The 92,820-nt window shown below is 72.2% G+C and carries 91 protein-coding genes and 3 pseudogenes; 42 read left to right on the top strand and 52 right to left on the bottom strand.

Going from position 1 to position 92,820, the window contains the following annotated elements; genetic code table 11:
- Window positions 1-164 precede the first annotated feature (164 nt).
- On the bottom strand, window positions 165-521 hold the full coding sequence (locus ACZ6QQ_RS28815; RefSeq protein ID WP_465880523.1) for a hypothetical protein: 357 nt from the start codon (window positions 519-521) through the stop codon (window positions 165-167).
- Between the two features lie 73 nt (window positions 522-594).
- On the opposite strand from ACZ6QQ_RS28815, the gene ACZ6QQ_RS28820 reads away from it, so the two are divergent.
- Complete coding sequence (locus ACZ6QQ_RS28820; protein ID WP_465880524.1) at window positions 595-1,827, top strand: cysteine desulfurase-like protein; 1,233 nt, start codon at window positions 595-597, stop codon at window positions 1,825-1,827.
- 51 nt (window positions 1,828-1,878) lie between these two features.
- Here the strand turns inward: ACZ6QQ_RS28820 and ACZ6QQ_RS28825 are convergent, their stop codons facing one another.
- Window positions 1,879-2,658 carry a hypothetical protein gene (locus ACZ6QQ_RS28825; protein ID WP_465880525.1) on the bottom strand — a complete coding sequence of 260 codons (780 nt, stop codon included), beginning with the start codon at window positions 2,656-2,658 and terminating at the stop codon, window positions 1,879-1,881.
- A 152-nt stretch (window positions 2,659-2,810) separates the two neighbouring features.
- Window positions 2,811-4,325 carry a glycoside hydrolase family 3 protein gene (locus tag ACZ6QQ_RS28830; protein ID WP_465880526.1) on the bottom strand — a complete coding sequence of 505 codons (1,515 nt, stop codon included), beginning with the start codon at window positions 4,323-4,325 and terminating at the stop codon, window positions 2,811-2,813.
- A 148-nt stretch (window positions 4,326-4,473) separates the two neighbouring features.
- Here ACZ6QQ_RS28830 and ACZ6QQ_RS28835 point away from each other — a divergent pair, with 148 nt between their 5' ends.
- The 3 genes from ACZ6QQ_RS28835 to ACZ6QQ_RS28845 all read left to right on the top strand — a co-directional run bounded on the left by ACZ6QQ_RS28835 (window position 4,474) and on the right by ACZ6QQ_RS28845 (window position 5,736).
- Window positions 4,474-4,608, top strand: a complete 135-nt coding sequence (locus ACZ6QQ_RS28835) for a hypothetical protein (RefSeq protein ID WP_465880527.1) — start codon at window positions 4,474-4,476, stop codon at window positions 4,606-4,608.
- Window positions 4,609-4,742: 134 nt separating this feature from the next.
- On the top strand, window positions 4,743-5,267 hold the full coding sequence (locus ACZ6QQ_RS28840; RefSeq protein ID WP_465880528.1) for a hypothetical protein: 525 nt from the start codon (window positions 4,743-4,745) through the stop codon (window positions 5,265-5,267).
- A 25-nt stretch (window positions 5,268-5,292) separates the two neighbouring features.
- Window positions 5,293-5,736, top strand: a complete 444-nt coding sequence (locus ACZ6QQ_RS28845; protein ID WP_465880529.1) for a nitroreductase family deazaflavin-dependent oxidoreductase — start codon at window positions 5,293-5,295, stop codon at window positions 5,734-5,736.
- A gap of 72 nt (window positions 5,737-5,808) precedes the next feature.
- Here the strand turns inward: ACZ6QQ_RS28845 and ACZ6QQ_RS28850 are convergent, their stop codons facing one another.
- On the bottom strand, window positions 5,809-6,828 hold the full coding sequence (locus tag ACZ6QQ_RS28850; RefSeq protein ID WP_465880530.1) for a hypothetical protein: 1,020 nt from the start codon (window positions 6,826-6,828) through the stop codon (window positions 5,809-5,811).
- A 61-nt stretch (window positions 6,829-6,889) separates the two neighbouring features.
- Here ACZ6QQ_RS28850 and ACZ6QQ_RS28855 point away from each other — a divergent pair, with 61 nt between their 5' ends.
- Window positions 6,890-7,783: an alpha/beta fold hydrolase gene (locus tag ACZ6QQ_RS28855; protein ID WP_465880531.1), complete on the top strand. Its 894-nt coding sequence runs from the start codon at window positions 6,890-6,892 to the stop codon at window positions 7,781-7,783.
- On the opposite strand, the gene ACZ6QQ_RS28860 is transcribed toward ACZ6QQ_RS28855, so the two are convergent.
- Window positions 7,780-8,745: a helix-turn-helix transcriptional regulator gene (locus ACZ6QQ_RS28860; RefSeq protein WP_465880532.1), complete on the bottom strand. Its 966-nt coding sequence runs from the start codon at window positions 8,743-8,745 to the stop codon at window positions 7,780-7,782. The two genes, ACZ6QQ_RS28855 and ACZ6QQ_RS28860, sit on opposite strands and share 4 nt — an antisense overlap.
- 119 nt (window positions 8,746-8,864) lie before the next feature.
- Between ACZ6QQ_RS28860 and ACZ6QQ_RS28865 the strand changes: the two genes are divergently transcribed.
- The 3 genes from ACZ6QQ_RS28865 to ACZ6QQ_RS28875 are packed head-to-tail and all read left to right on the top strand — an operon-like array spanning window position 8,865 to window position 13,029.
- Entirely contained in the window at window positions 8,865-9,560 is a 696-nt protein-coding gene (locus ACZ6QQ_RS28865; RefSeq protein ID WP_465880533.1) for an alpha/beta fold hydrolase, read from the top strand.
- Between the two features lie 9 nt (window positions 9,561-9,569).
- Entirely contained in the window at window positions 9,570-12,008 is a 2,439-nt protein-coding gene (pepN, locus tag ACZ6QQ_RS28870) for an aminopeptidase N (protein ID WP_465880534.1), read from the top strand.
- The gene (locus tag ACZ6QQ_RS28875) at window positions 11,989-13,029 is read left to right on the top strand and encodes a phosphotransferase (RefSeq protein ID WP_465880535.1); all 1,041 of its coding nucleotides are present in this window, start codon (window positions 11,989-11,991) and stop codon (window positions 13,027-13,029) included. The genes pepN and ACZ6QQ_RS28875 overlap by 20 nt, the downstream gene beginning before the upstream one ends.
- Before the next feature lie 9 nt (window positions 13,030-13,038).
- Here the strand turns inward: ACZ6QQ_RS28875 and ACZ6QQ_RS28880 are convergent, their stop codons facing one another.
- A complete protein-coding gene (locus ACZ6QQ_RS28880; protein ID WP_465880536.1) occupies window positions 13,039-14,061 on the bottom strand; it encodes a hypothetical protein in 1,023 nt (340 codons plus the stop codon).
- Between the two features lie 61 nt (window positions 14,062-14,122).
- The gene (locus tag ACZ6QQ_RS28885; protein WP_465880537.1) at window positions 14,123-14,893 is read right to left on the bottom strand and encodes a TetR/AcrR family transcriptional regulator; all 771 of its coding nucleotides are present in this window, start codon (window positions 14,891-14,893) and stop codon (window positions 14,123-14,125) included.
- Window positions 14,894-14,977: 84 nt separating this feature from the next.
- On the opposite strand from ACZ6QQ_RS28885, the gene ACZ6QQ_RS28890 reads away from it, so the two are divergent.
- The 3 genes from ACZ6QQ_RS28890 to ACZ6QQ_RS28900 all read left to right on the top strand — a co-directional run bounded on the left by ACZ6QQ_RS28890 (window position 14,978) and on the right by ACZ6QQ_RS28900 (window position 17,279).
- A complete protein-coding gene (locus tag ACZ6QQ_RS28890) occupies window positions 14,978-15,889 on the top strand; it encodes an NmrA family NAD(P)-binding protein (protein ID WP_465880538.1) in 912 nt (303 codons plus the stop codon).
- Between the two features lie 48 nt (window positions 15,890-15,937).
- Window positions 15,938-16,159, top strand: coding sequence for a hypothetical protein (locus tag ACZ6QQ_RS28895; protein ID WP_465880539.1), 222 nt, complete (start codon window positions 15,938-15,940; stop codon window positions 16,157-16,159).
- A gap of 196 nt (window positions 16,160-16,355) precedes the next feature.
- Complete coding sequence (locus ACZ6QQ_RS28900) at window positions 16,356-17,279, top strand: NADPH:quinone oxidoreductase family protein (protein WP_465880540.1); 924 nt, start codon at window positions 16,356-16,358, stop codon at window positions 17,277-17,279.
- Window positions 17,280-17,346: 67 nt separating this feature from the next.
- Here ACZ6QQ_RS28900 and ACZ6QQ_RS28905 read toward each other — a convergent pair whose 3' ends face one another.
- Complete coding sequence (locus ACZ6QQ_RS28905) at window positions 17,347-18,270, bottom strand: NmrA/HSCARG family protein (protein WP_465880542.1); 924 nt, start codon at window positions 18,268-18,270, stop codon at window positions 17,347-17,349.
- Window positions 18,271-18,375: 105 nt separating this feature from the next.
- On the opposite strand from ACZ6QQ_RS28905, the gene ACZ6QQ_RS28910 reads away from it, so the two are divergent.
- Window positions 18,376-18,945, top strand: coding sequence for a TetR/AcrR family transcriptional regulator (locus ACZ6QQ_RS28910; RefSeq protein WP_465880544.1), 570 nt, complete (start codon window positions 18,376-18,378; stop codon window positions 18,943-18,945).
- Between the two features lie 19 nt (window positions 18,946-18,964).
- Here the strand turns inward: ACZ6QQ_RS28910 and ACZ6QQ_RS28915 are convergent, their stop codons facing one another.
- The 8 genes and pseudogenes from ACZ6QQ_RS28915 to ACZ6QQ_RS28950 form a co-directional block, all read right to left on the bottom strand.
- On the bottom strand, window positions 18,965-19,945 hold the full coding sequence (locus ACZ6QQ_RS28915) for a DNA topoisomerase IB (RefSeq protein ID WP_465880545.1): 981 nt from the start codon (window positions 19,943-19,945) through the stop codon (window positions 18,965-18,967).
- Window positions 19,929-20,972, bottom strand: a complete 1,044-nt coding sequence (locus ACZ6QQ_RS28920; protein WP_465880546.1) for a glycosyltransferase family 9 protein — start codon at window positions 20,970-20,972, stop codon at window positions 19,929-19,931. Before ACZ6QQ_RS28920 ends, ACZ6QQ_RS28915 begins: the two co-directional genes overlap by 17 nt.
- On the bottom strand, window positions 20,969-21,670 hold the full coding sequence (locus tag ACZ6QQ_RS28925) for an SDR family oxidoreductase (protein WP_465880547.1): 702 nt from the start codon (window positions 21,668-21,670) through the stop codon (window positions 20,969-20,971). The genes ACZ6QQ_RS28920 and ACZ6QQ_RS28925 overlap by 4 nt, the downstream gene beginning before the upstream one ends.
- Window positions 21,671-21,722: 52 nt before the next feature.
- Complete coding sequence (locus tag ACZ6QQ_RS28930; protein ID WP_465880638.1) at window positions 21,723-23,147, bottom strand: PfkB family carbohydrate kinase; 1,425 nt, start codon at window positions 23,145-23,147, stop codon at window positions 21,723-21,725.
- Between the two features lie 11 nt (window positions 23,148-23,158).
- A complete protein-coding gene (locus ACZ6QQ_RS28935; protein WP_465880548.1) occupies window positions 23,159-23,974 on the bottom strand; it encodes a D-sedoheptulose-7-phosphate isomerase in 816 nt (271 codons plus the stop codon).
- On the bottom strand, window positions 23,974-25,191 hold the full coding sequence (locus tag ACZ6QQ_RS28940) for a glycosyltransferase (RefSeq protein WP_465880549.1): 1,218 nt from the start codon (window positions 25,189-25,191) through the stop codon (window positions 23,974-23,976). The genes ACZ6QQ_RS28935 and ACZ6QQ_RS28940 overlap by 1 nt, the downstream gene beginning before the upstream one ends.
- Window positions 25,176-26,153 carry a glycosyltransferase gene (locus ACZ6QQ_RS28945; protein ID WP_465880550.1) on the bottom strand — a complete coding sequence of 326 codons (978 nt, stop codon included), beginning with the start codon at window positions 26,151-26,153 and terminating at the stop codon, window positions 25,176-25,178. Before ACZ6QQ_RS28945 ends, ACZ6QQ_RS28940 begins: the two co-directional genes overlap by 16 nt.
- Window positions 26,154-26,275: 122 nt before the next feature.
- Window positions 26,276-27,964, bottom strand: a pseudogene (locus tag ACZ6QQ_RS28950) (HAD-IIIA family hydrolase); the annotation flags it as partial.
- A 542-nt stretch (window positions 27,965-28,506) separates the two neighbouring features.
- Between ACZ6QQ_RS28950 and ACZ6QQ_RS28955 the strand changes: the two are divergent.
- Both ACZ6QQ_RS28955 and ACZ6QQ_RS28960 read left to right on the top strand, forming a co-directional pair.
- Entirely contained in the window at window positions 28,507-29,274 is a 768-nt protein-coding gene (locus tag ACZ6QQ_RS28955; RefSeq protein ID WP_465880551.1) for a polyprenol monophosphomannose synthase, read from the top strand.
- A gap of 137 nt (window positions 29,275-29,411) precedes the next feature.
- Window positions 29,412-30,851, top strand: coding sequence for an aldehyde dehydrogenase family protein (locus tag ACZ6QQ_RS28960; RefSeq protein WP_465880552.1), 1,440 nt, complete (start codon window positions 29,412-29,414; stop codon window positions 30,849-30,851).
- A 31-nt stretch (window positions 30,852-30,882) separates the two neighbouring features.
- Here the strand turns inward: ACZ6QQ_RS28960 and ACZ6QQ_RS28965 are convergent, their stop codons facing one another.
- Window positions 30,883-31,284: a ChaB family protein gene (locus tag ACZ6QQ_RS28965; RefSeq protein WP_465880554.1), complete on the bottom strand. Its 402-nt coding sequence runs from the start codon at window positions 31,282-31,284 to the stop codon at window positions 30,883-30,885.
- A 164-nt stretch (window positions 31,285-31,448) separates the two neighbouring features.
- On the opposite strand from ACZ6QQ_RS28965, the gene ACZ6QQ_RS28970 reads away from it, so the two are divergent.
- The 3 genes from ACZ6QQ_RS28970 to ACZ6QQ_RS28980 all read left to right on the top strand — a co-directional run bounded on the left by ACZ6QQ_RS28970 (window position 31,449) and on the right by ACZ6QQ_RS28980 (window position 32,742).
- Window positions 31,449-31,859, top strand: coding sequence for a DUF2795 domain-containing protein (locus ACZ6QQ_RS28970; RefSeq protein ID WP_465880555.1), 411 nt, complete (start codon window positions 31,449-31,451; stop codon window positions 31,857-31,859).
- 61 nt (window positions 31,860-31,920) lie between these two features.
- The gene (locus tag ACZ6QQ_RS28975; RefSeq protein WP_465880557.1) at window positions 31,921-32,385 is read left to right on the top strand and encodes an SRPBCC family protein; all 465 of its coding nucleotides are present in this window, start codon (window positions 31,921-31,923) and stop codon (window positions 32,383-32,385) included.
- A gap of 99 nt (window positions 32,386-32,484) precedes the next feature.
- A complete protein-coding gene (locus ACZ6QQ_RS28980) occupies window positions 32,485-32,742 on the top strand; it encodes a hypothetical protein (protein ID WP_465880559.1) in 258 nt (85 codons plus the stop codon).
- A 54-nt stretch (window positions 32,743-32,796) separates the two neighbouring features.
- On the opposite strand, the gene ACZ6QQ_RS28985 is transcribed toward ACZ6QQ_RS28980, so the two are convergent.
- Complete coding sequence (locus tag ACZ6QQ_RS28985; protein ID WP_465880561.1) at window positions 32,797-33,996, bottom strand: MFS transporter; 1,200 nt, start codon at window positions 33,994-33,996, stop codon at window positions 32,797-32,799.
- 172 nt (window positions 33,997-34,168) lie between these two features.
- Here ACZ6QQ_RS28985 and ACZ6QQ_RS28990 point away from each other — a divergent pair, with 172 nt between their 5' ends.
- A complete protein-coding gene (locus tag ACZ6QQ_RS28990) occupies window positions 34,169-34,381 on the top strand; it encodes a hypothetical protein (RefSeq protein ID WP_465880562.1) in 213 nt (70 codons plus the stop codon).
- 17 nt (window positions 34,382-34,398) lie between these two features.
- On the opposite strand, the gene ACZ6QQ_RS28995 is transcribed toward ACZ6QQ_RS28990, so the two are convergent.
- Window positions 34,399-35,568, bottom strand: a complete 1,170-nt coding sequence (locus ACZ6QQ_RS28995; protein ID WP_465880563.1) for a membrane protein — start codon at window positions 35,566-35,568, stop codon at window positions 34,399-34,401.
- A gap of 186 nt (window positions 35,569-35,754) precedes the next feature.
- Here ACZ6QQ_RS28995 and ACZ6QQ_RS29000 point away from each other — a divergent pair, with 186 nt between their 5' ends.
- Both ACZ6QQ_RS29000 and ACZ6QQ_RS29005 read left to right on the top strand, forming a co-directional pair.
- Window positions 35,755-37,899, top strand: coding sequence for a SpoIIE family protein phosphatase (locus ACZ6QQ_RS29000; RefSeq protein WP_465880564.1), 2,145 nt, complete (start codon window positions 35,755-35,757; stop codon window positions 37,897-37,899).
- 5 nt (window positions 37,900-37,904) lie between these two features.
- Window positions 37,905-38,582 carry an HAD family hydrolase gene (locus ACZ6QQ_RS29005; protein WP_465880565.1) on the top strand — a complete coding sequence of 226 codons (678 nt, stop codon included), beginning with the start codon at window positions 37,905-37,907 and terminating at the stop codon, window positions 38,580-38,582.
- Window positions 38,583-38,601: 19 nt separating this feature from the next.
- Here the strand turns inward: ACZ6QQ_RS29005 and ACZ6QQ_RS29010 are convergent, their stop codons facing one another.
- Window positions 38,602-39,549, bottom strand: a complete 948-nt coding sequence (locus tag ACZ6QQ_RS29010) for an anti-sigma factor RsbA family regulatory protein (protein WP_465880566.1) — start codon at window positions 39,547-39,549, stop codon at window positions 38,602-38,604.
- Window positions 39,550-39,673: 124 nt separating this feature from the next.
- On the opposite strand from ACZ6QQ_RS29010, the gene ACZ6QQ_RS29015 reads away from it, so the two are divergent.
- Entirely contained in the window at window positions 39,674-40,165 is a 492-nt protein-coding gene (locus tag ACZ6QQ_RS29015) for an OsmC family protein (RefSeq protein ID WP_465880567.1), read from the top strand.
- Between the two features lie 95 nt (window positions 40,166-40,260).
- Here the strand turns inward: ACZ6QQ_RS29015 and ACZ6QQ_RS29020 are convergent, their stop codons facing one another.
- Entirely contained in the window at window positions 40,261-43,206 is a 2,946-nt protein-coding gene (locus ACZ6QQ_RS29020; RefSeq protein WP_465880568.1) for a ricin-type beta-trefoil lectin domain protein, read from the bottom strand.
- 325 nt (window positions 43,207-43,531) lie between these two features.
- Here ACZ6QQ_RS29020 and ACZ6QQ_RS29025 point away from each other — a divergent pair, with 325 nt between their 5' ends.
- Together ACZ6QQ_RS29025 and ACZ6QQ_RS29030 are read left to right on the top strand one after the other, a co-directional pair.
- Window positions 43,532-44,947, top strand: coding sequence for a glycoside hydrolase family 6 protein (locus ACZ6QQ_RS29025; protein ID WP_465880570.1), 1,416 nt, complete (start codon window positions 43,532-43,534; stop codon window positions 44,945-44,947).
- A 195-nt stretch (window positions 44,948-45,142) separates the two neighbouring features.
- A complete protein-coding gene (locus ACZ6QQ_RS29030; RefSeq protein ID WP_465880571.1) occupies window positions 45,143-45,715 on the top strand; it encodes a YflT domain-containing protein in 573 nt (190 codons plus the stop codon).
- Between the two features lie 52 nt (window positions 45,716-45,767).
- Here ACZ6QQ_RS29030 and ACZ6QQ_RS29035 read toward each other — a convergent pair whose 3' ends face one another.
- Together ACZ6QQ_RS29035 and ACZ6QQ_RS29040 are read right to left on the bottom strand one after the other, a co-directional pair.
- The gene (locus ACZ6QQ_RS29035; protein WP_465880572.1) at window positions 45,768-46,352 is read right to left on the bottom strand and encodes a DUF1684 domain-containing protein; all 585 of its coding nucleotides are present in this window, start codon (window positions 46,350-46,352) and stop codon (window positions 45,768-45,770) included.
- A 33-nt stretch (window positions 46,353-46,385) separates the two neighbouring features.
- Window positions 46,386-46,910, bottom strand: a complete 525-nt coding sequence (locus ACZ6QQ_RS29040; RefSeq protein ID WP_465880573.1) for a GNAT family N-acetyltransferase — start codon at window positions 46,908-46,910, stop codon at window positions 46,386-46,388.
- A 203-nt stretch (window positions 46,911-47,113) separates the two neighbouring features.
- Between ACZ6QQ_RS29040 and ACZ6QQ_RS29045 the strand changes: the two genes are divergently transcribed.
- Window positions 47,114-47,602 carry a MarR family winged helix-turn-helix transcriptional regulator gene (locus ACZ6QQ_RS29045; RefSeq protein ID WP_465880575.1) on the top strand — a complete coding sequence of 163 codons (489 nt, stop codon included), beginning with the start codon at window positions 47,114-47,116 and terminating at the stop codon, window positions 47,600-47,602.
- Window positions 47,603-47,614: 12 nt separating this feature from the next.
- Window positions 47,615-48,604 carry a pirin family protein gene (locus ACZ6QQ_RS29050; RefSeq protein ID WP_465880576.1) on the top strand — a complete coding sequence of 330 codons (990 nt, stop codon included), beginning with the start codon at window positions 47,615-47,617 and terminating at the stop codon, window positions 48,602-48,604.
- Between the two features lie 66 nt (window positions 48,605-48,670).
- Here the strand turns inward: ACZ6QQ_RS29050 and ACZ6QQ_RS29055 are convergent, their stop codons facing one another.
- The gene (locus tag ACZ6QQ_RS29055) at window positions 48,671-49,414 is read right to left on the bottom strand and encodes an SDR family NAD(P)-dependent oxidoreductase (protein ID WP_465880577.1); all 744 of its coding nucleotides are present in this window, start codon (window positions 49,412-49,414) and stop codon (window positions 48,671-48,673) included.
- 360 nt (window positions 49,415-49,774) lie between these two features.
- Here ACZ6QQ_RS29055 and ACZ6QQ_RS29060 point away from each other — a divergent pair, with 360 nt between their 5' ends.
- Window positions 49,775-49,963, top strand: coding sequence for a hypothetical protein (locus ACZ6QQ_RS29060; RefSeq protein WP_465880579.1), 189 nt, complete (start codon window positions 49,775-49,777; stop codon window positions 49,961-49,963).
- Between the two features lie 134 nt (window positions 49,964-50,097).
- On the opposite strand, the gene ACZ6QQ_RS29065 is transcribed toward ACZ6QQ_RS29060, so the two are convergent.
- Entirely contained in the window at window positions 50,098-50,229 is a 132-nt protein-coding gene (locus ACZ6QQ_RS29065) for a hypothetical protein (protein ID WP_329109144.1), read from the bottom strand.
- Window positions 50,230-50,673: 444 nt separating this feature from the next.
- On the opposite strand from ACZ6QQ_RS29065, the gene ACZ6QQ_RS29070 reads away from it, so the two are divergent.
- The gene (locus ACZ6QQ_RS29070; protein ID WP_465880580.1) at window positions 50,674-50,796 is read left to right on the top strand and encodes a hypothetical protein; all 123 of its coding nucleotides are present in this window, start codon (window positions 50,674-50,676) and stop codon (window positions 50,794-50,796) included.
- Between the two features lie 157 nt (window positions 50,797-50,953).
- Complete coding sequence (locus ACZ6QQ_RS29075; protein WP_465880582.1) at window positions 50,954-51,655, top strand: hypothetical protein; 702 nt, start codon at window positions 50,954-50,956, stop codon at window positions 51,653-51,655.
- Window positions 51,656-51,719: 64 nt separating this feature from the next.
- Here the strand turns inward: ACZ6QQ_RS29075 and alc are convergent, their stop codons facing one another.
- From alc to ACZ6QQ_RS29090, 3 genes are read right to left on the bottom strand one after another with little or no spacing between them, the layout of a single operon-like run.
- Entirely contained in the window at window positions 51,720-52,826 is a 1,107-nt protein-coding gene (alc, locus tag ACZ6QQ_RS29080) for an allantoicase (RefSeq protein WP_465880583.1), read from the bottom strand.
- Window positions 52,826-54,151 (bottom strand): allantoinase AllB, encoded by a 1,326-nt coding sequence (allB, locus tag ACZ6QQ_RS29085; RefSeq protein WP_465880584.1) that lies wholly within the window; start codon window positions 54,149-54,151, stop codon window positions 52,826-52,828. Before allB ends, alc begins: the two co-directional genes overlap by 1 nt.
- Before the next feature lie 46 nt (window positions 54,152-54,197).
- The gene (locus ACZ6QQ_RS29090) at window positions 54,198-55,391 is read right to left on the bottom strand and encodes a DUF6986 family protein (protein ID WP_465880585.1); all 1,194 of its coding nucleotides are present in this window, start codon (window positions 55,389-55,391) and stop codon (window positions 54,198-54,200) included.
- 269 nt (window positions 55,392-55,660) lie between these two features.
- Between ACZ6QQ_RS29090 and ACZ6QQ_RS29095 the strand changes: the two genes are divergently transcribed.
- From ACZ6QQ_RS29095 to ACZ6QQ_RS29105, 3 genes are all read left to right on the top strand, one after another.
- Window positions 55,661-58,528: a helix-turn-helix transcriptional regulator gene (locus ACZ6QQ_RS29095; protein WP_465880640.1), complete on the top strand. Its 2,868-nt coding sequence runs from the start codon at window positions 55,661-55,663 to the stop codon at window positions 58,526-58,528.
- Between the two features lie 186 nt (window positions 58,529-58,714).
- Window positions 58,715-60,940 (top strand): M4 family metallopeptidase, encoded by a 2,226-nt coding sequence (locus tag ACZ6QQ_RS29100; RefSeq protein WP_465880586.1) that lies wholly within the window; start codon window positions 58,715-58,717, stop codon window positions 60,938-60,940.
- Between the two features lie 114 nt (window positions 60,941-61,054).
- Window positions 61,055-62,092: a glutathione S-transferase family protein gene (locus tag ACZ6QQ_RS29105; RefSeq protein ID WP_465880587.1), complete on the top strand. Its 1,038-nt coding sequence runs from the start codon at window positions 61,055-61,057 to the stop codon at window positions 62,090-62,092.
- Between the two features lie 3 nt (window positions 62,093-62,095).
- Here the strand turns inward: ACZ6QQ_RS29105 and pyrE are convergent, their stop codons facing one another.
- Window positions 62,096-62,626 carry an orotate phosphoribosyltransferase gene (gene pyrE / locus ACZ6QQ_RS29110; RefSeq protein ID WP_465880589.1) on the bottom strand — a complete coding sequence of 177 codons (531 nt, stop codon included), beginning with the start codon at window positions 62,624-62,626 and terminating at the stop codon, window positions 62,096-62,098.
- A 160-nt stretch (window positions 62,627-62,786) separates the two neighbouring features.
- On the opposite strand from pyrE, the gene ACZ6QQ_RS29115 reads away from it, so the two are divergent.
- Together ACZ6QQ_RS29115 and ACZ6QQ_RS29120 are read left to right on the top strand one after the other, a co-directional pair.
- Window positions 62,787-63,290, top strand: coding sequence for a GyrI-like domain-containing protein (locus ACZ6QQ_RS29115; RefSeq protein WP_465880590.1), 504 nt, complete (start codon window positions 62,787-62,789; stop codon window positions 63,288-63,290).
- Window positions 63,291-63,301: 11 nt separating this feature from the next.
- Window positions 63,302-64,219 carry a MerR family transcriptional regulator gene (locus ACZ6QQ_RS29120; protein WP_465880591.1) on the top strand — a complete coding sequence of 306 codons (918 nt, stop codon included), beginning with the start codon at window positions 63,302-63,304 and terminating at the stop codon, window positions 64,217-64,219.
- On the opposite strand, the gene ACZ6QQ_RS29125 is transcribed toward ACZ6QQ_RS29120, so the two are convergent.
- The 4 genes from ACZ6QQ_RS29125 to ACZ6QQ_RS29140 are packed head-to-tail and all read right to left on the bottom strand — an operon-like array spanning window position 64,185 to window position 67,796.
- The gene (locus ACZ6QQ_RS29125) at window positions 64,185-64,691 is read right to left on the bottom strand and encodes a metallophosphoesterase family protein (RefSeq protein WP_465880593.1); all 507 of its coding nucleotides are present in this window, start codon (window positions 64,689-64,691) and stop codon (window positions 64,185-64,187) included. The two genes, ACZ6QQ_RS29120 and ACZ6QQ_RS29125, sit on opposite strands and share 35 nt — an antisense overlap.
- A 48-nt stretch (window positions 64,692-64,739) precedes the next feature.
- Entirely contained in the window at window positions 64,740-66,518 is a 1,779-nt protein-coding gene (locus tag ACZ6QQ_RS29130; protein ID WP_465880594.1) for an FtsX-like permease family protein, read from the bottom strand.
- A 1-nt stretch (window position 66,519) separates the two neighbouring features.
- Window positions 66,520-67,260, bottom strand: a complete 741-nt coding sequence (locus ACZ6QQ_RS29135; RefSeq protein ID WP_465880596.1) for an ABC transporter ATP-binding protein — start codon at window positions 67,258-67,260, stop codon at window positions 66,520-66,522.
- Window positions 67,257-67,796 carry a PadR family transcriptional regulator gene (locus ACZ6QQ_RS29140; protein WP_465880598.1) on the bottom strand — a complete coding sequence of 180 codons (540 nt, stop codon included), beginning with the start codon at window positions 67,794-67,796 and terminating at the stop codon, window positions 67,257-67,259. Before ACZ6QQ_RS29140 ends, ACZ6QQ_RS29135 begins: the two co-directional genes overlap by 4 nt.
- A 286-nt stretch (window positions 67,797-68,082) precedes the next feature.
- Here ACZ6QQ_RS29140 and ACZ6QQ_RS29145 point away from each other — a divergent pair, with 286 nt between their 5' ends.
- Together ACZ6QQ_RS29145 and ACZ6QQ_RS29150 are read left to right on the top strand one after the other, a co-directional pair.
- A complete protein-coding gene (locus tag ACZ6QQ_RS29145; protein WP_465880600.1) occupies window positions 68,083-68,652 on the top strand; it encodes a TetR/AcrR family transcriptional regulator in 570 nt (189 codons plus the stop codon).
- A complete protein-coding gene (locus ACZ6QQ_RS29150) occupies window positions 68,649-69,479 on the top strand; it encodes an alpha/beta fold hydrolase (RefSeq protein ID WP_465880601.1) in 831 nt (276 codons plus the stop codon). The genes ACZ6QQ_RS29145 and ACZ6QQ_RS29150 overlap by 4 nt, the downstream gene beginning before the upstream one ends.
- A gap of 9 nt (window positions 69,480-69,488) precedes the next feature.
- On the opposite strand, the gene ACZ6QQ_RS29155 is transcribed toward ACZ6QQ_RS29150, so the two are convergent.
- Complete coding sequence (locus tag ACZ6QQ_RS29155; RefSeq protein ID WP_465880603.1) at window positions 69,489-69,638, bottom strand: hypothetical protein; 150 nt, start codon at window positions 69,636-69,638, stop codon at window positions 69,489-69,491.
- An 81-nt stretch (window positions 69,639-69,719) separates the two neighbouring features.
- Here ACZ6QQ_RS29155 and ACZ6QQ_RS29160 point away from each other — a divergent pair, with 81 nt between their 5' ends.
- Window positions 69,720-71,408, top strand: coding sequence for an outer membrane protein assembly factor BamB family protein (locus tag ACZ6QQ_RS29160; protein ID WP_465880604.1), 1,689 nt, complete (start codon window positions 69,720-69,722; stop codon window positions 71,406-71,408).
- 33 nt (window positions 71,409-71,441) lie between these two features.
- The gene (locus ACZ6QQ_RS29165) at window positions 71,442-72,323 is read left to right on the top strand and encodes a hypothetical protein (protein ID WP_465880606.1); all 882 of its coding nucleotides are present in this window, start codon (window positions 71,442-71,444) and stop codon (window positions 72,321-72,323) included.
- Between the two features lie 87 nt (window positions 72,324-72,410).
- Here the strand turns inward: ACZ6QQ_RS29165 and ACZ6QQ_RS29170 are convergent, their stop codons facing one another.
- The gene (locus tag ACZ6QQ_RS29170; protein ID WP_465880608.1) at window positions 72,411-73,232 is read right to left on the bottom strand and encodes an alpha/beta fold hydrolase; all 822 of its coding nucleotides are present in this window, start codon (window positions 73,230-73,232) and stop codon (window positions 72,411-72,413) included.
- Window positions 73,233-73,973: 741 nt separating this feature from the next.
- Between ACZ6QQ_RS29170 and ACZ6QQ_RS29175 the strand changes: the two genes are divergently transcribed.
- Window positions 73,974-74,879, top strand: coding sequence for a hypothetical protein (locus ACZ6QQ_RS29175; protein WP_465880609.1), 906 nt, complete (start codon window positions 73,974-73,976; stop codon window positions 74,877-74,879).
- Window positions 74,880-74,983: 104 nt separating this feature from the next.
- Here the strand turns inward: ACZ6QQ_RS29175 and ACZ6QQ_RS29180 are convergent, their stop codons facing one another.
- From ACZ6QQ_RS29180 to ACZ6QQ_RS29190, 3 genes are all read right to left on the bottom strand, one after another.
- Window positions 74,984-76,195: an RNA polymerase sigma factor gene (locus ACZ6QQ_RS29180; protein WP_465880610.1), complete on the bottom strand. Its 1,212-nt coding sequence runs from the start codon at window positions 76,193-76,195 to the stop codon at window positions 74,984-74,986.
- A gap of 42 nt (window positions 76,196-76,237) precedes the next feature.
- Entirely contained in the window at window positions 76,238-76,639 is a 402-nt protein-coding gene (locus ACZ6QQ_RS29185; RefSeq protein ID WP_465880611.1) for a YciI family protein, read from the bottom strand.
- 202 nt (window positions 76,640-76,841) lie between these two features.
- Window positions 76,842-77,561, bottom strand: coding sequence for a VOC family protein (locus tag ACZ6QQ_RS29190; RefSeq protein ID WP_465880612.1), 720 nt, complete (start codon window positions 77,559-77,561; stop codon window positions 76,842-76,844).
- Between the two features lie 188 nt (window positions 77,562-77,749).
- Between ACZ6QQ_RS29190 and ACZ6QQ_RS29195 the strand changes: the two genes are divergently transcribed.
- Both ACZ6QQ_RS29195 and ACZ6QQ_RS29200 read left to right on the top strand, forming a co-directional pair.
- Entirely contained in the window at window positions 77,750-77,884 is a 135-nt protein-coding gene (locus tag ACZ6QQ_RS29195; RefSeq protein WP_465880613.1) for a hypothetical protein, read from the top strand.
- Between the two features lie 370 nt (window positions 77,885-78,254).
- Window positions 78,255-78,461, top strand: a pseudogene (locus ACZ6QQ_RS29200) (transposase); the annotation flags it as partial.
- Here the strand turns inward: ACZ6QQ_RS29200 and ACZ6QQ_RS29205 are convergent.
- Entirely contained in the window at window positions 78,462-79,592 is a 1,131-nt protein-coding gene (locus tag ACZ6QQ_RS29205; RefSeq protein ID WP_465880614.1) for an FAD-dependent oxidoreductase, read from the bottom strand.
- A 24-nt stretch (window positions 79,593-79,616) separates the two neighbouring features.
- Between ACZ6QQ_RS29205 and ACZ6QQ_RS29210 the strand changes: the two genes are divergently transcribed.
- Window positions 79,617-80,342 carry a TetR/AcrR family transcriptional regulator gene (locus ACZ6QQ_RS29210; RefSeq protein WP_465880616.1) on the top strand — a complete coding sequence of 242 codons (726 nt, stop codon included), beginning with the start codon at window positions 79,617-79,619 and terminating at the stop codon, window positions 80,340-80,342.
- 61 nt (window positions 80,343-80,403) lie between these two features.
- Here the strand turns inward: ACZ6QQ_RS29210 and ACZ6QQ_RS29215 are convergent, their stop codons facing one another.
- The 11 genes from ACZ6QQ_RS29215 to uraD all read right to left on the bottom strand — a co-directional run bounded on the left by ACZ6QQ_RS29215 (window position 80,404) and on the right by uraD (window position 89,020).
- Window positions 80,404-80,622, bottom strand: coding sequence for a hypothetical protein (locus tag ACZ6QQ_RS29215; RefSeq protein WP_465880617.1), 219 nt, complete (start codon window positions 80,620-80,622; stop codon window positions 80,404-80,406).
- Window positions 80,619-80,807, bottom strand: a complete 189-nt coding sequence (locus tag ACZ6QQ_RS29220) for a hypothetical protein (protein ID WP_465880619.1) — start codon at window positions 80,805-80,807, stop codon at window positions 80,619-80,621. Before ACZ6QQ_RS29220 ends, ACZ6QQ_RS29215 begins: the two co-directional genes overlap by 4 nt.
- The gene (locus tag ACZ6QQ_RS29225; protein ID WP_155342733.1) at window positions 80,804-81,265 is read right to left on the bottom strand and encodes a cupin domain-containing protein; all 462 of its coding nucleotides are present in this window, start codon (window positions 81,263-81,265) and stop codon (window positions 80,804-80,806) included. Before ACZ6QQ_RS29225 ends, ACZ6QQ_RS29220 begins: the two co-directional genes overlap by 4 nt.
- A 14-nt stretch (window positions 81,266-81,279) precedes the next feature.
- Complete coding sequence (locus tag ACZ6QQ_RS29230; RefSeq protein WP_465880620.1) at window positions 81,280-82,233, bottom strand: helix-turn-helix domain-containing protein; 954 nt, start codon at window positions 82,231-82,233, stop codon at window positions 81,280-81,282.
- Between the two features lie 72 nt (window positions 82,234-82,305).
- A complete protein-coding gene (gene pucD, locus ACZ6QQ_RS29235; protein WP_465880621.1) occupies window positions 82,306-84,558 on the bottom strand; it encodes a xanthine dehydrogenase subunit D in 2,253 nt (750 codons plus the stop codon).
- Window positions 84,555-85,910 (bottom strand): 8-oxoguanine deaminase, encoded by a 1,356-nt coding sequence (locus ACZ6QQ_RS29240; RefSeq protein ID WP_465880622.1) that lies wholly within the window; start codon window positions 85,908-85,910, stop codon window positions 84,555-84,557. Before ACZ6QQ_RS29240 ends, pucD begins: the two co-directional genes overlap by 4 nt.
- Window positions 85,897-86,391, bottom strand: coding sequence for a (2Fe-2S)-binding protein (locus ACZ6QQ_RS29245; protein ID WP_465880623.1), 495 nt, complete (start codon window positions 86,389-86,391; stop codon window positions 85,897-85,899). The genes ACZ6QQ_RS29240 and ACZ6QQ_RS29245 overlap by 14 nt, the downstream gene beginning before the upstream one ends.
- A complete protein-coding gene (locus ACZ6QQ_RS29250; protein ID WP_465880642.1) occupies window positions 86,388-87,251 on the bottom strand; it encodes an FAD binding domain-containing protein in 864 nt (287 codons plus the stop codon). The genes ACZ6QQ_RS29245 and ACZ6QQ_RS29250 overlap by 4 nt, the downstream gene beginning before the upstream one ends.
- Window positions 87,251-88,117, bottom strand: coding sequence for a factor-independent urate hydroxylase (gene pucL / locus ACZ6QQ_RS29255; RefSeq protein WP_465880624.1), 867 nt, complete (start codon window positions 88,115-88,117; stop codon window positions 87,251-87,253). Before pucL ends, ACZ6QQ_RS29250 begins: the two co-directional genes overlap by 1 nt.
- A gap of 4 nt (window positions 88,118-88,121) precedes the next feature.
- Complete coding sequence (uraH, locus tag ACZ6QQ_RS29260) at window positions 88,122-88,463, bottom strand: hydroxyisourate hydrolase (protein ID WP_465880626.1); 342 nt, start codon at window positions 88,461-88,463, stop codon at window positions 88,122-88,124.
- Window positions 88,460-89,020, bottom strand: coding sequence for a 2-oxo-4-hydroxy-4-carboxy-5-ureidoimidazoline decarboxylase (uraD, locus tag ACZ6QQ_RS29265; protein ID WP_465880627.1), 561 nt, complete (start codon window positions 89,018-89,020; stop codon window positions 88,460-88,462). Before uraD ends, uraH begins: the two co-directional genes overlap by 4 nt.
- 150 nt (window positions 89,021-89,170) lie before the next feature.
- Here uraD and ACZ6QQ_RS29270 point away from each other — a divergent pair.
- A pseudogene (locus tag ACZ6QQ_RS29270) lies at window positions 89,171-90,703 on the top strand (PucR family transcriptional regulator); the annotation flags it as partial.
- Here the strand turns inward: ACZ6QQ_RS29270 and ACZ6QQ_RS29275 are convergent.
- On the bottom strand, window positions 90,626-91,906 hold the full coding sequence (locus ACZ6QQ_RS29275; protein ID WP_465880628.1) for an XdhC family protein: 1,281 nt from the start codon (window positions 91,904-91,906) through the stop codon (window positions 90,626-90,628). The pseudogene ACZ6QQ_RS29270 and the gene ACZ6QQ_RS29275 sit on opposite strands and share 78 nt — an antisense overlap.
- 17 nt (window positions 91,907-91,923) lie before the next feature.
- Window positions 91,924-92,595, bottom strand: a complete 672-nt coding sequence (locus ACZ6QQ_RS29280) for a nucleotidyltransferase family protein (protein ID WP_465880629.1) — start codon at window positions 92,593-92,595, stop codon at window positions 91,924-91,926.
- Window positions 92,596-92,820: the final 225 nt, after the last annotated feature.

The raw sequence follows: 92,820 nt of genomic DNA on the forward strand, positions 1-92,820 counted from the left end.
TCCCCGCCCCCCCCCTCCCCCCCCCCCCCCCCCCCCCCCCCCCCCCCCCACCCCCGCCCCCCCCCGGGGGGGGGGTTGTCCCCCTTCCTCCCCCCCCCCCCCCCCCCCCCCCCCCACCGCACGTCGATCGGAGGCGCCGCCACGGTCGGCGGCGGCCTACCGGATCAGAGCTTGCCGATCCGCACCCGGACCTGGCTGTCGGTGATGCTCTCCAGGGTCACCGCCATGCCGCCGACCTCGGTGGCCTGCTGACCGGTGGTCAGGGTGAGCTGCTCGCCGGCAACCTCGATGGTCACCTGGTCGCCCTCGGCCTTGACCAGCTTGGCGTTCACGCCGAGCATCGAGGCGTTGGCCTCGACACCCCGGTTGAACGTGACCGTGCACTGGTCGATGCCACAGTCGGTGGAGGCACCCTCGGAACTGCAACCGGCGAGCAGGGCTGCACCGAGGGCAAGGCCTGCGGCGAGACCGGCGACACGTCGGACATACGTCGTACTGGCATACCTGCGGGGGCTATTCACCCCAACAAGGGTACGAGACGGATGCGACCGTAGTCGCGCGCCGCGACGATCTTCGACCGGCTATCGTGCCGGCATGCCGTACGACATCGCCCGGGTCCGGGCCGCCTACCCCGCTCTCGCCGAGGGCTACCTGCACTTCGACGGGGCCGGGGGCAGTCAGGTCGCCGCCGGGGTCGCCGACGCGGTGGCGCAGACGATGCGTACGGCGGTGGGCAACCGGAGCACCGCCAACGTGGCGGGCCAGCGGGCGTACCGGCTGGTGGCCGAGGCCCGTGCCGCCGTCGCCGACCTGCTCGGCGGGGTGGCCGACGGGGTGGTGTTCGGGCCGAGCGCGACCGCGTTGACGTACACCGTGGCGCGGACGGTGGCGCGGACCTGGCGGCCGGGCGACGAGGTGGTGGTCTCCCGGCTCGACCACGACTCGAACGTGCGTCCGTGGGTGCAGGCGGCCGAGACGACCGGGGCGACCGTACGCTGGGCGGAGTTCGACCCGGACAGCGGCGAGCTTCCCACCGACCAGTACGCCGACCTGATCGGCGCCCGGACCCGACTGGTCGCGGTCACCGGCGGCAGCAACGCGATCGGCACCACGCCGGACGTACCGGCGATCGCCAAGCTCGCGCACGCGGCCGGTGCCCTGGTCTACGTCGACGGCGTACACGCCGCCCCGCACGGCCCGACCGACCTGGCCGGCCTCGGCGCGGACTTCTTCGTCACCAGCGCCTACAAGTGGTCCGGCCCGCACGTGGCCGCGGTGGTCGCCGCGCCGTCGGTGTGGGAGCCGCTGTGGCCGGCGAAGCTGATCCCGTCGCCGGACGCCGCGCCGGACCGGTTCGAGTTCGGCACCCCGAGTTTCCCGCTGCTCGCCGGGGTACGCGCCGCCGTCGACCACCTGGCCGGCCTGGCCGAGCTGGCCGGCGTCGCCGACCCGGACACCGCCGCCGACCGGCCGGCGCGGCTGCGGGCCAGCCTGAGCGCGGTACGGACGTACGAGGAGTCGATCTTCGAGCGGCTGCTGACCGGTCTGGCCGGTCTGCCCGCCGTCACCGTCTACGGGTCGCCCCGGCACCGCTGCCCGACGGTCTCGTTCCGGGTCGCCGGGCAGACGCCGGCGCAGACCGCGGCGGCCCTGGGCGCGCTGGGCATCTGCGTCTCCGCCGGTGACTACTACGCCTACGAGTACTTCCAGACGATGGGGTTGCGCGACACCGGCGGCGCGGTCCGGGCCAGCGTCTACCACTACAACACGGCCGACGAGGTGGACCGGCTGCTCACCGAACTCGACCGGCTGAGCCCGCGCGGCTGACCGGGTCGACAGTCGCTCGCCGATCCGTCGGCGGACGGGGCGTCGGGCTGTTCAGACCGCGTGCTCGGGGGCGGGCAACTCGTTGAACGGGAAGCGCAGGCGGAAGTCGGGCCACGGCACGGTGAGCCGTACCCGTCCGTCGCCACCGCGCCAGTCCAGGCCCAGATCGGCGATCTCGCCCAGGTCGGTCAGGGCCAACCGGGTCAGCTCCGGCGGTAGGCCGGACACCTCGGCCAACCCGGCCAGGTTGGTGCTGACCACTCGCCGCCGCCACCGCCGTCTGGTCCGCTGGGCCAGCCGGCGGACCGCGATGGCGACCAGTACGGCCCGGTCGTCGCGCTGGGCGCGGGCCTCGAGGTCGCGTTCCTCGGCCGAAAGCGGCAGCACGTCGAGCGGATCCCGGTCGAGTCGGGGGCGCACCCACGGGTCGTCGGCAACGCCGTCGTAGTCGACCTCGAACAGGCCGAACCCGGCCAGGCAGGGCAACAGTTCGCCGACGGTGTGCGGGATCGGCAGGTCGAGGCGTCGGCACATCTCGCCGAACAGTTCGATCCGCGCCCCGCGCACCTCGACCATCCAGTCGTAGTGCTGGCGCGCGTGCAACTCGGCGTGCGCGGCCTCGCGACGCGGATGCCGGTGCCGCGAGCGGGCCACCCAGTCATCCACGTCACCGGGATCGCACCAGAGCGCGTCCTCCCAGGGCACGAGGCCGTTCCAGTCCGAACGACGGAACGGCACCGGGCCAGGGACGACGGTCAGGTAGACAAAGGAGCAGGGGAGCCAGCGGATCCAGGACGGCATCATCGCGGCCCGCTGCCAGCGGGGGGTCACCGGACGGACAATACCGCGACTAGCCGTGAAGGTGGGGGCACCCTTCGTAAAGATTGGATTGATTCCGGTATGGACTGTCGCCGATCGAGTCGGGAGGCACACATCTACCCAGGGTCACTATCACGTGACCCGGCGATATGTCGATCGTCCTTTCAGGATCCACCGGCGAGCAGTTCGGCCGCAGCACGGGCACCCGCCCGGGTGGCGCCGTACGTCGCCAGGTGGATCCGGCCGGTGACCAGCTCCGGCACCCCGAGCTCCACCACGACGGCGTCCGGTCGTACCGCCAGCACCCCGGCCACGGTGGTCACCATCCAGTCGTGCCGATGCAGGTCCCGGACCACCAGCACGAGCGGGCGACCCTCCGCCGGCGCGAGCAGCGACGACGGCAGCCGGCCGGCCGACAGGTCCTCGGCGGCCACCCGGACCGCGGTGGTGCCCGGCAACAGCGCCGTGAGCGGCTCCGCCAGACCCCACGGCGTCTCCGCGCCGATCGCGATGTTGCGCGGCGGCGCGAACTCGACCACGTGCGGCGCAGCGGTCAGCGGCAGCGCCGGGGCGTCGGCCGTCGCGGTCAGCCGGACCGCCCGCCGGGCCGCGGCCAGCCCGATCGCCGAACCCTGCGGGCCCGAGCCGGACCAGGCCGGCCGCTCGGCGCGGGCCGCGGTGGTCCAGGCGGCCAGCTGACCGACCCGCTTGGCGGCCTCGACCAGCCGCTCCTCGGGCAGCTCCCCGCTCACCACGGCGGCCACGATCGCGTCGCGCAGCCGGCGGGCGGTCTCCTCGTCGGCGTGGTCGCCACCGACACAGATCGCGTCGACCCCGCTGGCCAGGGCGCGTACGGCCACGGCTTCGAGACCGTAGCGGTCGGCGACGGCCCGCATCTCGATCCCGTCGGTGATCACCACACCCTGGAAGCCGAGCTCCTCGCGGAGCAGTCCGTTGAGCACCCGTCGGCTCAGGGTCGCCGGCCACTCGCCGTCGATCGCCGGGACCAGCAGGTGTCCGGTCATGATGGCCTGCACCCCGGCGTCGATGGCGGCCCGGAACGGCGGCAACTCGACCGCGTCGAGCCGGTCCCGGCTCGCGTCGATCCGGGGTACGTCGACATGCGAGTCCACGCTGGTGTCCCCGTGCCCGGGGAAGTGCTTGGCACAGGCGGCCACCCCGGCGGCCTGGAGTCCGCGTACCCAGGCGGCGGTCTGACGGGCCACCAGGGCCGAGTCGGCACCGAAGGCGCGTACGCCGATGACCGGGTTGTCGGGGTTGGAGTTGACGTCGGCGACCGGCGCGTAGTTCAGGGTGATCCCGGCGGCGGCCAGTTCGGCGCCGAGGTCGCGGGCCACCCGTTCGGTCAGGTCCGGATCGTCGATCGCGCCGAGGGCCAGGTTGCCGGGGCGGGAGCTGCCGAGCCGGGATTCGAACCGGGTGACGTCACCGGCCTCCTCGTCGATCGCCACCAGCACGTCCGGCCGCTCCGCGCGCAGTGCGGCGGTGAGCGCGGAGACCTGCTCGGCGTCGCGTACGTTGCGGGCGAAGAGGGCGACCCCGCCGAGTCCCTCACCGAGCCATCGGCGCACCCAGTCCGGCGGAGTGGCACTGCCCTCGAAACCCGGTTGCAGGACCGCCGCGGCCAGAATCGAAAGGCCGCCCGTCGGTGTGCTCATCAGGCTCCGTACCCCCCGTTTTCCACAGTGAATACGCGCCGGTCCGGTCGCGGCGCGTGCTGCCATGGTCACACCGGCCCAGGAAATAGTCAATAAACCTTTCTATTAGCGGGATGCGCCGTTCCGGCAGTCGTACGACAATGCTCGGATGGGTTGGATTCCGCTCGCCGCGCAGGACACAAGCTGGTACGACGTTCCCGGCGTACGGCTGCTCGGCGCGGTGCTGGGGGCACTTCTGCTGATCGCGGCGATCCGCTCGATGTTCGGCCGGGGTGGCCGCTGATCCCCGCGACTCGTTTCGCGCGACCGCCCGCGGGGGTAACGCACCGTGGGGGCGGACCTGATCTAACCTGTCACCTGATCCAACCCTGTCCGGTACCCGATCTCGTCGGTCGCCGGACGCTCGCTTGTTGATCGATGTACGGAAAGGGGCATGCCGTGACCGACCAGCCGGTATTCACCGAGTTCGGGTTCTCCGACGACGAGTGGGGGCTGCTCGTGGGCCTGCCGCAGGCGGTGCTGACCGCGGCGAGCGCCGCCGAGTCGAACGGCTCCCGGCGCACCCGCAGCGAGAGCGCCGCCGGCCTGGAGGCGATCTCCGCCGGCCGGGAGTCGGCCAGCCCACTGGTCGCCGCCGTCGCCCTGGAGGCGATCAGTCGCGCCGGTGACCCGGAGGTCGGCGAGGAACTGCCGGTGATCGAGCCCGACGACCCCCAGGCATTGATCAGCGACGTGCTGCTGCGGGCCAAGAGCGCGGTGACCCTGCTCGGGAACAAGGTGCACGAGGGCGAGGTTGGCGCGTACGAGCACTGGTTGGTGGAGATCGCCGACAAGGTGGTGTCGGCCGCGCCCAGCGGCGGCATCCTCGGCATCGGCGGCGAAGCCGTCAGCGACGCCGAGCGCCGCTTCCGGGACCGGCTCGCCGAGGTGCTCAACGACTGACGGACCAACGCGAGAAAGGGAGACGATGACGGCGCACGAGACCGAAGAGATCCTGGACAGCCCGAGCGAATGGGTGGCCAACCACATCCGCTCGTACGTGGACAGCGACGGCAAGGAGGGCCAGATCTGGAACGGCTACCCGACGCTGCTGCTCACCGTCCGGGGTCGTAAGTCGGGCAAGCTGCACCGGACCGCGCTGATCTACGGCCGCGACGGCGACAACCTGCTGCTGGTCGCGTCGAGCGGCGGGGCTCCGAAACACCCGAGCTGGTACCTGAACCTGACCGCCAACCCGGACGTCACGGTCCAGGTCGGCGCGGACGTCTTCGCCGCACGGGCGCGCACCGCCACACCGGAGGAGAAGCCGGCGCTGTGGCGGAACATGGTCTCGGTCTTCCCGCCCTACGAGGACTACCAGACCAAGACCGACCGGCAGATCCCGGTCGTCATCCTCGAACCCGCCGGCTGAGCGCGATCTGACGCGACCAGCGGGTCGGGGCGTCGTCGCTCCGGCCCGCTGACCGGCTCAGCCCAGTTCGGGTCAGCTCAGCTCGTCGGCCCACTGCTGCCAGGCGTCGAGGCCGACGTCGCGCTGGACCGACCAGGCGCGCTGCGCGGCGGCGCTGCGGACGTTCTGCTCACCGGTCGCGGTCACCCACACCACCTCGTTGCACGCCCGCCGCCGCAACTCGTCCCGCTGCCACCAGGGCGCCCGCTCCTGGAGGTCACCGATCTGCGCGACCATCGCCGTCACCGCGTCACGGGCGTCGGCCGTACCCTGGTCGCGGAGCTGCCGCTGCCGGCGGATCGCCGCGTCCCAGCGCGGTCCCCAGTCGACGTCGAGCCGGCCGTGCGGGCGGTTGAGCGCCCGTCGCGCCGCGTCCCGCGCCCGGTGGGCGATCGTCATCGCCAGCAGTCCGTGATGCGCCCAGAGCGGTTCGGTCTCGTCCGGGCCGGTCAACGGCACGGTCTCCGGCCGGACGCCCGCGTCGAGCGCGGCCAGGCGCTCGCCGCGCCGGGAGACGTACGAGTCGAGGTCGGTGAGGCGGACCAGCGCGGGAAGCGTCGACACGCCCCGCCCGGTCACGGTCACCACCACCTCGTCGAGGACGACCCGCCACACCACGTACGCCTCCACCCGCTGGACCCGCGCGGACGTCGGCGTCCCGTCGACCGTCACCTGTACCGGCCCCGACCGGGGCGCCTCCGGCAGGTCCAGCCCCGATCCCGCCGGCAACTCCCCGGGCACCGGGTAGTCCCGCCCCTGCGCGGCGAACTGGTCGGCGAGCAGCCGGTCGAGTGAGTGGAAGAAGCTACCCGTGCACGGTTGGGTCTCCACCAGCAGCCAGGTCTCGTCCACCGGCAGCCCGTAGCCGATCTCCACGGAGATCGCCGTGTCGTCCTGCCGGGACCAACCGGCGAGCCAGCCGGACTCGACCGAGTCGGCGAGCCCGTATACCGGCCAGGGCGGCGGGTGGAGGTCCAGCTCGGCCCGCTGCCGCTCGGCGACCTCGCGCAGTGCCCCGGTCCAGCCCGGATCCTCGGGCCCCATGATCCCCATGACCCATTGTCGCCGTAGGACCGCCGTCCACACCACCCGGTGAGCGCTGTGGGGATTGCCGGTGTCCCGGTCCGGGAAGACCGATCACATGTTCTTCGAGGGCTTCGACCAGCAGAAGATCGACGTCGGTCCCGCCGAGCTGCGGGTACGCACCGGCGGTGTCGGGCCACCGGTGGTGCTGCTGCACGGCCACCCGCGTACGCACACCACCTGGCACCGGGTGGCGCCGCTGCTGGTCGCGGCCGGGCACACGGTGGTCTGCCCCGACCTGCGCGGGTACGGCCGCTCGTCGAAGCCGGCCACCACCACCGACCACGCGCCGTACTCGAAGCGGGCGATGGCCGGGGACGTGGTGGAGCTGATGCGCCGGCTCGGACACGAACGGTTCGCCGTGGTGGGCCACGACCGGGGCAGCTACGTCGCCACCCGGCTGGCCCTGGACAACCCGGCGGCGGTCACCGGCCTGGCCGTGCTGGACTGCGTACCGATCGGCGAGGCGCTGGCCAGAGCCGGGAGCGGGTTCGCCACCGCCTGGTGGCACTGGTTCTTCTTCGCCCAGCCGGACAAGCCCGAACGGGCCATCCTCGCCGACCCCGACGCCTGGTACGGCGGCGATCCCGACCGGATGGGCGCGGAGAACCACGCCGACTACCGGGCGGCGATCCACGACCCGGCCACGGTCCGGGCCATGCTGGAGGACTACCGTGCCGGCCTCGGGGTCGACCGGGCGGCGGACGACGCGGACCGGGCGACCGGCCGACGGATCGACTGCCCGACCCTGGTCCTCTGGTCCAGCGGCGACGATCTGGAGGACCTGTACGGCGACGTCCTCGGGATCTGGCGCGACTGGGCATCCGACCTGCGCGGCGGCGGGCCGATCGAAAGCGGTCACCACATGGCCGAGGAGGCGCCGGAGCAACTGGCCGCCGCACTCGTCCCGTTCCTGCGTTCCTAGGTGTGCCCGGGGGCCAGGGCTGCGGCGAAGCGCGTCGCGACCGCCGCGACCGCGGCACGCAGCTCGTCCCCGCCCTCGACGCGGAAGTCGAACGGCACGCTCGCCAACCACTCCTGCGCGTACATGGCCGGGTTGCGGGTGCTGCCGACGAGCACGCACCCGTCCCCCAGTGGTCGGAGCTGGCCCATGGGAGGTCGGATCCAGGGTGCGACCTCGGCCGGTGGTGCGTGGAACACGACGCGGGTGGGGAACTTCCAGCCGGTGCCCAGGTTCTCCTCCAGCGCCGCCAACGGGTCGAGGTCGTCGGGCGGTTCGAACTCGTGCGTGGTCTGCCCGACCGTACGGACCCGGTCGAGGCGGTAGGTGCGGATCGCGTTTGCGCGGTGGGAGTGGCAGAGCAGGTACCAGCGCCCGTGGCGGGCCACGATCGCCCAGGGGTCGACTTCGGCCTGCCACTCGTTGTCGGAGTCGCTCCGGTAGGTGATCAGTACCCGGCGTCTGGCCGCGACGGCGGCGACGAGTGCGCTGGTGGTGGCGGGATCGGGGCGGGCGGAGTGCCGGTCGGGCGTGGCCGAGGCGTGCTCGCGCAGCGCGGCCGCCTGTCGTCCGACGTTCTCGGGCAGCGCCTGGATGACCTTGCCGAGGGCGGCTCCGACAGGGTCGTCGACGTCGGTGGCGGCCGGTTGGCCGTCGAGCACCGCCATGACCAACCCGAGTGCCTCGGCCTGGGTGAACACGATCGGCGGCAACCTCGTTCCGCGCCGGAGCCGATACCCGCCGTGCGGCCCACGGGTCGACTCGACCGGGATGCCGGCCTCCCGGAGGATCCCGATGTAGCGGCGGGCCGCACGCTCCGTCACGCCCAGTGACTCGGCGAGCTGGTCGGCCGTCGTGCCGGGGCGGGCCCGGAGGATCTCCAGGGCGCGCAGCGCCCGTGCGGTGGGACTGAGGTCGCTCGACACCCGAGCAGGCTAGGCGATCGCCATGCTGAACCGGCAGCAGATCGTCCGGAATTGGGGGTAGCTTGACGCGTCGACGCACCACGCGGTGACCCGACCGCGCAGGAAAAGGAGAATTGATCATGGATGTCCTGCTCATCGCGGGCCTGTGGCTCGACGGATCCGTCTGGGACGATGTCGCGTCCACACTCCGGTCACTCGGCCACAACCCCGTGCCGCTGACCCTGCCCGGTCAGGGCGACGGCTCGACCTCCGCCACGCTCGACGACCAGGTGGCGGCCGTGCTCGCCGCCGTGGACTCGGCCTCTGGCAGGCCCATGGTGGTCGGGCACTCGGCGGCCTGCACCCTGGCCTGGCTGGCCGCCGACGCGCGACCGGAGAAGATCTCCAAGGTCGTCCTCATCGGTGGCTTCCCGACCGACGACGGGAAGCCCTACGCCGACTTCTTCGAGCTGCGCGACGGCGTCATGCCCTTTCCCGGCTGGGCCGCCTTCGAGGGACCGGACTCGGTCGACCTCGACGAGGAGACCAGGCGCGCCATCGCGGCCGCCGCGATCCCCGTTCCCGGCGGCGTGGCCACGGGTGTCGTACGGCTGACCGACGAGCGACGCTTCGACGTGCCGGTCGTCCTCGTCTGTCCCGAGTTCACCCCTGCCCAGGCCAAGGAGTGGATCGACGGAGGCGAGGTGCCCGAACTCGCGAAGGTCACCCACCTCGACTTCGTCGACATCAACTCCGGCCACTGGCCGATGCACACCGAGCCGGCCGAACTCGCCCGCCTCCTCGCCGCAGCCGCCGCTACGGGACGGGCCGGATAGCCTGTCGGGATGTCGCTGACCCTCGACGAGGCCCGTGCTCGGGCCGCCGTGCTCTCCGAGGTCTCGTACGATCTCGCGCTCGACGTCACGTCCCCGGACACCTTCCGTAGCCAGGTCACCGTGCGGTTCCGCACCAGTGGTGGCGACACGTTCATGGAGCTGCACCGGGCCGAGTCGCTGCACGTGACGCTCGACGGCTCGACCGCCGCGCCGGCGTACGACGGACGCCGGATCCCGCTCGACGGCCTGGCCCCCGGCCTGCACGAGGTGGTGGTGGACGCGCGGCTGCGATACGTCACCGACGGCGAGGGTCTGCACACCTTCACCGACCCGGTGGACGGGGAGCGGTACGTCGGCGGCTATCTCGGCCTGGACGTCACCCAGCGCCTGTTCGCCTGCTTCGACCAGCTCGATCTCAAGGCTCCGATCACGGTGAGCGTGGTCGCGGATCCGGCGTGGACGGTCCTGTCGAACGGACGGCCCACGGTAGCCGACGGGGGCCGGTTCGAGTTCGCCACCACCCCGCCGATCCCGTGCGACCTGGTCGCTGTCGCGGCGGGTCCGTACCACTCGGTGAGGTGGGAGTACCACGGCCTGCCCATGGGCTGGCACGCCCGCCGCTCGCTCGCCGCCGAGCTGGAGCGCGACGCCGCCGAGCTGCGGCGGGTGACCGAGGTCTGCTTCGACCACTACGCCAAGATCTTCTCCGAGCCGTTCCCGTTCGACTCCTACGACCAGGTCTTCGTGCCCGAGCTCAACTGGGGCGCGATGGAGTGTCCGGGCTGTGTCACGTTCAACGAGTCCATGCTGCCGCGCGAGCGGGTCACCGACGACGACCGCCGGCGCCGCGCGATGGTGATCGCGCACGAGATGTCGCACATGTGGTTCGGCGACCTGGTCTCCCCGGTCTGGTGGGAGGACGCGTGGCTCAACGAGTCCTTCGCGGACTACATGGGGTTCGAGGTGGCCGAGACCGCGGCCGGGTACGCCGGCACCCGGGTGTCGTTCGAGGCGGCGTACAAGCCCGGGGCCTTCCTCGCCGACCGGCGCCGTTCCACGCACCCGGTCGCACCGGCCGCCGAGGACGTGCCCGACGTGGACACCGGCACCACGATCTTCGACGCCATCTCCTACGGCAAGGGAAACGCGGTCGTACGCCAGCTCGTGACCTGGCTGGGGCCGGCGGACTTCCTGGCCGGGGTGAACGCGCACCTCAGCGCGCACCGGTTCGCCAACGCCACGCTGAAGGACCTGCTGTCGGCGCTCGACGCCGCCTCGCCGCGCGACGTGCGCGGCTGGGCCGAGGTGTGGCTGCGGCAGTCCGGCCACGACACGATCCGGGTCTCGCGCACCGACGACGTTCCGGTGCTGACGCGTGACGGTGTACGGCCACACCGGTTCACCGTCGCGGCGTACACCACGTCGCTGGAGCCGATCGGCACGCGGCTGGTCGACCTCGCGGACGAGCCGCTGGAGCTGCCGGAGTGGGCCGGGCTGGTCGTGGTGCCCAACGCGCACGGCGAGACCTTCGCCCGGATCGAACTGGACCCCCTCTCCTACGACACCGTCGCGCGTGGGCTGGCCGACCTGCCGGACCCGCTCGTGCGGTCGGTGCTGTGGGCGATGGTGCTCGACCGGGTGCCGCCGGCCGCGCACCTGGAACTGCTGGCGCGACAGCTGCCGCGCGAGCCGTCGCCGACCCTGGTGACCGCCGCCCTCGACCGGACCCTGAACGACCTGGTACGCCGCGTGCTACCGCCCTCGGACGTACCCGCCGCGCTGGAGGTGGTCGCCTCGGCATGCGCGGTCGACGGCGAGCCGGACGAGCAGCGCGCGGTCGCGCTGGCCCGCGGGCTGGCCCGGACCACGAGCGACACCGCGCTGTTGCGGCGCTGGCTGGACGCGGACGCGACCGACCAGGGGTTGACGCTCGACCCGGAGCTGCGCTGGGCAGTCGTACGCCGGCTGGCCGAGTTCGGCGGCGTCGAGGCACCGGAGATCGAGGCCGAGCGGCTGCGGGACGGCACTGCCGGCGGTGATCTCGGTGCCGTCACCGCACTGGCCGCCCGCCCCACCGCCGAGGCGAAATCGGCTGCCTGGGCGGCGATGACCGAGGACCCCGACGTCTCCGTACGCCGCTTCCGGGCGCTGGCCGCCGGGCTCTGGTCGCTGACGCAACGGGAGCTTGTCGCGCCGTACGTCACCGCCTATGTGGCGCTCGCCCCGTCGCTGGCCCGGCGCGGGTCGGCGTTCGCTGCCGAGGTCGGTCGGTCCTTCCCCGCCCTCCCGCTGACCGCCGAGGAGTTGCAGCTGGTACGTGAGGCGCTGCGCGGCGACGTGCCCGCGGTGCTGAGACGGTACTGGGAGGACGAGTTGGACGACCGTACGGCATGGGTTGTATCGACGGCGCAGGGCCTAGGCTGGTCCGGTGCCGGAGCCGACCGATGACCTGATCCGGCCCGGTTGGTCGGTGGAGCCGCTGGGACACAACCCGTTCAACGCGGCCACCGGCGGCATCTGGCGGGTACGACGCGACACCGACACCGCCATTGTGAAGATCGCGACACCGAACCGGCGCGACGACCACCCCGCACACTGGGCGACCAGCGACGATCCCGGTCACTGGAACTACTGGCGCCGCGAGGTGCTCGCCTACCGGACCGGACTGGCGGCGCGGGCGTACGCGGCGGCCGGCATCCGGGCACCGGTGCTGCTCGACTCGGTCGACCGGGCCGACGGGTCGGTGGCACTGTGGCTGGAGGACGTCGCCGGGCGGGCCGGGACGGCGTGCTCGCCGGAGCAGTTGGGCGAGTTCGGCTACCGGCTGGGCGTCGCACACGCGGCCTGGCTGGGGCGGGAGTCGGCGCCGCGGTGGCTGTCGCGGGACTGGCTGCGGGCGTACACGACGTCGCGGCCGGTGCCGGAGACGGTGCGCTGGGACCATCCGACCGCGGTGCAGACCTGGCCCGAGGACCTTCGCGCGGGGTTGCGGTCGCTCTGGGAACGGCGGTACGACGTACTCGCCGCCACCGACGCGCTGCCCCGGACGCTGGGCCACCACGACGTGTGGCCGATGAACCTGATCGTCGACGAGAGTGGGCCGGTGCTGCTCGACTGGACCTTCGTCGGGCCGGGGCCGATCGGTGAGGACGCCGCCAACCTGATCCTGGACACCTTCTTCGACGGGCTGGTCGAGGTTGACCTGCTCGACGACGTGGCCGACGCGGTCCGTGCCGGTTATGCGCGCGGCCTCGCCCCGGCGGTGCCGGCCACGGACGTACGCCGGGCGATCATGCTCGGTGCCGCCGCGAAGTACTTCTGGCTCGCCCCCGGCATGCTCGCCGCCCTCGACCGGCACAACCCCGACCGCAGCCAGCAGTACGACAGCCGCGACGACCTGGCCATGTTCGACGGTCGTCGGCGAGTGCTGGAAGTGCTGGTCGACTGGTTCCGGGCGGCGGTTGACTGAGCGGCCGGGTCACTGCACGTCGAGCAGGTACGGGGTGTCCGGGCAGCGCTGACAGGTGAAGATCCGTAGCGCTCCCCACCTGCCGGCCTGGATGCCGGTCGGCTCCTGCGAGTCGAAGCGCTCCGGGTCGGCCCACTCCAGGTGCTGTTCCTGCACCGGGCGCCACCGGTCACGGGTGCCGCCGTCGTACTCCTTCGAGTCGAGGACCAGGGTCAACGTGGTCGGACCGGCGCAGTTCGGGCAGGGCGTCTCGCACGGGTCGGTGACGCTCCAGTTGGCGTACCCGCCGACCTTCCAGCCGGGCACCATGAACCTGCTGACGTAGTCGACGTCCACGTGTTCCCGCAGGTGCTCCGGCAACTCGTCGGGGTACGGGTACTCCACGACCTGTTCCGGGTGCAGGCGGCACGGCCGGGGCCGGTAGACCTCGTTGCCGATCTCGCCGGTCGGCGGCTCGGTCAGGATCTCGGTCAGCTCCGACTCGCGACGCCAGTGCAGGCGTACCGTCGGGCCCCAGTTGTGGGTCTGCCGGTGCTCGAACGGGCACCAGAGCACCTGGAGCAGGTCGGCGCCACCGGGTCGGGGCAGGTCCGGGATGTCGTCGGCGCGCAACTGGGCCACCGGCAGCATCGGGTTCGGCGTGGGGTGCGGGCGGGTGACGTACCGGTGGCCGACCATCGGGCCGCCGTCGCGCGCGCCCCAACCGGAGAAGCCGGGCCCGACCAGGTCGGCGATCTCGTCGCGCAGCTCACGCTCGCCGTCGGCGAGCTGGTGGGCGACCGTACGCCGGGCTTCGGCGGCCCGCATCCGTTGCACCAGCCCGGCCGGGATCGGCACCTCCTCGTGCACGCTGTACGGGTGCTCGCAGGTGGGCCAGGGTTCGTCCGCCGGCCACCGCAGCGGTCCGCCGACGTGGCTGTCCCGCACGCCGACCGCTCCGGGACGCGGGTGCAGTCGGGTGGCGGTCCGGCCGAGATCGGCCAGCCCCGGCATACGGTCGAGGGTTCCCGGCGGCAGCGACGGCGATTTCACCGGCCGATCCTAGAAGGCTTGCCTGAACACGGGATGCGGTGATCCGCCCGCCGGACGACGGTCAGCTGCCGACGCGGCGGCGGCGGGCGCGCTGGCGGCAGGTCGGGCCGCAGTAGCGGGGTGGCCGACCGGTGGTCCGGATGCGCAGCCGGGCGCCGCATTCCACGCAGTGTTCGACGGTGTGGACGGTGGTTTCGTGACGTCGAGCCGAGGGCGTGTCACGAAATGCGAGGGCTTCCGTGACAGCCGGCGTACGCAGTCCGTCCAGCAGCAGCCGTACCAGTCGCATGCCTCGGGCTCGGCTCCGGTGCGCCGACCGCAGTGCGGCGGCGCCGACGGCCAGCGCGGCCAGGTCGTCGGCCTGCACGTCGGCGCGGATCGCACCTGCCTGTTTCGCGTTGAACAGCAGGCGGTCCAGCGCCTCGTCGAAGCGCCGGGTCGCCGTGGCCAGCATGGCGTGCGGCCAGCCCTGGTCGGCGGTGAGCGCGTCGCAGACGTGCTGGCGGCCAGCCGCCTTCTCGATCACCTCGAACAGGAACCCGAACAGCGCGTCACCGGGTGCGGCGCGGCCGGCCCACCGGTCGGCGGCGTCGACCAGGCTCTCGACGTGTTCGGTGAGCACCGCCTCGACCAGGATCTCCTTGCTCGGGAAGTGCCGGTAGACGGTGCCGGCGCCCACCCCGGCGCGCTGCGCGATCCGGCCGAGCGACACCTCCAGCCCTTCGTCGGCGAAGACCCGCGTCGCGGTCCGCAGCACGATCTCCCGGTTGCGCCGGGCATCGGCGCGTCCGGCCGGTGTGGCACCGGGTACGGGAACCGGCACTGCCGTCATGTCACGTAATCCTTGTCCGTGCCGTGGAACCGGGTGGATCGTTCCGGATCGTTGCCAGTATCACGCATCTCGCGAAGGGACGCCATGAGCACTCCGACACCGACCCACCCCCGCTCCCCGATCCTCGTCACCGGCGCCACCGGCAAGCAGGGTGGCGCCACCGCACGGCGCCTGCTCGCCGAGGGACGGCCGGTACGCGCCCTGGTGCGCGACACGACCGGAGCAGCCGCCGCCGCGCTGGCGACAGCCGGTGCCCAACTCGTACGCGGCGACTTCGACGATCCGGCGAGCCTCCCGCCCGCCCTCGACGGCACCACCGCCGTGTTCGCCATACCGCCCGTGGCCTTCGGCCCCGCCGGACTCGATCCGGATCTCGAAGTGGCCCGCGGCCGGGTGCTCATCGACGCGGTGGCCGCAGCCGGAATCGAACAGGTGGTGTTCAGCACCGTCGCCTCGACATCGACAACATCGCAGGGTGCGGCGGGAAAGGCGTTGATCGAGCAGTACCTGCGTGACCACATCGCGCTGCCCACCGTGCTGCGGCCGGTCCGGTTCATGACCAACTATCTCGGCGTCGGGCCGATCGGCATCGACGGCATCGCCGACGGCGTGCACCGGCACCTGTTCCCGCCGCACGAGCCGATGCAGATCATCGCGCTGGAAGACATCGCCGAGTTCGCCGCGCTCGCGTTCGCGGACCCGGCCCGATTCGCCGGACGAACGCTGGAACTGGCCGGTGACCAGCCAACCCCGGTCGAGGCCGCCGCCGCGATCAGCGCGGCCACCGGCATCCCGATCCGGTACGAGCAGCTCACCGACGACGAGGCCGCCGCGATCAGCGCGGAGGTCGCCGAGACCAGGAACCGCTGGCTGGCCGGTGACCGCTGGCACGCCGACATCGAAGCACTGCGGATCATCCACCCCGGAATGCGAACCTTCGCCGACTGGCTCGCCGAGTCCGGCGCCGCCGCCATCCGCGGCCAGCTCACCCACTGACCTCCCACCCGGCCGCATGCGCCGGGGCGTCTTGAGCAAGGCGCGACGGTGGTGGGCTCGGGCGACCGCACGCCGACGGGCGGGAAGTCCAGGATCCCCCGGCGCGCGGTCGACGCGGTCGACCTGCTGGCGCTCGCCACCCTGAGCCGGACGGACGCGGTCAAAGGGGCGCTCGTACTGGCCGAGCGGATCGAGCGGATCGCCCCCGGCCGGGATTTCCTGATCGCGCTGCCCGCCGGCGACCGACACCGGATCGTCCTGCTCACCTGACCCGCCCAGCCGGCCCGTCCGGCAAGCACCACCTCCGGGGTCGTACGACAAAAGCCGTCACGGGTGGGGCGGACTGCCGGCAGGATCGTGCTGGGGGTCGGCGTCGAACGAGGCGAGAAGGTGCGAGATGTTCTCAGGGCGTGCGTGGCGAGTGGTTCGCTTCGGCCCACCCGATCAGGCGATCGAGCTGCAAGAGATGACCTGGGCGGAGCCGCCAGCCGATCGGTTGCTCGTGCGGGTGCGCACGGCCGGTGCCGGCTTCCCGGACGCGCTGATGACGGCGGGCCAGTTCCCGCTGCTCGGCACCCCTCCGTTCGGGCTCGGCGAGGAGGCCGCTGGCGAGGTCGTCGCGGTGCCATCTGGCTCACGGTTCGCGGTGGGCGACCAGGTGGCGGGTATCACCGGCTTCCTGGAGGGCTGGGGCGGGTACGCCGACTACGCGTACCTGCGGGAGGGGTCGACCATCCGGATCCCGCCGGGGATGACCGACGAGCAGGCCGGCGGCTTCCCGATAGGGTTCCGGACGGCATACGCGGGTCTGGTCGAGCGCGCACCGGTCGAGGCGGGCCAGACGCTGCTGATTCTGGGCGCGTCCGGTAGCAGCGGTGTGACCGCCGTCCAGCTCGGCAAGGCGTTGGGGGCGATCGTGATCGCGGTGGCGGGCAGCGCGGAGAAGCTGGGGTTCTGCGCCCGGTACGGCGCGGACCACGGGATCAACTACCGCGCGGACGACCTCACCGCCCGGATCGCCGAGATCACGAACGGGCGGGGTGTGGACGTCATCTACGACCCGGTGGGCGGCGAGACCGCCGCCACGGCCATGAAGAGCCTGGCCCGCGACGGCCGCATCGCGATCATCGGCCTGGCGAGCGGCGCACCCGTGGCGCTGAACTCGCTGGAGCTGATGCTGGGCAACCAGACGGCGGTCGGTGTGCTGGCCGTTCCGCAGGACGAGCCGCTGATCGAGGCCGCCGTCTGGGACCGGCTCGCCGACCTGGCCGCGCAAGGCGCGATCACGACGCCGGTCGGTTCGGTGTACGGCTTCGAAGAGGTGCCTCGGATGATCGCGAACCAGGCCACCCCGGACGCGGGCAAGTCCGTCGTCCGGGTCGCGGCGTAACGGGTCGGGGGAGTTCCGCCTCGGGTCTGTCGCGTCCCCCGCGCCACAGACCCGAGGGAGTGCGGTGTCAGGCGGTGGTGCGGAGGTGTTCCTGCGCCCATTCCTCGAAGGTCGTGAGCGGGATGCCGAGGGCCCGCGCGTACTCGGGGCGGGCGGGTTGGCCGGACACGTTCATGAAGTCGTGGGAGGCGCCCATTCCCGGCATCCCCGCCGCGCTCGCCTGCTCCACCGTCATCTCGGGCGCGGTCAGCTCGGTGCCCAGGGCGCGGGAGAGAACCCCGGCGATCTCGGTCATCGTCAGGTAGTCGCTCGCCAACTCCAACTCGACCCCGGTGAACCGGTCCGGTGCGGTGATGGCGGCGGCGGCCGCCCTGCCGATGTCCGTGGTCGCGACCAGGGAGAGCCGGGTGTCGGGCTTCAGGACACTCACCAGGCCGCCCTCGACGCCCCGGGGAAACAGGAAGGCCATGGAGGGCAGGAAGTTGTCCATGAAGAAGCCCGGCTTGAGGAGCGTCCAGCGCGGGAAGCCCGCCTCGCGTACGCGGTCCTCGATCCTGGCCTTGGTGCCGAGGGGAGCCGCGATCGACGCCCAGCGGCCCTCGGCCCAGCCGGGGATCTCGGTGTACCGGCTGGCGCCGGAGACGGACGTGTGCACGAACTGCGGCACCCCTGCGGCCAGCGCACCCTCGATCAGGTTGACGGCCTGGGTGAGCTCACCGTCGAAGTCGAAGGCCGCTCCGTTGAACTCGGCCATCTGGACCGAGAAGACGGCTCGGGCTCCTTGCGCGGCCCTGGTCACCGAGTCGCGGTCGTGCAGGTCGCCGGTGACCAGTTCGGCGCCGAGCGCCTGGACGGCCCTCGCCCGGTCGGTTGCGGGGTCGCGGACCAGCGCCCGGACGGGGACACCGGTCGCGAGCAGGGCACGGGCGGTGGCGCCGCCCTGCCGGCCGGTGGCGCCGGTGACCAGGACGGGTGCGGAATCGGTAGTCATGGGGTCTCTCCTGTGGTGCACACTCGTTAAACGGCGGGGGCCGCCGTTTATGCTTCGCTAAGATACGGAGGACCCCGCCACTTAGCAAGCTTCGAGGTGACGCCCATGTCCGGCCAGCGCGCGGACGCCCGGCGCAACTACGCGCGCCTGCTCGCCGTCGCCGAGGAGGAGATCGCCGCGTACGGCGCCGACGCGTCCCTGGAACAGATCGCCCGGATCGCGGGAGTCGGATCGGCCACCGTGCGCCGGCACTTCCCCAGCCGCCACGCACTGCTGGCGGCGGTCTTCTCCGCACGGGTCGAAACCCTGGCCGCCCGGGCCCGCGACCTGTCCGGTGCGGCCGACACGCGGGCCGCGCTGCTGGAGTGGCTGAGCGCCGTCACCGCCTCCGCCGCCTCCATCCGAGGGCTGGCCATGGCACTGACCCGCGACCGGGTGGCCGATCCCGAGGAGGCACACGAGCACTGCGCCACCGCGCAGCTCACCGAGGCGGGCGAACCACTGGTACGCCGCGCGGTGCGCGACGGCACGGTGGCACCGGACGTGACCATCACCGACCTGCTCACACTGATCACCGGCATCGCGCTGGCCACGGAGCACCACCCCGACCCGGCGACCGAGGCGAACCGGCTGCTCGGCCTGACCGTGGCGGGACTCAGTCCCCGTCCGGGGTGAGGGCACAACAGGACGGTGTTCAGTCCGACAGGAAGTCGATCACCGCTCGCTCGATCGCCTCCGGCGGGGCGGACGGGTCGATCTCGATCGTCCGGCCGTCGTGGTAACGGTCGATCAGCCTCGGGTCCACGTACGACGCCCGGGCCACGGCAGGGGTGTTGCCGAGCAGTTCGGCCACCTCGCGCATGACCCCGGCAACGGCCCGCCTGCGTCTCGTCTCCGACCGCTCCGGGCCCAGCCGGGCCAACGCCTGCGACGTCCGGAGCGTGGCGTGCCAGGTGCGGAAGTCCTTCGCGGTCATCTCGCCACCACTGGCCGCCCGCAGATACTCGTTGATCTCGTCGCTGCGTACGTCCCGCCAGCCGTGCCCGTCCCAGTAGCCGAACAGCCGGTCCGCGTCGCGCCGCCGTTTGCGCAGGTCCCGCAGCACTGCACAGAGGCCGGGGTCGTCGACCCGCTGCACCTGGGCGATGCCGCCCTTGGCCGGAAACTCGAACACCACACAGCCGCGTCGGGCGCGGGTGTGCTCGGGGCGCAGCGTGGCGACCCCGAACGTGGGATCGTCGCCGGCCGCGTACTGGTCGCTGCCGATCCGGAAGGTGCCGGAGTCGAGCAGGCTCGTCACGGTCGCGAGGACCCGTTCCCGACCCAGCCCCCGCCCGGCCAGGTCGGCGCCGACCCGTTGCCGCAGCACCGGCAGCCGAGCGGCCACCTCCAGGACGTGGTCGAACTTCGCCTCGTCCTGCCGCACCCGCCACAACGGGTGGTAGAGGTACTGCTTGCGGCCGGCGGCGTCGATGCCGGTGGCCTGGATGTGCCCGGCCGGATGCGAACAGATCCAGACGTCCCGCCACGCGGGCGGGATCACCAGTCCCCGCAGCCGTTCCAGCACCTCCCGGTCACGGATCGGCCGACCAGCCTGGTCGACGAAGCCCACGCCGCGACCACGGCGGCGGCGCCCGTATCCGGGGGTCGCCGGATCGCTACGTCGCAACCGCATGGCGGTCCCAGGCCACCGATCGCCCCGCCGTCCGAGCCGGTCGAATGTGGTCGACCTCCTCCACGGCGGCGAGCACCTGTTCGATCCCGATCGCGGCCAGCGTCGGATGGGGCCGGAACCGTTCGCTGTCACCCTCGACCGGCACCGAGTCCGGCACCTCGGGATCGAGTTCGGGCAGCTCCGGGTCGACGGCGGGGACGGCCGACGCCGCCCGCAGGGCGCGGTGCCAGGGGCGGTCGGCCGGTGGGCCCCAGTGCTCGGGGCGGACCGGGCCGAAGAGCACCACCGACGGGATGCCGTACGCGGTGGCCAGGTGCGCCACGCCGGTGTCGGCGCTGACCACGAGCCGGCTGTGCGCGACCACCGCGGCCAGCCCGGACAGGTCGAGCCGGCCGGCGAGTACGGCGGTGCCGGGCAGACCCGCCCGGTGGGCCACCTGTTCGGCGAGGTCGCGTTCGGCGGCGGAGCCGGTGACCACCACCCGGTGACCGGAGCGGCCCAGTTCCCGGGCGACCGCCGCGAACCGCCCCGGCGACCAGCGCTTGGCGGCGATCTTGGCGCCCGGGTGGACCACTGTCACACCGACCGGCACCCGGTGCGGGCTGGGCCGGCGCAGGGACAGGTCACCGGCGTCGGTCGGGATGTCGTACCAGTCGAGCAGCCGGCACCAGCGGTCCACCTCGTGCTCGTCGGCCGACCACGGCGGGCCGTCGGTGTGGTCGGCCTCCGGGTTGTGGAACGCGCAGAGCCGCTGCGGCCCGGCGGCCCGCAGCAGCCGGTGCGAACGCGGGCCGCGCCCGTGCAGGTTCACCGCCCAGTGCGGCGCCGGACCCGGCCACTCGACGTCGTCCAGGCCGTCGGTCGGCACCAGCCGGTCGACGCCGCCGACCAGGTCGACCAGCGGCCCCAGCCAGGCCGGCGCGGCCAACGCCAGCGTCCGGTCCGGGAACGCGGCGCGCAGGCCACGCAGCGCCGGCACCGCGGTCGCCAGGTCACCGACACCGAGGGCCCGCAGGACCAGGATCACGGGTACGACGTCTCTTGCTCGGCACACACCACGAGTTCACGGATCGCGCAGCCGGGTGGCTGGCTGAGCGCGAACAGCACCGAGGCCGCCACACTCGCCGGGTCGTTGAGCACCGCGTCGGCGCCCGGCCGGTACTGCTCCGTGCGCTCGTCGAAGAAGGCCGTCCGCATCCCGCCCGGCACCAGCAGCGTCACCCCGACCGAGCCGGCCAGTTCGGCGGCGAGCGCCCGGGTGAAGCCGACCACCCCGAACTTCGCCGCGCAGTACGCGGTCGCGTCGCTGACCGCCTTCACGCCCAGCGTCGAGGCGACGGTGACCACCGTCCCGTGTGAGCGTTCCAGGTACGGCAACGCCGCCCGGACCACCGCGACGGTGGCCAGCAGGTCCACCGTGACGACCCGTTCCCAGGTTTCGGCGGGCAGGTCGGCCAACCGGCCGGGCACGTCCATCCCGGCGGCGGTGACCAGCCCGTCGAGTCCACCGGCCTGCTCGGCGAGGTCGCGGGTGGCCTGCTCGGCGGCACGGGTGTCGGCCAGGTCGCACTCGACCCACGGCACCCCGTCGGCGGGTGCCCGCCGGTCCAGCACGTACGGCCGGCCGCCGGACTTGGCGACCGCCGTGACCACCGCCGCGCCCAGCCCGCTGGCCCCCCCGCTGACCAGTACGGCCGGACCCGCGCCCGGCATCGTTGCGGTCATCGCGCTCCTCCGTCGGTCGGGACTCCTGCGTCGGTCGGGACTCCTGCGTCCGTCATCGCGCTCCTCCCGTCGGGCGTCGCGCGGCCGTCCGGGCCAGCGCGATCATGCCGGTGGTGGACCGGCCGTCGAGGTACGGCACCACCACCGTGTGCCCGCCCCAGCGGTGGACGATCTCGGCCTCGGGCAGGTCCGGTTCGTCCCCGCCGCCGGTGCCGTAGTCACCGCCCTTGACCCAGATGTCCGGGCGCAACCAGGACAGGGACGCGTGCGGGGTGGACTCGTCGAAGACGACCACCGCGTCGACGCAGCCGAGCGCGGCCAGCAGCCGGCTGCGGTCGTACTGCGGGACCAGGGGGCGGTCCGGGCCCTTCAGCCCGGCGACGCTGGTGTCGGAGTTGACGCAGACGATCAGGCAGTCGCCGAGCCTGCGGGCCGCCTCCAGGGTCGCCACGTGTCCGGCGTGCAGCAGGTCGAAGCAGCCACCGGTGGCGACCACCGTTCCCCCGGCGGCGCGGACCTCGGCGACCAGCGCACCGGCCGCCGCCGCACCGATGCGCGGCCCACCGTCGGGGACGGGAACCGCCACCGGCTCGGGAACCGGGGCCGGTACGGCCGCCGCCACCCCGCCACCGGCCACGTACGCGGACGCCTCGGCGACCGCCTGCTGCACCGCCTCGGACACCAGCGCCCCACGGGCCAGCGCCACGGTCGCGGCGGCGGCGAACCGGTCCCCGGCCCCGCAGGTGTCCCCGTCGGCACTGGTCGGCGACGGCACCACCAGCGGCGTCGAGCCGGCGTGGCAGAGCAGCGCGCCGTCCCCGCCGAGGGTCACCGCTACCGCGCCGACCCGCCAACGCTGACGCAGCCCGTTCGCCCCCCGGGACGCGGTGATCAGGCGGGACGCGCCGGGCGTACCGCCGGCCAGTTCGCGTACCTCGACCTCGTTCGGGCAGGCCAGCCGCACACCGGGCACCGCCGCCGGGCCACGCGGGTGCGGGTCCCAGACCACCGGTGCGGTCGCCGCCGCCAGCGCCGCCCGCAGCGTCGGCTGGGCGGCGACTCCCCGCCCGTAGTCGCTGACCAGGATGCCGGCCGCCCCGGCGAGCAGGTCCAGTACGGCTTCGCTCGGCTCACCCGGCGGACCGGCGGCACCGCCCCGGTCGAGGCGCAGCAGCACCCGGCCACGGGTCCGCAGCCGGATCTTCTCCGGCGTGGCACCGGGCAGCGGCAGCGCGTACACCTGCACCCCGGCGGCGGTGAGCAGGCTGCTCAACCGGGCCCCACCGGCGTCGTCGGCGAGCGCGGTGACCAGGGCGACCTCGAAGCCCTGCCCGACCGCGAAGAGGGCGGCGAGCCCGGCGCCACCGGGCCGGTCGACGTGGGTGCTCTCGTCCAGCACCGGGACCGGCGAATCCGGGCAGAGCCGGTTGACCACCCCCTCCACGTCCCGGTCGAGCAGGGTGTCGCCGATGACCACCAGCCGCCCGGTCACGGCCCGGCCCCTCGCCCGTTCGGCCCCCGGCTGTGCGTACGCCGCGACCGCACCGGCCGGTGCTCCCCCGGCTGCCACCCGCCCGGTTCCCGCTCCACCACCGGCGGTTCGATCAGTTCCGGCACCACCGGATCGGGATCGACCAGCGGTGCGTCGACCAACGTCGGGTCGACCGGTGCCGGAGCCACGGTCGGGTCGACCAGCGGCAGCGCGGCGTACCCGGCCGGTACGCCGAGCGCGGTCGGCAACGCCAGTTCGACGTACTCGCAGAGCAGGTGCGCCGAGACGAGGTGCAGTTCCTGCACCACCTGCGGATCCGGCGACGGTACGGCGAGCACCTCGGCACAGACCTCGGCCAGCGGGTTCGGCACCGGGCCGGTGAACGCCCAGCAGCGCAGTCCCGCCTCCCGTCCGGCCCGCGCCGCGCGGATCAGGTTGGCGCTGCGGCCACTGGTCGAGAGCAGGAGCAGGATGTCGTCGCGGCGGCCGTGTGCGCGTACCTGGCGGGCGAAGACCTCCTCGAAGCCGTAGTCGTTGCCGATCGCGGTCAGCGACGAGGTCTCCGCGCTGAGCGCGATCGCCGACAGCGGCGCCCGGTCCGCCCGCAGCTTGCCGACCAGTTCGGCGGCGAGGTGCTGAGCCTCGGCGGCGCTGCCACCGTTGCCGGCGACCAGCAACCGCCCGCCCCGGGCGAGCCGGTCGGCCAGTTCGTCACCCCAGCGGGCCAGATCGCCCGCCACCTGCCGGTACGGCAGCAGCGCCGAGGCCAAGCCGGCGAGGTGCGCGTCGATCACCTCGGTGGAGTGCGCCATCAGGCCACCACCCCGCTCGGCCGACGCACCTCGCTGACCGCCGTGTAGACACCGCCGACCTCCGCCGCCGCACGCCGCCACGAGTACTGCTGGCGGGCCCGGTCCAGGGCCGCCTGGGCGTAGGCGAAACGGCGGGTCCGGTCGGCCAGCAGGTCGGCGATGGCGACGCCGAGCGCGCCCGGATCGCGGGGCGGCACCAGGTCACCGGTCCGGCCGTCGACGACGGTGTCGATCAGCCCGCCGACCCTGGTGCCGATCACCGGCACCCCGCACGCCATCGCCTCCAGCGGGGTCAGCCCGAACGGTTCGTACCAGGGGGCGGCGACCAGCACGTCCGCCGACCGGTACCACCGGGGCATCTCCTCGCGGGGCACGGCACCGACCAGGCGTACCCGGTCGGCGAGACCGCACGAGCGGGCCAGCGCCCGCAGCCGGCGGGCCTGCGGGTCCTCGCCGAGCAACTCCTCCGGCGGCCCGCCGACGATCACGCACTCGGCGTCCGGGACGGCGCGCATCGCCCGGATCACGTCCTGGAAGCCCTTGCGTTCCACCAGCCGGCCGACGGTCAGCACCCGGGCCCGGCCGGGCTGCCGCTGCGCGACCGGACCGGCCGGGGAGAAGTTCTCCACGTTCACCCCGGACGGCACGACCACCATCCGGTCCTGCGGCACGCCCATCCGGACCAGTTCGCGTACCTCGTCCTGGCTCTGCGCGATGACCCGGTCCATCGCCCGGCCCAGGGCGCGCTCGTAACCGATCCGGCGGGCCGGGCTGGTGTCGGCCGCCCCCTGGTGCCGCCGCTTGACCGTGCCCAGCGCGTGGTACGTCTGCACCACCGGCACCCCGGTCTGCCGGCCGGCGGTGATCGCCGCCAGGCCGCTCATCCAGAAGTGCGCGTGCGCGACGTCCGGCACCCAGTCGTCGCGCCGCCACGCCGCGACCAGCCACCGGCTGAACTCCTTCATGTACGGCAGCAGCGCGTCCTTCACGATCGGCTCGGGTGGCCCGGCCGGTACGTGCACCACGGCCACCCCGTCCAGCATCCGTACGAGTTCGGGCGGGTCGGTGCTGTCCCGCCGGGTGTAGACCCGTACGTCGTGCCCGGCCGCGGCCAGCGCGGCGGAGAGCTCGGCGACGTGCGTGTTCTGCCCACCGGCGTCCTCCCCGCCCAGCGTGGCGAGCGGACTGGCGTGCTCCGAGATCATCGCGATCCGCATAGCTCCTCCTCCAGCAGCCGGTCCCAGTCGGTGAGGAAACGGTCCAGGCCGTACCGGGTCCGGGCGGCCTCTCGGGCCCGGACGCCGAGCCGGTGTGCCGCCGAGGGCTGGTCGATCAGGTGCGCGGCCGCTGCCAGCAGGGTGTCGACCCGGGTGGAGAGCACCCCCGCGTCCGGTGGCACCGCGACCACCGCCTCGGTCGCGGCGAGTACGACCACCGGCATGCCGATCGCCATCGCCTCGATCAGGCTCAGCCCGAGCGAGGTCCACCGGCACAGGTGCAGGTACGCCCGACGCCGGCCGAGTTCGGCCTGCATCCGGCTCTGCGGGAGGTCGTCGTGGGTGGTCAGCCGGTCGGCGGGCAGTCCGAGGTGGTCACCGAGACCGGCCACGCCCAGGCCGAAGACGTCGAGCGGGGCGATCTCGGCGAATCGCGGCAGCAGGTCGGTGCCGGTGACCCGACCTCGGCGTACCGGTTCGTTGATCACGACGGCGAGGCGGTCGAGTTCCCCGGTGTAGCCGGCGACCGGGTCCACGATGCCGTGTTCGATCACCGTGGTCCGGGTGCCGCCGGTGTCCCAGAACAGCGAGTTGAAGTGGGTGACGTGGGCGATCAGCAGGTCGTCCCGGTCGGCCATCGGGTGCCGGCTGTTCGGCACCGCGCCCTCCTTGGGCGTGTTGTGCTCGACGAAGATCGCCGGCAGGGTGCCCCCGATCGGGCGACGCAGCCAACGACCGGCCAGCTCGAACTCCTCCGGCCGTTGCAGGATCACCAGGTCCACGTCGGCGTCGGCGAGCTGTTCCGGGGTGACCTCCTCGACCGTGTCCGGCCAGGGGTACGTCCGGGCCCGCCCCAGCCCGTACGGGCCCCGGTCCGGGGTGACCGGCACCAGGTAGCGGTGCTTGCCGTGCACGAAGGACGTGGTCCAGGAGCCGTGCACGTGCCAGAGCAGGATGTTCATACGGTGCCGCCGGGGACCAGTTCGGTACCGCCGGGGACCAGCCGGGTGTCGCCGGTGACCGGACCGGCGGTGGCGGGGACCGGCTCGCCGCTCCCGACGACCGGCTCGGTGGACCGCTCGACCGGCTCGGGGGCGCGGGCGGCGAGCAGGCGGACCGCCTCGACCACGCTCTCCGGCGCCACCCGGGACAGGCACGGGTGGCCGGGCACCGGGCATCGGGTGGCGCGGGTGTTCCGGCAGCCGGCGGCGGCGTCACCGAGCCGGACCGTGGGCACCCGGTACGGGCCCCACTGTCCGAACGAGACGGTCGGGGCGAAGAGGCTGATCACCGGCGTACCCAGGGCGGCGGCGAGGTGCGCGGGCCCGGTGTTGCCGACGACCAGGCACCCGGCGCGGGCGATGATCGCGGCGAGTCCGGTCAGCGAGGTCTGGCCGCCGAGGTCGACACCGGACCGGCCGGCGACCCGGGCGCTCAGCGCACCCTCGCCCGGTCCCCCGGTGACCACCACCCGGTGCCCCGCCTCGGCGAGCGCGGTCACGATCCGGGCACAAATTTCGGGCGGGCAGGCGCGGGCGGCCACCGACGAGCCGGGGTGGACCACGACGTAACCGGGTTCGGCCAGTGCGCCGTCGCTGGGCCCGGTCTCCAGGCACCCGGCGCGCAACCGGAGCACCGGCTCGTCCCCGGCGGGCAGCGGGAACCCGGCCGCCGCGGCGAGCGACAGCGCCCGTTCGGTCTCCGGGATGCCCAACGGCACCCGGTGCCGTACGTCCAGCAGCGAGCCCGGGTAGTCGTCGCTGATCGCCGAGATCCGCCCCACCCCGGCCATCCTCAGCACCAGGGCCAGCGGCAACGCGGACTGGTGGAAGGATGTGAACAGGACCGCCTCGTCGGCGCCGACCTCGGCGAGCCGGGCGGTCAGCCGGTCCACTTCGGACCGGTCGACCGGGGTCGGTTGCGGGTCGATCCACGGCAGCGGCCACTCGATCAGCTCGTCGATGCCGGGCAGCAGTTCGGCCGCGGCCCGTCCCCGGGGACCGCAGAGCATCACCACCCGGTCGGCACCGGCCGCCACCGCCCGGATCGCTGGCCCGGTGACCAGCACGTCCCCGGCCGAGTCGGGCCGGGCCACCAGGACGCGGCGCGGTCGCCGCCGGGGCGTACCGCCGGTGTCGGGCTGCTGCCGGCGGGAAACGACGAGTTGTTGTCGACGGAGGATGAGGTCGACCGCGCCCGGCAGGTCACCGGCGACGGTCGGGGCCGCGGCGATCTCCTCGGCGCGGGTCTGCGGCGTCGGCACCAGGATTCCGGCCGCCCCGGCGGCCGAGGCCGCGGTCATGTCGGCGGCGATGTCTCCGACCAGGACACAGCGGTCCGGTGTGGTGCCGAGGGCACGGGCGGCGTCGGAGACCATGCCGGGTGACGGCTTGCGGCAGCGGCAGCCGGCCACTCCGGGCCCCGACTCGGCGTGCGGGCAGATCTGCCAGGTGTCGAACGGACCCAGCAAGTCCTCCACCCGCGCGTTGACCCGCTCCAGGTCACGGCGGCTGAACCGCCCCCTGGCGAGGCCGGACTGGTTGGTGACCACACCGAGCCGCAGGCCGGCCGCGCGCAGCCGGTCGAGTGCCTCCCGGGCTCCCCGCACCGGCCGGACCAGCGTCGGGTCCCCGTTGTACGGCACATCGTGGACCAGGGTGCCGTCCCGGTCGAAGAGCACCGCGTCGAACAGCGGCAGCCGGTCCGGTTCACCCCGAGCCGGCTCGGCCCGCCCCCGGTCCGATTCAGGTCGCCCCTGCGCGGGGCCGGCGATCGTGCCGCCTGACCTGCGCTGATGCGGGTCGACCTGATCGTTTCGCACGGGGGCCGGGTTCCCTCGGGTAGGAGGAGTAAACCTGGGTTCCGCCCGGTCGCCGAACCGCCCAGCCCGCCCCCGGCGGCTGCTGCGGCCACTGTGCGCGCTGCTTCTCGCCCATGACGCGCTCCGCACCGGTACCCACGCCGCCGCCGCGCTAACCGCGATCCCCCGAATCGACCCGGCGCCCGAGCCGTGACCGGATCGGTGTGGCCGAGCGCGACCCGAACCGGAAGGGCGGATCGCGGCGTTGGGTAGTGGTGAGCACTGCCGAGCGTAACCCTGAGCCCTGGTCACAGGGAGGCCGGACCACCGTCGCGACACTCCCGACAACACTTCGGGCACCCCGTCCCGGATGACCTCGCACCCGTGGTCGGCGCGTGGCGACGCCACAGAATGGTGGTAAACAGGATGCACCCGGATGGCCCGGTGGTCGCGCCGGGATACCGACGCAACTACCCTCTCCCCTGACCGCTGTCGGCAGAACGAGGATGTCCGTAATGATCGAACCCGTGCAGTTGCCATCCCCGTGGCGGGATGAGCGGCTCACCGTCGTCGTGCCCACCTACAACGAGGCGGGCAATCTGCCTGTGTTGGTCGACCGACTACTCGCCCTGCCGCTGCCGGGACTGACCGTCCTGATCGCCGACGACAACTCTCCGGACGGAACCGGTGAGGTCGCGGACAAGCTCGCGGCCGAACACCCCGACCGGGTACGGGTGGTGCACCGGCCGGGCAAGGAGGGCCTGGGGCGGGCGTACGTCGACGGGATCAGCCGGGCGCTCGACGGCGGCGCGGATTTCGTGGCCCAGATGGACGCGGACCTGTCCCACCCGCCGGAGGCGCTGCCGGGGATGCTCGGTGCACTGCTCGCCACCCAGGCCGGCGTGGTGATCGGCTCACGCTACGTGCCGGGCGGGCAGCTCGACGAGGCGTGGCCGCTCTACCGACGGGCCCTGAGCGGCTGGGCCAACCTGTACGTGCACACCCTGCTGCGGGTCCGCATCCGCGACCTGACCGCCGGTTTCAAGATCTGGCGGGCGGACTCGCTGCGCTCGATCGGGCTGGACCGGGTGCAGTCCAACGGCTACAGCTTCCAGGTCGAGATGCACTACCTGGCCACCAAGCTCGGGCACACCATCCTGGAGGTGCCGATCCGGTTCGAGGAGCGCCGGGACGGCGTTTCGAAGATGACCACGGCGACGAAGATCGAAAGCGCGCTGATGCCGTTCAAGCTGTGGAGCCGGCACCGCGACATCCGCTCGTAGTAACGACGCGACACCGCCAGTCGCGAACTCGTAGGGTGCTCGCCCACCGGCGGCGGGCACCGCGCCGAAACGGCCCCGGCCTCGGCAACCCGGCGAAACGGCGTTTGTCACCGCCAGACCGGGGCATCCAGCCCGCCATGTACGAGGTACAGCAACTCATCGACGGGGTGTGGGGGGCCGGCGGCGACCCGGACGACCCGCTGGTCCTCGATCCGGCCGACAACACCGAGGTGACCCGGGTTCCGGAGGCCACCGAGGCGCACGTGGCCGCGGCGGTCAAGGCGAGCCGGGTGGCCGCCGCCGGCTGGGCCGCCACCCCCGCCTCGGCCCGGGGTGCGGTCCTGCACCGGGTGGCGGACCTGCTGGAATCCTCCGCCGACCAGCTCGCGCTGGCACAGACCGCCGAGATGGGGCGGCCGATCGGCCTGGCCCGGGGCGGGGTCGACGCCGGTGTCGGCACCCTGCGCCAGTACGCCGAACTCGGCCCGATCCACCGGGGTCAGTCGCTCGCCGGCAACCCGGAGGCGATCGACCTGATGGCGGTGCAGCCACGGGGCGTGGTCGCGGTGCTGACCCCGTGGAACGACCCGGTGGCGGTCTCCTGCGGGCTGCTCGGCGCCGCCCTGGTCACCGGCAACGCGGTGGTCTACAAGCCGAGCGAGCGCAGCCCGGTGAGCGGCTGGCTGCTCGCCCGGCTCTTCGCCGCACACCTGCCGGCGGGCGTACTGTCGCTGCTCACCGGGGGTGCGCGGGTCGGTGCGGCGCTCGCCGCGCAGGAGGTGGACGTGGTCGCCCACGTGGGTTCCACCGCCACCGGGCGGTCGATCGCCGCGACCTGCGCCCGGACCGGGGCGAAGGCGCTGCTGGAGAACGGCGGCAGCGACGCGCTGATCGTGGACGACGACGTCGATCCGCGTTGGGCCGCCGAGCAGGCCGCCCTGGGCGCGTTCACCAACTCGGGGCAGCTCTGCGTCGCGGTCGAGCGGATCTACGTACTGCGCGCGGTCGCGGACGAGTTCGTCGAGGCGCTGGTGGCACGGGCGCAGGCGCTGCGGGTCGGTCCGGGACGGGACCCGCAGACCGAGATCGGGCCACTGGTCGACCGCCGGCAGCGGGCCGTGGTCGACACCCGGGTACGGGCGGCGGTCGCCGACGGGGCGCGGGTACGCACCGGCGGCTCGGTGCCGGACGGGCCGGGCGCCTTCTACCCGCCCACGGTGCTGGTCGACTGCACCGACGAGATGGCGGTGATGCGCGAGGAGACCTTCGGTCCGGTCGCGCCGGTGCTGGTGGTGGACTCGTTCGACGAGGCGCTGTCGCGGGCGGCGCACTCGCCGTACGGGTTGTCGGCGAGCGTACTGACCGGGTCGATGAGCCACGCGCAGCAGGCCTGGCGGGAGCTGCCGGTAGGCACGGTGAAAATCAACAACGTGTTCGGTGGGGCGCCCGGCGGTGCCGCGCACCCGCGCCGGGGCAGTGGCCAGGGCTTCGGGTACGGCCCCGAACTGCTCGACGAGCTGACCGTGACCAAGGTGGTGCACATCTGCGCGCCGGGCGGTCCCGCCGGGCGGTGGTGACCCGGCGGACCCACCGCCGCGCGAACGGCCGCTACTTCCTGCGCGCCCGGGCGGTCTGCCGGTTGTTCGCCTTCTGGATCGCGCCGACCAGTTCGGACTTGTTCATCCGGGACCGGCCCGGCACGTCGAGCTTCTTCGCCACCTCCATCAGGTGACCCTTCGAGGCGTTGGCGTCGACACCACCGGCGGTCGGTGCCCGACGGGCCGGGCCACCACCGGCGGCCTGCTCGTCGCTCGGGCCCTTGCGCCCCTTCTGCTCCCAGTGGTCGCCGACCTTCTCGAACGAGTGCTTCACCGCCGCGTACGCGGTCCGGTGTGCCCGTTCGCCCTCACCGTACGTCTCCACCGCCGAATCGTGCGTCTTCGCCCAGGTGTCCTGGGCCTTGTCCGGCGAGCGTCGCAACGTACTCGGTAGCACCTCACGTCCCGGCATGGTCATCCTCCTGGAGTTCCGAGCCGGTTCGCACCGGCCCCAAACCGTCGTCGGCCAACCCTCACTCTTCCCGGCACCGCGACCACCAAACGTTTCGGCCCGGCTCCGGCCCGATCGCCCGGCGATTCGGTTTACCGGGTGGGCCTCGGGGTAGCGCATAGGACATGGACCGGGGCAACAGCAAACACGGACCGAGGCTCGACGACGAGATGAGCCGGGAGGTGGCCAGCACGGTCAACAACACCGCCGGCTCCCGAGCCGAGGAGTGGCGCGAACCGGAACCGTCCGGCGAGGACCAGCCGGGCTCGACCAGGGCGCCGACCGCCGACACCCGCTCCGGTGCCCCTGCGGGCATGACCTCGGTCGAGGTCGAGGAGCGCAGCCGGCTGGGCCGCTTCATCAGCCTGTCCGCGTTGCCCGGTGACCGGGAGGCGCTGCGGCGCAGCGCGGAGGAGAACGAGGCGCCGGACGAGATCCTGGCCCAGTTGGACCAGCTGCCCCCGGACACCGAGTTCCGTACGGTCTCCGAGGTGTGGGCGGTGCTCGGGCATCCGAACGAGACGCAGCGTTGGTGACCCGCCGCCGCGTACGCGCGGTGGCAGCGGGTTTCCGTCGACGAGGAAGGAAGTCAGTCAGATGAGTGCGGTGACCGAATCCGTGGACGTGGCCGTCCCCGTACGGACCGCGTACGACCAGTGGACCCAGTTCGAGGACTTTCCCCGCTTCATGGAGGGGGTCGAGGAGGTCCGTCAGGTATCCGAGACGATGACCCACTGGAAGGTCGGGATCGTCGGGGTCGAGCGTGAGTTCGACGCCCGGATCACCGAGCAGCTGCCCGACGAGCGGGTGGCGTGGACCTCCACGAACGGCACCAACCAGGCCGGTGTGGTCACCTTCCACCGGCTCGACGAGGGACACACCCGGGTCACCCTGCAACTCGACTTCGAGCCGCAGGGGATGACCGAGAAGGCCGGCGACAAGCTCGGCCTGGTCGACCGCCGGATCAAGGGCGACCTGCAACGGTTCAAGAACTTCATCGAGGCACGCGGTGGCGTCGAGACCGGCGCCTGGCGCGGCAAGGTGGACCGGCCGCAGCCGTAGTGGTGTCCACAGCAGCCGGTGCCCGTCGGGACCTTTCCCGACGGGCACCGCCGTGTCTCCCGCCGGTTTGTCCGTCCGGCCGCCGGGTACGGCCAGAGTATGACCGACAACGACAGCTCCGTCTGGCGGGACGACGAACGGATACCCCTGCGCGATCTGGAACGGGCGATGGGCGCCTCCACTCCGGATGGGCAGGTGGACGACACGACCGGCAACGACGCGGGCGCGGAGTCGACATACGGCCACGGCGCCGAGGCGGCCGACGGACAGCCGACCACCGAGGTGGACCGGGAGGAGATGACCGATCCGGATCGGGCCTACCGGCCGTCGACGACGGGCCGCAACGGCCCACACTGACCCCGAGGGTGTATTCGGCGTTCCGGCGGGTTCGCGCCGGGACGCCGCCTGCGGTCAGGCTGCGGCGCGGGCGCGTTCGCGCCGACCGGAGGCGAGGTAGAGACCGAGCAGGATCAGCGAGAGGACCACCAGCGACGGCCCGAGCGCCTCGACACCGAACCGGCTGATCAACACCCCGATCCCGGCCGGGAGCAGGGCGCCGCCGAGACCGGCGGCGCCGATCTGCAACCCGATGGTCCGGTCCGCGTGCCGGGCGCCGACCCGGTCGGCGGTGGTCAGGGTGAGCAGCGGGAAGACCGGTGCCGCGGCGAAGCCGATGATGGCCAGGCCGGTCACCGCCAGCGCGCCCGGCCCCGGTACGGCCACCAGCGCCGCGCCGACGACCATCCCGATCAGGCTGCCCCGCAGTACCGCCCCGCTGCCCAGCCGTTCGGCGACCAGTCCCTGCACCACCCGGCCCAGGAACAGGCTGCCCCAGTAGATCGACACGCAGACCCCCGCCACCGTCGCGCTGATTCCCCGCCCCTCGGTGAGCAGGAGGAAGGCCCAGAGTCCGGCACCGACCTCGACGCCCACGTAGACGGCGAACGCGAGGGCGCCGGTCCAGACCGCCGGCAGGGCGAGGGTGGCGGCGATCCGTACCCGTTCGGGCGCGGCGGTCGGCTCCGACCCCGGCTCGGCCGAGTTCGCCGTACCGGGGCGGGCCCAGGCCCGTACGGTGAGCACGAACGCGAGGGCGAGCAGGATCTGGGCGCTGGCGACGATGCCGTAGCCCCAGCGCCAGGAGAGTCCCGCTCCGATCGCGCTCGTCATGATCAGGGGACCGAGCGCCACGCCGAGCCCGAAGAACGCGTGCATCCAGTTCATGTGGCGGGGCCCGAAGGCGCCCGCCGCGTACGCGTTGAGACCGGAGTCGATCGCACCGGAGCCGAGCCCCAGCACCAGCGCGCTCACGATCATCACCGTCAGTGCGGGCGCCTGCGAGTAGCCGGTCAGGGCGAGGCTGGCCACCGCGGTGCTGCCCGCGAGCAGCCAGCCGACGCCCACCCGGGCGAGCGTGAAGCCGGCCGCGACGCTCGATGTGAGGTAACCGACCGTGCCCGCGGTCAGCAGCAGTCCGACCGCCTCGGTCGGCACCCCGAGGGTCACCCGGATCGACGGCCAGCCGACGCCGAGCAGGCCGTCGGGCAGGCCGAGGCTGACGAAGGCGAGGTAGGCCAGGATGAGCAGGGCGGGGCGGGGGCGGTTCGACACGTCTGGCGATCTTTCCCGATCCCCGACCGGTACCGCTACCCGGAATATCCGCAACCGGAGTATTGCCACTTCACGGGACAGCCAGCACGGAGCCTTCCAATCCGGACAGCTCCCCTAGAATCGGCCGATCGGACGACGGGCGAACGGGAAAACACCCGGCAGAATTCTTCAGATGCATGAACGCTCCGGTCTCTTCTCCGTGCGCCAACGCCGCTGGGCCTGGTTCGGCTTCCTGCTGACGGCGCTCCAGGCTCCGGTCGCCGCACAGGTCCTGCCCGACGCCTCCTGGCTGTTCAGCATCGTGGTGGCGGTGATGGTGGCGACGGTCATTCTCGCCGACGACGCCATGCGCCGCCGGCCGGCGGAGACCAGCCCGGCCGAGTAGCCCGATCCGGACGACGCCTACCGGCTCGGCTCGTCGCCGCTGGTGGTGGGCCGTTCCGGGGCCGGTGCCAGCAGGTCGGACGGGTAGCCCGCGAGCCCGTCGGTGATCGGGGCGGACTGGTAGGTGGGGGCGGCGTCCGTCGTCGGCGTCACCGTCGCCAGGCCCTCCGGCGCCGGCTCGTACCCGGCGGTCAGTCCGTCCGGCAGCGGCTCGTAGGCGGCCAGCCCGGCGGTCGTGGACTCGTACCCGGCAGCCAGCCCGGAGGATGCCGGATCGTAGGCGCCCAGACCACCCGGTGCCGGATCGTAGGCAGCCAGACCACCCGGTGCCGACGGGTAGCCGGCCAGGCCGTCCGGGGCCGGTGAGGTGGGCACGTCGACGTACGTGGGGTCGACCGACACGGGGTCGGCCAGCGGTGGGACCGAGGCTCGGCCGGCGACGCCCGGTTCGACGTACGCCGAACCCAGGCCCGCCCTCGGGTACGCCTCGCCGCGCGCCCGCCGCTGCCTCGCCTCGTCGGCCACCCGGCGCAGCCACCGCTCCCAGCGCACCCGCATCGGCCCGACCAGTCCCCCGCCGACGCCGACGATCAGGATGCCGGCAACGGTGGCCAGCACCGCGACGAGCACCGGCACGGTGACCGCCCGAGCCACCCCGGTCTGCACGAATGCGGCGATCACCCCGAGCCCGATGACCAGCAGCGCGACCACGTCGGCCAGCAGCCGACCGTAGGACACCCGGCCCAGCGCGTCGCTGATCAGGTCGTGCACCGCGTTGCCGATCACCACCGACACCGCCACCACCACCAGTGCGACGAAGGCCTGCGGCAGCCAGCCGACCACGGCCTCGACCAGATCGTGAGCCGGGTTCGGACCCCAGATCGCGAAGGCCAGTCGCAGGGCGAACAGCAGCACCAGGTAGTACGCCAGCCGGGCGACGACGGTGGCGGGCCGGTACCGGGTACGCGCCACCAGCCGCCCCAGTCCCCCGCGCTGCACGATCCCGTCGAAGCCGAACCGGTCGAGCAGCCTGGTCGCCAGCCGCAGGACGAAGCGGGCCAGCAGCCAACCGAGCATCAGGATGCCCGCGCAGCCGATCAGGCGGGGCACGAACAGCAGCATCGAATTCCAGACCTCGGTCAGCTCGGTGCCGACGTCGACCCGCCGTACCGCGAGGATTGCGGGCATGGCGTCCCTCCCGTCACCCGGACCACCGCCGCCCGCGTACCCGGCCGGGCCTGGTTCATTCCGCGCCCGGCGGCCGGGTACGGCGGCCCCCGTCCCGGGGTGTCCCCGATCCGGTGGAAACGCCGGGAACCGCCCGCCGCCCGCTTGATCGACGGCGGTGTCGTGCCGGCCGGCTAGGCTGCTGACATGCCAGGCTCGGTCGGGCGGGTTCCCGCTCCCCCCTCGCGGCGGACCGGTCTGTCCCCGACGCCGGAATCGTCCCGGCAGCCCGACCCGGGATTCCGGTGGTCGGACACGCCCCTGGGCCCGCCCGACCGGTGGGATCCGGCCCTCTGCGCCGTGGTCAACCTGGTGCACTCCTCGCCGGTGCCGATGACCCTGGCGTACGGCGACGACCTCGCCTTGATCTACAACGACGGCTACGCCGAGCTGATCGGTGGCAAGCACCCGGACGCGTTCGGCCGCCCGGCCGCCGAGGTCTTCGCCGAGATATGGCACCTGGCCGGGGTGGGCGACGAGATCGAACGGGTCTACCGCACCGGCACCAGCTACCTGGAGAAGGAAGGCCAGTTCCCGGTGGCACCCGAGCCGGAACACGCCGACCAGGTGGTCCTCACCCGTGGCTACTCACCGGTCCGGGACGGGCAGGGGCGGATCATCGCCGTACTGATGGTCGTCGTGGAGACCACCCAGGTGACCCGACGCCTACAGAGCCTGAGCGAGCTGGCCACCGCCCTGTCCGGCACGCTCACCCTGGACGACGTCGCGCGGGCCGCACTGCGTTACGCCCTGGAGTCGTTCGACGCCGACCAGGTCGCGCTCGGCGTCGACGACGGCGGCGGCTGGCGCGGCGTACGGCGGGTCCGGGGTGAACTGCTCGACGAGGCCGACGAGCGGCTGCCCCCGCTGTGGCGCGGTTACCCGCCCGAGTCCCCCGCCCCGCTGATCGGCACCGCCGTCGCCGGCACCGCCCGCTACTGGAGCGACGGGCAGCCGCTACTGCCGACCGCCACCGACCGGCACGACGAGAAGGTTCAGGCGCTGGCCGCGCTACCGCTGCGTACGCCGTCGCTGCGCGGGGCGCTGACCATCGGCTACCGCACCGCCCATCCGTGGTCGCCGGCCGAACGGGCACTGCTCACCGCCGCCGCCGAACTGGTGGCGCAGGCCGCCGAGCGGGCCCGCCGGTTCGAGAACCAGCACGGCACCGCCCAACTGCTGCAACGCAGCATGCTGCCGGAACAGCTGCCCGACCTGCCGAGGCTGCGGCTGGCCGCCCGGTACGACGCCGGGGTCGACGGCAACGCCGCCGGGGGCGACTTCTACGACGCCTTCCGGCTCAGTGGCGGCCGGCTGGCGGTGGTCCTCGGTGACGTGGCCGGGCACGACGTGCACGCCGCCGCGCTGATGGGCCAGGTCCGGGCCGCGCTGCGGGCGCTGGCGCTCAGCGACCCGGATCCGGCGGCGGTGCTGTCCGGCCTCGATCGGCTGGTGGAGAGCCTGGGCACCGAGGCCAGCCGGGACGAGCTGTTCGTCACCGTGGTCTACGGGGTGATCGAACCCGGCACCGGCCTGATGACGCTGGCCAGCGCCGGTCACCCGGCTCCGCTGCTGCGCCGTGCCCCGGTCGACGGGCCGGTCAGCGCCGAATACCTCGACGTGCATCCGGGGGTGCCGCTGGGCCTGGGCGGTCACCGCCCGACCAGCACCGTGCCGTTCCTGCCCGGCGACACGCTGCTGCTGTTCAGCGACGGGGTGGTGGAGCGGCGACAGCAGAGCCTGACGGAGGGCTTCGCGGCGCTCGCCCGCGCCGTCGCCGCCGCCACCGGCGGCGATCCGCGTACGCTCTGCGCGGTCGCCGGTGCGGCGGTGCCGGGTTCGAGCGAGGACGACGTTGCGGTGCTGGCGGTGGAGCACGCGCTGACGCCGAGTCGCTCGGCGGCGCTCGAAATGCCGGCCGAGCCGACCGCACCGGGGCGGGTCCGGCAGTGGCTGACCGCCCAGCTGACCTCGTGGCAGGTGGCCGAGTCGGTGATCGGCGCGGCGGTGCTCTGCACCAGCGAGTTGACCACCAACGCGCTGCTGCACGCCGGTACGGCGGCTCGGGTGGAGATCGACCTCAGCCCGGAGCGGCTGCTGGTGTCGGTGGCCGACCAGGGCACCCGGGGCACCGTGACCCGCGCCCGGACCGACACGCTGAGCAGTCGGGGCCGAGGGCTCGGGCTGATCGAGCAGCTCAGCGACGCCTGGGGCACCGACCCGACCGTACGCGGTTCGACCGTCTGGTTCGAGATACTGATTGCGGAGGGTAGTCCCGACACACACAGGTAGGTGGCATGGAGATCGACAGACCCGCAGGGGTGTTGTTCGATGTCGACGGAACCCTCGTCGACACCGCCTACCTGCACACGGTCAGCTGGTGGGAAGCGCTGCGCCAGGCCGACCAGGAGATCCCGATGGCGGCGATCCACCGGGCGCTCGGCATGGGCTCCGAACGGATGCTGCCACACCTGCTCGGCCCGGAACGGGACCGGGACGCCGACGAGCGGATCCGGTACGGCCACGACAGCCTGTTCGCCGAGTTCTGGGACCGGATCCGTCCCCTGCCCGGCGCGACCGAACTGCTCCGGGCCTGCGCCGCCCGTGGACTACGGGTGGTGCTGGCCACCTCCGCTACCGAGCGTGAACTCGACGCGCTCCGGGCGGCGCTGCTCGCCGACGACGTGATCGGCGGCATCACCCCGGTCACCGGCACCGGTGATCCGGGTTCGGAACCCGGCCTGCTGGCCACCGCCCTGGACCACGCCGGACTGGATCGCGGCCGGGTCGTCTTCGTCGGCGACTCGGTCTGGGACGTCGCCGCCGCCGGCTACCTCGACATCCCGTGCATCGGGCTGACCTGCGGCGGCACCGGTCGCAGCGAACTCGCCGGCGCCGGTGCGGCGGCCGTCTTCGACGACCCGGCGGCCCTGCTCGCCGGCCTGGCCGACTCACCGGTCGCCGCCCTCGGCTGACCCGAGGGTCAGGCCCCGGTCACCAGTCCATCTGCAGGCGTACGGTGGTCGAGTCCGTGGTGGTGTGCACGTGGACCAGGTCGCAGAGGTTGTTGACCAGCAGCAGTCCCCGCCCCTGTTCGCTGGTGGGCGCGACGGGAACCCGTCCGGCGAGCCGGTTGGTGAGCACGCTGGTGCCGATCACCTCGCAGACCATGCCGGTCGGCTCGGCCCAGACCCGCAGCACCGCCGGTTCACCGCCGTACGCGACCGCGTTGGTGGCGATCTCGTTCGTGGCCAGCCGCAGGTCGTCGACCCGGTCCGGGGCGAGTCCGGCCTCACTGGCGAGCGCGGCGACCAGGGCCCGCATGCCGCCCATCCCGGCCCGGTCGAACAGCAGGGTGGACGGGGTCAGCGGCGGCTCGGGCAGCGGCAGGTTGAACGCGTCGACCACCGCCTCGGGGCTGCCGTAGCCGGCACTGCCCTGCCGTACCCCGGCCCGGATCAGCACCGGATGGGTGCTGGCCGCGTCGGCGATCACGTCCACGTCCAGCCCCGCCGCGTCGTACGGGCACAGGATGCTGACCGGTTCGTCGCCCAGGGCCAGGTTCACCAGCGCCTCGTGCTGCACACACCGGGGGTACGCCGCAGCCGTCCGGCCCGGCCAGATCGGCTCGACCACGATCCGTACCCGGCTGTCGGGGTGTTCGGCGAGGAAGGCGTACAGGATGCCGGGAATGATCCAGGCGGGGTTGCGTCCGGCGTGGGCCATGTCGACGTAGCCGACCCCGGTGCCGTCGCCGGGTATCGCGTCGCGGAGCAGGTCGAGCCGGGGTTCGGGGACGACGACCAGGACCGGCTCGCCCTCGGCCCGCCCGGCCTCGACAAACGCCCGTACGCCGCCGAGGTAGTCGTCGTCACCCCGGTAGAACATCGCCTCGTGGCGCAGGGCACCGGATCGGGACACGGCGCGCGGCAGAATGGTCATCGGTCGTACCACCGGCTCAAGGCGCACCCCCGTCGTCCGCTCCTCCGGTTGGCACCCTACGCGCGGCGGTTCGGCTGCCGCACGTGGAGATCGGATAGCCGTCTTTCGTCCGAAGGAGTGAGCCGTGCCGAGAACGTCGTACCGCTACCCGCTGACCCTCACCTGGACCGGGAACCTGGGCACCGGCACGGGTGACCACCGGGGCTACAGCCGGGCGCACGAGGTGACCGCGCCGGGCGTACCGCCGCTGCTCGGTTCGGCCGATCCGACGTTCCGGGGCGAGGCCGACCGGTGGAATCCCGAACAGTTGCTGGTCGCCGCGCTGTCGCAGTGCCATCTGCTGGCGTACCTGCACGTCTGCGCCGGGGCGGGAGTGGTGGTCATCGCGTACGTCGACCACCCGGAGGGCGTCCTGTCCAGGACCTCGGGCGGCGGTGGACGCTTCACCGAGGTGACCCTGCGCCCCACGGTGACGGTCGCGTCGGCCGACCAACTCGACCGCGCCCAGACCCTACACGAGGAAGCCCACCGCCAGTGCTTCATCGCCAACTCGGTCAACTTCCCGATCCACCACACCCCCACCACCCTCCCCCCACCCCCGCCCCGACTCATGTAGAGAATGAGTGGCTATCCACGACGGAATAGCCACTCATTCTCTACATGAGTGCGGATCTTGGGGCCCCGCGCACGGGCGGTGCGTGGGGCAGGGGGTTACGGGAGGGTCCAGCGTTGGGCGGCGGTGGCGTTGCAGTCGTAGATCTGTAGTTGGACGCCGTTGGCGAGGTTGGAGCCGGGGATGTCCAGGCAGCGGCCGGACTGGGGGTTGCGCAGGCTGCCGTTGGCCTGGACCGCCCACTGCTGGGCGCCGCTGGCGTTGCACGTCCAGAGGTGGATCTTCGTCCCGTTGACCAGACCACTGGCCTGTACGTCCAGGCACTTGCCGAGACCCCGGATGGTGCCGTCGGTGCCGACCGTCCAACGCTGGTTGGTGGCACCGTTGCAGTCCCAGGTCTGGACCCGGGTCCCGTCGGCGGTGGCGCTGGCGTTGATGTCGATGCACTTGTTCAACGCCTTGATCTCACCGGTACGGGGGCCGGTGGGTCCGCCGGTGCCGATGCCGGGCCCGACGAAGGTGTAGCTGTCGATGTCCAGGATCGCCCCGCCGCCGCCGGTGAAGACCAGGAACAGGTCGTGCAGGCCGTCGTCGGGGCGGGTCACCGGGGCGGTGACCTCGGTGTAGTTGTCCCAGCCGCCGGTGTTCGGCACGGTCACCCGGGCCACCTCGGGACCGGTGGTCGAGTCGTACCGGAAGGAGATCGTGCCGGTCGCGCCGCTGCCGTTGCTGACCCGCGCCCTGACCGAGTCGATGCCCTTGAGGCTGACCGCGTGGTGCTTGACCCACTCGCCGTTCTGGATGTCACCGAGCCGCTTGCCACCCTCGGCGGCGGCCTGGTTGATCACCTGCGGGCCGTTGAGTTGTACGTAGTGCTCGGCCTGCCACTGCTTGGGCCAGAGCGTGATCGTCTGCTCCCCGGTCAGCGGCACCGAACCGGTCGCGCCCTGGTCGGTGTAGGTGGCCCGAACCACGAAGAAGAGGACCGAGTCGGGGCCGGCGTGCACCGGCCCGGTGTTGAAGGTGGCGCTGCAACCGGTGCCCTCGCCCTCCTCGTGGGCGTGGTCCTGGTGGCCGAGGGCGACCCGGATGATGACCCGGGAGCAGTCGATCGCCCCCTCCTGCGGGTCGGTGGCCGAGGCGGTGACGGTGAAGTTCTGCCCCCAGTCGAACATGCCGCCGGCCGGGATGGCGCCGATGCTCACGCTCGGCCGGCTGTTGCCGACGACGATCGGGACCAGGGTGGTGGCGGATCGGCCGGTGCCGTCGCTGACCGTGAGCCGGGCCCGTTTGTCCCCGTTGGTGGTGTACGTGTACGACGGGTTCGCGGCGGTCGAGTCGGTGGTGCCGTTGTTGTCGAAGTCCCAGGCGTACGTGATCGGGTCGCCGTCCGGGTCGGAGCTGCCGGCGCTGGAGAAGGTGACCGCCAGCGGCGCCGGGCCGTTGTCCCGGTTCACGCTCGCCTGGGCGACCGGTGACCGGCCGCCCTGCACGTAGTTGATTTTGTAGAGGCCGGCGTCGGCGGCGCCGGAGAAGTAGCCGCTGCCGTATTCGAGCAGGTACAACGAGCCGTCGGGGCCGAACTCCATGTCGATCGGGTGCACCAGGTTCATCCCGGCGAGCACCGGTTCGATGATCGTCGGGGTGCCGGTCGACGGGTTGCCGTTGTTGAACTGGACCTCCTTGATCCAGTTGCGGCAGTACTCGGAGATGAGCAGCTTGTTGTCGTAGTACTGGGGCCACTTCACGTCCGAGACCAGGTTCGGGTCGTAGTGGTAGACCTCGGTGTGGTTGGGCGAGCCGCAGCCGCCGGGGTTGTCCAGCGCCGGCCATTCCCGGCTGCCGCCGTGCTGTTCCCAGACCAGTGCCGGCTTGGTCGGCGGCAGCTGCTGGATGCCGGTGTTGCGCGGCGAGTTGTTGACCGGCCCGGTGGTGCCGCCGCAGGGGAACCAGCCGCGCGGCGCGTTGGCCGCGAAGTCCCAGTCGTTGTACGCGACGTTCGGCCCACCGCAGTACGGCCAGCCGTAGTTGCCCGGCCCGGTGGCCCGGTTGAACTCGTCGTAGGCGGCCGGTCCCCGGTTGGCGAGGGTGGCGCCCGCGTCCGGGCCGACCTCGCCCCAGTAGAGGGTGTTCCCGCCGCGCTTGTCGACCCAGATCCGGTACGGGTTCCGGGTGCCCATGACGTACACCTCGGGGCGGGTGCCGGCGGTGCCGACGGGGAAGAGGTTTCCGCTCGGGATGGTGTAGGTGCCGTTGTTCTCCGGGTGGATCCGGTTGATCTTGCCCCGGAGGTCGTTGGCGTTGCCCGAGGTGCGCTGGGCGTCGTACTGGGCGTTGCGGGAGGTGCGCTCGTCGATCGGGGCCATGCCGGCGCTGTCGCCGCCGGAGTTGGTGTTGTCACCGACGGCGAAGTAGAGGTTGCCGTTGCTGTCCCAGCTCATCGAGCCGGCCGAGTGGCAGCAGAGTTCCCGCTCGGTCGGCCACTCGATGAGCATGTCCTCGCTGGCCGGGTCGAGCACATTGGTGGTCGTGTTGAAGGTGAACCGGGAGATCCGGTTGACCAGCGGGGTCACCTTCGGGGAGTAGAACAGGTAGACCCACCGGTTGGTGGCGAAGCTCGGGTGCAGGGTGATGCCGATCAGGCCGTCCTCGAACCGGGCGTCGAGTTGCACGGTGAGCGCGACGGTGGTGACCCGGGTGGTGGGGTTGTAGAGGCGCACCTGGCCGCCACCGGCGGTGGTGCCCCGGTTGATGTAGAGCACCTTGCCGTCGGGGAGCACGGAAAGCTCGATCGGTTCGCCCATGGACAGACCGCCGTCGAGCTTGACCTTCTCGAAGCCGGCGGTGGGCGGCGGCGCCGCGGCGACCACCGGGTCCGCCTGCGCGGCGGCATCCACTTCGGACTGTACGGCCGCAGGCGCGACCGCGGCCGGCCGCGCGGCTGCCGGTGGGGCGGCGGTGGCCGGAGCCGACCAGCCGCCCAGTCCGAGCACTGTGGACAGAGCGATGGCACCGACCAGTGGCCGGCGAGGAGTGCGTAACACGAGACCTCCATGGAACGTCAGGGCGATCTCGGTGCCGCTCCCGCCGACCGGAGGAGACACCGCAGTGCAGCAGACATTAGCGTCTTTCCATGCGATAGCCCAGAAGTTTCCGCCCTGTAACCAAAAGTTGGCGCGCCATCGACAGAAGTCGACCGACCGGAGCGGGTCCGGGCTCGACGAAGACCGACAGAATATCCACGAATGTCGCTGTGTTCGGACACAGGGTCTTCACATTGGCGTTACACCGCCGGTACGGTGGTCGATATCCGTGGGAGCGCTTCCATCCACGGCTCTCGATTCCAGTCCCCACCGGAAAGGACCCCGCATGCGCAGACGATCAGCGCTCACCGCGGTCGGAGCCAGCACCGCCGCGCTGACGCTCGCCGTCGCCGCCACCGTCGGCCTCGACCTGCTGCACCCCAGCACCGCAGCCGCCGCCGACTCGGTCTTCTACGTCGACCCGAACACCAACGCCGCCGTCTGGGTCGCCGCCAACCCCGGCGACTCGCGCGCCGCCGTGATCCGCGACCGGATCGCCAGCGTGCCGCAGGGCCGCTGGTTCGCCAGCCACAACCCCACCGCCGTACGCGCCCAGGTGGACTCGTTCGTCGGTGCCGCCGCTGCCGCCGGCAAGATCCCGATCCTGGTCGTCTACAACATCCCGAACCGGGACTGTAGCGGTGCCAGCAGCGGCGGCGCCCCCAACCACACCGCCTACCGGCAGTGGGTGGACCAGGTGGCGCTCGGCCTGGCCGGTCGCCCGGCCAGCATCGTGCTGGAGCCGGACGTACTGGCCCTGATGAGCAGCTGCCAGAACGCCGGCCAGCAGGCCGAGACCAGGGCCTCGATGGCGTACGCCGGCAAGCAGCTCAAGGCGGCCTCGGCCCAGGCCAAGGTCTACTTCGACGCGGCCCACTCGGCCTGGCTCGCCCCCGCCGAGATGGCCAGCCGCCTGGTCGGCGCCGACATCGCCAACAGCGCCGACGGCATCTCGATCAACGTCTCCAACTACCGCACCACCGCCGAGTCCGTGGCGTACGGCAAGAACGTCATCGCGGCCACCGGGATCTCCCGGCTGAAGATGGTGGTGGACACCAGCCGCAACGGCAACGGACCGGCCGGTGGCGAGTGGTGCGACCCGCCCGGGCGGGCGATCGGCACTCCCAGCACCAACAACACCGGTGACGCGGCGGTCGACGCCCTGTACTGGATCAAGCTGCCGGGCGAGGCGGACGGCTGCATCGCCGGGGCCGGACAGTTCGTCCCGCAGCGGGCGTACGACCTGGCGATCGCCGCCGGGCCGGTACCCACCACCCCGCCGGTCACGACTCCGCCGGCAACGACCCCACCGCCCACCACCCCGCCCGTGACCACGCCGCCGCCCACCACTCCCCCGGCGACCACCCCGCCGGCCACCACCCCGCCGGCCGGCGGCTGCCGGGTCGCCTACGTGCCGAACGTGTGGAACGGCGGGTTCACCGCCGAGATCCGGCTGACCAACGGCAGCACCGCCGTCAGCAGTTGGACGCTCACCTTCACCGTCGGGTCGACCGTACGGCTGAGCAGCGGTTGGAACGGCACCTGGAGCCAGTCGGGTACCCAGCTCACCGTCCGCAACGCCGCCTGGAACGGCAGCCTGCCGGCCGGCGGGACCGCCACCCTCGGCTTCCAGGGCACCCACACCGGCACCCTGCCCGCGCCGACCGCCTTCGCGCTCAACGGCGCCGCCTGCACCAGCTGACCCCCACCCAGCTGGACGGGAGCCCCGCGCCGCCACCACACCGGGCGCGGGGCTCCCGCAGATCGGCCGACGCTTCCCGCAGGCCGGCACGGACGGGACGCCGGGGCCGGAAACGGACCCCGCCCATCGGTGTCCCGGTACGGGTTAGTGCCGTACCGGGGCGGGAAACCGTGGCGTTGACGAAGGAGGCAGCTGATGACCACACCCATGTCCTCCAGTGGGCGGGCAGCGATACCGGGCCTGCTCGGTGGTGGCGGAAACCTGCCACCCGGTCCGGCCGGCGGAGTGGGCATGCCGGGTGACGGCGGCAGCACCCGCCCGACCGTCACCATGGCGTCGTATCCCGACTACTCCGGGGCACAACAGGCGGTCGACTTCCTGGCCGACAACCGCTTCCCGGTGGAACGTACCGCCATCATCGGCACCAACCTGGCACTGGTCGAGACGGTGCTCGGGCGCCTGACGACGGCACGGGCCGCACTGGCGGGTCTGGCCTCCGGTGCCTGGTTCGGGCTCTTCATCGGGCTGTTGTTCGGTATCTTCACCGTCGGCAACTGGTGGGCCGTGATCGTCGCCGGTCTGCTGATCGGTGCCGCCTGGGGCGCGATCTTCGGTGCCATCGCCCACGCCAGCACCGGCGGCCGCCGCGACTTCACCTCGGCGGCCACCCTGCGGGCCCGCGAGTACGCGGTCACCGTCGACGCGGACCTCGCCGACCAGGCCCGGCAGGTGCTGAGCCGAATGAACTGGCAACCCGCTCCCGGCTGACAGACGTCGTACCGGGGCCCCTCGTCACTACCGGGAGCGGTGACGTGGGGCCCTACCTGTATTTCAGCTCGCCGGCCGCGATCGGGGCGGTGACCCGGTTCTCGGTCGGGGCGAGCGGGCAGGCCCAGCGGTCGTCGTAGGCGCAGCTGGCGTTGTATCCGTAGTTGAAGTCGAGGCGGATCCGGTCGCCGGGCAGCACGGTGACGCCCCGCCCGAAGGTGCCCTTGACCGTGTCGGTGAGGTAACGCCCACCGCCGTACGAGTCGGGGCCGCAGGTGCCGTCGCGGTAGGGCAGGAACAGGCCGCCGCCGTACGCCTCGATCCACCAGAGGGTCAGCGGACCCCACGGCGTCTGCGCGACGCCGACCCGGCGGTACTGCACGACTCCGTCGGGCCCGCCGGTGTCGATCCGCAGCGTGCCCTCGGCGGGGCGCACCGGGACCTCGACCACGGCGTCCGGGTTCTCCGGGAAGTAGCGCAGGCCGGCGAAGGTCGGGCGCTGCTCGGCCGGGATCGGTGACTGCGGGTGCCGGGCGAACAGCTCGTCGCGGGCGGCCCGGAAGCCGGTCAGGTCCAGGTCGGAGAGGTAGAGCCGGGCCACCCGCTCGCGCCAGTCACTGAGATCAAGTTCGTCCACCCGCCCCACGCTAGCCCGGTCGCGGCGGTCCGGTCAGTCGTCCGTGGCCAATCGGCCGTGGATGTGTTCGTCGTAACGCTGTTGGTCGCCGTACCGGTACGACTCGCGCAGCGTCCCCTCCAGCAGGTAACCGGACTTTTCGGCCACCCGGCACGAGGCGGCGTTGGCGACCGCGTGGCACAGCTCGACCCGGTGCAGGCCGAGCCGCTGGAAACCCCAGCCGGTCACGGTGGCGACGGCGAGCGCCGCCAGGCCGCGCCCGCGCACCGGGGCGAGCGTCCAGTACCCGATCGAGCCGGCGCCGTCGAAGATCCGGTGCAGCGAGACCGAGCCGAGCAGTTCCCCGGTCGACGGTTCGGCCATCGCGAACGAGGCGTGGTCGCCGCCGGACCAGTCGGCCCGGCGCCGGACCCACTCGCGCGCGCCCTCCAGGCCGGCCGCCGCGCTCGGCGCGGCGTTCCACTGGGCGATCGCCGGCTCGCGCATGGCCGCCATGACCTCGGGCGCGTCCTGCAACCGCCACGGGCGCAGCAACAGACCGGGTACGGATATCTGCATCGGTTCCACGGTCGTGCAGTCTCGCACCCCGGACCGGTCGGCACCTCGGATTTGCGCCGAACAGCGCCCCGACCGACGCCTCCGGGCAGCCCCGGCAGGCCTCTCCTTCAAACCCGTAGGACACGTGGAGCCGAGCTGAGAGGCGTGATCCACCGCCCAGCAGGATGTTTGTTTCTAATTTGAAGGAGTGCTACTCTTCCGATGTGACACAGAGTTTGAACAGCGCTCAGCTCGCCTGCTGGCGCGCGTACATCGAGTCGAGCCAGCGGTTGTTCAACCAGCTCGAAGAGGAGTTGCGCACGACGAGCGGGCTGACCCTCGCCGACTACCAGGTGCTGGTCCTGCTCTCCGAGAACCCCGGTCAGCGGCTCCGGATGGGTGAGCTGGCCGGGCAACTGGTCTTCTCACCGAGCCGGCTGACGTACCAGATCTCGAACATGGAGAAACGCGGCCTGGTCACCCGGCAGCCCTGTCCCGACGACCGGCGCGGCAGCGAGGCGGTGCTCACCGCCGCCGGACTGCTGACCCTGCGGGAGGCGGCACCGCAGCACGCGGCGTCCGTCCGGCAGCACCTGATGGACGACCTCAGCGAGACCGAACTCGCCGTCCTGACCCGCGTCTTCGACCGACTCGGCGAACGCCTGGCCCCCAGCCGACCCTCTTCCCCCTCCGACTCCACGACCATCAGTTAAGGGAGTACGACGATGCCCGCGATCACCGTGGAAAACGTGCTGGTCCTGCCGCGGCTGCCGCGACTCGACGAACAGACCACCGAATACCGCAAGGTACGTCGGGTGATCACCGCGCCCAGCGGCTTCGAGGGCGAGGGCTTCCCCGTCCGTCGCGCCTTCGCCGGGGTGCCGATGCCCGAGCTCGACCCGTTCATCCACCTGGACCAGATGGGCGAGGTCGACTACGCGCCGGGCGAGCCGAAGGGAACCCCGTGGCACCCGCACCGGGGGTTCGAGACGGTCACGTACATCATCGACGGGATCTTCGACCACCAGGATTCGAATGGTGGCGGCGGCACGATCACCGACGGCGACACCCAGTGGATGACCGCCGGCAGTGGCCTGCTGCACATCGAGGCACCGCCGGAGCACCTGGTGATGAGCGGTGGCCTCTTCCACGGCCTCCAGCTCTGGGTCAACCTGCCCCGCGTGGCGAAGATGAACCCGCCGCGCTACCAGGACATCCGGGGCAAGGAGTCGGCGCTGCTGACCAGCCCGGACGGCGGCGCCCTGCTGCGGGTCATCGCCGGTGAGATCGACGGCCACCAGGGTCCCGGCTCGACCTTCACGCCGATCACCATCACCCACGTGACGGTGCAGCCCGGAGCCACGGTCGACCTGCCCTGGCGCTCCGACTTCAACGCCCTGGTCTACGTGCTCGGCGGCCGGGGAACCGTCGGGACCGAGCGTCGACCGGTGCACACCGGACAGCTCGCCGTCCACGGACCGGGCGAGGCGCTGCGGTTCGCCGCCGACGAGCAGCAGGACTCGAACACGCCGGTGCTCGACCTCTACATCATGGGCGGCCTGCCGATCCGTGAGCCGGTCGCCCAGTACGGCCCGTTCGTCATGAACACCCGCGACGAACTGGTCAAGGCGTTCGAGGACTACCAGGCCGGTCGGCTCGGCGTCATCCCCGCCGCACGGGTCCCGCACACCGACGGCCACACCCCGCGCCCGTAACCGGCGTACGGCCCGGGACACGGCAACGCCCTCGTACCGCGCCCGGCACGAGGGCGTTGCCGTGGGTCAGACGGCTTCGGGATCGGGCCCGTTGGCTGCTCGTCCTCCATCAACGGGGAGGATGGCGCCGTTGACGAATCCCGCGGCGGGAGACAGCAGGAAGGCAACGGTGTCTGCTACCTCACCCGCAGTGCCGACCCTGCCCAGCGGATGCAGGGCGGCCATCTGGACGTCGACCTCGGGATGTTCGGCCCGGTACTGCTCGAACCGGGCCGTGCTGATCGAGCCGAGCGCGACCGCATTGGTGCGGATCCCGGATGGCCCGTGATCCACTGCGACGGCGCGGGTCAAGCCCTCGACTGCCGCCTTCGCGGTCGCGTAGGGCAGGGCTCCCCGGACGGGGCGCTGGGCCTGGTGGGAGGAGACGTTGACGATGGCGCCCGCCCGGTGATGTACCAGAAAGTGGTTGACGGCGGTATGACAGCCGGTGAGGGCGAGCGCCAGATTCGTGGTGACGAGGTCGAGGATCCGGGCAGCCGACGCGTCACCGAGGCCGGCGTCGCCGAAAACCGCCGCGTTGTTGACCCAACCGAGCAGAGGACCCATGGCCTCGGCTGTCGCGGCCGCTCGTTGTGTCGTCTCGGGGTCGCGGGCGTCGCCGGTGATCAGAATGACCCGTTCGTGCCGCCAGTCGAGCTGGCCGGTGACATCGAGGACGACGACCTGACCGTCGTCTGTCAGGCGTTCGGCGATGGCCCGACCGACGCCTTGGGCGCCCCCGGTGACGACGAACGACGGTCGAATGGGCATGGCGGCATGGCCTCCTGCTGGCGCCTCAGGTTCGGACAAGGTTCTGGCCTGCGGCGATGGGCATGGTCGAACAGGGCACAGCCCATCCCACCACGACGGCAGCACCGCCACCGGCTGACGCCTTCGACTCGTACACCATCGCTTGTGCACATACGTCAAAGATGGTGTACGAGATTGACGCGTCCTTCCGGTCCGGCCGGGGTTTGGGTCTGCGGCAAACACCCTACTGGGGCTTTCACAGCGTTGATGGCGAGCGCCATCGCATTTCAGGGTTGGCTGTCCGTGCGCAAGCCGTGGGGTCCGGTACGCCGAGGCCGCCGCGCCGTCCCCGGCACGGGCACCGGACCGATATGGATATTCGTGGCCACCGTGCTCGCGGGCCTCGCCGAGCTGACGCTCGCACTCGTCCTCGGGCACCCGATGCCGCTGCTCACCCTGCTCCTGATCATCATCGTCCTGATCCGTCGGCCACGCTGGACCGGCGTGCGCCGACCGCGAGGATCCGTCGCGCGTCCGGAACCACTCGGCGATTCCGGACAGCTGACCTGAGCCCGACGGTGCCACCACGCGGCCGGCCGAACCCAGAACCCACCGAGATGTGAAAAGCCGACCGGGCCGGTACGTGACCGGACCCGGTCGGCCGCCGCTGTCCCCCGCTTGCGAGGCACACCGGCGGTCCACGGTCAGGCGGAGACGGCGAAGATCCCCACCACACCGAGCACCACCATCACGAACACCGCGACCAGGGCTCCGCGTTCGCCTTCAACCGCCTGGTCGGGCTGGTCCGGGGTGCTGTCGACAACCTCGCTGGCCATACTCGTTCCTCCCCTGCCTCCTGCTCGACGATGTGATCTGGGCACGCCGACGCACCGGTCTCGCCACGTCCTGCCGAACGCGTTGGTCACGGCAGCCGATCGCGGCTGCGGCGCGTCGGCGTGCGACGGTCGGCGTCGGTTCCGGTGCGGGGACGCTGGTCCCCGTACGGGCCTCGGTCGACCTGCCGGTTGGCTGCCGGCTGCCGGAAGGGGGGCCCTTCGCGACGTGCCCGACGTGCCAACCTGGCATTCGATTAGCCAATCTGGGGGCACGGAAACCGGTACGGGGCAGCAATTTGGCAGTTCTCCGGACGGGATCGCCGAGGTGTGCTGGGCGAGTCCGTTCCGTCCACTTTTCGAGGCCGATGTCGGGTGAGATGTCTACCGCTGGCATCCGGCAACCCGAGCGCGTAGCGTTCCGCCTCGTGTCCCGTACGGTCACTCTTGTCCTCGATCGTGCTGCACTGGCTCGGGCGGGCGGCACCCACGCTCACCCCGCCGCTGCTCGCCGCCGACGACAACGGGCGGATGCTGCTCGACCACGTGCCCGGCGAGGACTGGTACTGACCGAGGCAGCCCGACTGATCAGCTAGCCCCGAGTGTCGTCTATCCGTCGTTGCTCTCCACTATGGACGAGCCGTAGCGTCGCGACTACCCATGGTTGACCACGGCAAACTCGGGCTGTCGCGGTCCGACCAGGTCGTCCACAGCACGGAGGCACCCGGTGACCGACCCCGCCGCACCACCACTCGTCGTGCCACTGCCCGTCGCGGCACAACTGGTCGTGAACAGTCGGATGATCTACTTCGGCTGGCTGCCGGCCGACCCCGACGCGGTCGCGGCGCTGGTGCCGAAGGGGCTGGAGCCGATGGCGAACCGCCAGGTTTTCATGAACCAGTACGTGGTCGACGACGCGTCCCAGACCTCCGGTTTCGGTGCCTACTCGCTCACCTACCTCGGCCCGGACCTGGCCGGTCTGAACACCCCGGACGGGGTGACCCCCGGCCGCTGGTGGACCCACTATCTCAACTCCAGCCCGGTGGTCCGGGAGTACGCCGCCGCCCGTGGCGCCCCGGCCAGCGCCGGCCGGACCACGATCGAGATCCGGGGCCGGCGACTGGTCGCCACCACCGAGGCGGACGGCGTGCCGGTCATCCGGACCACCGCCAGGGTCGGCCGGACCGGCGACGCGGTCAACCGGGGGCAACTGCGCTACATCACCGACGTCAACGGCCAGCGGATGAGCGGAAACTACCCGTTCGTCGCGGAGCCGGTCGACCCGTTCGAGATCGAGTCACTGGAGTTCCTCGAACCCGACCATTCCACCTGGCCCCTGCGCCCAGCCAACCCCCTGGACATCACCTGGGGCTTCTACTCCCCCCGCTCCTCCTTCGCCTACCCCGGCGGCGAGTCCCCCCTCCCCTGACCACCAAGGTCGACACTCTTGTAGAGAAAGCGTGGCAATCGCCCGCTGAATTGCGCCTCTTTCTCTACAAGAGGCGTGCCCGTTCAGCGGGGTGGGAACGGCGCCAAGGGGTGTCCTGGGGGGCGGAGGTGCGGTCGAGCTGGCGTTGGTGGGATGGGGGGAGGGAGGTCCACCAGCGGTGGTGCAGGGTGGTGAGGTCGTCGGGGGCGATCCGGCCGGGGAGGCGCAGGCGGGCCATGCCGCCGTCGGGGTAGATGTCGAGCCGGACCTCGGTTGCCGTACGGGTCTCGGGGAGGGGGAAGCGGTGCCGGGTGTCGGGTTGCAGGCGGGTGCGGGGCAGCAGGTCGAACCAGGCTGACTCGTCGGCCGGGTCGGCGGAGCGGGTGTCGATGCCGCGCAGTGCGGCGGCTCCGGGCGCGTTTCCCTTGAAGTGGCTGGTGTCGAGTTCGGCCAGGCGGATTCGGCCGGGGGCGGCGAGGCGGACGCGTACCCAGTCGTTGCCGGTGTCGCGGCGCCGCGCGGTCTCCCAGCCCTCGCCCATCACCCGCGCCAGACCGGGTGCGATGAGCCGGTGCGGTGAACCGTAGAACCGGTTGCTGCAGTCGGTCACCAGGCCGCCGTACTCCAGGGCCGCGAGGTCGGCCAGGCCGTCGGGGAAGAGCCGGGGATCGGGTACGACGGTGCCGTGCACCCGCAGCCGGGCCACCCCGCCGTCCGGGTGGATGGACAGCCGTACGTGGGTGAACCGGTGCGGGTTCGTCACCGGGAAGGCGTTCGTGGTGTCGCCCTGCACCGCCGAGCGGGGCACGATCGGCAGCCAGTCGGCGGCGGCCAGCTCCTCCGGACTCGGATAGCCCTCCACACCGCATGCCTGCACCGACACGTACGGCGGGAAGTTGCCGGTGAAGAACGCGGTGTCGACCACCACCCCGGAGATGATCCCGGCGGCGCCGAGCCGGATGATCGCGTAGTCGTGGCCGGGTTCGCGGCGGCGGCGGGTTTCCCAACCGTCGTACACCTGGCCCTTGGCGCCGAAGGTCTGCGGGGTGAAGGTCGGCGGGCCGGTGCTGACCAGGTTGTCCCGGGCGGCGAAGAACTCGTCGTTGGCGTCGACGACCGAACCACCGAGCAGCCGGGAGGCGAGGTCGGGCAACTCGGTGAAGTCGGCCATCAGGCCCCCCGGCGCAGGAACCGGCCGCGCGGCGGCTGGTCGGGCCGGACCGGGTCGCCGCGCAGCCAGGTGGCGTGAACCTCGCCGAACAACTTCTGCCCGGCGTACGGGGTGATCGGGTGGCGGTGCCGCAGCAGGGCCGGCTCGACGGTGAACCGGCCGTCGGGGTTGAACGCGACCAGGTCGGCGTCGGCACCGGGCACGATCCGCCCCTTGGTCGGCAGTCCGGCGATCTCGGCCGGTCGTCGTGCCATCCAGCGGACCACGTCGGACAGGCTGTGCCCGCGCTGACGAGCCTGGGTCCAGACGACCGGCAGGCCGAGCTGCAACGACGAGATGCCGCCCCAGGCTGCGCCGAAGTCGCCCCGGTCGAAGTTCTTCAACGCCGGTGGGCAGGGCGAGTGGTCGGAGACAACGCAGTCGATCAGCCCGGCGGCCAGGCCGGACCAGAGCGCGTCCCGGTTGCCGGCCGACCGGATCGGTGGGCAACACTTGAACTCGGTGCTGCCGTCGGGCACCTGTTCGGCGGTCAGGGCCAGGTAGTGCGGGCAGGTCTCGGCGGTCACCCGGACCCCGTCCCGGCGGGCCTCGGAGATCATCGGCAGCACGTCGGCAGCGCTGAGGTGCAGGATGTGGACGCGTGCGCCGGTGGCTCGGGCGGCGGCGAGCACGGTGGCGACCGCCCGCGACTCGGCCTGCGGTGGGCGGGAGGCGACGAAGTCGGCGTACCGGCCGGACTGCGGGGCGGGCAGGATCTCGGCCGGGTCCTCGGCGTGCAGGACGAACAGGGCGTCGACCGCTTCCAGTGCCCGCCACAGCCCGGCCGGGTCGAGCGGCGGGAACTCCGGCACCCCGGAGTCAATCAGGAACGCCTTGAAGCCGAGCACCCCGGCGGCGTGCAGGGCGGGCAGGTCGGCGAGGTTGTCCGGCACCGCCCCGCCCCAGAATCCGACGTCGACGTGGCAGCGGCCGGCGGCGGCCCGCCGCTTGGCCCGCAGCGCGTCGGCGGTCACGGTCGGCGGCAGCGAGTTCAGCGGCATGTCCACGATGGTGGTGACGCCACCGGCCAGGGCGGCCCGGGTGGCGGTCGGAAAGCCCTCCCACTCGGTCCGGCCCGGTTCGTTGACGTGCACGTGGGTGTCCACCAGGCCCGGTAGCAGCGCCAGTTCACCGAGGTCCTCACCGTCCACCGAGTGATAGCCCTCGATCGCGGCGATCCGCCCGTCGCGCAGGCAGACCGCCGCCGGGCGCTCCCCCTGCGGCGTCACCACCCGACGCGAGCGCAGTACCAGGTCGTAACCCGTGTCGTTCCGGTCGTCGCTCATGCCCACCACCTTCCGCTGTGCCGTGCTGTGCCTGGCCGGCTTCCGTTCACAGGGCTGTCAGTTCGGCTCGGTCGAAGCCGGCCTCCTCGGCGTCGAACGCGCCGCAGTCCAGGCCGCGCAGGAGGAATCCGGCCAGCGCCCGCGCGGTGGCCGGTTCGTCGAGCACTCCGGTGCTGCGCCGTTCCAGGTACGCCCGCAGCCGCCGCGCCGCCACCACCCGTCCCTGGCGGAAGAAGCCGTAGGTGGCGCCGAACCGGGTCGGCAGCTGCGCCGGGTGCATGTCCCAGCCCTGGTAGAGCCCCTGTTCGAGGGAGCGGCGGACCAGTCCGGCGTGCAGTTGCCAGGCGGCCCGTACGTCGGCTTCGCTCCCGACCGGGAGCACGTTGGTCGAGCCGTCGGAGAGGCGTACGCCGGTGCCGGCGGCGACCACCTGCATCACCGCCTTGGCGAAGTCGGCCACCGGGTGCGCCATGCTCTGCTGGGCGGCGGCGACCCCGAGCGCCGCGCTGTAGTCGTAGGTGCCGTAGTGCAGGGCGGTGCACCGGCCGTCCGCCGCACCGATCATCCGGGCGATGGTGGCGGTGCCGTCCGGCCCGAGTACGGCCGGTGGCGTCTCCACCTGCACCTCGAAGCGCAGCGCCCGTGCGGGCAGCCCGTGCGCCGTCTCCAGCCGTTGGCAGAGCAGGACCATCGCCTCGACCTGCGCGGGTGCGCTGACCTTCGGCAGGGTCACCACGAAACCGTCCGGCGGGGGCCCGTCCAGCGCCTCCAGGAAGATGTCCAGGGTGCGTACGGCCCGGTGCCGGCTCGGCCCCTCCAGGCTCTTGATCCGCAGTCCGCAGAACGGCAGTGGTCCGGCGGCCCGTAACGCCTTCGCCGCGCCGCGGGCCGCCTCGTCCTCGACGCGATCGGCCGGTACGCCGTACCCGTCCTCGAAGTCGATCCGCAGGTCCTCGATCGGTTCCCGGTCGAGTTTACGCACCACCCGCTCGTGCAGTTCGGGGTCGTAGGGCGGCGGTGGGAACTCGTCCAGTACGGCGAGCGCCGCCGCTCCCCACTGCGCCACCACGCCGGGGTGCATCCGGTCGGCGGGCAGGTAGACGGTGTGCACCGGTTGCCGGCCGGTCGCCGGTCCCGGGTAGGCGCGCAGCAGTTCGGCGTCGACCGGTCCGAGCAGGTTGTCGAGCTCGGCGTAGACCGAGGGGTCGAGCGTGTTCCACTGTGGAGTGTTGTCGGCCATGCTTGGTATCCCCCATCCGGAGTCACCCTGCGCAGTGGATCCTGCTAGCACCGTAGCCGTTCCGGCCCCGACAGTCAGCACCCAAGACCATCACTCATGCATACCTATTGATGTATGCGGGCGCAGCTCCTAGGCTGACGTGCGGCATCGGCCGTACGAAGGCGGTGCACGAGGGCCGCCGGGGACTCGACCACGGGTCGACCGTGTCCGGCTCGGCGACGTAGGGGGAAACGCTGGGCGGAGACCTCCCTGCCGAAGGGCGCACCGGTCTGCTCGGCCGGACGGAACTGCTGGCCGGCATCGAGCGTCGGCTGACCACGGGCGGCGGGGTGGTGCTCGCCGGACCCGACGGCATCGGCAAGTCCGCGCTGCTGGACGCGGTCGCCGCGACGGCTGCCGGGCGCGGGGAACTCGTGTTGCGGCTCAGTCCGGCCGAGCCCGAGCGGTCACTGCTCTACTCCGGGCTGGTCGACCTGTTCACCCAGCTTCCGCCGGGTGCGGTGGAGGCACTGGCGGCGCCGTACCGGGCCGTGGTCGAGGCGGTTCTCGCCGGCTCGATCGGCCCCACCGCCACCGGCGGCACTGGCGGGGTGCACGACGGGGATCCGGCGTTCGAGTTGGCCTGCCGGCGGGCGTTGCGTCGGGTGCTGGAGGCGGTGGCCGCCCGGCAGCCGGTCCTGCTCGTGCTCGACGACACCCAGTGGCTCGACGCGGCCTCGGCCGGGATGATCGGCTACGTCGTACGCCGCATCGGTGACCAGCCGATCCGTACGGTGGCCGCCCGTCGGCTGGTCGAACCCGGCTCGGACCACTGGGCCAGCCGGCTCTGCCCGCCACCGGTGCTGGAGCTGACCGTGCCGCCGCTGGCCGCCGACGACCTGGCCGCGCTGTTGGAGGCGCACGGGTTGCCGTGCCGGGCGGCGAGCCGGCTGCACGCGGACAGCGGCGGGAACCCGTACCTGGCGCTGGCGCTCGGCGGCGCCTTCGGACCGGACCCGCTCGGCGGCACCTTCGGGCCGGGTCCGCATTCGGCGTGGCGCCCGGTGCCGCTGCCCGAACCGGTCCGGGCCCGGCTGCGGCGGCGGATCGACGCACTGCCGGCCGGGGTGGCCGAAACCCTGCTGGTGGCGGCGCTCGCCACCCGCCCGACGGTGGCGCAGTTGTGCCTGGCCGGGCGCCCGGACGCCGAACGGGAGATCCGGCTCGCCGGCTCGGCCGGACTGGTCCGGCTGGACGGCCCGGTGGTCTGCTTCACCCCGGCGGGGGTGGCGACCGTGCTGGTCGACGAGGCGGAGTCGCCGCGCCGGGCGGCGATCCACGCCGCGTTGGCCGGGGTGGCGACCGACCGGGCCGAGGATGCCCGGCACCGGGCGCTGGCCGGTTCGGGGCCGGACGCCGAGGTGACCCGGTCACTGGTCGCGGCGGCCGAGGCGGCCCTGCACCGGGGCGCCCGGGGGCTGGTCGCCGAGCTGTACCTGCTGGCCGCCGAACGTACCCCGCCCGGATGGCCCCGGCAGGAGTGGCTGGTCAGCGCGGCGGAGGCGGCGGCCTCGGCCGGACAACCCGACCTTGCCGGGCGGGCCGCCGAGGCGGTACTGGCCGGCGACGCCACGGCCGCGCACCGGGTCCGGGCCCGGATCGCGCTGATCGACCTCGCCGGCCAGGCGCTCGGCGAGATGGACCAGGCGTTCGCCGCCGCGCTCGCCGACGCCGAGAGCGAGGTCGCCCTGCTCGGGCCGCTGCGGCTGAGACTGGCCTGGCGGGCCCTGGTGGCCGGCACCCCGGACCGGGCGGTGGCCGAGATCGACGGGGCGATCGCCGCCGCGCGGGCGGCGGGCGACCGGACCACCGAGGCGATGGCGCTCGGCGTACGGGCCCAGGTGCAGCGGGTACGCGGCCACCCCGACTACGTCGACACGCTGGCTCGCGCGCTGGCGCTGCCGGTCCCGGAGTTGACCGGCTGGCTGCACCTGACCCCGCGTTACCTGGCCGCCCGGTTCGCTCTCGCCGACGACCGGCTCGACGCCGCCCGCGCCGAACTGCTGACCATGCTCGCTACCGCCGAGCGCGGCGGCGGTGAGGAACTGATCGGAGTGCTGCGCAGCCTGGCCGAGGTGTCGGCCCGCTCGGGCCGGTGCCGGGAGGCGTTGCAGCACGCCGAGCGGGCGATGCGGATCTGCGAACAGAGCCGGGGCAGCCCCGGCCCGTGCTGGTACACCCTGGCCGTGGCGGAACTGGCCGGGGGCAGCGTGACCCGCGCCCTGGCGTACGCCGAGCGTGGGGTGCGCGCCTCCGAACAGGAACGGGACAGCATCTTCCTCTGCCGCAACCTGCACGTGCTCGGCCAGGCACGGCTGCGCGCCGGGCAGCACCGGGCCGGGGTGGAGGCGTTGCGCCGGCTGCGGGACCTGGAAGCCGAGCAGGGCGTGGCCGACCCGTCGCTGCTGCGCTGGCACGGTGACCTGGCCGCCGGCCTGGCCGCGCTCGGCGCGTACGACGAGGCGACCGAGACCATCGCGCTGGGGCGACGGGCGGCGTTGCGCCTCGGCCACTGCCCCGGGGTGCTGGCGCAACTGGACCGGGCGGCGGCGCTGGTGCTCGCCGAACGCGGCGATCCGGGGTCGGCGGTGGACCTGTCCGCTGCGGCGGCGCGGTGTTTCGCCACCCTGGACCAGCCGATCGAACGCGGGCACGCGCTGCTCGTGCAGGGCGGTGCGGAACGCCGACGGCGGCGGTACGCGGCGGCGCGGGTCGCGGTCGGTGCCGCGCTGACCATCTTCCTCCAGGTGGAGGCGAAGCCGTGGGTGGAGCAGACGACCAGGGCGCTGGCCCGTGCCGAGGGGATCTCGACCGGCCCGTACGCGCCCGAGACGGTGTCCCGTACGACCGGCGGGTTTTCCGCCGTGACCGGGGTGACCGTCGACGCCGGTGACCGGCAGCCGAACGGCGGGTCCGAGGCGCTCACCTCGACCGAGGCGCACATCGCCGGGCTGGTCCGGCAGGGGGCGAGCAACCGGGAGATCGCCACCCGGCTGTTCATCAGCGTGAAGACGGTCGAGGCGACCCTGACCCGGGTCTACCGCAAGCTCGGCGTCCGGTCCCGCACCCAGCTCAGCTCGCGTCTCAACGAGCGCTGACCCGGCGCCCGACGCGGGGCTCGGGCGTCGGCAAGGGATTTCCCTGATTCGGTGACCAGTGTCGATGCCTAGCGTGTCATCGCACGAACTTGTCTCCACTGTCGACCCGGCCGGCCGTCACCCACCGGTGCGACCGGTCAACCCCCGGCCGAACCCGCCCCATCGGGCGGAAGAAGGAGTACCCAGGTGAGACGCAAGGTTCTCAGCCACACTCTGGTGGCGCTGGCCACCGGCACGGCCCTGACGCTGACCGCGACGCCCGGTGTCGCCGCACCCGGTGTCGCGGCACCCGTGCCGGCCGCCCCGAGCGCCGCCCCCGCCCAGTTGGCCGCCACCGCCGCCGACCAGCTCGTCGACGGCGCCGCCGCCGTCCTGCACCGGTCGGCCGGCGACACGCTGCACCGGACCGGGGTGCAGGTCGGCAACCGGGGGCTGCACTACGTCACGTACGAGCGCAGCCACCGGGGTCTGCCGGTGGTCGGCGGCGACGTGGTCGTCACCACCGACTCGGCGGGTGCGGTACGCGGCACCTCCGTCGCCCAGGAGTCGACGATCACCGTCGACACCGTCCCGACGGTGAGCGCCGACCGGGCCGGCGCCACCGCCGCCGCCCAGCTCACCAAGGCCACCGAGGCGACCACTCCACGCCTGGTGGTGCTCGCCTGGGGTGCGCCCCGGCTCGCCTGGGAGACGGTGGTGACCGGCTCGGTCGGCAACACCCCGAGCAAGCTGCACGTCTTCGTCGACGCCGCCACCGGTGCGGTCGCCGACTCGTACGACGAGGTCAAGGCCGGCACCGGCACCGGTTACTTCAACGGCGCGGTCACCATCAACACCTCGGGCTCCGGATCGTCGTACTCAATGACCGACACGACCCGGTCCGGGCTGCGCTGCGGTGGGCAGAACGGCACCGCGTACACCGGCACCGACGACGTGTGGGGCACCGGCTCCGGCACCAACCTGGAAACCGCCTGCGTCGACGCCCTGTACGGCGCCCAGCGCGAGTGGGACCTGCTCGGTTCCTGGTTCGGCCGCAACGGCATCACCGGCAGCGGCGGCAGCCCACCGATCCGGGTCGGCCTGAACGACGTCAACGCCTACTGGAACGGCAGCTACGTCAACTTCGGCCACAACCAGGCCAACACCCGGCAGGCCACCCCGATCGACGTGGTCGCGCACGAGCTGGGTCACGCCGTCTTCCAGTACACGCCGGGCGGTGCCGGCAGCGGCAACGAGAACGGCGGCATCAACGAGTCGACCGGTGACATCTTCGGCGCGCTGACCGAGGCGTTCACGAACAACCCCAACGACCCGCCGGACTACGAGGTCGGCGAGGAGGTCGACCTGGTCGGCGACGGGCCGATCCGCTACATGTACAACCCGTCCCTGGCCGGTGACCCGAACTGCTGGTCGACGGCGATCCCGAGCACCGAGGTGCACGCCGCCGCCGGTCCGCTCAACCACTGGTTCTACCTGACCGCCGAGGGCTCCAACCCCGGCGGCGGCAAGCCGGCCAGCCCGACCTGCAACAGCTCCACCGTCACCGGCATCAGCATCCGCAAGGCCGGCGAGATCTACTACAACGCGCTGCTGGCGAAGACGTCGAGCTGGCGGTACGCCAACATCCGGGTCGCCACCCTGAACGCGGCGAAGAACCTCTACCCGGGCAGCTGCACCGAGTTCGACACGGTCAAGGCGGCCTGGAACGCGATCAGCGTACCGGCGCAGTCGGGCGAGCCGACCTGCGGCACCGCGTCGAACGACTTCTCCATCTCGGCGTCGCCGACCGCCGGCAGCGTCGCGCCGGGCTCGGCCGCGACGACCACGATCGGTACCGCGGTCACCGCCGGGTCCGCCCAGACGGTGGCGTTGTCGGCCAGCGGCCTGCCCTCGGGTACGACCGCAGCGTTCAGCCCGACGTCGGTGACCGCCGGAAACTCGGCCACCCTGACCCTGAGCACGTCGACGTCGACCCCGGCCGGCACGTACACCGTGACGGTCACCGGCACCGGCAGCGTGACGCGTACGGCGTCGTACACGCTGACCGTGACCGGGGGCGGGGGTGGCGGCTGCTCCGGCACGAACGGCACCGACGTCGCGATCCCGGACAACGGGGCGGCGGTGACCAGCAGCATCACCATCGCCGGCTGCAACCGCAACGCCGGTTCCGGCTCGACGATCGCGGTCAACATCGTCCACACCTACCGGGGTGACCTGGTCATCGACCTGGTCGCGCCGGACAACTCGGCGTACCGGCTGAAGAACAGCTCCAGCGACAGCGCCGACAACATCAACACGACGTACACGGCGAACCTGTCCAGCGAGGCGGCGAACGGCACCTGGCGGCTGCGGGTGCAGGACGTGGCCTCGATCGACACCGGCTACATCAACACCTGGACCCTGACCCTCTGATCGACGCGACACCGCCGGCCGCTGCCCGTACGCCGGGTGGCGGCCGGTCCGTTCGATCTTGCCGGCGGCGGCAAACGGGCGTCCCGGCGGCGCCGGATGCGCGACGATAGCGACATGTCGAAGACGAACGATGCCGGCGGCACCTACGTGAACCCCGGCGGCGAATTCACCCGCGACCAGCGTTACATCGCCACCCGGATCACCGCCGACGGGCGCGACGGCTACCCGGTCGAACCCGGTCGGTACCGGCTGGCGGTGGCGCGGGCCTGCCCGTGGGCGAGCCGGATGGTCATCGTCCGCCGCCTACTCGGGCTGGAGGAGGTGCTGTCGATGGCCCTGGCCGGGCCGACCCACGACGTACGGAGCTGGACCTTCGACCTCGATCCGGGCGGCCGGGACCCGGTGCTCGGCATCGAACGGCTCCAGGAGGCCTACTTCGCCCGCTTCCCCGGCTACGAGCGCGGCATCACCGTCCCGGCGATCGTCGACGTACCGACCGGGCAGGTGGTGACCAACGACTACGCGCCGATGTCGCTGGACCTGTCCACCGAGTGGACCGCGTACCACCGGCCGGGCGCCCCGAAGCTGTATCCGGAGGAGCTGCGGGAGGAGATCGACGAGGTGAACAAGGTGGTCTTCACCGACGTCAACAACGGCGTCTACCGCTGCGGCTTCGCCGGGTCCCAGGAGTCGTACGAGCGGGCGTACAAGCGGCTGTTCGACCGGCTCGACTGGCTCTCCGCCCGCCTCGACGGCCAGCGTTACCTGGTCGGCGACACGATCACCGAGGCCGACATCCGGCTCTTCACGACGCTGGTGCGCTTCGACGCGGTCTACCACGGGCACTTCAAGTGCAACCGGCAGAAGCTCACCGAGCTGCCGGTGCTCTGGGCGTACGCCCGCGACCTGTTCCAGACCCCCGGTTTCGGCGACACGGTCGACTTCGCCCAGATCAAGGAGCACTACTACGTGGTGCACCGGGACATCAACCCGACCGGGATCGTGCCGGTCGGACCCGACCTGCGCGGCTGGCTCGACCCGCACGGTCGGGAAACCCTCGGTGGGCGGCCGTTCGGCGACGGCACCCCACCGGGACCGGTGTCGGCGGGCGAGACGGTCCCGGTGGAGCACACCCCGTACGCCGGGATCTGATGCTCAGGCGGTCGCGGCCTTGTCCAGGTCGGCGCGGGTGAGCAGCGACCGCAGCGCGATACCGTCGCGGGCCAGCGCCTCGGCACCGCCCTCCTGCCGGTCGATGACGCAGAGCGCGTGCTCGATCCGGGCACCCAGCTCACGAAGCTGACCGGTGGAGATGGCAATCTGACCGCCGGAGGTGACCACGTCCTCGACGATCAGCACCCGCGCACCGTCGACGTCGGCGCCCTCGGCCAGCCTGGCCGTCCCGTACTCCTTGGCGGTCTTGCGGACGAACGCGCACGGCAACCCGGTGTGCCGGCCGAGCGCGGTCACGACCGGGATGCCGCCGAGTTCCAGCCCGGCGAGCACCTCGGTCTCCGGTGGTACGAGCGCGGCCATCTCGGCGGCGAGCGCGTCGAGCAGCACCGGATCGGCCTCGAACCGGTACTTGTCGAAGTACTCGTCGGCGATCCGGCCGGAGCGGAGCACGAACCGGCCGGAGAGACGGGCGACGGAGTTCACCCGATGGGCGAGATCAACAAGAGTCACGAGGAACCATCCTGACAGAACCGCCGCTGCCTCATCCACGGTGGATCGCCCCGCGCCCACGCACCCCGGATCGGCGGGCTGGACCCTCACCCAGGGGTAGACCACAGACTGGTGCGGACCGGACGCGACGGTGTCCGGCCACCGACGAGGGAGGCAACAGGTGTTCGACATCCGGCTACGCGAGGTCCCCGAACAGCTCCTGGTCACCGAGCAGCGCAACGTGGCCCAGGCCGAGCTCTCCGACTGGCTGCACGAGGCGATGGGACGGGTGCACCAGTTGGCCCGCGAGCACGGCGGCGGGGTCGACACCCACGACCTGCCGTACCTGCTGCGGGCGGACCGGCCAGCCGAACCGGTACTCGTGGTCATCTACCACGGCAACCCCAACGAGGGGCCGGTGCCGGTGGAGGTCGGCCGACCGATCGACCCAACCGAAGTCGCGGTCGCCGTGCCGACCCGGCCCGAGCCGGCCCACCGGGAGGCGTACGTCCGGCTCCGCAAGGAACAGGTGCCGGGGGTGAGTGCCGCGTTCACTGCCGTGGAACAGTGGGTGCACGCCAACGGGTGGGAGATCGTGGACGCGCCCCGCGAGGTCTACTGGGCCGACTTCTCCGGCGCCGCGCCCGACGAAGACGTGTTCGACGTGGCGTTCCCGATCAGGTGATCCCACCGCCGATGCCCGACCACGGTCCGCGACGGCCACCCCGCGAGCCGGCGGGCGGGCTACTCACCATCGGCGAGTTCGCCCGCCGGTCGCGGCTGTCGACAAAGGCCCTCCGGTTGTACGACCGGCTCGGGCTGTTGCCACCGGCCGAGGTCGACCCGCACAGCGGCTACCGGCGCTACCGCACGGAGCAACTGGCGACCGCCCGGTTGGTGGTGCTGCTGCGCCGGTTGGACATGCCACTGGCACGGGTGGCGGAGATCGTCGCCGCGCCGGACGAGCGGGCCGCCGGCTTGCTCGACGCGTACTGGGTCGAGGTCGAGGCACGCTTCGCCGGTCAGCGGCAGCTCACCGCGTACCTGCGGGACCGGTTGTCCGGCGGGACCGGTCCGGCGCGGCGGTACGACATCCGTGAGCGGGACGTGCCGGAGCAGCGGGTGCTGACCGAGCAGCGGCACGTGCACGTCCCCGACCTGGCCGACTGGATCGGGGCGGCGACCATGCGGCTGGTCGGCACCGCCGGCCGGTACGGCGGGGTGAGCGGGCCGATGTTCGTGATCTACCACGGTGAGGTCAACGAGGAGAGCGACGGCCCCGTCGAGATCTGCCTTCCGGTCGACCCGCCGGCCGGCGTCCGGATCGACGCGGCCAGCCGCACCGAACCGGCGCACCGGGAGGCCTATCTGCGGGTGACCAAGGACCAGGTGGCGTACCCGCAGATCCTCTCCGCGTTCGAGGCGGTCGCCGACTGGATCGGCCGGCACGCCCGTACGGTCGGCGCGGCCCCGCGCGAGATCTACTTCGCCGACTTCGCGGCGGCGGGGCCGACCGACGAGGTGTGCGACGTGGCGTTCCCGGTCACCAGCCCTGCCGTTGCGGTGGGCGGGGTGGCGGCTACGGCCGGTGTGCCGGCAGCGGGTGCAGGGTGACGGCGTCCAGCCGCCCGCCGGTGACCCGCGCGGTGAGATAGCTGGCGTACGGCTGCCTGCGCCGGTCGGTCGGCGAACCGGGATTCAGCAGTCGCAGCCCGCCGGGCGCCTCGCTGTCCCACGGGATGTGCGAGTGGCCGAAGACCAGCACATCGGTGTCCGGGAACCGGGCAGCGCAGCGGTTCTCCCGTCCGCCGGCCGGCCCGGTCTCGTGGACGACCGCGATCCGGAGCCCGTCCAGTTCGGTCCGGGCGATCTCCGGCAGCCGGGCCCGCAGTTCGGGTCCGTCGTTGTTGCCGTACACGCCGATCAGTCGGGCGCTGCGCGCGGACAGGGTGTCGAGCAGGGATTCGTCCACCCAGTCACCGGCGTGGAAGACCACGTCGGCGGTGTCGACGGCGGCCCACAGCTCGGCCGGCAGGTCGCGGGCCCGCTTCGGCAGATGGGTGTCCGCCATGATCACGAGACGCACCCGACCAGCCTAGTGCCGCGACCGGGAACGTTCACGGCGTTGTGGCGCTCAGGTGGCTGAAGACTGGAGGGTGTCCGCGACGGGGCGCCGAGTGGAGATCATGGCAGGCATGGCCGTGAGTACGGTGATCGTGAACAGGACCGCGAGTGCCACCGCGAGCATCCAGGAGGCGGGTGGCAACCGGGGATCGCCCGGAGTGGCGAGCTGATTCAGCCCGATGCCGGCCGGGACCCCGAGGGCGACGCCGGGTATGGCGGGGAGGAGTTGCGCCACCACCATGCCCACGGTCACCTGTGCGGGTGTGGCGCCGAGGGTGCGGGCGACGGCCAGGGGGTGCCGGGCGTCGAGGACCGCGGTCCAGGTGTTCACGATGGCGTTGATGAGCGCGAGGGTGCACAGCACGACGATGACGAGCAGCATCGCCTGTATGGTTCGAGCGTCGCGCGGATTGGGCAGCTCCGAGACGCCGAGCTTGACCTGCCGGTCCTGTGCCAGGGCCATGAACATGGCGGCGAGCGCGATCGTGGTGATCAGGGTGTTCACCGTGACGAGCCGGGCCCGGCGGGGGCGGCGGGAGTGGATGCGTACCCCGATGAGCAGGGCGGTGGGCATGCGGCGGGACAGCCAGACGCGCCACCGGCGGCGGTGCGGCGGCGTAGCGGCGTCGGCCAGCGCGTGGACGGTGTCGGTGCCGGCGGCGCGCACCACGGGTGCCAGCGTCGCCGCGACGGCGATGGCCAGCGCGAGAGCGGTGGCGGCGACGAAGGTGCGTAGCGCGGGCGGGTAGGTTCCGGTGGAGCCGAGGAGTCCCGCGCCCGGTCGGGTCAGCCAGGGCGCGGCGAGCCAGCCGGCGGCCATTCCGGTGCCGGCGGCGGCGAGCCCGATCACGAGATACTCGGCGAGGTGGAAGGCGGCGATCATGGCGGGTCCGGCGCCGACGGCTTTGAGTAGTCCCACCCGGCGGCGTTGCTCGACGACGCGGCCGGCGACGACACTGGCGACGCTGGCCACCGAGAGGGCGGCGAGTAGCCAACTACCGACGAGCAGGACCGTGTGCGCCTGTTTGACGAGCCTGCCGTTCGCTTCGGCGATGGCCGTCCAGCTGCGGTATTCGATCCCGCCCTTGCTCATGTTGATGAACGAGGCGCTGACCTGTGGGTCCGCGTATCTCAGGTTCAGGGTGTACGACAGCGGCTGCGCGTCGGCGACGTTGCTGATCTCGCTGCTGTCGACCCAGACCAGGCCGGCGAGCTGGATCAGGGGACTGCCCGGATCGAAGCGCCAGTCGGCGGCCGGGTAGACGGCTCTGGCGGCCGTGACGGCGGTCCCGACCACCCGCAACGGGTGGCCGTTGAGGTCGACGGTGTCGCCGATGCCTATCCCGAGGGCGTTGGCGAAGGTGGGTTCGACGACCACGCCGCCGGGGCGTACCCAGGTGCCGCTGGTCACCGCGGGTCGATCGAGCGCCGCCGGGGCGTCGTCTCGGCCCTGGACGACCGTCTGCACGGTCTTGCCGTGGGCGGTCATCATCAGATACGCCATCGGGTACGGGCCGCTGTGTGCGGTGACACCCGGCGCGGTGGCCAGCGGCGCGAGGGCGGCCAGGGCCTCCGAGCCCGTCGATCCGGGCGTGGCCACCACATCCGGGCCCTCGGTCGCGGCCCGGGTCCGCTCGTACGGGCGGTCGAGCGCCCCGTTCAGGGCGAGGCCGAGGGTCAGCGTGCCGGTCGCGGCGCTGATCGCGAGCAGTAGCAGCAGAGTCTCGATGCGCCGTCGGCGCAGGTTCCGCACCAGCAGCCGGCATACCAGCAGCAGTCGTGCGCCCACCTCAGCGCCACCCGCCGTAGATGGTGCCGGTGCCGGTGCCGGTGGCGCTGCCCGCGAATCGGCTGTCGTCGGCGAATGCCCCGTCACGCATCGCGATCATCCGGTCGGCGACCGCCGCGATGCGCGCGTCGTGGGTGACCACCACCAGCGTCTGCCCCGCCGTCCGCAACTCCTCGAACAACCGCAACACCTCCAGGGTGGCCGCGCTGTCGAGGTTTCCGGTCGGTTCGTCGGCGAGCACGACCAGCGGCTCGTTGCTCAAGGCGCGGGCGATGGCGACCCGCTGACGTTGGCCGCCGGACAGCGCCGACGGCAGGTGCTTGGCGCGATCGGCGAGCCCGACCCGGTCGAGCAGGTGCAGGGCACGTTGCCGGGCTCGACGGGGAGGCTGCCCGGCGAGCAGCGCGGCCAGCTCGACGTTCTCCACCGCGGTGAGTTCGTCCATGAGGTGGAAGGACTGGAAGACGAAGCCGACGTGGTCGCGCCGCAGCCGGGCCAGGGCCCGTTCGCTCATCCCGTCGATCCGGTGCCCGGCCAGCCAGATCTCGCCGTCGGTGGGCCGTTGCAGCCCGCCGAGCAGGTGCAGCAGGGTCGATTTCCCGCAGCCGCTCGGGCCCATGATCGCCAGAGTCTGCCCTGCGGGCACCTCCAGGTCGATCTCGTCGACCGCGCGGACCAGGGCGCTTCCCCGGCCGTAGCACCTGCTCACCCGGCGTGTCCGTAGCAGTGCCGATCCGGTCATGCCTCCGCCTCCCAGCCGGTCCGGTCGCGTTCGGTCCACATGCGTTCGCACGCCTCCAGCCACTCCAGGTCAGCCCGCAGTCGCAGCACGACCCCTTCCAACAACAACCCGACGACCGGATCCACTGACCGCTCCAACGCGGCCCGCTGGACATCCCGCAGCCGACGCAGCAGCTCGCGCCGCTGCGCGTCGATCAGGGCCACCGGATCGGCCAGCCGGGCCGCCGTAGCGGCCACCAGCTTGAGGTGGAACTCGCTCAGGTCCGGCTTCGGCCAGCTCACTTCGGCCAGCCAGGCGGTGACGCGCTGCTGCCCGGCCGGGGTCAACGCGTACATTCGGCGGTCGGGCCGGTCCGGCAGTCCCTCGGCGTGCTGCGAGCTCACCAGCCCCGCCTTGGCGAGCCGGCCCAGCGTCACGTAGATCTGCCCGGCGTTCATCGCCTCGCCGAGCGGACCGAGCGCAACGCGCACCCGGCTACGCAGCTCGTATCCGTATGCCGGCTCCTTGGCCAGCATGGCCAGCACAACGTCCTGCACCCCGGCACCCCCTAGATCGACAATAGATAACGGTTATCCATGACCTTGTCAAGTCGACGGACGGAGTGCGCAGCAGAGCAGGCAGGCAGGACCGCCACAACGCCGTGATTCGTCAGGGCCCACGACGTGCCAGCCAACACCGCCCGGCTCCCGCAGTGGTCCGACCTCCCCGAGCGGGCGCCCCGTCCCGGCCCGGCAGACGGGATGCTATCTTAGGGACCCTAAGTTTTTTCTTAGTTGCGAAAAGTTCCTGACGAAGAAAAGGGTCGCTGTGCCACGACAGGGTTTGACGAGCGAGCGGGTCTCGGCCGCCGCGGCCGAACTGGCGGACACGGTCGGGCTGTCCCGGTTGACCGTCGCGGCGGTTGCCCGGCACTTCGGGGTCTCCGACGCCGCGCTCTACGTGCACGTCCGCAGTCGCGACGCGTTGATCGAACAGGTCGCGGTCCGGGCGGCGGCCACGTTCAGTGACGCGCTCGCGCTGGCCGTGGCCGGGCGCGCCGGTCGGCAGGCCCTGGTCGGATTCGCCGACGCGTACCGCGCGTTCGCGGTGGCGCATCCCGGGCAGTACGCCGCGACCCAACTGTCACTGCCGCCCGAGGTCGGCACGAACTCGGGCGGGCACCTGCGGTTGATCGAGTTGAGCTACGCCATGCTTCGCGGGTACGGGCTCGACGAACCGGCGCTGACCGACGCGATGCGTTTCGTACGCAGCACCTTCCACGGCTTCGCGAGCCTCGAAACCGTCAACGGGTTCGGGCATCCCCGCGACCTCGACGCGTCCTGGAACGGCATCCTCGACGCGATGCACACCACCCTGAGCAACTGGCCGACCGGAACGACGGAGCGGAAATGAACGCTCACGATCAATACGTCAGCTCGGCGGACGGCACCCGCCTGGTGGTCCGGCGCCTGGGCTCCGGTGACCCGGTTGTGCTCGTGCACGGCTCGGGCGGCGGGCTGCACTCCTGGGCCACGGTTGCCGACCAACTCGCCGGGGGCCACGAGGTGTGGATGCCGGCCCGGCGCGGGTACGGTCCCAGCGACGTCCCGCCCGGCACCAAGTCGTTCAAGGACGAAACCGCCGACCTGATCGCCGTCATCGAGGCGGCACACGAGTCCTCGGGCCGACCGGTACATCTCGTCGGCGCCTCGTACGGCGCGACGCTGTCGTTGCACACCGCCGCAACGGATCCGCGCCGTCTCCGTACCCTTGCCGTTTTCGAGGCCCCGCTGTTCGCCGCCGGGCCGGAGATCGTGCCGTTGCTCGACCGGTACCGCTCCGCCTTCGAGCGCGACGATGCCCCGGCGATGGCCGCCGTGTTGAACGAGGTGACGCGGGTCCCGGCGGAGATCGTCGCGGCGTTCGCCGCCGCGGCCGGGGACAGGGTGCCCGATCCGGTCGAGGCACGGCGTTCGGCGATCGGTTGGCTGCACGATCTCGAAGCACTCGCCGGCGACAGCACCGACATCGCCCGGTGGGCCCGGATCACCGTGCCGACGCTGGTGATGCAGGGTGCCGACACCTGGGAGCCGATGCCCACGGTGATGACCGCGCTCGCGGACACCATCACGGGAGCCCGCCGGATCATCTGGCCGGGGCAGTCGCATTTCGTGACCATGACGGCACCCACCCTGGTCGCCGACGCCCTGCGCCGGTTCTTCGCCGAGGTTCCGGCCTAGGGAGTGTCCTCAACGGGCGACCAGGTGGAGCGCCAGCGGTGCGGGGGGAAAATCCTCGACACCATCGGCGGACCTTCGGTCGGTTTCGTTGGTGATCATGGGCCAGTGGCGCGCGACCCGAGGCGAGCTGACCACGGCCGGGCCGGCGCCGTCGGACATCCGACTCTCCCCTGTGGTCGGTCCGCACCGGGCATACGATCTCTCCGCCCGCCGCCGACGCCGCACCGTCGAAGGACCGCTGTGCCCGCCACCCACCGCCCCGCCGCCCGCAACCGGCGCCTCCTGCTCGGCGGGCTCGCGAGCCTGCTGGTCGCCACCACGCTGGTCGTCATGCTGCTGCCGGACGCCCGCCACGCGGTGCGCCAGGCCCTGCCCGGCGGCGACGAGGCGGCGACGGGACCCTACCGGCTCGCACCGGCCTGGGACGCCGAGATCGACGGGCTGCCGGTGGCATACCACCCGGACGGCGGCACCGTCCTGCTCTGGAGCAACGACGACGCCCTCGGACCGCTGGCACCACACCACATTTCCGCCCGGGACACCCGGACCGGCAAGCTGAAGTGGTCGAGCGGCCCCGAGGGTTGGGACGTCAACACCGACTACATCCGGGGCGGCCTGCTCTCCGCCACCGCGGTCATCGTCCAGTCGAACCCGCAGCGCGACGCGCCGGCCGTCGCCGCGTTGCGGCTCACCGACGGCAAGGTGCTGTGGCAGGTGCCCACCCCGGGGGAGTCGGGCCGGCCGACTGCGGTGGCGGCGGACGTCGTGGTGGTCGCCTGGGACGACAGCACCGTACGCGGCCTGGGCGCGGCAGACGGGCGCACCCGGTGGGAGAGCCCCGTCCCGGCGGGCTGCCGCGCCGACGAGGTGGCCGCCAGGGGCGACCTCGCGGCCGTGGAGATCGTCTGCGACAAGCGCCGCCACGTCGAGCTGCTGGACGCCGGTACGGGTCGGGCGCGCTGGCGCCGGGACGTGCCGATCGAGAGGCAGATCACCGCCGACAACCTGTCGATCCAGGGCGCCGCCGTCCTGCTGCACGACCGGGAGAACCTCCTGATCCTCAACCGCTCCGGCGAAGCGGTACTGGAGGAAACCTCCCGCGACCTCGGCGACGTACGGTTCACGACCGCCGGTGACCTGGCCGTCGTCGGCTATCGGGACCGGGCGGGGCAGAGCGTGCTGACCGCCGTCGACCTGGCCGGCGGCGGAGTCCGCTGGCGCCACCGGCTCGCAGTGGCCAGTCTGGTCCACTCGGGGGAGCGGCTCTACGCGCTCACCCGGCCGCCCGAGCCGCTGCTGCCGATCACCCTGTACGAGGTCGACGCGGCGACCGGCCGGCACAGCGTCTCGGTGACCGACCTGATCAGCGCCGACTTCGACAGCCTGGTGGCGGTCGACGGCGACCTCGCGGTCACCTACTACTGGGCGGGGCGCGTGGCCCACCTCGCCGGCCACCGGCTCGAACCCCGGCGCGGTCCGGTCGGACGAGCGGGCGGCGCGCCGGACGCCGACTGGCCGGACGGCTGCGGGCTGCTCCAGCCGGCCGAGCTGACCGCGCGGGTTCCGGGGGTTACCTATCAGGGGCAGCCGGTGCCGGCCACCCTCGTGGACGCGCCACTGTCCCGGCCGGTGCTCTGCCGCTACCAGCCGTCGGACGTGGAGGCGCCGCTGGTCTCCGCCGGGATCGCCTGGGTCGGCGCAGACACCCCGCAGGCGGTACGGCTGATGGAGCAGCTCGGCCGGCAGACCGAGGTGAACAGGCTGCCGGGCATCGGGGAGGAGGCGGTCGAGGTCGTCGAGTTCGCCGAGCCACGCTCTCGGACCAGGGTGTTCTTCCGGGTCGGCCCGCGGATCGGTACCGTCTCGCTGATCGGCGACTCCGCCACGGCACGGGCGCTGGCCGGGCAGGCCGCCGCCCGGCTGGGCTGACGACATGACACTCCAGGACCGACGGTGGTGGGGATGAGCAGGAAGCGTGGCCGCCCGAGTGGCTCCGGTGGGCGTGACCAGGACCGGCGCCCGCCCGCCGAGGAGCCCACCGGACTCCGGAGGCACCTGACCAAACTGGCGGCCGGCGCCGGTACCCTGGCGCTGGTCGGGGTCACCGCGATGGTGACGGGGATCGGCGAGGCCGCCGCCAACCGGCTGGTGGCTCTTTTCTCCCCTGCGCAAACCAGCACGACCAGCCCGGCGCCGACCTCGGCGCCGGAGCCGCTGACCGTGGCGGTACGCACCGACATCGGCACCGCCGGGGACAGTCTGGCGCTGCGCGCCCCGGTGAACGACGGGCCGGTCGCCGCCACGCTGCTGGCCGGCCACCCCGAGGAGCCGTGGGAAACCTTCCTCGACCGGCACGACGGCGCCCCGGTCGGCACGCTGGTGGTGTCGCTGGTGTTCACCGGGCATCGAGATCCCGGGATCCGGGTCATCGGGATCGAGGTGGAGCGGGCGGAGGGCGGGCCGGTGCTCACCGGCACCCTGGTCGAGCTGACCAGCCAGGGCCAGGCCGAGAGCATCAAACTGACGGCCAACCTCGACGAGGCGCGGCCGAGGCTGCTCGCCGACGGCAAGCCGTACTTCCCGGACGGGAACATCACGTTGAGGAAGGGCGAGCAGGAGACTCTGAAGCTCACCCTGACCGCCGCCGAGCGGTACCACCGGTGGAGCTTCCTCGTGCACTACGTGGACGAGACCGGCGCCGCCCGCAGGGCGTACGTCGACCGACTGGGCCGCACCTCGGCGACCGCGCCGACCGGCGAACTCTTCAGCCTCACCGGTCCGGCGCGGCGCTACGGCGCGACGTGGGAGGAGAACTTCCCGATCGAGGGTTTCCACCGGCGCTGAACCGGGACGCGCGGCGTGTCCTTCCGGTGATCGGCGGGCGCCTGCGGCCGTACGTCCGATGCTCTTGCTGCCCGAGCCGAGCCGGCCTCAGCTGCGGAGGAAGGCGAGCAGGTCCGCGTTGACCCGGTCCTGGAGGGTGGCCGTCATGCCGTGCGGCGCACCGGGGTAGTAGATCTCCTGCGAACCCGGAATGAGCTGGGCCGACTTCGGCCCCGAATCCTTGACCGGGACGATCTGGTCGTCCTCGCCGTGCATCACCAGGGTCGGGATGTCGAACTTCTTCAGATCCTCGGTGAAGTCGGTCTCGGAGAACGCCCTGATGCTCTCGTACGCGTTCTTCAGACCGGACTGCATGCTCCAGAGCCAGAACTGGTCCAGGATGCCCTGCGAGACCTTCGCACCCGGCCGGTTGGCACCGTAGAACATCATCGCCAGGTCCTTGTAGAACTGCGACCGGTCCTTGACCAGGCCGTCGCGCAGCTCGTCGAAGACAGTGATCGGCAGCCCCTCGGGGTTGGCGTCGGTTTGGAGCATCAGCGGCGGCACGGCCGAGATCAGCACCGCCTTGGCGACCCGTCCGGTGCCGTGCCTGCCGATGTAGCGGGCCACCTCCCCACCGCCGGTGGAGTGGCCGACGAGGCTGGCGCCGGTGAGGTCGAGCGCCTCGATGACGGCGGCGAGGTCGTCGGCGTACCCGTCCATGTCGTTGCCGCCGGAGGGCTGGCTCGACCGGCCGTGCCCACGGCGGTCGTGCGCCACCACCCGGAAGCCGTTCTGCACCAGGAAGAGGAGTTGGCCGTCCCAGGCGTCCGCGGTCAACGGCCACCCGTGGGAGAAGGTCACGACCGGACCCTCGCCCCAGTCCTTGTAGTAGATCTCGGTGCCGTCTCTGGTGGTGATGGTGCTCATCGTCGCCATTCCTCTACGTCGGCAGGGCAGCCGGGCACTCGACGCGAGACCGCTCACCGGTCGGGCCGCTCACCGCCGACTCTAGACCGCCAAAACGCCCCTGACCTGGGCTTCCCCGGAACGACAACCACCGAGGGGTGCCGTGTGGCACGGCACCCCTCGGGCAGATCAGTCTCGTCGGTAGTAGTGGGCGTTCGTGTCGTCGAACCGCCCACCGGTACGGCAGCAGCGGCGGAAACCGCCGCCCGGAACCACACGGACAGGGGTCCCTGCCGCCGAGCTTCTCGACCAGCTCGGTGTCGACACCGACGACCCGGTGCCCCCGTTTCACCTGCGACTCGCTAGAGGGAACCCCCGGCGGCGCTTGCTGGTCGGCTCAAAAGGACGCCTCGGCGTCGTAGTCGCGGATCATGATGATCGCCTCCTCGGTAGCGGAACCGGACGGGTAACGGAACCCGACGAGCGAACGGTAGCGACCCACGCCCGACCGAGGCGAGCTGTTTTTCGGGGCACCTACTGGGTCTCGTCCAGGTGGTCGGCGTAGTACCCGATCGCCCGGCGGTACGCCCGTACCCGCGCATCCTCGCTGGTCACCGCGACGACCGTGAGCAGGGTCGAGACGGCCTCAGGCGGCCAGCCGGTGCGGTGGCAGGACGGCGGTCGGGTGGTACCGCCGGGCCGGGCTGCCGGCGCTGGTCAGGCTCGCGGGTGCCCGGGTCGGCCCGTGAGATGATTCGGTCCATGGCACATCAGCAGGACGTCGACGATTCCGACCGGCCGGGCGGGTCGGACACCGCTCATCGCACCATCGGCGGGAGTGTCGACGCGCGGCTGGCCCTCGCACAGAACCCGACAACATCACAGACAACGCTCTACGAGCTGGCCTCCGACGCCTCCCCCGTGGTGCGCAAGGCGGTGGCGAACCGTACGGACGCACCGGCGCAGGCGCTGCGACCGCTGACCCGCGACCATGATCGGGACGTACGCGAGGCGGTGGCCCGCAACCCGTCGACCTCGGTGGGGAACCTGCTGCGGCTCGTCCGCGACGCCGACCGCTGGGTCCGCTGGGCGGTCGCCGGCAACCCCGGCTGCGACGAGTCGGTACGCCGGGCGATGGCCGAGGCGCAGGACAAGGAGCTTCGCGGCCTGCTCGCCGAGACCCGCGAACTCGAACCCCACCTGGCCGCGTTGTTGATCGACGACAGCTCACCCGAGGTACGCGAACGACTCGCCATCCACACCCACGACCCCGACGTGATCACGGCTCTGCTGGCCGACCGGACGGCGCGCGTACGCAAGGGGCTGGCCCGCAACACCCGGACCAGCGCCGAGCAGCGCGGCAGACTGGCTCGGGACTCCGTGGTCGACGTCCGGGCCACGCTGGTCCGCTCGCTCGAACTGGACGAGGACGTTCTGTACCGGCTGGTGGACGACCGGGCGGTGCAGGTCCGGCTGTCGATGGCGACGTCGGACCTCGTACCGGCGCACATCCGCCGGGCTCTGGAAGACGACCCGGACGAGACGGTGGCCGCCGCCGCACGTGACTTCGACCGGGCACCCTCGGGCACCGGCACGGTCCGCACCCCGCGTGTCGGCACCCGGCGTCCGACGACCGGCCCCGGTCGCCGTCGCGACAGCGCCCGCTAGACCCGCCCGCTCCCGTGATCCGCGACAGGCTCCATGACCGGCCAGACTCTCCCGGATCATGAAAGACCGGCGCTGGTGAGCGTCAGGGGTTCGCGGGACGGGACCTATGCCTGCTGTACGAGGTGGGCGGCCCGCAGGGTCAGGTAGTGCTGTTCGGGGAGGCTGGTCGTGCGAGCAGCCGCCGAACGGTAGTTCTCCACTGCGGCTGGGAGGTCGCCGGTCATCTCGTACAGGTGGGCCCTGGCCGCGTACAGGCGGTGGTGTCCGGCCATGCGCGGGTCGGCGTCCAGGGCCGCGAGAGCGTCGAGGCCGGCGGCCGGGCCGTGCACCATGGCGGTCGCCACGGCCCGGTTGAGCGAGACCACCGGATTCGCCGAGTGCCGTTCGAGCACCTGGTAGAGGGCGAGGATCTGCGGCCAGTCGGTTTTCTCCGCGCTCGGTGCCTCGTCGTGCAGCGCGGCGATGGCGGCCTGGATCTGGTAGGGCCCGACCGGGCCACGGGGCAGCGCGGCGGTGACCAGCGCCACCCCCTCGCTGATCATGGCGCCGTCCCAGCGGCTCCGGTCCTGGTCGGCCAGGGAGATCAGCGCCCCGTCGGGGCCGGTCCGGGCCGGGCTGCGGGCCTCGGTGAGCAGCATCAGCGCCAGCAGCCCGGCGACCTCGCTGTCCGTCGGCAGCAGGGCGTGCACGGCTCGGGCCAGCCGGATCGCCTCCCCCGACAGCTCCACCCGCTGCAGGTCGGGGCCGGCGCTGCTGGTGTGGCCCTCGTTGAAGATCAGGTAGAGGACGTGCAGCACCGCGTCGAGCCGGCCGGCCCGGTCGGCGCCCTCCGGCATCGAGAACGGGACGCCCGAGGACCTGATGCGTTGCTTGGCCCGGCTGATCCGCTGCGCCATCGTCGCCTCGGGCACCAGGAAGGCGCGGGCGATCTCGGCCGTGGACAGGCCGCCGACCGCGCGCAGGGTCAGCGAGATCGCCGAGGCCGGCGACAGCGCCGGGTGGCAGCACATGAAGAGCAGGACCAGGGTGTCGTCCCGGTCCGCGGTCAACTCCAGGTCGGCCGCCGGTGCCGCCATCAGGTCGTACGGCTCGCGTCGGGCGGCCAGGTCCTCCCGGTTGCGCCGGGCCTGCTCGCCGCGTACCTGCTCGATCATTCTGCGGTAGCCGACCTGGATCAGCCAGCCTCGCGGGTTGTCCGGCAGGCCCTCCTGCGGCCACTGGACGGCGGCGGCCAGCAGCGCCTCCTGCACGGCGTCCTCGGCCGTGGAGAAGTCACCGAACCGGCGGGTGAGCACGCCGACGACCTGCGGCGCCAACTCGCGCAGCAGGTCCTCGACGTGTCGGTTCGCGTTCAGTTGTCACACGTCCTGCGGCGGTGCGGACATGACCGGACGTACCTCGATCGGCATGTTGAGCGGGCGGCCACCGGGGCCGGGCGCGGCCGAGATCCCGGCGGCGATCTCGACGGCCCGCTCCGGGGTCTCGGTGTCGACGATCCAGTAGCCGGCGAGGAACTCCTTCGTCTCGGCGAACGGCCCCTCGGTGACCACGGCCGCCCCACCGCCGCCGGCCCGTACGATCTTCGCCTGGTCCGCCCCGGCCAGGCCCTGCGCGTCGACGAGTTCGCCGTCGGCGATCAGCTTGCCGTTGGTGTCGCGCATGAAGCCGATGTGGGCCTGGATCTCCTCGGGGGTCCAGGTGTCGATCGAGGGGAAGTCGACGTTCTGGGTGCTGAACTGCATCAGCAACATGTACTTCATCTCGTTTGCTCCTTCATCCCCACGCCCGTCTGCGGCGCTCTCACGGTCAGGTAGAAGCAGGCGCGGCCGTCTCGACGTCCTCGACCGGAAATCTTCGAGAAAGTTCGCCGGAGAGGAACGGACCCACCATAACCGTGACAACCCCTGGCAGACCTTCGAGGCCAACGGCCGGAAGGAGGTGTCGATGTCGACGGGTGGTGAGTCACCGCAGTGCTACTGCGAGTTCGGCGGCGTTGTCGAACGCGGGTGCCGCCCTCTCGGATTCGTCTTCCGTGAGCGTGACGGACTGGGCGCGGGCCAGCATCTCGGCCGCAGTCTTCGGATCGTGCAGCACCATCGCGAGTTCGGCGCGGTAGACCAGGACGTCTACCTGCTCGACCGGGTCGTCGTCGGCCTGCGGGCGGGCCAGCGCGCTGTCGAGAATCCGAACGGCCTGTTCGACGCTTCCCCTGGAATCGGCCTGCACGACAGCATTCGCCAGGGCCTTGGCCAGCCGCCCGGCAGGCGTGGCGGCCGGTGTGGGCGTGGGGGCGGTGTCCCGAAAGACGCGGATCCAGTTGCCGCCCGGGTCGATGATGCTGAACCCGCCCACCCCGTCGGCGTTCTTCCGGGCCCTGGGCCGGGTCATCCGCGGCATTCCGGACACCAGTACCTTGCCGTACGCCGCGCGCATGCCGTCCGCGAACGCCCGGTGCAGTCCCTCGATGTCCGCGGTGATCACCAGGCAGGAGCCATAGGACTGCTCCGGGTCGAATCCGGGGATCTCGAAGAACTGTAGGTGCAGGTCTTCCCGCTGCACCCCCACACACGCGTTGGGCTTGCGCTGCTCGTACGTGATGCGGAAACCGAGAGCTCCGTAGAAGGTGATGATGTCGTCAATGGATGCGCACGGCAGCAGGGGAACGGTCCGCTCGTTGGTCATGGCTCCTTCCTAAGGGTCACAGGGTGTCCGTCGCACATGGAAATAGCCGATCATCGCCTTCAGCCAACCGAACAGCTGATGGCCCAGAACGCAACGCCGCCGAGCCGAGCCATCGACGTCAGCCGAGGCGGTGGGCCCGGCCGAGGAGGTAACGCCGTTCGACCTGGTTCTCCGTCAGGGCGGGAACCGTGCGGTACGAGTGGATGGCCGGCCGGTTCTTCCTGCTCCAGCACGTGGAACTCAGCCAGTTCGGCCAGCCGGTCACCGGCGAATGGACCTACCCCGGCGGAGGCGGATACGCCTCCACCATGACCCGGATCTGAGATCGGAAAGCCACGCCGACCCTAGAACGGCCGGAGGCAGTGTCCCTCGCGCATCAAGGAGGTCATTGCTCTCCGGCCGATTCGTCCTACCGCTCCGGACCTTACGATCGTCGAGGTTCCGGGGCCGAGGCCCGGACCTCGTGCCAACAGGTACTGCATACCCGCCAGTTCTTTCGCAGCCACCTCAACCGCCCACGGCGGAGCCGGCATCAGCGGACGAACGAAGAGACCAAGATCATAATTGCTGTCATGCCGCGGACAGAACGCCACTGCGGTAAAGCGGGGGGAACTCAGGATGACCTCGGCGTAGGTGGCTGAGCCGAGCGGTGCCTTGTGGAGTCCGCGCCCGCACCATGATCCGCTCGCCCTCGTCGACGAGGTCGTGCTGTCGCTGTATGCGAAAGGGTTGACGACCGGGGAGATCTCCGCCCATTTCGCTGAGATCTACGGGGCGTCGGTGTCGAAGGAGACGATCTCCCGGATCACCGACAGGGTTGTCGAGGAGATGACCGACTGGGCCCACCGACCCCTGGACGAGGTTTACGCGGCGGTGTTCATCGACGCGATCGTGGTCAAGTCAGTCTGCGGGTGCCGGCTCGGTGGGCCGTGGCGTGAAGAAGCGGATGATGTCGTCGGCTGCGGTGGGGGACAGCATCATTGCTTGGACTCGTGCGGACATTTCGGCGATCGGGTGGGTTCTGGTGAACATCGCCTCCTCGTACGTCTGGATCGCCGAGTCGGGGTCGGCGGGGTTGGTGGCGAGTTCGGCGGCGAGTTCGGCGGCGTCGAGCATGGCTTGGTTGGCGCCCTCACCAACCGGCGGCATGAGGTGCGCGGCGTCACCGATGAGGGTGATGCCCGGCTGGTGGGCCCAGCGTGTACCGGTGGGCATCGCCTCGATCCTGCGCGGGGTCGGCGTGCCGTCGCCGGCCTCGATGAGTGCGGTGAGGCTCGGGTTCCAGTCATCGAACATGTTCAGCAGAGCGCGCTTGCTGCGGTAGGCGTCCAGGTGGCGATCGTCCGCGGGTAGGGAGATCCCGACTCGGATGCTGCCGTCGCCGAGGCGTTGTGCTGCCAGGATCTGGCTCGCACCGATGCACCAGAGGTTTCCGGGGCCGACCAGCTCGGCGAGATCCGGGTGGCGCTGGTCGGCGTCGCTGATGGTGAGCTCGACCAAGGTGGCCACGGAGGAGAGTCTCGCGTCGGTCAGCAGGGACCGGACGATCGAGCGTGCGCCGTCCGCGCCGATGAGGATGTCGCAGTCGGTTCTGTGGCCGCCATCGAACGTCAGCTCGAAGCCTCCGTCGGGTCGTGGTGTCGCCGCGACGAGCCGGTGCTGCCAGGCCACCGCGTCGCCGGGGAGCGAATCGAGCAGAAGATCACGCAGTACGCTGCGGTCGATCTCGGGGCGTCCGGAGAATGAGCCGGGTTGTGGCTTGTGATGCACGAGGGTGCGTCCGGTCGGGTCGAGGATGCGATGTTCCTCGCCCTCCGGCCGTGCCTCGGACCGGAATCGGGCGGCGAGGCCCGCATCGGCGAGGGCCCGTTGCCCCGACTCCGGGTGCAGGTCGAGCATTCCGCCCTGTGACCGCGCGGATCGGCTTGCCTCGCGCTCGTACACCACCGCGCCGACGCCGTGCCTGTGCAGGACTCGGGCCAGCGTCAGGCCGCCGAGGCCACCGCCGGCGATCGCAATTCGCATCATCATCTCCGTTACCGTACGCTGTACCTCATGGATACACCGTACGGTAGCGCGCCGCTGCCCGTCTGGGAACGGCCCGAGCCCCAGCCGCGGGCGGCTCCGGTGCCACTGAGCCGCGCGAAGATCGCCGCCACCGCGATCCGGCTCGCCGACGAACACGGCCTCGACGGGCTGTCGGTACGCAAGATCGCCAAGGAGCTCGGTGTCGGTCCGATGCGGCTCTACGACTACGTGACCAACAGATCCGAACTGCTCGATCTGATGGTCGACGCCGTGTATGCCCAGATCGCCGAGGCCGGCCAGCACCCCGAGTGGCGCGCCACGGTACTGGCCATCGTTCACCGCACCCGCGAAGCCGCTCTTGATCATGAATGGTTCGTCGACCTGCTCGGCGGCAGGCCACACCTGGGACCTCACGCTCTCGCCGTGGGCGAATCGACCGCAGCGGCGCTCAGCCAGGCCCCTGGCGTGCGCGGCATCGACGATCTCCAGCGGGCCTTGGGCGCCCTCGACGCGTTCACTGTCGGAGCGCTCCGCAGAGAGATCACCGAGCGCCGCACTGCCCGTTCAACCGGCACCGGCGTGTCCGCTTGGCAGACCGCCCTCGGACCATACCTGACACGCATGCTGGAAACAGGCCGCTACCCCACCGTCGCGCGGCTCGTCATCGATGGCGCCCACCTCAACGCCGAGGAAACCTTCCACCACAACCTGATCACCATTCTGGACGGCATCACCGCCCATCCCCACACGTGACCTACTACTCGTTGGCCAGTACCGGCTGAACATCGATACACCTCGAGCAGACATCCGAATCTCATAGGTTCTTGTCAGCCTGCGGATGCAGGATGGCTCCTGTAGCGGCCGGCGGGTCAGCACTCTTCGGATCTGACCCTGGTGAGGTCTGCCGCCGCTGCTCGCGCTCCAGATCCGTCAGGGCGGGAATCGCCTCGGCCAACCGGACCGTACGGGCGATGGGCAGGCGCAGGGTCCGGGCCACCTCCTCCAGGTCGGCGGTCACCGGCCGGCCCGTCATCGCCCGGGGAAAAGGCGACCGGTCATCAGCTTCATCTCGCCGTTGCGCATCTTCCAGTCCAGCGCGTTGGAAGCTGCCGCTCGGACGCGGACGAGAACCTCATCCGGACCCGGGCGTGGTGGCTCGAACTCGGCGAGCCGCATCACCTCCGGGCCGCCGTAGCGGTCGTACTGAAGGCGCTTCACGAGGCGTATTCGTTCGAGATCTCAGTGGCGTAGTTCTTCCAGAGCGGTTTCATGGTTTCGGCGTTGACCGGCTGCCCGGAATCGATCATGGCCTTGAAGTCGCGGAAGTACTGCACGTACAGGTCCGGTGTGAACGTGTTCAGCATGACCGCGTTCTCGTCGCCGACGTTGGCGAACGTGTGCGGCGCCCCGGTCGGCACGATGACCCAGGTGCCCGGCCCGGCGTCGTACTGGTCCTCGCCGACGGTGAACCGGAAGGTTCCCGCCAGCACGTAGAAGCCCTCGTCATGCTGGGCGTGGCGATGCTGCAACGGGCTCGGGGTGCCCGGCGGAATGGTGACCTCGGCGAACCCCAGCCGGTGGTCGGTGTGCTCGCCGTTCTCCAGGATGCGGATCTGCTGCGCCCCGCTGCCGAGGATCTCGCCCTCACCGGGGCGGACGATGTTTACCTTCGCCACGACTTCTCCTCTTGCTATTGCCTGCCTTGGTGACCACCATCCTTTTCCGGGCCGGCTGTGCGCGTCTTGGTCGTGCGTGCACGGTTGCTGGTTACCAGTGCGCGGGCGTTGTAGCCGTACGTCGCCTTGAAGAGCTTGCTGAAGTGGGTGGGATCGGAGAATCCCCACCGGGCGGCCACGGCGGTGACCGTACGTCCGCTTCCGGTCAGCTCGGCCCGGCAGCGCTCCAGGCGGCGACGGCGGATCAGAGCCGCGACGGTGAGCGGCTGGTCCTCGAACAGCTTGTGCAGCCGGCGAACGGAGATGTAGTGGGCGGCGGCGATGCCGGGCGGAGACAGATCGGGATCGGCCAGCCGGGCCTCGATGTAGCCGGCGATCCGGTTCCGCAGCCACTCGTCCGGGGCCGGTTGTTCGTCGCCGAGCCGGGCCTCCAGTGCGACCGCGATCAGCTCGATGACGGCCGCCGCCGACCGCAGCGCCTCCGCCTCGCGGAACTCGGTCGCCGACCGCGCCGCCTCCCGGGCCAGCACGGAGACGAGAGCGCCCGGGCCGTGGCTGCCGTCGATGCGTACGCCGATGAGTCGGTCGATCTGCGCGGGCCGGATCCGAAGCTCCCGGCGCGGAACCAGGATGGTGACGTGCGCCGCGGCGGTGCTCTCGAACCGGAGCGTACGCGTGGGATCGAGCAGCACCAGGTCGGTCGGCCCGAGTTCGGCGTCGCCGCGCCCTTGGTCGATCCGCGTCCGGCCCCGGGTCATCACCTTGACCGCCAGGTTCTCGCCGTCGGAGGCGTCGCGCTCCCGCCCGATGCAGGCGCTCTCGGGCGTGTCGAGGGAGACCAGCCGCAGCGGCCCGAGGTCACGGGTGGCGATCCCGATCCGGAAGTCGGCCCCGGCCAGCTTGTTGACCAGCGGCGGAAACCCGCTGGCGGCCAGCTCGTCCTGGAACGTCTCAAGGTTGTCGATCACCGGTCAACGATAACGACGACACTTCCGCTCGGGCACGGTGTTCGGGCTCTGACCCCGGGGTGAAATAAGGCGTCAGTCGATGAGGTGTTCGGGGCGTACGGGGACGGTGGTGAGGGCCCGTCCGGTGGCGGCCCGGATCGCGGCGACCACCGCCGGGGTGGACGAGATCGTCGGCGGCTCCCCCACCCCGCGCAGCCCGTACGGGGCGTGCGGGTCGGCCAGTTCGAGCACGTCCACCAGCATCGGTGGCGAGTCGAGGATGGTCGGGATCAGGTAGTCGGTGAAGGACGGGTTGCGGATCAGCCCGTCGACGACCTGGATCTCCTCCATCACCGCCAGCCCGAGCCCCTGGATCGTGCCGCCGTGGATCTGCCCCAGCACCGCCTGCGGGTTGACCGCCCTGCCGACGTCCTGGGCGGTGGCGATCTCGACCACCCGGACCAGGCCGAGTTCGGTGTCGACGTCGACCGTGGCGCGGTGGGCGGCGAAGGCGTACTGGACGTGGGCGTTGCCCTGGCCGGTGAGCGGGTGCAGCGACTCGGTCGGCCGGTGCCGCCACTGGACGGTCTCCTCCAACGGCTCGTCGCCGAGCAGTTCGACCAGGTCGACGACGGTCTCACCGGCGCCGTCGACCACCCGCCCGTCGACCAGCCGCGCTGCCGGGTCGGCGGTGGCTAGGCGGGCCAGCAGCTTTTCGCGTACGGCTTGGCAGGCCGCCCGGACCGCGCCCCCGGTCATGTACGTCTGCCGTGACGCCGACGACGACCCGGCGCTGCCCACGGCGGTGTCGGCGGTCGCCACGGTGACCCGCGCGACGCCCAGTTCGGTACGGGCGATCTGCGCCTGCACGGTGACCAGGCCCTGGCCGACCTCGGCGGCGGCGGTGTGCACCAGCACCGCCGGCTCGCCGTTGATCAGTTCGAGCCGTACCCGTGCGGTGGAGTAGTCGTCGAAGCCCTCGGAGAAGCAGACGTTCTTGATCCCGATGGCGTAGCCGACGCCTCGTACGACCCCCTCGCCGCGCGTGGTGTTGGCCACCCCACCGGGTCGTTCCCGTGGGTCGTCGGCGGCCCGTGGCGCCGCCGGCCGGTTCCGGACCAGGGCCAGCAGTTCGGCCACCGGTGCCGGCCCCTCGATCACCTGCCCGGTCGGCATCACCGAACCCTCGGCCTGCGCATTACGAGTGCGCAGCTCCACCGGATCGAGCCCGAGTACGTCGGCGAGCTTGTCCATCTGCGACTCGTACGCGAAGCACGCCTGGACCGCGCCGAAGCCGCGCATCGCCCCGCACGGCGGGTTGTTGGTCCGCACCCCGTACGCGTCCATGGTCACGTTCGGGACCCGGTAGGGGCCGATGCCGAGGGTGGCGGCGTTGGCGACCACCGCCGGGGTGCTGGAGGTGTAGGCACCGCCGTCGAGCAGGATCCGGGCCCGGACGTAGACGAGGGTGCCGTCGCGGTTGGCGCCGTGCTCGTAGCGCAGGGTCGCCGGGTGTCGGTGCACGTGCCCGAAGAACGACTCCTCGCGGGAGTAGACCATCTTCACCGGGCGCCGGGTGTGCAGTGCGAGCAGGCTGGCGTGCACCTGCATGGAGAGGTCCTCGCGGGCGCCGAACGCGCCGCCGACGCCGGCCAGGCTGAGTCGGACCAGTTCCGGCGGCAGGCCGAGGCAGGCGGCCACCTGCGCCTGGTCGACGTGCAGCCACTGGGTGGCGATGAACAGGTCGACCCCGCCGTCCTCGGCCGGCACCGCCAGCCCCGACTCCGGGCCGAGGAACGCCTGGTCCTGCATGCCGACCCGGTACTCGCCGGTGACCACCACGTCGGCGGTCGCGTCGGGGTCGCCGTAGCGGACCGGGACGTGCCGGACCAGGTGGTCACCGGCCAGTGCCGCCTCGGCGTCGGTGACCGGGTCCAGCACCTCGTAGTCGACCTCGATCCGGGCCACCGCGCGGCGGGCGGTCTCCGGGTGGTCGGCGGCCACGATGGCGATCGCCTCACCCTGGTAGTGCACGTCCTCCCAGGCCAGTACCGGCTGGTCGGCGATCTCCAGGCCGTAGGTCTTGGTACCGGGCACGTCGTCGGCGGTGAGGACCGCGTACACCCCCGGCAGGGCGAGCGCCGCGCTCAGGTCGATGCCGCGCAGCCGGGCCCGGGGGTACGGGCTGCGCAGGGTCGCGCCCCACAGCATGTCGTCGGCCCACAGGTCGGAGGAGAAGGCGAACTCCCCGGTGACCTTCAGCCGCCCGTCCGGCCGCCGGGCACTGCGCCCGACCCCGCCCTCGACCGAAGTGCTCTGCGCGGTGGTGTCGGTCGGGGTGCTCATCCGCGTGCCCGGCGGGTGAGGGCGCGGTGTGCCCGGCGGGTTCGGCGGACCAGGTCCCGCTCGTCGGCGGTGCGCAGCTCGCCTCGCTCGACCACCGGTCGGCCGCCGACGAGCAGCAGTTCGACCGGGGCGGGTGGGCCGAACACCAGCGCGGCGACCGGGTCGTCGATACCGATGTGGCCGAGCCCGTCGAGCCGCCACACGGTCAGGTCGGCGAGCTTGCCGGGCTCGATCGAGCCGATCTGGTCGGCCCGGCCGAGGCAGTGGGCGCCGCCGATGGTGCCGAGCGCGAGCGCCTGCCGGGCGGTGAGCGCGGTCGGGCCGCCGCGCAGCCGGGCGGCGTAGAGCGCCTGGCGCAGCTCGGCGCCGAGCTGGTTCGCCTCCTGCGAGGCGGGGCCGTCGACGCCGAGCCCGACCGGCACACCGGCGTCGAGCAGGTCCCGGATCCGGGCGATGCCGGCGCCGAGGCGGGCGTTTGAACTGGGACAGTGGGCGACCGAGGTGCCGGTGGCGGCGAGCCGGCCGACGGCGTGGTCGTCGAGGTGGACGGCGTGTGCCAGCCAGACGTCGGGGCCGAGCCAGCCGAGGCGTTCGGCGTACTCGACCGGGGTGCAGCCGTGCGTCTGGCGGCAGTACTGCTCCTCCTCGATGGTCTCGGCGAGGTGGGTGTGCAGCCGTACGCCCCGGCGGCGGGCCAGGGCGGCGGCCTCGGTCATCAGTTTCGGGGTGACCGAGAACGGCGAGCAGGGGGCGACGGCGACCCGGACCATGGCGTCGTCGGCCGGGTCGTGGAACCGGTCAATCGCCTCCTCGGTGGCGGCGAGCGCGCTGTCGGTGTCCTCTACGATGTTGTCCGGCGGCAGGCCACCGTTGGACTGACCGAGGTCCATCGAGCCACGGGTGGGGTGGAACCGCAGCCCGATCTCGGTCGCCGCCTCGATCTGCGCGGCCATCACGTCGCCCGCGTCGCGCGGGTAGACGTAGTGGTGGTCGGTGCTGGTGGTGGCGCCGGACAGGGCGAGCCAGCCGAGGCCGGCGGCGGTGGTCGCGGCGACCACCTCGGCGTCCAGTCCGGCCCAGACCGGGTAGAGCGCGCCGAGCCAGCCGAAGAGGTTCTCCTCCTGGGCCAGGCCCCGCGTCGCCCACTGGTAGAGGTGGTGGTGGGTGTTGACCAGGCCGGGGGTGACCAGGCAGCCGGTGCCGTCGACCCGGCGTACGGACCGGTGGTAGCGGCCGGCGTGGCCGGGTCCGACGGCGACGATCCGGCCGGAGTCGACGACCACGTGACCGTCGCGGTACTCGGTGCCGTCGGCGTCGACCGTCGCCACCGCACAGTTCTCAATGATGATCATTGTGACCGTCCGAGGATGCCGGGGTGGCGGCGGCGAGTCGTACGGCCGCCATGATGTGCTCGTAACCGGTGCACCGGCAGAGGTTCCCGGCCAGCGCCTCCCGGATGTCCTGGTCGGCCGGGGACGGGTCGCGGGCCAGCAGGTCGTGCACCGCCACCATCAGCCCCGGTGTGCAGAACCCGCACTGCACCGCCCCGGCCGCCACGAACGCCCGCTGCACCCGGTCCAGCGTGCCGTCCGAACCGGTCAACCCCTCGACCGTACGGACCTCGCGGTCCTGCGCCTGTCCGGCCGCGACCAGGCAGGCGCAGACCGGCGTACCGTCCAGATAGACCGTGCACGAGCCACATTCTCCCTGCTCACAGGCGTTCTTGGCGCCGGGCAGGCCGAGCCGTTCGCGGAGCAGGTAGAGCAGGCTCTCGCCGGGCCAGACATCGTCGGCGGTACGCGGCACCCCGTTCACCAGGCAGTTGACCCTCATCCCCGATTCCCCTCCCGATGGTCGCGCCAGGCCCAGTGCAGGGTCCGCCGGGCCAGTACGGCCAGTGCGTGCCGGCGGTAGGCGGCGGTGCCGCGTACGTCGTCGATCGGGCTGGCTGCCGCCGCGACCAGCTCACCGAAACGGCGGGCGAGCGAGTCCGGCAACGCCCCGGCGTCGTCCCAGGGCAGGTCGGCGGCGAGCAGGTCCTCGGCCGCCCCGGCCCGCAACGGTGTCGGCCCGGCCGAACCGATGCCGGTGCCGACCCGGCGGCTCACCGGGTCCAGGGCCAGCCCGAACGAGCAGACGGCGATCACCATCGCGTTGCGGGTGCCGACCTTCGCGAACTGCTGCGGGCCCCGGGCCGGCGGCACCAGGAACGCGGCGATCAGCTCGTCGGGCGCCCGTACGCTGCGCTTGGGTCCGGTGAAGAACTCGGCCACCGGGACCCGGCGGGTGCCGCGCACCGAGGCCAGCTCGACCAGGGCACCGGCGGCCAGCAGCGGCGGGTGCGCGTCCCCGGCCGGTGACGCGGAACCGAGGTTGCCACCGACGGTGCCCCGGTTGCGGATCTGCGGCGAGCCGACCGTACGCGCGGCCAGCGCCAACCCCGGCAGGGCCCGACCGAGTTCGTCGATGATCCGCCGGTACGTGACCCCGGCACCGACCCGGAGCAGGTCACCGTCGCAGTGCCACTGGGTCAACGCGTCGACCCGGCTCAGGTCCAGCAGCACCCCCGGCCGGCGGCGGTCGAAGTTCAGCTCCACCATCACGTCGGTGCCGCCGCAGATCGGCAGCGCCGTCGGATACGCGGCCTTCGCCGCCAGCGCCTCCGACCAGCTCGCCGGTGCCAGGAACTCCATCACCGACCCCCGCCGTCCGTCGGGCCGACGGTCTCGTCGTCGGCCCGACGAACGGTGCCTTCGATCAGCCCGTACGGGCGATCGGTGGCGACGAACACCTCGTTCGGGTTCTCCAGCCCGAACGGGGCGAGGTCGACCAGCAGGTGGTGTTTGTTCGGCAGCGACAGTCGTACCTCGGTGATCTCCGGGCGGTCGGTCAGCACCCGGTGGCCCATCGCGTACAGGGTCTGTTGCAGGGAGCGGCTGTAGGTCCCGACGAACGCGTCGACCAGGGCGGCGCGGGCGCCCGCGTACGAGCCGTCCCAGTCGAGCGTGGTGCCCCGGTAGGACCAGTGCGCGTCGACGGCGGTGGCAAGGATCCGGTCGCTGGTCTCCGGCAGGGTCGTGTACGGGTCCCGGACGTAACCGTTGAACTCCGAGTCGGTGGAGTTGAGCAGGACCAGCCCGGTCAGCCCGGCCTCCACCTCGGACCCGGTCGCGGTGCAGGTGGCCGTGGCGGTGCGGATCTCACCGCCGGCCCGCTGGAACGAGTGCGGGCCGAGCCGCAACCAGCCGTACTCCTCGATGTGCACCACGGCCCGGTCGATCGCCGGTTGGCTGGTGACGAAGTGCCGGGCCAGCCGCAGCCCGAACTCCTCGATCCGGTCGACGCCGTGGGCGCGGGCGAAGGCGTACACCGTGTTCTTCTGCGAGTCGGTCGGCAGCACGCGGGCGTTGTCGCCGGTCAGGTGGGTGTCGGTCAGGTCACCGGCGAGGGTCACGGTCACGTTCAGGTCCCGCAGTTCGTGGCGGCCACCGGAGCGGACCACCCGGACCAGGCGCACCTCGGCCTTGCCGTACTGGTTGGCCCCGAGCACGATCGACATGAACTCAGCTCCCTCGGTACGTGGTGTAGCCGTACCTGCCGAGCAGCAGCGGCACGTGGTACGCCTGGTCGGGGTCGCGAAGCTGGAAGGCGACGGTGATCTCCGGGAAGAACGTGTCGCCGTCGAAGTACGTCTCGACGTAGAACACCAACCGGTAGCCGCCGGCCTGGCAGGACTGCAACGGCACCCAGTCGCGCAGCCGCCCGTCGGCGTCGGTGCGCCCCTGCGCCACCAGCGTCCAGCCGCCGGAGTCGTGGCGTTCGAACCGGACGTGCACGTCGGCGGCGGGTGCCCCGCGTCCGGTGTCGAGCACGTGGGTGGAGATCCGGGCCCAGGTCTCGCTCATGACGCCGGTCCCGACGCCTCGGCCGGAACAGCCGGTTCGGTGCCGAGCAGCCGTTCCAGTCGCAGCCGGGCGATCTTCCGCAGTTCGCCGTGGACGACGCGCTGTTCGGTGGTGGTGTCGTTGCCCAGGCGCTGCCGGGCCGCGGCGAGCAGTTCGTCGCGGCTGCGGCCACTGGCGAAGATCAGGAAGAGGTGACCGAAGCGCTGCTCGTACTCCCGGTTGGCCTCTGCCAGCGCGGCCCTGACCTGCGCGTCGGCGTCGGTGACGGCGGCCTGTTCGCGCCGGGACCAGGCCGACTCCCGGTCGGTGCCGGTCGGGCGTTCGCCAATCCTCGGGTGCGCGGCCAGCGCCAACGCGACCTCGTCCCAGGTCAGCGCGGCCAGCGCGGCGTCGGCGGTCGCGACCAGCGCCCCGAGATCCGGGTACGGCCGCCCGGCGACCAGTGCCCGTGCCCAGCCCGGTACGGCACAGCAGGCCAGCAGGTCGCGTTCGACCTCGTCGGCCGGCCGGGTGTTGAAACTCGCGAGGGTGTGGCTCGACGCATCGATGATGTCCACCTCCCCGGGGTTTGGGAGAAGTACAACAGCCGGTCAGCGCGAGATGAACCGGCAGCGACACCCAATTCGCAACACCCGGACCGTAGGGTTTCCGTAGCTTCCTCCAAACCCGAGCCAACTCCCCGTGGCCCGACCGGAAGGAACACCAGCATGCTGCTGCGCGAGGCGCTGCACCGGCCACGGTTGCGGCTCACCCTGCTGACCGGCGCCGACGAGTTGGAACGCCCCGTCAGCCGGGTGTACGTGACCGACCTGCCCGACCCCCGGCGCTACCTGTCCGGCGGCGAGATCGTGCTGACCGGGCTGGTCTGGCGGCGCGACGCCGGTGACTCGGAGGCGTTCGTCGCGGCCTGCGCCGAGGCGTCGGTGACCGCGATCGGCGCCGGTGACGCGGTTTTCGGTTCGGTCCCCGACGACCTGGTCGACGCCTGCCGCCGGCACCGGATGCCGCTGTTCGGGGTGCCGGTCGAGGTCTCCTTCCGGGACATCGTCGACGAGGTGAACCCTTCCCTGTGGGCGCAGCGGGCCAGCGGCCTGGCGACCGTGTTGGGCCGGCACCGGGGCCTGGTCGCGGCGATGGCGGCCGGTGCCCGGCTGGTCGACCTGCTGCCACCGGCCGCCGCCGAACTCGGCGTGGACTGCTGGGTGCTGACCCCGACCGGGCGCCCGATCGCCGCCACCACCGGCCTCGCCCCGGCCGACCGGGCGGCGGTGGCCCGCGCCTTCCTCGCCGCCGGCCGGCTGCCCGCCCGCCTCACCGCGGACGGTCGCCGGATCGCGGTGTTCGGCGTACCCGGCCGACCCGAACACCGGCTCGCCTCCTGGCTGCTCGCCTGCGCGGTCGCCCCGCGCCGCCCGGTCCCGACCGGGAACACCACCGGGGCGGACGGGCTGGTCGAAGCGGCCGAGGTGAACGGGCTGGCTGACGCGGCGGCCGAGCTGACCAGCCTGGTCGCGCTGGAACGCGCCCAGGTCGACGAGGCACTGCGGATCGAACGGCGACTCGCCGACCAGCTCGGTGCCGCCCTCACCGGCGGCGAACAGGTCGACCTGCGCGGTCGGCTGCTCTCCTGCGGGCTGCCGCCGGAGTCGACGTTCCTGGTCCTGAACGCCAGCCTGGCCGGACTGCGTACGCCGCAGGAGCTGGCCGTCACCGTCTGCGCCGAACTCGTCGGACCGGCTGCCGACCGGGTCGCGGTGACCGACGCGGGGTCACCCGACACGGTGCTCGCCGTGCTGGCCGTCCCGCCGGAGCAGGCACCGGCCGCGGTGGAGACGATCCGCGCCGGGGTGGCCGCGTACGAGCCCGGACTGGGCAACGGTCGGCTGGCGGTCGGGGTGAGCGGGCTGGCCGCCGGACCGGGAGCGCTGGGCGGCGCGGTCGAGGAGGCGCGGCACGCCCTGCGTACGGCGGTCGCCCGGGACGAGCAGGCGACCGTGGTCAGCGCCGACGAACTCGCCTCGCACCTGCTGCTGCTGGCCGGCGTACCGGCCGACACCCGGCGGGCGTTCCAGCGTCGGCTGCTCGCCCCGCTGCTCACGTACGACCGGACGCACAACGCGAACCTGCTCCGGACGCTGGACGCGTTCCTCGCCTCGGGCGGGTCATGGACCCGCTGTGCGTCCCTGCTGCACCTGCACGTCAACACGTTGCGCTACCGGATCGGCCGGATCGAGCAGCTCACCGGCCGGGACCTGTCCCGGTTCGAGGACCGGGTCGACTTCTTCCTCGCCCTGCGCCTGCCCCGCTGACCGGGTGCGTACGCGCGGGCCGGGATCCCCGTGGATCCGGCCGTCGGTGTCGGAGAGCCGGCCGCCGTCACCGCCCCAGCGGTTGGCCACGATCTCGGCGGCGATGCTGACCGCGGTCTCCTCCGGCGTACGGGCGCCGATGTCGAGCCCGATCGGCGAGGCGAGCCGGGACAGTGCCGCCTGCGGCACCCCTGCCTCGCGCAGCCGGGTCAGCCGGTCGTGGTGGGTGCGTCGGGAACCCATGGCGCCGACGTACGCCAGCGGCAGGTCGAGCGCGACCCGCAGCACCGGCACGTCGAACTTCGGGTCGTGGGTCAGCACGCACACCACGGTCCGCTCGTCGAGCAGCCCGGCCCGCGCCTGCTCGGCCAGGTAGCGGTGCGGCCAGTCGACCACCACCTCGTCGGCGTCGGGGAACCGGCGGGCGGTGGCGAAGACCGGGCGGGCGTCGCAGACGGTCACCCGGTAACCGAGGAAGGTGCCCACCCGGGCCACCGCCGCCGCGAAGTCGATCGCCCCGAAGACGATCATCCTGGCCGGCGGGGCGTACGCGTTGAGCAGCAGGGTCAGCCCGGTCCCCCGGCGTTGCCCGTCGGTGCCGTAGTGCAGCAGTCCGGTTCGCCCGGCGGCGAGCAGCCCGCGCCCGTCGTCACTGGCCGCGTCGTCCAGCCGCTGCGAGCCGAGTGAACCGCGTCGCCGGTCCGGCCAGAGCACCATCCGCCGGCCGAGCCGCCCTTCCGGCCCGGCCACGCAGGTCAGTACGGCCACCGGGGTCCGGGCGGCGATCGAGGCGGCCACGTCGGCGAGGTCGGGGAAGCTGTCCCGGTCCACCCGTTCGACGAAGACCTCGATGCTGCCACCGCAGGTCAGTCCCACCGCGTACGCGTCGTCGTCGTGCACGCCGTAGCGCTGCGACTGCGGCACCCCGGCGGCCACCACCTCCTGGCAGAGGTCGTAGACGGCGGCCTCGACGCAGCCGCCGGAGACGCTGCCGACCGCACTGCCGTCCGGTCCGACCAGCATGGTCGCGCCGGGTTGCCGGGGCGCGCTGCGCCAGGTGGCGACGACGGTGGCCATGCCTACCGGTGCGTCCGCGTGCCACCAGCGCATCAGATCGTCCAGTACCTCACGCATGGGACCAGTGTGGCCGCTCAGCCATCGACCACCGCCACGGTGATCGTGCGCCGCGTCGTCGTCGCGTGCCGCTGCGCCGTCCTGCGCAGCGCCGGGTCGAGGTCGGCCGGGGTGTCGAGGTCGGTGTCGTCGGCCACGTCGGCGCAGGGCACCACCCGCAGGCTCGTCTCGTGTCGGCGCAGGTAGCCGCGCGCGCCCGCGTCGCCGATCGCGAGGGCGGACACCCCGGCCCAGTGGGTGCGTCCGAGCAGGACGGGGTGGCCGCGGCGGTCGCCGTACCCGGCGATGGCGAGGGTGTCCGGGGCGGCCAGGTCGACCAGCCGGTGGACCGCCGCCGGGGTGATGCCGGGCATGTCCACCAGGAGCACGAGTGCGGCCATCGCCGTGCTGTCGTGCAGGGCGGCGAGGCCGGCGCGCAGGGAGGAGCCGAGTCCGGTGTCCCAGTCGGGGTTGTCGACCGGTACGGCGCCGGTGAGGTCCGCCTCGGCCCGTACGGTGTCGGCCTCGGCACCGAGCACGGTCAGCACCGCCGTGCAGCCCCCGGCGCGGGCGGTCGCGACGGCGCGCTCGACCAGCAGCCGACCGTCGAACTCGACCAGGGCCTTGGGCCGACCGTAACGCCGGCCGGCACCGGCGGCGAGGATCAGCGCGGCAACCTGCTCTTGAGCGTGTGCTGGCTCACATCCCACGCCGGGAGCGTAGCCGGAGCCGCGAAATGCTGTCTGATATTACCGTTAAGCCGAATATGAGACATATATACATCGTACTTTCGGCTAGCCTGCGGCTGACTAAACAGGTTATGGTGACTGCACTGATCGGCCCTAAGCGAACAACCGGTCAGCCAACCGAACGGCCTACACGAACTTTTGCGCACGGCAACTTGTCTTGTCAGCGGACGAGGTGCAGGGAGGACC

This window comes from Micromonospora sp. NPDC049529, assembly GCF_055586685.1.

Coding starts and splice junctions, on each gene's coding strand:
- allB (WP_465880584.1), bottom strand. CDS start 54,151: ATGAGCGACGACCGGAACGACACGGGTTACGACCTGGTACTGCGCTCG.
- pucD (WP_465880621.1), bottom strand. CDS start 84,558: ATGAGCACCCCGACCGACACCACCGCGCAGAGCACTTCGGTCGAGGGC.
- ACZ6QQ_RS29190 (WP_465880612.1), bottom strand. CDS start 77,561: ATGACCAACGAGCGGACCGTTCCCCTGCTGCCGTGCGCATCCATTGAC.
- ACZ6QQ_RS28965 (WP_465880554.1), bottom strand. CDS start 31,284: ATGCCGGGACGTGAGGTGCTACCGAGTACGTTGCGACGCTCGCCGGAC.
- ACZ6QQ_RS28890 (WP_465880538.1), top strand. CDS start 14,978: ATGAGCACTCCGACACCGACCCACCCCCGCTCCCCGATCCTCGTCACC.
- ACZ6QQ_RS29150 (WP_465880601.1), top strand. CDS start 68,649: ATGAACGCTCACGATCAATACGTCAGCTCGGCGGACGGCACCCGCCTG.
- ACZ6QQ_RS28885 (WP_465880537.1), bottom strand. CDS start 14,893: ATGACGGCAGTGCCGGTTCCCGTACCCGGTGCCACACCGGCCGGACGC.
- ACZ6QQ_RS29025 (WP_465880570.1), top strand. CDS start 43,532: ATGCGCAGACGATCAGCGCTCACCGCGGTCGGAGCCAGCACCGCCGCG.
- ACZ6QQ_RS28900 (WP_465880540.1), top strand. CDS start 16,356: ATGACCTGGGCGGAGCCGCCAGCCGATCGGTTGCTCGTGCGGGTGCGC.
- ACZ6QQ_RS28830 (WP_465880526.1), bottom strand. CDS start 4,325: ATGAGCACACCGACGGGCGGCCTTTCGATTCTGGCCGCGGCGGTCCTG.
- ACZ6QQ_RS29000 (WP_465880564.1), top strand. CDS start 35,755: ATGCCAGGCTCGGTCGGGCGGGTTCCCGCTCCCCCCTCGCGGCGGACC.
- ACZ6QQ_RS28840 (WP_465880528.1), top strand. CDS start 4,743: ATGTACGGAAAGGGGCATGCCGTGACCGACCAGCCGGTATTCACCGAG.
- ACZ6QQ_RS29205 (WP_465880614.1), bottom strand. CDS start 79,592: ATGATGATGCGAATTGCGATCGCCGGCGGTGGCCTCGGCGGCCTGACG.
- ACZ6QQ_RS29010 (WP_465880566.1), bottom strand. CDS start 39,549: ATGACCATTCTGCCGCGCGCCGTGTCCCGATCCGGTGCCCTGCGCCAC.
- ACZ6QQ_RS29090 (WP_465880585.1), bottom strand. CDS start 55,391: ATGGCCGACAACACTCCACAGTGGAACACGCTCGACCCCTCGGTCTAC.
- ACZ6QQ_RS29210 (WP_465880616.1), top strand. CDS start 79,617: ATGGATACACCGTACGGTAGCGCGCCGCTGCCCGTCTGGGAACGGCCC.
- uraH (WP_465880626.1), bottom strand. CDS start 88,463: ATGAGCGAGACCTGGGCCCGGATCTCCACCCACGTGCTCGACACCGGA.
- ACZ6QQ_RS29105 (WP_465880587.1), top strand. CDS start 61,055: ATGTCGAAGACGAACGATGCCGGCGGCACCTACGTGAACCCCGGCGGC.
- ACZ6QQ_RS28945 (WP_465880550.1), bottom strand. CDS start 26,153: ATGAACATCCTGCTCTGGCACGTGCACGGCTCCTGGACCACGTCCTTC.
- ACZ6QQ_RS29005 (WP_465880565.1), top strand. CDS start 37,905: ATGGAGATCGACAGACCCGCAGGGGTGTTGTTCGATGTCGACGGAACC.
- ACZ6QQ_RS29250 (WP_465880642.1), bottom strand. CDS start 87,251: ATGGAGTTCCTGGCACCGGCGAGCTGGTCGGAGGCGCTGGCGGCGAAG.
- ACZ6QQ_RS28975 (WP_465880557.1), top strand. CDS start 31,921: ATGAGTGCGGTGACCGAATCCGTGGACGTGGCCGTCCCCGTACGGACC.
- ACZ6QQ_RS29175 (WP_465880609.1), top strand. CDS start 73,974: ATGGCACATCAGCAGGACGTCGACGATTCCGACCGGCCGGGCGGGTCG.
- ACZ6QQ_RS29275 (WP_465880628.1), bottom strand. CDS start 91,906: ATGCGTGAGGTACTGGACGATCTGATGCGCTGGTGGCACGCGGACGCA.
- ACZ6QQ_RS28865 (WP_465880533.1), top strand. CDS start 8,865: ATGGATGTCCTGCTCATCGCGGGCCTGTGGCTCGACGGATCCGTCTGG.
- ACZ6QQ_RS29245 (WP_465880623.1), bottom strand. CDS start 86,391: ATGAGGGTCAACTGCCTGGTGAACGGGGTGCCGCGTACCGCCGACGAT.
- ACZ6QQ_RS29165 (WP_465880606.1), top strand. CDS start 71,442: ATGAGCAGGAAGCGTGGCCGCCCGAGTGGCTCCGGTGGGCGTGACCAG.
- ACZ6QQ_RS28850 (WP_465880530.1), bottom strand. CDS start 6,828: ATGGGGATCATGGGGCCCGAGGATCCGGGCTGGACCGGGGCACTGCGC.
- ACZ6QQ_RS28835 (WP_465880527.1), top strand. CDS start 4,474: ATGGGTTGGATTCCGCTCGCCGCGCAGGACACAAGCTGGTACGACGTT.
- ACZ6QQ_RS29215 (WP_465880617.1), bottom strand. CDS start 80,622: ATGACGGGCCGGCCGGTGACCGCCGACCTGGAGGAGGTGGCCCGGACC.
- ACZ6QQ_RS28935 (WP_465880548.1), bottom strand. CDS start 23,974: ATGGCGCACTCCACCGAGGTGATCGACGCGCACCTCGCCGGCTTGGCC.
- ACZ6QQ_RS28905 (WP_465880542.1), bottom strand. CDS start 18,270: ATGACTACCGATTCCGCACCCGTCCTGGTCACCGGCGCCACCGGCCGG.
- ACZ6QQ_RS28925 (WP_465880547.1), bottom strand. CDS start 21,670: ATGACCGCAACGATGCCGGGCGCGGGTCCGGCCGTACTGGTCAGCGGG.
- ACZ6QQ_RS29040 (WP_465880573.1), bottom strand. CDS start 46,910: ATGCAGATATCCGTACCCGGTCTGTTGCTGCGCCCGTGGCGGTTGCAG.
- ACZ6QQ_RS29135 (WP_465880596.1), bottom strand. CDS start 67,260: ATGACCGGATCGGCACTGCTACGGACACGCCGGGTGAGCAGGTGCTAC.
- pepN (WP_465880534.1), top strand. CDS start 9,570: ATGTCGCTGACCCTCGACGAGGCCCGTGCTCGGGCCGCCGTGCTCTCC.
- ACZ6QQ_RS29170 (WP_465880608.1), bottom strand. CDS start 73,232: ATGAGCACCATCACCACCAGAGACGGCACCGAGATCTACTACAAGGAC.
- ACZ6QQ_RS28970 (WP_465880555.1), top strand. CDS start 31,449: ATGGACCGGGGCAACAGCAAACACGGACCGAGGCTCGACGACGAGATG.
- ACZ6QQ_RS28995 (WP_465880563.1), bottom strand. CDS start 35,568: ATGCCCGCAATCCTCGCGGTACGGCGGGTCGACGTCGGCACCGAGCTG.
- alc (WP_465880583.1), bottom strand. CDS start 52,826: ATGGCCGACTTCACCGAGTTGCCCGACCTCGCCTCCCGGCTGCTCGGT.
- ACZ6QQ_RS28960 (WP_465880552.1), top strand. CDS start 29,412: ATGTACGAGGTACAGCAACTCATCGACGGGGTGTGGGGGGCCGGCGGC.
- pucL (WP_465880624.1), bottom strand. CDS start 88,117: ATGTCGATCGTGCTCGGGGCCAACCAGTACGGCAAGGCCGAGGTGCGC.
- ACZ6QQ_RS28940 (WP_465880549.1), bottom strand. CDS start 25,191: ATGCGGATCGCGATGATCTCGGAGCACGCCAGTCCGCTCGCCACGCTG.
- ACZ6QQ_RS29055 (WP_465880577.1), bottom strand. CDS start 49,414: ATGCCCATTCGACCGTCGTTCGTCGTCACCGGGGGCGCCCAAGGCGTC.
- ACZ6QQ_RS28980 (WP_465880559.1), top strand. CDS start 32,485: ATGACCGACAACGACAGCTCCGTCTGGCGGGACGACGAACGGATACCC.
- ACZ6QQ_RS29050 (WP_465880576.1), top strand. CDS start 47,615: ATGCCCGCGATCACCGTGGAAAACGTGCTGGTCCTGCCGCGGCTGCCG.
- ACZ6QQ_RS28845 (WP_465880529.1), top strand. CDS start 5,293: ATGACGGCGCACGAGACCGAAGAGATCCTGGACAGCCCGAGCGAATGG.
- ACZ6QQ_RS28990 (WP_465880562.1), top strand. CDS start 34,169: ATGCATGAACGCTCCGGTCTCTTCTCCGTGCGCCAACGCCGCTGGGCC.
- ACZ6QQ_RS29120 (WP_465880591.1), top strand. CDS start 63,302: ATGCCCGACCACGGTCCGCGACGGCCACCCCGCGAGCCGGCGGGCGGG.
- ACZ6QQ_RS29240 (WP_465880622.1), bottom strand. CDS start 85,910: ATGATCATCATTGAGAACTGTGCGGTGGCGACGGTCGACGCCGACGGC.
- ACZ6QQ_RS28910 (WP_465880544.1), top strand. CDS start 18,376: ATGTCCGGCCAGCGCGCGGACGCCCGGCGCAACTACGCGCGCCTGCTC.
- ACZ6QQ_RS28915 (WP_465880545.1), bottom strand. CDS start 19,945: ATGCGGTTGCGACGTAGCGATCCGGCGACCCCCGGATACGGGCGCCGC.
- ACZ6QQ_RS29155 (WP_465880603.1), bottom strand. CDS start 69,638: ATGTCCGACGGCGCCGGCCCGGCCGTGGTCAGCTCGCCTCGGGTCGCG.
- ACZ6QQ_RS28820 (WP_465880524.1), top strand. CDS start 595: ATGCCGTACGACATCGCCCGGGTCCGGGCCGCCTACCCCGCTCTCGCC.
- ACZ6QQ_RS29065 (WP_329109144.1), bottom strand. CDS start 50,229: ATGGCCAGCGAGGTTGTCGACAGCACCCCGGACCAGCCCGACCAGGCG.
- ACZ6QQ_RS28955 (WP_465880551.1), top strand. CDS start 28,507: ATGATCGAACCCGTGCAGTTGCCATCCCCGTGGCGGGATGAGCGGCTC.
- ACZ6QQ_RS29030 (WP_465880571.1), top strand. CDS start 45,143: ATGACCACACCCATGTCCTCCAGTGGGCGGGCAGCGATACCGGGCCTG.
- ACZ6QQ_RS29185 (WP_465880611.1), bottom strand. CDS start 76,639: ATGAAGTACATGTTGCTGATGCAGTTCAGCACCCAGAACGTCGACTTC.